95 protein-coding genes, 2 tRNA genes and 4 rRNA genes (2 of these 101 only partly in view) are annotated in these 115,343 nt (G+C 59.4%); 52 read left to right on the forward strand and 49 right to left on the reverse strand.

The features are described from left to right. The 5 genes from ACA075_RS00275 to ACA075_RS00295 form a co-directional block, all read right to left on the reverse strand. Window positions 1-1,632 carry the 5' portion of a GGDEF domain-containing protein gene (locus ACA075_RS00275; RefSeq protein ID WP_497296819.1) on the reverse strand. It extends 387 nt beyond the left edge of the window, so the window shows 1,632 of its 2,019 coding nt (coding positions 1-1,632); it begins with the start codon at window positions 1,630-1,632; its stop codon lies off the left edge, out of view. Next, window positions 1,633-2,508, reverse strand: a complete 876-nt coding sequence (locus tag ACA075_RS00280; protein WP_219094749.1) for an endonuclease/exonuclease/phosphatase family protein — start codon at window positions 2,506-2,508, stop codon at window positions 1,633-1,635. It lies immediately after the preceding gene. A gap of 14 nt (window positions 2,509-2,522) precedes the next feature. After that, the gene (locus ACA075_RS00285) at window positions 2,523-3,164 is read right to left on the reverse strand and encodes a thiol:disulfide interchange protein DsbA/DsbL (protein ID WP_219094750.1); all 642 of its coding nucleotides are present in this window, start codon (window positions 3,162-3,164) and stop codon (window positions 2,523-2,525) included. Between the two features lie 200 nt (window positions 3,165-3,364). Beyond that, window positions 3,365-3,976: a c-type cytochrome gene (locus ACA075_RS00290; protein ID WP_497296820.1), complete on the reverse strand. Its 612-nt coding sequence runs from the start codon at window positions 3,974-3,976 to the stop codon at window positions 3,365-3,367. Window positions 3,977-4,022: 46 nt separating this feature from the next. Then, entirely contained in the window at window positions 4,023-4,313 is a 291-nt protein-coding gene (locus tag ACA075_RS00295; protein WP_008156007.1) for a c-type cytochrome, read from the reverse strand. A gap of 191 nt (window positions 4,314-4,504) precedes the next feature. Between ACA075_RS00295 and yihA the strand changes: the two genes are divergently transcribed. Further along, window positions 4,505-5,149, forward strand: a complete 645-nt coding sequence (gene yihA / locus ACA075_RS00300; protein ID WP_010465622.1) for a ribosome biogenesis GTP-binding protein YihA/YsxC — start codon at window positions 4,505-4,507, stop codon at window positions 5,147-5,149. 284 nt (window positions 5,150-5,433) lie between these two features. On the opposite strand, the gene polA is transcribed toward yihA, so the two are convergent. After that, a complete protein-coding gene (gene polA, locus ACA075_RS00305; RefSeq protein WP_497296821.1) occupies window positions 5,434-8,205 on the reverse strand; it encodes a DNA polymerase I in 2,772 nt (923 codons plus the stop codon). 74 nt (window positions 8,206-8,279) lie between these two features. Between polA and ACA075_RS00310 the strand changes: the two genes are divergently transcribed. Together ACA075_RS00310 and ACA075_RS00315 are read left to right on the forward strand one after the other, a co-directional pair. Next, window positions 8,280-8,570, forward strand: coding sequence for a DUF2782 domain-containing protein (locus ACA075_RS00310; protein WP_076029142.1), 291 nt, complete (start codon window positions 8,280-8,282; stop codon window positions 8,568-8,570). 58 nt (window positions 8,571-8,628) lie between these two features. Continuing rightward, on the forward strand, window positions 8,629-9,579 hold the full coding sequence (locus tag ACA075_RS00315) for a homoserine kinase (RefSeq protein WP_497296822.1): 951 nt from the start codon (window positions 8,629-8,631) through the stop codon (window positions 9,577-9,579). A 129-nt stretch (window positions 9,580-9,708) separates the two neighbouring features. Here the strand turns inward: ACA075_RS00315 and znuA are convergent, their stop codons facing one another. Beyond that, window positions 9,709-10,629, reverse strand: coding sequence for a zinc ABC transporter substrate-binding protein ZnuA (gene znuA / locus ACA075_RS00320; protein ID WP_497296823.1), 921 nt, complete (start codon window positions 10,627-10,629; stop codon window positions 9,709-9,711). 66 nt (window positions 10,630-10,695) lie between these two features. On the opposite strand from znuA, the gene zur reads away from it, so the two are divergent. From zur to ACA075_RS00340, 4 genes are read left to right on the forward strand one after another with little or no spacing between them, the layout of a single operon-like run. Then, window positions 10,696-11,178 carry a zinc uptake transcriptional repressor Zur gene (zur, locus tag ACA075_RS00325; protein ID WP_010465632.1) on the forward strand — a complete coding sequence of 161 codons (483 nt, stop codon included), beginning with the start codon at window positions 10,696-10,698 and terminating at the stop codon, window positions 11,176-11,178. Beyond that, the gene (gene znuC, locus ACA075_RS00330; protein WP_497296824.1) at window positions 11,178-11,963 is read left to right on the forward strand and encodes a zinc ABC transporter ATP-binding protein ZnuC; all 786 of its coding nucleotides are present in this window, start codon (window positions 11,178-11,180) and stop codon (window positions 11,961-11,963) included. The genes zur and znuC overlap by 1 nt, the downstream gene beginning before the upstream one ends. Next, on the forward strand, window positions 11,956-12,744 hold the full coding sequence (gene znuB, locus ACA075_RS00335; protein WP_497296825.1) for a zinc ABC transporter permease subunit ZnuB: 789 nt from the start codon (window positions 11,956-11,958) through the stop codon (window positions 12,742-12,744). The genes znuC and znuB overlap by 8 nt, the downstream gene beginning before the upstream one ends. A gap of 37 nt (window positions 12,745-12,781) precedes the next feature. Beyond that, the gene (locus ACA075_RS00340; RefSeq protein ID WP_497296826.1) at window positions 12,782-13,498 is read left to right on the forward strand and encodes a PA5502 family lipoprotein; all 717 of its coding nucleotides are present in this window, start codon (window positions 12,782-12,784) and stop codon (window positions 13,496-13,498) included. A gap of 122 nt (window positions 13,499-13,620) precedes the next feature. On the opposite strand, the gene katE is transcribed toward ACA075_RS00340, so the two are convergent. Beyond that, the gene (katE, locus tag ACA075_RS00345; RefSeq protein ID WP_497296827.1) at window positions 13,621-15,759 is read right to left on the reverse strand and encodes a catalase HPII; all 2,139 of its coding nucleotides are present in this window, start codon (window positions 15,757-15,759) and stop codon (window positions 13,621-13,623) included. Window positions 15,760-16,019: 260 nt separating this feature from the next. On the opposite strand from katE, the gene ACA075_RS00350 reads away from it, so the two are divergent. The 3 genes from ACA075_RS00350 (at window position 16,020) to ACA075_RS00360 (ending at window position 18,544) form a co-directional block, all read left to right on the forward strand. After that, window positions 16,020-17,027: a methionine ABC transporter ATP-binding protein gene (locus ACA075_RS00350; protein WP_497296828.1), complete on the forward strand. Its 1,008-nt coding sequence runs from the start codon at window positions 16,020-16,022 to the stop codon at window positions 17,025-17,027. Continuing rightward, window positions 17,027-17,701: a methionine ABC transporter permease gene (locus tag ACA075_RS00355; protein WP_497296830.1), complete on the forward strand. Its 675-nt coding sequence runs from the start codon at window positions 17,027-17,029 to the stop codon at window positions 17,699-17,701. Before ACA075_RS00350 ends, ACA075_RS00355 begins: the two co-directional genes overlap by 1 nt. Before the next feature lie 72 nt (window positions 17,702-17,773). Further along, a complete protein-coding gene (locus tag ACA075_RS00360) occupies window positions 17,774-18,544 on the forward strand; it encodes a MetQ/NlpA family ABC transporter substrate-binding protein (protein ID WP_497296831.1) in 771 nt (256 codons plus the stop codon). 144 nt (window positions 18,545-18,688) lie between these two features. Here the strand turns inward: ACA075_RS00360 and ACA075_RS00365 are convergent, their stop codons facing one another. Genes ACA075_RS00365 through ACA075_RS00385 form a run of 5 tightly spaced genes read right to left on the reverse strand, consistent with a single transcriptional unit; the run spans window position 18,689 to window position 22,597 of the window. After that, window positions 18,689-19,324, reverse strand: coding sequence for an SCO family protein (locus ACA075_RS00365; RefSeq protein ID WP_497296832.1), 636 nt, complete (start codon window positions 19,322-19,324; stop codon window positions 18,689-18,691). Further along, entirely contained in the window at window positions 19,321-20,220 is a 900-nt protein-coding gene (gene cyoE, locus ACA075_RS00370; RefSeq protein ID WP_461956479.1) for a heme o synthase, read from the reverse strand. The genes ACA075_RS00365 and cyoE overlap by 4 nt, the downstream gene beginning before the upstream one ends. Further along, window positions 20,208-21,287, reverse strand: coding sequence for a COX15/CtaA family protein (locus ACA075_RS00375; protein WP_219094763.1), 1,080 nt, complete (start codon window positions 21,285-21,287; stop codon window positions 20,208-20,210). The genes cyoE and ACA075_RS00375 overlap by 13 nt, the downstream gene beginning before the upstream one ends. 10 nt (window positions 21,288-21,297) lie before the next feature. Then, a complete protein-coding gene (locus ACA075_RS00380; RefSeq protein WP_497296833.1) occupies window positions 21,298-21,891 on the reverse strand; it encodes a PA_0111/PP_0108 family redox-active disulfide protein in 594 nt (197 codons plus the stop codon). Continuing rightward, window positions 21,857-22,597: an SURF1 family protein gene (locus ACA075_RS00385; protein WP_497296834.1), complete on the reverse strand. Its 741-nt coding sequence runs from the start codon at window positions 22,595-22,597 to the stop codon at window positions 21,857-21,859. Before ACA075_RS00385 ends, ACA075_RS00380 begins: the two co-directional genes overlap by 35 nt. A gap of 70 nt (window positions 22,598-22,667) precedes the next feature. Between ACA075_RS00385 and ACA075_RS00390 the strand changes: the two genes are divergently transcribed. Continuing rightward, window positions 22,668-22,871, forward strand: coding sequence for a twin transmembrane helix small protein (locus ACA075_RS00390; RefSeq protein ID WP_094469789.1), 204 nt, complete (start codon window positions 22,668-22,670; stop codon window positions 22,869-22,871). Window positions 22,872-22,875: 4 nt separating this feature from the next. On the opposite strand, the gene ACA075_RS00395 is transcribed toward ACA075_RS00390, so the two are convergent. The 4 genes from ACA075_RS00395 to coxB form a co-directional block, all read right to left on the reverse strand. Further along, window positions 22,876-23,763, reverse strand: coding sequence for a cytochrome c oxidase subunit 3 (locus ACA075_RS00395; RefSeq protein ID WP_497296836.1), 888 nt, complete (start codon window positions 23,761-23,763; stop codon window positions 22,876-22,878). A gap of 25 nt (window positions 23,764-23,788) precedes the next feature. Beyond that, entirely contained in the window at window positions 23,789-24,340 is a 552-nt protein-coding gene (locus tag ACA075_RS00400) for a cytochrome c oxidase assembly protein (RefSeq protein WP_497296837.1), read from the reverse strand. A 165-nt stretch (window positions 24,341-24,505) separates the two neighbouring features. Then, window positions 24,506-26,092: a cytochrome c oxidase subunit I gene (gene ctaD / locus ACA075_RS00405; protein ID WP_123433299.1), complete on the reverse strand. Its 1,587-nt coding sequence runs from the start codon at window positions 26,090-26,092 to the stop codon at window positions 24,506-24,508. An 82-nt stretch (window positions 26,093-26,174) separates the two neighbouring features. Continuing rightward, window positions 26,175-27,302: a cytochrome c oxidase subunit II gene (coxB, locus tag ACA075_RS00410; RefSeq protein WP_219094767.1), complete on the reverse strand. Its 1,128-nt coding sequence runs from the start codon at window positions 27,300-27,302 to the stop codon at window positions 26,175-26,177. A gap of 372 nt (window positions 27,303-27,674) precedes the next feature. On the opposite strand from coxB, the gene ACA075_RS00415 reads away from it, so the two are divergent. Continuing rightward, complete coding sequence (locus tag ACA075_RS00415; protein ID WP_497296838.1) at window positions 27,675-28,325, forward strand: hypothetical protein; 651 nt, start codon at window positions 27,675-27,677, stop codon at window positions 28,323-28,325. Between the two features lie 121 nt (window positions 28,326-28,446). Here ACA075_RS00415 and ACA075_RS00420 read toward each other — a convergent pair whose 3' ends face one another. The 3 genes from ACA075_RS00420 to ACA075_RS00430 all read right to left on the reverse strand — a co-directional run bounded on the left by ACA075_RS00420 (window position 28,447) and on the right by ACA075_RS00430 (window position 32,091). Further along, a complete protein-coding gene (locus ACA075_RS00420; RefSeq protein WP_497296839.1) occupies window positions 28,447-29,973 on the reverse strand; it encodes a SulP family inorganic anion transporter in 1,527 nt (508 codons plus the stop codon). Window positions 29,974-30,057: 84 nt separating this feature from the next. After that, window positions 30,058-30,789, reverse strand: a complete 732-nt coding sequence (locus ACA075_RS00425; RefSeq protein WP_109627117.1) for a carbonic anhydrase — start codon at window positions 30,787-30,789, stop codon at window positions 30,058-30,060. Window positions 30,790-31,032: 243 nt separating this feature from the next. Continuing rightward, window positions 31,033-32,091 (reverse strand): PA0069 family radical SAM protein, encoded by a 1,059-nt coding sequence (locus ACA075_RS00430; protein WP_497296840.1) that lies wholly within the window; start codon window positions 32,089-32,091, stop codon window positions 31,033-31,035. Window positions 32,092-32,314: 223 nt separating this feature from the next. Here ACA075_RS00430 and ACA075_RS00435 point away from each other — a divergent pair, with 223 nt between their 5' ends. Continuing rightward, window positions 32,315-32,620 carry a hypothetical protein gene (locus ACA075_RS00435; protein WP_497296841.1) on the forward strand — a complete coding sequence of 102 codons (306 nt, stop codon included), beginning with the start codon at window positions 32,315-32,317 and terminating at the stop codon, window positions 32,618-32,620. 230 nt (window positions 32,621-32,850) lie between these two features. Next, window positions 32,851-33,498: a phosphatase domain-containing protein gene (locus tag ACA075_RS00440; RefSeq protein WP_497296842.1), complete on the forward strand. Its 648-nt coding sequence runs from the start codon at window positions 32,851-32,853 to the stop codon at window positions 33,496-33,498. 3 nt (window positions 33,499-33,501) lie between these two features. Here ACA075_RS00440 and ACA075_RS00445 read toward each other — a convergent pair whose 3' ends face one another. The 3 genes from ACA075_RS00445 to prlC all read right to left on the reverse strand — a co-directional run bounded on the left by ACA075_RS00445 (window position 33,502) and on the right by prlC (window position 38,025). After that, window positions 33,502-35,550, reverse strand: a complete 2,049-nt coding sequence (locus ACA075_RS00445; RefSeq protein WP_497296843.1) for a M3 family metallopeptidase — start codon at window positions 35,548-35,550, stop codon at window positions 33,502-33,504. Window positions 35,551-35,662: 112 nt separating this feature from the next. Then, entirely contained in the window at window positions 35,663-35,950 is a 288-nt protein-coding gene (locus tag ACA075_RS00450; RefSeq protein WP_008152496.1) for a YheV family putative zinc ribbon protein, read from the reverse strand. Next, window positions 35,947-38,025, reverse strand: a complete 2,079-nt coding sequence (gene prlC / locus ACA075_RS00455; RefSeq protein WP_497296844.1) for an oligopeptidase A — start codon at window positions 38,023-38,025, stop codon at window positions 35,947-35,949. Before prlC ends, ACA075_RS00450 begins: the two co-directional genes overlap by 4 nt. Window positions 38,026-38,087: 62 nt before the next feature. Between prlC and ACA075_RS00460 the strand changes: the two genes are divergently transcribed. Next, entirely contained in the window at window positions 38,088-38,633 is a 546-nt protein-coding gene (locus ACA075_RS00460) for a gamma carbonic anhydrase family protein (protein WP_497296845.1), read from the forward strand. Between the two features lie 26 nt (window positions 38,634-38,659). Then, window positions 38,660-39,310 (forward strand): HAD family hydrolase, encoded by a 651-nt coding sequence (locus ACA075_RS00465; RefSeq protein WP_497296846.1) that lies wholly within the window; start codon window positions 38,660-38,662, stop codon window positions 39,308-39,310. Window positions 39,311-39,416: 106 nt separating this feature from the next. Here the strand turns inward: ACA075_RS00465 and ACA075_RS00470 are convergent, their stop codons facing one another. Further along, window positions 39,417-40,493, reverse strand: coding sequence for an aminopeptidase (locus ACA075_RS00470; RefSeq protein ID WP_497296847.1), 1,077 nt, complete (start codon window positions 40,491-40,493; stop codon window positions 39,417-39,419). 60 nt (window positions 40,494-40,553) lie between these two features. On the opposite strand from ACA075_RS00470, the gene ACA075_RS00475 reads away from it, so the two are divergent. Together ACA075_RS00475 and ACA075_RS00480 are read left to right on the forward strand one after the other, a co-directional pair. Continuing rightward, complete coding sequence (locus tag ACA075_RS00475; RefSeq protein WP_497296848.1) at window positions 40,554-40,976, forward strand: PA0061/PA0062 family lipoprotein; 423 nt, start codon at window positions 40,554-40,556, stop codon at window positions 40,974-40,976. A 40-nt stretch (window positions 40,977-41,016) separates the two neighbouring features. Continuing rightward, window positions 41,017-41,439 carry a PA0061/PA0062 family lipoprotein gene (locus ACA075_RS00480; RefSeq protein WP_497296849.1) on the forward strand — a complete coding sequence of 141 codons (423 nt, stop codon included), beginning with the start codon at window positions 41,017-41,019 and terminating at the stop codon, window positions 41,437-41,439. Window positions 41,440-41,445: 6 nt separating this feature from the next. Here the strand turns inward: ACA075_RS00480 and ACA075_RS00485 are convergent, their stop codons facing one another. Beyond that, window positions 41,446-41,679 carry a DUF1161 domain-containing protein gene (locus ACA075_RS00485; protein ID WP_497296850.1) on the reverse strand — a complete coding sequence of 78 codons (234 nt, stop codon included), beginning with the start codon at window positions 41,677-41,679 and terminating at the stop codon, window positions 41,446-41,448. A gap of 238 nt (window positions 41,680-41,917) precedes the next feature. Then, a complete protein-coding gene (locus tag ACA075_RS00490; RefSeq protein ID WP_008152515.1) occupies window positions 41,918-42,349 on the reverse strand; it encodes an OsmC family protein in 432 nt (143 codons plus the stop codon). 243 nt (window positions 42,350-42,592) lie between these two features. On the opposite strand from ACA075_RS00490, the gene ACA075_RS00495 reads away from it, so the two are divergent. After that, window positions 42,593-43,594, forward strand: coding sequence for an LLM class flavin-dependent oxidoreductase (locus ACA075_RS00495; protein WP_497296851.1), 1,002 nt, complete (start codon window positions 42,593-42,595; stop codon window positions 43,592-43,594). A gap of 68 nt (window positions 43,595-43,662) precedes the next feature. Here ACA075_RS00495 and ACA075_RS00500 read toward each other — a convergent pair whose 3' ends face one another. Then, window positions 43,663-43,884, reverse strand: a complete 222-nt coding sequence (locus tag ACA075_RS00500) for a DUF1161 domain-containing protein (RefSeq protein WP_094469769.1) — start codon at window positions 43,882-43,884, stop codon at window positions 43,663-43,665. Window positions 43,885-44,007: 123 nt separating this feature from the next. Next, a complete protein-coding gene (locus ACA075_RS00505) occupies window positions 44,008-44,223 on the reverse strand; it encodes a dodecin (RefSeq protein WP_057011580.1) in 216 nt (71 codons plus the stop codon). Between the two features lie 157 nt (window positions 44,224-44,380). On the opposite strand from ACA075_RS00505, the gene ACA075_RS00510 reads away from it, so the two are divergent. Continuing rightward, window positions 44,381-44,707: an ElaB/YgaM/YqjD family protein gene (locus ACA075_RS00510; protein WP_008152522.1), complete on the forward strand. Its 327-nt coding sequence runs from the start codon at window positions 44,381-44,383 to the stop codon at window positions 44,705-44,707. Here ACA075_RS00510 and ACA075_RS00515 read toward each other — a convergent pair. After that, the gene (locus ACA075_RS00515) at window positions 44,704-45,597 is read right to left on the reverse strand and encodes a LysR family transcriptional regulator (protein ID WP_497296852.1); all 894 of its coding nucleotides are present in this window, start codon (window positions 45,595-45,597) and stop codon (window positions 44,704-44,706) included. The two genes, ACA075_RS00510 and ACA075_RS00515, sit on opposite strands and share 4 nt — an antisense overlap. A 112-nt stretch (window positions 45,598-45,709) precedes the next feature. Between ACA075_RS00515 and trpB the strand changes: the two genes are divergently transcribed. From trpB to ACA075_RS00530, 3 genes are all read left to right on the forward strand, one after another. Beyond that, window positions 45,710-46,930, forward strand: coding sequence for a tryptophan synthase subunit beta (trpB, locus tag ACA075_RS00520; protein WP_497296853.1), 1,221 nt, complete (start codon window positions 45,710-45,712; stop codon window positions 46,928-46,930). Further along, a complete protein-coding gene (trpA, locus tag ACA075_RS00525) occupies window positions 46,930-47,742 on the forward strand; it encodes a tryptophan synthase subunit alpha (RefSeq protein WP_497296854.1) in 813 nt (270 codons plus the stop codon). The genes trpB and trpA overlap by 1 nt, the downstream gene beginning before the upstream one ends. 121 nt (window positions 47,743-47,863) lie before the next feature. Next, window positions 47,864-48,319, forward strand: coding sequence for an anti-virulence regulator CigR family protein (locus tag ACA075_RS00530; RefSeq protein ID WP_497296856.1), 456 nt, complete (start codon window positions 47,864-47,866; stop codon window positions 48,317-48,319). 54 nt (window positions 48,320-48,373) lie between these two features. Here ACA075_RS00530 and ACA075_RS00535 read toward each other — a convergent pair whose 3' ends face one another. The 11 genes from ACA075_RS00535 to ACA075_RS00585 form a co-directional block, all read right to left on the reverse strand. Beyond that, entirely contained in the window at window positions 48,374-50,335 is a 1,962-nt protein-coding gene (locus ACA075_RS00535) for a DUF7844 domain-containing protein (RefSeq protein WP_497296857.1), read from the reverse strand. Then, window positions 50,332-50,652 carry a DUF2388 domain-containing protein gene (locus tag ACA075_RS00540; RefSeq protein WP_094469762.1) on the reverse strand — a complete coding sequence of 107 codons (321 nt, stop codon included), beginning with the start codon at window positions 50,650-50,652 and terminating at the stop codon, window positions 50,332-50,334. Before ACA075_RS00540 ends, ACA075_RS00535 begins: the two co-directional genes overlap by 4 nt. Window positions 50,653-50,680: 28 nt before the next feature. Beyond that, on the reverse strand, window positions 50,681-50,998 hold the full coding sequence (locus ACA075_RS00545; RefSeq protein ID WP_497296858.1) for a DUF2388 domain-containing protein: 318 nt from the start codon (window positions 50,996-50,998) through the stop codon (window positions 50,681-50,683). Window positions 50,999-51,104: 106 nt separating this feature from the next. Continuing rightward, window positions 51,105-51,422 carry a DUF2388 domain-containing protein gene (locus ACA075_RS00550; RefSeq protein WP_010465729.1) on the reverse strand — a complete coding sequence of 106 codons (318 nt, stop codon included), beginning with the start codon at window positions 51,420-51,422 and terminating at the stop codon, window positions 51,105-51,107. Between the two features lie 143 nt (window positions 51,423-51,565). Continuing rightward, window positions 51,566-51,775, reverse strand: a complete 210-nt coding sequence (locus ACA075_RS00555; RefSeq protein WP_497299356.1) for a DUF1127 domain-containing protein — start codon at window positions 51,773-51,775, stop codon at window positions 51,566-51,568. Window positions 51,776-52,034: 259 nt separating this feature from the next. Continuing rightward, complete coding sequence (locus tag ACA075_RS00560) at window positions 52,035-52,250, reverse strand: DUF1127 domain-containing protein (protein WP_007902752.1); 216 nt, start codon at window positions 52,248-52,250, stop codon at window positions 52,035-52,037. Window positions 52,251-52,569: 319 nt separating this feature from the next. Continuing rightward, the gene (scpC, locus tag ACA075_RS00565) at window positions 52,570-54,063 is read right to left on the reverse strand and encodes a succinyl-CoA:acetate CoA-transferase ScpC (RefSeq protein WP_497296859.1); all 1,494 of its coding nucleotides are present in this window, start codon (window positions 54,061-54,063) and stop codon (window positions 52,570-52,572) included. A gap of 180 nt (window positions 54,064-54,243) precedes the next feature. Next, a complete protein-coding gene (locus ACA075_RS00570; RefSeq protein ID WP_290027199.1) occupies window positions 54,244-55,680 on the reverse strand; it encodes an NAD(P)(+) transhydrogenase (Re/Si-specific) subunit beta in 1,437 nt (478 codons plus the stop codon). Then, window positions 55,680-56,003: an NAD(P) transhydrogenase subunit alpha part 2 gene (locus tag ACA075_RS00575; RefSeq protein WP_003187010.1), complete on the reverse strand. Its 324-nt coding sequence runs from the start codon at window positions 56,001-56,003 to the stop codon at window positions 55,680-55,682. The genes ACA075_RS00570 and ACA075_RS00575 overlap by 1 nt, the downstream gene beginning before the upstream one ends. Before the next feature lie 15 nt (window positions 56,004-56,018). Beyond that, window positions 56,019-57,140 (reverse strand): Re/Si-specific NAD(P)(+) transhydrogenase subunit alpha, encoded by a 1,122-nt coding sequence (locus ACA075_RS00580; protein ID WP_461983374.1) that lies wholly within the window; start codon window positions 57,138-57,140, stop codon window positions 56,019-56,021. Between the two features lie 435 nt (window positions 57,141-57,575). Beyond that, on the reverse strand, window positions 57,576-58,475 hold the full coding sequence (locus ACA075_RS00585) for a LysR family transcriptional regulator (RefSeq protein ID WP_497296860.1): 900 nt from the start codon (window positions 58,473-58,475) through the stop codon (window positions 57,576-57,578). 157 nt (window positions 58,476-58,632) lie between these two features. Here ACA075_RS00585 and ACA075_RS00590 point away from each other — a divergent pair, with 157 nt between their 5' ends. From ACA075_RS00590 to ACA075_RS00635, 10 genes are all read left to right on the forward strand, one after another. Then, window positions 58,633-59,814 carry an acyl-CoA dehydrogenase gene (locus ACA075_RS00590; RefSeq protein ID WP_497296861.1) on the forward strand — a complete coding sequence of 394 codons (1,182 nt, stop codon included), beginning with the start codon at window positions 58,633-58,635 and terminating at the stop codon, window positions 59,812-59,814. Between the two features lie 13 nt (window positions 59,815-59,827). After that, window positions 59,828-61,048 (forward strand): CaiB/BaiF CoA transferase family protein, encoded by a 1,221-nt coding sequence (locus ACA075_RS00595; RefSeq protein ID WP_497296862.1) that lies wholly within the window; start codon window positions 59,828-59,830, stop codon window positions 61,046-61,048. Between the two features lie 56 nt (window positions 61,049-61,104). Next, complete coding sequence (locus ACA075_RS00600) at window positions 61,105-61,398, forward strand: hypothetical protein (RefSeq protein ID WP_497296863.1); 294 nt, start codon at window positions 61,105-61,107, stop codon at window positions 61,396-61,398. 292 nt (window positions 61,399-61,690) lie between these two features. Continuing rightward, window positions 61,691-63,229: ribosomal RNA gene (locus ACA075_RS00605) — 16S ribosomal RNA — on the forward strand. Window positions 63,230-63,311: 82 nt separating this feature from the next. Beyond that, a tRNA-Ile gene (locus ACA075_RS00610) sits at window positions 63,312-63,388 on the forward strand. Window positions 63,389-63,415: 27 nt separating this feature from the next. After that, window positions 63,416-63,491: transfer RNA gene (locus tag ACA075_RS00615), tRNA-Ala, on the forward strand. Between the two features lie 249 nt (window positions 63,492-63,740). Further along, window positions 63,741-66,632, forward strand: a 23S ribosomal RNA gene (locus ACA075_RS00620). A gap of 172 nt (window positions 66,633-66,804) precedes the next feature. Beyond that, a 5S ribosomal RNA gene (rrf, locus tag ACA075_RS00625) occupies window positions 66,805-66,920 on the forward strand. A gap of 107 nt (window positions 66,921-67,027) precedes the next feature. Beyond that, a 5S ribosomal RNA gene (gene rrf, locus ACA075_RS00630) occupies window positions 67,028-67,143 on the forward strand. Together the 16S, 23S and 5S rRNA genes with 2 tRNA genes alongside form the textbook arrangement of a ribosomal RNA operon. 348 nt (window positions 67,144-67,491) lie before the next feature. Beyond that, window positions 67,492-69,372 (forward strand): methyl-accepting chemotaxis protein, encoded by a 1,881-nt coding sequence (locus ACA075_RS00635; RefSeq protein ID WP_497296864.1) that lies wholly within the window; start codon window positions 67,492-67,494, stop codon window positions 69,370-69,372. A gap of 126 nt (window positions 69,373-69,498) precedes the next feature. Here ACA075_RS00635 and ACA075_RS00640 read toward each other — a convergent pair whose 3' ends face one another. From ACA075_RS00640 to ACA075_RS00660, 5 genes are all read right to left on the reverse strand, one after another. Then, window positions 69,499-69,966 (reverse strand): SRPBCC family protein, encoded by a 468-nt coding sequence (locus ACA075_RS00640; protein WP_497296865.1) that lies wholly within the window; start codon window positions 69,964-69,966, stop codon window positions 69,499-69,501. A gap of 22 nt (window positions 69,967-69,988) precedes the next feature. Further along, entirely contained in the window at window positions 69,989-73,399 is a 3,411-nt protein-coding gene (locus tag ACA075_RS00645) for an amino acid adenylation domain-containing protein (protein ID WP_497296866.1), read from the reverse strand. 13 nt (window positions 73,400-73,412) lie between these two features. Further along, window positions 73,413-74,342 (reverse strand): diiron oxygenase, encoded by a 930-nt coding sequence (locus ACA075_RS00650; RefSeq protein ID WP_497296868.1) that lies wholly within the window; start codon window positions 74,340-74,342, stop codon window positions 73,413-73,415. After that, window positions 74,339-75,115: a DUF3050 domain-containing protein gene (locus ACA075_RS00655; protein WP_497296869.1), complete on the reverse strand. Its 777-nt coding sequence runs from the start codon at window positions 75,113-75,115 to the stop codon at window positions 74,339-74,341. Before ACA075_RS00655 ends, ACA075_RS00650 begins: the two co-directional genes overlap by 4 nt. Window positions 75,116-75,812: 697 nt before the next feature. Beyond that, entirely contained in the window at window positions 75,813-76,523 is a 711-nt protein-coding gene (locus ACA075_RS00660) for a GntR family transcriptional regulator (RefSeq protein ID WP_497296870.1), read from the reverse strand. Window positions 76,524-76,743: 220 nt separating this feature from the next. Between ACA075_RS00660 and lapG the strand changes: the two genes are divergently transcribed. Together lapG and lapD are read left to right on the forward strand one after the other, a co-directional pair. Further along, window positions 76,744-77,436, forward strand: a complete 693-nt coding sequence (gene lapG / locus ACA075_RS00665; protein WP_497296871.1) for a cysteine protease LapG — start codon at window positions 76,744-76,746, stop codon at window positions 77,434-77,436. A gap of 14 nt (window positions 77,437-77,450) precedes the next feature. Next, complete coding sequence (lapD, locus tag ACA075_RS00670; RefSeq protein WP_497296872.1) at window positions 77,451-79,397, forward strand: cyclic di-GMP receptor LapD; 1,947 nt, start codon at window positions 77,451-77,453, stop codon at window positions 79,395-79,397. Window positions 79,398-79,534: 137 nt separating this feature from the next. Here lapD and ACA075_RS00675 read toward each other — a convergent pair whose 3' ends face one another. Together ACA075_RS00675 and ACA075_RS00680 are read right to left on the reverse strand one after the other, a co-directional pair. Beyond that, on the reverse strand, window positions 79,535-79,873 hold the full coding sequence (locus ACA075_RS00675; protein ID WP_497296873.1) for a tryptophan synthase subunit beta: 339 nt from the start codon (window positions 79,871-79,873) through the stop codon (window positions 79,535-79,537). Window positions 79,874-80,021: 148 nt separating this feature from the next. Further along, window positions 80,022-94,763 (reverse strand): retention module-containing protein, encoded by a 14,742-nt coding sequence (locus tag ACA075_RS00680; protein ID WP_497296874.1) that lies wholly within the window; start codon window positions 94,761-94,763, stop codon window positions 80,022-80,024. A 359-nt stretch (window positions 94,764-95,122) separates the two neighbouring features. On the opposite strand from ACA075_RS00680, the gene ACA075_RS00685 reads away from it, so the two are divergent. The 12 genes from ACA075_RS00685 (at window position 95,123) to ACA075_RS00740 (ending at window position 111,221) form a co-directional block, all read left to right on the forward strand. Beyond that, window positions 95,123-96,475 carry a TolC family outer membrane protein gene (locus ACA075_RS00685; RefSeq protein WP_497296875.1) on the forward strand — a complete coding sequence of 451 codons (1,353 nt, stop codon included), beginning with the start codon at window positions 95,123-95,125 and terminating at the stop codon, window positions 96,473-96,475. A 36-nt stretch (window positions 96,476-96,511) separates the two neighbouring features. Further along, window positions 96,512-98,668 (forward strand): type I secretion system permease/ATPase, encoded by a 2,157-nt coding sequence (locus ACA075_RS00690; RefSeq protein WP_219097779.1) that lies wholly within the window; start codon window positions 96,512-96,514, stop codon window positions 98,666-98,668. Beyond that, the gene (locus ACA075_RS00695) at window positions 98,658-100,025 is read left to right on the forward strand and encodes an HlyD family type I secretion periplasmic adaptor subunit (protein ID WP_497296876.1); all 1,368 of its coding nucleotides are present in this window, start codon (window positions 98,658-98,660) and stop codon (window positions 100,023-100,025) included. Before ACA075_RS00690 ends, ACA075_RS00695 begins: the two co-directional genes overlap by 11 nt. Before the next feature lie 315 nt (window positions 100,026-100,340). Continuing rightward, window positions 100,341-101,228, forward strand: coding sequence for a TauD/TfdA dioxygenase family protein (locus ACA075_RS00700; protein ID WP_497296877.1), 888 nt, complete (start codon window positions 100,341-100,343; stop codon window positions 101,226-101,228). A 17-nt stretch (window positions 101,229-101,245) separates the two neighbouring features. Further along, window positions 101,246-102,271 (forward strand): ABC transporter substrate-binding protein, encoded by a 1,026-nt coding sequence (locus tag ACA075_RS00705; RefSeq protein WP_497296878.1) that lies wholly within the window; start codon window positions 101,246-101,248, stop codon window positions 102,269-102,271. A 5-nt stretch (window positions 102,272-102,276) separates the two neighbouring features. Further along, window positions 102,277-103,137: an ABC transporter ATP-binding protein gene (locus tag ACA075_RS00710; RefSeq protein ID WP_497296879.1), complete on the forward strand. Its 861-nt coding sequence runs from the start codon at window positions 102,277-102,279 to the stop codon at window positions 103,135-103,137. 20 nt (window positions 103,138-103,157) lie between these two features. Further along, on the forward strand, window positions 103,158-104,024 hold the full coding sequence (locus ACA075_RS00715; RefSeq protein WP_497296880.1) for an ABC transporter permease: 867 nt from the start codon (window positions 103,158-103,160) through the stop codon (window positions 104,022-104,024). Window positions 104,025-104,099: 75 nt separating this feature from the next. Beyond that, window positions 104,100-105,020 carry a LysR family transcriptional regulator gene (locus ACA075_RS00720; RefSeq protein ID WP_219097785.1) on the forward strand — a complete coding sequence of 307 codons (921 nt, stop codon included), beginning with the start codon at window positions 104,100-104,102 and terminating at the stop codon, window positions 105,018-105,020. 219 nt (window positions 105,021-105,239) lie between these two features. After that, window positions 105,240-106,775, forward strand: coding sequence for an MFS transporter (locus ACA075_RS00725; protein ID WP_497296881.1), 1,536 nt, complete (start codon window positions 105,240-105,242; stop codon window positions 106,773-106,775). 26 nt (window positions 106,776-106,801) lie between these two features. Then, a complete protein-coding gene (locus ACA075_RS00730; protein WP_497296882.1) occupies window positions 106,802-107,869 on the forward strand; it encodes an HlyD family secretion protein in 1,068 nt (355 codons plus the stop codon). After that, window positions 107,866-109,452 carry an efflux transporter outer membrane subunit gene (locus ACA075_RS00735; RefSeq protein ID WP_497296883.1) on the forward strand — a complete coding sequence of 529 codons (1,587 nt, stop codon included), beginning with the start codon at window positions 107,866-107,868 and terminating at the stop codon, window positions 109,450-109,452. Before ACA075_RS00730 ends, ACA075_RS00735 begins: the two co-directional genes overlap by 4 nt. Window positions 109,453-109,649: 197 nt before the next feature. Beyond that, window positions 109,650-111,221 carry a glycosyltransferase family 39 protein gene (locus ACA075_RS00740; protein WP_497296885.1) on the forward strand — a complete coding sequence of 524 codons (1,572 nt, stop codon included), beginning with the start codon at window positions 109,650-109,652 and terminating at the stop codon, window positions 111,219-111,221. A 223-nt stretch (window positions 111,222-111,444) separates the two neighbouring features. Here ACA075_RS00740 and ACA075_RS00745 read toward each other — a convergent pair whose 3' ends face one another. Together ACA075_RS00745 and ACA075_RS00750 are read right to left on the reverse strand one after the other, a co-directional pair. Then, window positions 111,445-112,203, reverse strand: coding sequence for a slipin family protein (locus ACA075_RS00745; protein WP_131060480.1), 759 nt, complete (start codon window positions 112,201-112,203; stop codon window positions 111,445-111,447). Between the two features lie 2 nt (window positions 112,204-112,205). Next, window positions 112,206-112,739: an NfeD family protein gene (locus ACA075_RS00750; RefSeq protein WP_094469727.1), complete on the reverse strand. Its 534-nt coding sequence runs from the start codon at window positions 112,737-112,739 to the stop codon at window positions 112,206-112,208. A 198-nt stretch (window positions 112,740-112,937) separates the two neighbouring features. Here ACA075_RS00750 and ACA075_RS00755 point away from each other — a divergent pair, with 198 nt between their 5' ends. The 5 genes from ACA075_RS00755 to ACA075_RS00775 all read left to right on the forward strand — a co-directional run. Then, entirely contained in the window at window positions 112,938-113,399 is a 462-nt protein-coding gene (locus ACA075_RS00755) for an aminoacyl-tRNA deacylase (protein WP_497296886.1), read from the forward strand. Window positions 113,400-113,536: 137 nt separating this feature from the next. Next, the gene (locus tag ACA075_RS00760) at window positions 113,537-113,782 is read left to right on the forward strand and encodes a DUF2789 domain-containing protein (protein WP_094469720.1); all 246 of its coding nucleotides are present in this window, start codon (window positions 113,537-113,539) and stop codon (window positions 113,780-113,782) included. 96 nt (window positions 113,783-113,878) lie between these two features. Continuing rightward, entirely contained in the window at window positions 113,879-114,073 is a 195-nt protein-coding gene (locus ACA075_RS00765; RefSeq protein WP_497296887.1) for a type II toxin-antitoxin system Phd/YefM family antitoxin, read from the forward strand. A gap of 135 nt (window positions 114,074-114,208) precedes the next feature. Then, window positions 114,209-114,637, forward strand: a complete 429-nt coding sequence (locus ACA075_RS00770) for a MarR family winged helix-turn-helix transcriptional regulator (protein ID WP_497296888.1) — start codon at window positions 114,209-114,211, stop codon at window positions 114,635-114,637. Next, a protein-coding gene (locus ACA075_RS00775; protein ID WP_497296889.1) for an FUSC family protein crosses the window boundary here: on the forward strand, window positions 114,634-115,343 show its beginning. It continues 1,363 nt past the right edge of the window; the window shows 710 of its 2,073 coding nt (coding positions 1-710); the start codon lies at window positions 114,634-114,636; the stop codon falls past the right edge of the window. The genes ACA075_RS00770 and ACA075_RS00775 overlap by 4 nt, the downstream gene beginning before the upstream one ends.

Here is a 115,343-nt window from a genome sequence, read left to right on the forward strand (position 1 = left end):
CAGGGTGTTGCCGTGTTGCTGCCATTGGCGGACTTCGTGCTCCAGCCGCTCACTCCAGGCCGCTCGATTGGGCAGGCTGGTGAGGGGGTCGATCAGGGCTTTCTGCCGTTGTTCTTCAAGGTGCTCGCGGTAGCCCAGCGCTTCCTGTTCCATGTGCGCCACGCGTTCGGCCAGGCTTTGCAACCGAGCCGCGACTTCTTGCTCACGTTCGTCGCGCTGCTTCTGGTGTTGATCCATGGTGCCGAGCAGGCCTTCGAGATGGTTCTCCAGGACGTGCTTGAGGTCGTCCAGATCCGCCGCTTCCTGCATGCTGCTCTGCAGGCCATCGACTTGCTCGCGAATCTGCGTATCCATCTTGCGCGCAGCCGAGCGGTTGTCGGCATGGCCGTCGCTGGCTGCTTGCAAGTTGCTTTGAAACGACTCGAGACGTTCGTTGAGTTGCTGCAGGTACGCTTCGAATTCGTGTTGACCGCTGTCGGTGATCGCCAGCATCAAGGTTGCCAGATCATCGAGGATCGGGATCAGTTCGTACCAGTTCAAACCGTTTTGCAGGCGATCACGCATTGCTTCGGCTTGCGGTCGATGGCGTTCGGGCAGCGTCAGGTCGTCGAGCAGGCCGAGGAGCGTGTCTTCGATATGCTTGGCGACAGAGCTGTAGGACGGCTCGGGTGAGTCGGGCAGGGCGTAGAGAATATCCTGTGGCACAAGGTGCTCCGCCTCAATGGTCACCGGGGTCAGTTCATCCGGGTTGACTGCCTGTGGCACTTGCTCGGCTGGCGTAATGTCCGGAAGAGCTGGTTCTGCCAGTTGTTCGATATTCGGCTGAGTCGGTGGCTCTACAAGTTGCGCAGATGCAGTCTCTGGCTGAAGCACAGGCGGGACAAACGCCACCACTTCCGGAGCAGGGTCCGTTGCGTGTACTTCCAGTGATTCAGGGGTTGCAGCGTCAGGTTGGACGTCGATGACCGTCGGCTGTACGACTGGTGGCTGCTCCACCGTGGATGCGAGATCAGCCGTTACCGGCGGGGCCTCGGCAATCGGTTCGACAGTTTGCAGGGGCGCCGTTTGTACCGCAGGAGCGGCTACCTGCGGGGTGGCCTCATCCGGTTCGCGGTTACCAAACAGGCGCTGCAGAAAACCGGGGCGATCAGGTTCTGCGGGGGTATCCAGTTGACGCAAGGCTTTGCCTTGCAGGCCACTCAGTTCGCTGAGCAACAACGGAATCTCACGGGCCTGGCTGACTCGACCATCCAGTTGTTTGGCAAAGTTCTTCAGCGGCCGGCTGACTTCGCGAGGCAGCGGCAGTGTTTGCAGCTGAGTCACCAGCGCAGTCAGTGCGGCGCTGGTCTGATTGACCCGGGTTTCCCGGCGCTGCTCGGAATCAAGTACGGCTTTTTCCAGGCGCGGAAGCAGGGCGGCCAGGCCGGCGTCCATGTCATCGGTACGCACGACTTCACGCATTTCCTTCATGCATTGATCAACGGCCCGATCAGTGCCTTCTGCGGCCAGGGTGCTGCGCACCAGCCCACGGCGCAGCAAGTCGAGCCGGGCATCCCAACGGCGTTCGAGCTTTTCCTGTTGTTCGATGCTTTTGAGGTATTTCTCTTTCCAGCGCTGTGTTTCGTCGCTCATTCATGGGATCCGCGAAGGGGCAGGACTCAACGCGGGGAATGCATCGGCCGTGAGCGAACCCGGCAGACGAATCTCTACCGCGACGGGCAGGTGATCTGAAATCGGTTGTGCCAGCACCTCGACCTTTTCAAGGGTCAGTGTGGGGCTGAGCAGAATATGGTCCAGGCAGCGCTGCGGGCGCCAGCTGGGGAAGGTCGCTTCCAGTTGCGGCGCGAGCAGGCCGAGGTCGCGCAGTGGGGAGTTCTGCAGCAAATCACTGGCGTGGGTATTCATGTCGCCCATCAGCACCTGGTGTTTGTAACCACCGATCAACTCGCGTATGTAAGCCAGTTGCAGGCTGCGGGCCCGAGCGCCCAGCGCCAAGTGCATCATCACCACCACCAGCGCCTCCGGACCTTCGCCGAAACGCACCAGAATCGCCCCGCGGCCCTTTGGCCCCGGCAGCGGATGATCTTCAATCGCCCATGGGCGCAGGCGGCTGAGCACGCCATTGCTGTGTTGGCCGAGGCGACCGAGATTGCGATTGAGTTGTTGATACCAATAGGGGAAGGCGCCGAGCTGCGCCAGGTGTTCAACCTGATTGACATAGCCTGATCGCAGGCTGCCGCCATCGGCTTCCTGCAAGGCGACCAGATCGAAGTCGCCCAACAGATTGCCAATCTTTTGCAGGTTGTCGGCACGCCCGGTGTGCGGCAGCAGATGCTGCCAGCCTCGGGTCAGGTAATGCCGATAACGCTCTGTACTGATACCGACCTGGATATTGAAGCTGAGCAAGCGCAGACGGCTGTCTGCGGGCAGGCCCGTCGATTCCAGGTGATGCTCGTTGACCCGCGGGTCATGCAGGCCAACGACACGTTCAGTACCCCAGCGGCGCATGGCGGGCCCCGCGCTTAGTTGGCAGCAGCCTTGTTAGCCGCTCGCTCTTTGTCGACCAGTTTGTCGGCCAGTTGCAGTGCTTGTTCGGCGCCGCCGGCAGAGCCCACGTCAAAGCGGTACTTGCCGTTGACGATCATGGTCGGAACGCCAGAGATTTCATATTTCTTCGCCAGTTCTTTGGCTTTGTTGATCTGGCCCTTGATGGCGAAGGAGTCGAAGGTGGCCAGGAACTTGTCCTTGTCTACGCCTTGAGTGGCCAGGAATTCGGCCATTTCATTCTTATCGACCAGCTTCTTGTGTTCTTTCTGAATCGCGTTGAACACCGCAGCGTGAACCTTGTTCTCGACGCCCATCGCTTCAAGGGTCAGGAACATTTGGCCATGTGCATCCCATGGGCCGCCGAACATGGCAGGAATACGGACGAAGTTCACGTCGGAAGGCAGTTTCTCAACCCAAGGATTGATCACCGGTTCAAAAGCGTAGCAATGCGGGCAGCCATACCAGAACAGCTCAACGACTTCGATCTTGCCAGGCACGGCGACCGGAACCGGATTGGTCAGTTCGACATAAGGGGCGGCGGGTGCTTCGGCGGCTTGGGCAGTCATGCCGAACAGGCTGGCAGCGACGAGTGCGGCGCTGATGATCAGATTACGCATGCTTTACTCCTGGACAATTTTGGTCGCCTCGCGCGACCTGTTTTCAGACAGGTCCTGGCGGGCTTGAGTTCTGTAGTGTAACGGCAGCGGCCACAAAAAAGGGCGGCCTGAGCCACCCTTTTTATACTTGCTGCGACGGATTAATAGAGCGTTAACGTTGCAGGAGATGTACTTCCCGCGCCACGCCCGATTCGCCGGTCTTAGTGCAGGCCTTGAATGTAGCTGGACACTGCAGCGATATCTTCGTCGCTGAGCTTTTTGGCAATGCTCTGCATCGGTTTGGTATCACCATCGTTTGCACGACCGCCTTCTTCCTTGCGGAAGTCGGTCAATTGCTTGGCAACGTATTGCGCGTGCTGACCACCCAGATGCGGGAAGCCGGCAGCTGCGTTGCCTGTGCCATTCGGCGAGTGGCAGCCGGTGCAGGCTGGCAGGCCCTTGGCCAGGTCACCGCCGCGGAACAAGGCTTCACCGCGAGCCACGACTTTCGGGTCGGCGGCGCCAACGCTGCCTTTCTGGCTGGCGAAGTAGGCGGAGATATCAGCCAGGTCCTGATCGCTCAGGTTCGTCAGCAGGCCGGTCATTTCCAGAACGGTGCGTTTGCCGGACTTGATGTCGTGCAGCTGCTTGTTCAGATAACGCTCGCCCTGGCCTGCCAGTTTCGGAAAGTTAGGCGCCATGCTGTTGCCATCCGGGCCATGACAGGCGCCACATACTGCGGCTTTCGCCTGACCAGCAGTTGCATCACCTGCAGCATGGGCTACGCCGGAGATCCCCACGGTCAACAGCAGACTCACGATCAATTTGTTCATCAGCTAATCCAACTACGGCTAAGGGTTAAAGAGTTATGGACCGGGATCACTCGCTCATCCACTGGATGATGGCCTGGTAATCCTCGGCACTGCAGTCCATGCACAAACCACGCGGCGGCATCGCCTTGAAACCCTGGGTCACGTGTTGCACCAGCGTCTCCATACCTTTCGCCAACCTCGGCGTCCAAGCTTCCTGATCGCCCTTTTTGGGCGCCATGGGGAGTTGGCCGGAATGACAGGCACCACAAACACGGTTGTACACAGCTTCCGGATCCTGTGTAGCCTGAGCGCTGTAAAGCGGCATCAAGACACCGGCAGCTAGCAGCCATTTCGTCATAAAACGACCTTTTCAGGGTTGAGAGCGTTCTGCGTTCTAATGCGCAATCAAGGTCATTCGCTCTCGTGAACTTCATCCTACGCTGGGACAAAGCGCACACAAAATCTGCGGCATTATATACTGGCGTCACTGAAACGGAAACGACACCGCTTGCCGCGTCCATTCCCGGCGCCGCCCACATCGGAAATCCCATGCAACTCAAGAACCCCATCCTCGGCCTGTGCCAACAGTCCACCTTCATGCTCAGCGCTGCCAAAGTCGACCAATGTCCCGACGACGAAGGCTTTGAAGTGGCCTTCGCCGGGCGTTCCAACGCCGGCAAGTCCAGTGCGCTGAACACCCTGACGCACGCCAGCCTGGCGCGGACCTCGAAAACTCCGGGTCGCACGCAGCTCTTGAACTTCTTCAAGCTAGACGATGATCGTCGTCTGGTCGACCTCCCGGGTTACGGTTACGCGAAAGTGCCTATCCCGTTGAAGCTGCACTGGCAGCGTCACCTGGAAGCTTATCTGGGTGGTCGCGAGAGTTTGAAAGGCCTGATTCTGATGATGGACATCCGTCATCCAATGACCGATTTCGACCTTTTGATGCTCGACTGGGCCGTCGCCAGCGGCATGCCGATGCATATTTTGCTGACCAAAGCCGACAAGCTGACCTATGGCGCGGCGAAAAACGTCCTGCTCAAGGTTCAGGCAGATATCCGCAAAGGATGGGGCGATGCGATCAGCATCCAGCTGTTCTCGGCGCCAAAGCGCATGGGCCTGGAAGACGCCTACACTGTATTGGCAGGCTGGATGGAGCTGGCGGACAAAGGCTCCGAGGTTGCGGAGCAATAAATCGCAGGCAAAAAAAACCCCGGACTTCTTATGGGGAGGGGGAAGTTCCGGGGTTCAAGTTCCGGACCGCTAGGGCGGGGTCCAGATATCTGCCAACACTTAACACAACATAGGAGCATCGAAGGGCTTCACCAGCCATTCAGTAACTCTGAGTGGCAGTTCACAGGTTTAGTTCCGGAGCTTCAGAAACCATTTGTAATAAGTGTGATTTCTTTCCGAAATAAGGGCCCTTCACCTTTCTGCCGCGGCACTATGCCGCAGCAGAAAACGCCTTTTCAGACGGCTCAGTGAGCCTCATCCCAGTTATTGCCTACGCCAACCTCGACCAGAAGCGGCACATCCAGCTTCACGGCGTCGCTCATGTGCACGCGAATTTCATCGCGGACCTGGTCAACCAGATCTTCACGCACCTCAAGCACCAATTCATCGTGTACCTGCAGGATGACTTTGGCGTCGAGGCCCGAGGAGGTCAGCCAGTTATCCACAGCCACCATGGCTTTCTTGATGATGTCCGCCGCCGTGCCCTGCATCGGGGCGTTGATCGCCGTGCGTTCGGCCCCTTTGCGCAGGGCCGGGTTTTTCGCGTTGATTTCCGGCAGGTACAGGCGGCGGCCGAAGATGGTCTCGACAAAACCCTGCTCGGCCGCCTGGGTGCGGGTGCGTTCCATGTACGCCAGAACACCGGGGTAGCGGGCGAAGTAACGGTCGATGTACGCCTGGGATTGCTTGCGATCAACGCCGATCTGCTTGGCCAGGCCAAACGCGCTCATGCCGTAGATCAAACCGAAGTTGATCGCCTTGGCGCTGCGACGCTGATCGGTGGTGACCTCGGCCAGTTCCACGCCGAACACTTCGGCGGCGGTGGCCTTGTGCACGTCCAGGTCATTGCGGAACGCGTGCAGTAAGCCTTCGTCCTTGGCCAGGTGCGCCATGATCCGCAGTTCGATTTGCGAATAGTCCGCCGCCAGCAACTTGTAGCCTTTTGGCGCGACGAACGCCTGACGAATCCGCCGCCCTTCGGCCGTGCGGATTGGAATGTTCTGCAAGTTCGGATCGCTGGACGACAAGCGCCCGGTCGCCGCGACAGCCTGATGATAGGACGTGTGAATCCGCCCGGTGCGCGGGTTGATCTGTTCCGGCAGGCGATCGGTGTAGGTGCTTTTCAGTTTGCTCATCGAGCGGTACTGCATCAGCACTTTGGGCAACGGGTAATCCTGCTCGGCCAGTTCCGCCAGGACGGCTTCGGCGGTGGACGCCTGGCCCTTGGCGGTTTTGCTGAGGATCGGCAACCCGAGTTTTTCGTACAGGATCACGCCCAATTGCTTCGGCGAGCCGAGGTTGAATTCTTCACCGGCGATGGCGAATGCCTCACGCTCCAGCGCGACCATTTTGTCGCCCAGTTCAACGCTTTGGATGCCCAGCAGATTGGCGTCGACCAGCGCGCCCTGGCGTTCGATTCGTGCGAGTACCGGCACCAACGGCATTTCGATTTCGCTCAGGACTTTGCTCAGGCTTGGAATGGCATTGAGCTTTTCCTGCAAGGTTTGGTGCAGGCGCAGCGTCACGTCGGCGTCTTCGGCGGCGTAAGGCCCGGCCAGTTCCAGCGAGATCTGGTCAAACGTCAGCTGCTTGGCGCCCTTTCCGGCGATGTCCTGAAAACTGGTAGTGGTGTGATTCAGGTACTTGAGCGCCAGGCTGTCCATGTCGTGGCGGGTCGCGGTGGAATCCAGCACGTAGGATTCGAGCATGGTGTCGAACGCGATGCCTTGCACGGTGATGCCGCAACGTTGATCGCCACCAATGGCGCAGTTGGCCAGGATGTTCATGTCGAACTTGGCGTGCTGGCCGACCTTGAGTTTGTTCGGGTCTTCCAGAATCGGTTTCAGCGCGCGCAACACGGTGTCGCGATCGAGCTGTTCCGGCACACCCATGTAGGAATGGGTCAGGGGGATGTAGGCCGCTTCGTTGGCCTGTACCGCAAACGACAGGCCGACCAGTTGCGCCTGCTGCGCATCGATGCCGGTGGTTTCGGTATCAAAGGCGATCAGCTTGGCGTCGTTGAGTTTCTTCAGCCACAGGTCGAAATCGGCCTGGGTGAGGATCGTTGTGTACTTGAGCTCGGTCTCGACAGCGGCTTCTTCAACCACCGGGGCGCTGACTTCCTGGCCGGAACGCTTGGCATCACGCTGGTTATCTTCAAACCAGCTCTTGAATTCGAGCAGGGTGTAGAGCTCAGCGAGTTTGTCGTGATCCGGCCGGCCCATTTGCAGGTCGTCGAGCCCGATGTCCAGCGGCACGTCGATCTTGATGGTTGCCAGTTGATAGGAGAGGAATGCCATCTCCTTGTGCTCTTCGAGCTTGGCCGGCAGGGTCTTGGCGCCGCGAATCGGCAGGGTCGGGACGATGTCGAGCTGTGCGTACAACTCGGTCAGGCCGCCGTTCACGCCCACCAACAGGCCGGAAGCGGTCTTCGGACCAATGCCCGGAACGCCCGGAATGTTGTCGGAAGAATCGCCCATCAGTGCCAGGTAATCGATGATCTGCTCGGGAGCGACGCCGAATTTCTCCTTCACGCCCTCCACGTCCAGCGCGCTACCGGTCATGGTGTTGACCAAGGTAATGTGGCCGTCGACCAGTTGCGCCATGTCCTTGTCGCCGGTGGAGATCACCACCGGTCGGTCAGCCGCGGCGCTACTTCGGGCCAGGGTGCCGATCACGTCGTCAGCCTCGACGCCTTCAACGCACAGCAGCGGGAAGCCCAGCGCGATCACGCTCTGGTGCAGTGGCTCGATCTGCACGCGCATGTCATCCGGCATGCTCGGACGGTTGGCCTTGTATTCGGCGTACATGTCATCGCGAAATGTCCCACCCTTGGCGTCGAACACCACGGCGAACGGACTGTCCGGGTACTGCTTGCGCAGACTCTTGAGCATGTTCAACACGCCTTTGACCGCACCTGTCGGCAGACCCTTGGAAGTGGTCAGCGGCGGCAGGGCGTGAAAGGCGCGGTACAGGTAAGAAGAACCGTCCACCAGGACGAGGGGGGCTTGGCTCATGAGCAGGATCAACCTTTTCGGCGGGTCCGGCGCTAGAATAGCGGGACCGTTGACGACAAAGGGACAAGGTTATCATGCGCACACTAAATCGCCTGTTGCTGGCTGGCTTGTTTGCAACCGTTCCCCTGGCCGTCATGGCGGCGGATGATGCGCCGACACCGGAGCCGGAAGTCACGATCCGCACGGAAGGGGATAAAACCATCCAGGAGTACCGACAAAACGGTTTCCTGTACGCGATCAAGGTCACTCCGAAGGGCGCACCGCCGTATTTCCTGGTGCGTGCGGATGGGACAGATGCAAACTTCATCCGCTCGGATCAGCCGGATATGCTGATTCCGTCGTGGAAAATTTTTGAGTGGAAGTAGTTTCTTAATTTCAATCGGCGCTGGCTCAATCAGCGGCGCCCGTACTGGCAGTTTAAACATGTCTGTGTTCACCCCGCTGGCTCGGCCCGAGCTGGAAACCTTTCTCGCCCCATACGGGCTCGGCCGCCTGCTTGATTTCCAGGGAATTGCCGCCGGTAGTGAAAACACCAATTTCTTCATCAGCCTGGAGCAGGGCGAATTTGTCCTGACCCTGGTCGAGCGCGGTCCGGTCCAGGAGATGCCGTTCTTCATCGAACTGCTCGATGTGCTGCACGAGGCTGATCTGCCGGTGCCTTACGCGCTGCGCACCACCGACGGCGTGGCCTTGCGCGAACTGGCCGGCAAGCCTGCGCTGTTGCAACCACGCCTGGCCGGCAAGCACATCAAGGAAGCCAACGCGCAGCATTGTGCTCAAGTCGGCGAGTTGCTGGGCCATCTGCACCTGGCGACCCAGGCCCACATGATCAAGCGCAAAACCGATCGTGGCCTGGACTGGATGCTGGAGGAGGGCACGCAGTTGCTGTCCCACCTGAATCCCGAGCAGAGTGATTTGCTGCAACGGGCGCTGGACGAAATCACTCAGCAGAAGACGAAAATTCTGGCGTTGCCACGGGCCAACATCCACGCGGATCTGTTCCGTGATAACGCGATGTTCGAAGGCACGCACCTGACCGGGTTGATTGATTTCTACAACGCCTGCTCGGGGCCGATGCTCTACGACGTGGCCATTGCCTTGAATGACTGGTGCTCGGATGACAACGGGCTGATCGACGGGCCGCGAGCACGGGCGTTGTTGGGTGCTTATGCGGCGTTGCGGCCATTCACGGCAGCCGAAGCCGAGTTGTGGCCAACCATGCTGCGCGTGGCGTGTGTGCGGTTCTGGTTGTCACGGTTGATTGCCGCGGAGTCGTTTGCCGGGCAGGACGTGTTGATTCACGATCCGATGGAGTTTCAGCAGCGGTTGGCGCAGCGGCAGAAGGTCAGTACGCCGCTACCGTTCGCCCTCTAAATTGTGGCGAGGGGGCTTGCCCCCGTTGGAGTGCGAAGCGCTCCTATGCGATCTATCTGACCTATCAATTTGGGGGCTGATTCGCAGCCCAACGGGGGCAAGCCCCCTCGCCACAGGGTTCTGTGTCGGTTACAACGACTCCAGACACCCCGCCAAATCATTTCCCAACTTCTCCAGCACCTGCTCATACCCCTGCGCAGTCGCCGGCGTGTACCCACCCAACGCATCCAGCTCCGCCAATTTCACCGGCAGGCCAGCCACCAGGGTTTCCGCCAGACGCGGACGCAGGGGCGGCTCACTGAACACACAGGTCTTGCCGACTTCCTGCAACCGCGTGCGCATCGCCGCGACGTGTTGGGCGCCCGGCTGGACTTCGGCGGCGACGCTGAATACGCCGGTGTGCTTGAGGCCGTAGGCGTCTTCAAAGTAGTCGAAGGCCTCGTGGAATACGAAGTACGGTTTGCCTGCGACGCCGGCCAGACGTGCTTTCAAGCGAAGATCCATTGCATCCAGGCGCTCATCGAACGCCTTGAGGTTGCTCTGATAACGCGTGGCGTTGGCCGGATCGGCTGCGCTCAAGTCAGCAGCCATTTTTGTGGCAATCACGCGAGCGTTTACCGGAGACAACCACAAATGCGCGTCCAGGCTACCTGGGCGATGATCGTGGTCATGCTCGTCGGCTTCTTCCGCGTGGGAGTGGTTGTCTTCGCCAAAGTGGCGCAGTTTCAGCCCCGGCAAATCCTGCACGGCGACGCTCGGCAGCGTTCGACCGTTCAGCACGCGAGGCAGGAAACCTTCCATGTCCGGACCGATCCAGTAAACCAGGTCCACCGATTGCACCTTCCGTACGTCGGAAGGGCGCAAGGCATAGTTATGCGGTGAAGCGCCCGGTGGCAGCAGCACTTCCGGGATCGCCACGCCGTCCTGCACCGCAGCGGCAATCAGCTGTAGCGGCTTGATGCTGGTGAGGACTTTGACGTCGGCTTGAGCTGAGCCAATGATGAGAAAACTTGCAGCAAATGTGACAAAGATAGAAAAAAGTCGGGACACGATGACCACTCGAAGAGGCGAGAACGGGTAACATAATAACGTCTCTCACAAAACTCGTCGCCGCTCATGCCTAAAACACCGATTGCCAGCCGTCCCCACGACCACTCTCATTGCGTGCATAGCGCACTGACTGAGGCCGATGCCTTGTGCGCACGTCAAGGCTTGCGCCTGACCGCCCTGCGTCGGCGGGTGCTGGAGCTGGTGTGGCAAAGCCACAAGCCGTTGGGTGCCTACGACATTCTCGCGGTACTCAGCGAGCAGGACGGCCGTCGCGCCGCGCCGCCAACCGTATACCGTGCGCTGGATTTCCTGCTGGAAAACGGTCTCGTCCACCGCATCTCCTCGCTGAACGCCTTCGTCGGCTGCAATCACCCGGAGCATGCCCACCAGGGTCAATTCCTGATCTGCCGCGAATGCCACGCCGCCATTGAGCTCGAACAGAAATCCATCAGCGACGCGATCATCAGCAGCGCCAAGGATGTCGGTTTCGTCGTCGAAGGCCAGACTGTTGAAGTGGTCGGTCTCTGCTCGGGTTGCCAGGGGGCTTGATGAGCAATGCGCTGATCCGCCTCGAGCAGGTTGCTGTCACCTTTGCCGGGCAAATCGTGCTGGATAACATCGAGCTGAGCGTTGAGCCGGGGCAGATCGTCACCCTGATCGGCCCGAACGGCGCGGGCAAAACCACGCTGGTGCGCGCCGTGCTCGGTCTGTTGAAGCCGGACAGCGGCAGCGTCTGGCGCAAGCCGAAACTGCGGGTCGGTTACATGCCGCAAAAACTTCACGTCGATCCGACGCTGCCGTTGTCGGTACTGCGCTTTTTGCGTCTGGTGCCGGGCGTAGACCGCGCCAGGGCCTTGGCGGCACTCAAGGAAGTCGGCGCCGAGCAGGTGATCGACAGCCCGGTGCAAAGTGTTTCTGGTGGTGAAATGCAGCGCGTGCTGCTGGCTCGAGCCCTGCTGCGCGAGCCGGAACTGCTGGTGCTCGACGAACCGGTGCAGGGCGTCGATGTGGCCGGTCAGGCCGAGCTATACAGCCTGATCACTCGGCTGCGCGACCGTCACGGCTGCGGCGTGTTGATGGTCTCCCACGATTTGCACTTGGTCATGAGCACCACCGACCAGGTGGTCTGCCTGAATCGTCATGTCTGCTGCTCCGGGCACCCGGAACAGGTCAGCGGTGATCCGGCTTTCGTCGAGCTGTTCGGCAAGAACGCACAAAGCCTGGCGATTTATCACCACCACCACGACCACGCCCATGACCTGCATGGTTCGGTGGTCAGCGCGGCCCCGACGGCCCAACCCCATGTCCATGGAGATAGCTGCAAGCATGGCTGATTTTCTGCTTTACGCCCTGCTTGCAGGTCTGGCTTTGGCGCTGGTCGCAGGACCGCTGGGTTCGTTTGTGGTCTGGCGGCGCATGGCCTATTTCGGCGACACCCTGTCCCACGCGGCCTTGCTCGGCGTAGCGTTGGGCTTTCTGCTGGATGTCAGCCCTACCGTTGCCGTCACCGTCGGCTGCTTGCTGTTGGCGGTGCTGCTGGTGACGTTGCAACAGCGTCAGCCGCTGGCGTCTGACACGCTTTTGGGAATTCTCGCACCGAGCACGCTCTCTCTGGGCCTGGTCGTACTAAGCTTCATGCACGAAGTGCGGATCGATCTGATGGCGTATCTGTTCGGCGACTTGCTGGCGATCAGCCCGACCGACCTGGCCTGGATACTCGGTGGCAGCGCCGTCGTCCTGGCTTTGCTGGTGACGTTGTGGCGGCCATTGCTGGCGATCACGGTGCACGAAGAACTGGCCCGGGTGGAAGGTTTGCCCGTGCCGGCGCTGCGCCTGACCCTGATGTTGCTTATCGCGGTGGTGATCGCGGTGGCGATGAAAATCGTCGGTGTGTTGCTGATTACTTCGCTGTTGATCATCCCGGCGGCTGCGGCACAACGTCACGCCCGCTCGCCGGAGCAGATGGCACTGGGCGCGAGCCTGTTGGGCATGCTCGCGGTCTGTGGCGGGCTGGCGCTGTCGTGGTTCAAGGACACCCCGGCGGGCCCGTCGATTGTTGTGACGGCCGCCGCACTGTTTCTGCTGAGTTTTGTCCTGCCCCGTCGAGGGGTGTAGACTTGCTCGTTTTTTGCGCAAATAGAGAGTCGCAGGAATGAAGCTGTCAGCCTCCCGTTATCTGCTCCTTGTCGCATTTTCGCTGCTACTGGGCGCCTGCCAAAGCACGCCATCGGCCACCACTGTGGCGACCGATGCACGGGCCACGGCCATCGCGCAGCTGGAACAAAACCTGGCCAGCAGCGAGCTGGCCACCGCCGAAGATCAACTGGCGACCTTGCAGGCCCAGTCGCCCGACGATCCATCCCTTGTGCAATATCAGCGGCAATTGGCCGAAGCCTATTTGCGCCGCAGCCAGATCGTGCTGCAAAAGGGCGATGTGAATGCGGCCGCTACGGCGCTGGCTCGGGCTCGTGCGTTGATGCCAAAGGCTCCGGCGCTGACGGGTGGGGTCAACAACGCCATCGTCAATGCCCGTAAAGCTGAGCTGGACAGGGCCGAAGCGGCGCTGCTGGCTGCTGAGGCCAAGCCGCAGGCGAAAGTGATTGATCCGACCGCCGAAAGCACCACGGTTGCGTTGAACCTCACCGATATGACCAAACTTCGCCGCCAACTGGATGCGATCGCCGCTGATGTGGTGAATTATCAATGTGACGTGAGCATTCAGGCGCCGCGCACCCAGGATTATCCTTGGCTGGCCACCTTGCTGACCAAACGAGTGAAGAAGCTGGATTCGAATTTTGATATGAATCTGCAGAAGCAGATCTTGCGCAACGTTCCGGCACAGATCGTCTTGAGTCCGCGTAAACCTTAAAAAGCTTCGCGGGCAAGCCTCGCTCCTACAAGAATCGTGTCGTTCGCTTGTGTTACGAACGACGAAATTCTTGTAGGAGTGAGGCTTGCCCGCGAAGGCGTCCTCTCTACCTACACCAATCCTTAAGCCGGAATCGCCTTGGCCTTAGGCTCCCGATCCCAAACCCGATGCTGCCCGATCGCCGCAAAGAACGGTTTGATCAACTGGGCATCCGCCCCCACGACCAGCCCCGCATCCACCTCAAGCTTCAACACATCCAGCAATTGCTTCGCCTCGCCATGCAGCGCAATCGCCTTCAAGTGCTTGTACGCTTCCAACAGGTAATGCAGCGCCACGCCATCGCCGCTCAACGCCTTGATCGACGCCGCGCCACCGGGCACGAACACCGCATCGAACGCCACTGACGGCAAGCCTTCCATCGAAGCATCCACCGGCAGTGTCTTGCCATCGGCGGTGGTCACAGGCGCAGAGGTCGGGCCGAGCAATTTGGCGTGCGCACCTTCGGCCTTCAGCGCCTTCTTCATTGCATCAATCGCAGCACCATCGACACCGTTGGCCGCCAGAATCGCCACTTTCCGGGTTTTGATATCCGCTGGCAGCAGGTTGGCCTGGCTCAAGGCCGGTGAGCGATCCAGCGAAGTTTTACGCACGTCGACGGTGCCAGCCTTCGGCGCCGGCAGGCCGAGGTTCTGTGCCACGCGCTTGGCCAGTTCCAGGTCGATATTGGCCAGGATCTCATTCACCTGACGCGCACGGATGAACTCACGCTCAACCTTGCCCAGCTCAAAGCTGTACGCCGAGATGATGTGTTCCTGCTCGTGCTTGCTCATGCTGTGGAAAAATAGCCGCGCCTGGGAGAAATGGTCGCTGAACGACTCGCTGCGCTGGCGAATCTTGTTGGCGTCGATGCGCTCAGGATAGGTCTCGAATCCACCGTCCTGCGCGGCAGGCGGCGTTTCTTTCGGCCAACCGCCATCGATGGAATTCGGCTCGTAGGACGCGCGCCCCTTGTCGATGGTGGTGCGATGCAGCGCATCCCGTTGGCCGTTATGGAACGGTGCCACCGGGCGGTTAATCGGTATCTCGTGAAAGTTCGGTCCACCGAGTCGGCTGATCTGCGTATCGGTGTACGAAAACAGCCGCCCCTGCAGCAGAGGATCGTTGGAGAAGTCGATGCCCGGCACGATATGGCCGGGGCAGAACGCAACCTGCTCGGTTTCGGCGAAGAAGTTGTCCGGGTTGCGGTTGAGCACCATTTTGCCCAATGGGGTAATGGGCACCAGTTCTTCCGGGATCAGTTTGGTCGGGTCGAGGATATCGAAGTCGAATTTATGTTCGTTTTCTTCCTCGATGATCTGCACGCCCAATTCCCATTCCGGGTAGTCGCCCATCTCGATCGACTCCCACAGATCGCGACGGTGATAGTCGGTGTCTTTACCGGCCAGCTTCTGCGCTTCATCCCACACCAGTGAGCAAGTACCAGCGGTAGGGCGCCAATGGAATTTGACGAAGCGTGATTTTCCTTCGGCGTTGATCAAGCGAAACGTGTGCACGCCAAAACCTTGCATGCTGCGCAGGCTTTTCGGGATCGCCCGGTCGGACATGGCCCAGATCACCATATGCGCTGATTCCGGTACCAGAGAAACGAAGTCCCAGAACGTGTCGTGAGCCGAGCCGCCGGTAGGGATTTCGTTGTGTGGCTCCGGTTTCACCGCGTGCACGAAGTCAGGAAACTTGATGGCATCCTGAATGAAAAACACCGGCATGTTATTGCCCACCAAGTCGAAGTTGCCTTCGTCGGTGAAGAACTTCACGGCGAAACCTCGCACGTCCCGCACGGTATCGCCAGACCCGCGAGGCCCCTGCACTGTGGAAAAGCGCACGAAGACCGGGGTTTTCTTGCCGGGATCCTGTAGGAAACCGGCCTTGGTCAGTACGGAATGGTTTTCATAGGTCTGGAAAAAACCATGAGCGCCAGTGCCCCGTGCATGGACGATGCGCTCCGGGATCCGCTCATGGTCAAAATGCGTGATTTTTTCACGCATGATGAAGTCTTCCAGCAACGATGGTCCGCGGGCGCCGACCTTCAAGGTGTTCTGATTGTCCGAAACCTTCACGCCCTGATTGGTGCGCAGGGCTTGTTCGGTGGCGTCGGAGCGGAATTTTTCCAGGCTCTCGAGCTTGGCATTGGTGTTGCCGCGGTCCAGGGTGTTGGTCCCGGCCAGGGCGCTTTTAGGTGCGGCAGGCTTCTTGGTACTCATCAGTCTTAAACTCCTCGTTGCGATCTCGTCCTAGCCGGACTTGTGAGCAATGTTCCAGGCACGGCACCTGGCGGTTCGAGTTGCCTAATTAATGACTGACGAGGTTTTCAGCCGTTCCTTTTTTCTAACCTTTGATCGCGTTATTGCCAAATGGAAGGTTGTATGCGGAATAAATGCTAATAACCTCTATACGGACAGGCTAAAATGCGCGCCCGGCTAACCGCTGACCCTTTTCCAACGCGCCCCACAAGGTTCGCTACGTGATCGAGTTTCAAAACGTCCACAAAACCTACCGCGTCGCCGGTAAGGATATCCCCGCCCTGCACTCGACCAGTCTGACGATTGAGAACGGTCAGGTCTTCGGCCTGATCGGTCACTCCGGCGCGGGAAAAAGTACCCTGCTGCGTCTGATCAATCGCCTGGAAGAATCCAGCGGCGGCAAGATCTTCGTCGACGGCGAAGAAGTCACCGCGCTCGACGCCAACAGCCTGCGCCGCTTCCGCCAGCAGGTCGGGATGATTTTCCAGCACTTCAACCTGCTGGCGTCCAAGACCGTGGCCGACAACGTCGCGCTGCCGCTGACCCTGGCCGGTGAACTGTCGCGCAGCGAGATTGACCAGCGTGTCGCCGAGTTGCTGGCGCGGGTTGGCTTGTCCGACCACGCCAAAAAGTATCCGGCGCAGCTGTCCGGCGGCCAGAAGCAGCGCGTTGGCATCGCCCGCGCCCTGGCGACCAAGCCGAAAATCCTGCTGTGCGACGAAGCCACCAGCGCTCTGGACCCGCAGACCACTGCGTCGGTCCTGCAATTGCTGGCCGAGATCAATCGCGAGTTGAAACTGACCATCGTCCTGATTACCCACGAGATGGACGTTATCCGCCGGGTCTGCGACCAGGTCGCAGTCATGGACGCAGGTGTGATCGTCGAGCAAGGTTCGGTCGCCCAGGTGTTCCTGCATCCGAAGCACCCGACCACCAAGCGTTTCGTGCAAGAAGACGATCAGATCGATGAAAGCGAACAGCGTGACGACTTCGCTCACGTGCCTGGCCGCATCGTGCGTCTGACCTTCCAGGGCGAAGCGACCTACGCGCCATTGCTGGGGACCGTCGCTCGGGAAACCGGTGTGGACTACAGCATCCTGGCCGGTCGTATCGACCGCATCAAAGACGTCCCTTACGGGCAATTGACCCTGGCTGTTACCGGTGGCGACATGGAGGCGGCGTTCGCCCACTTCACCGCCGCTGACGTCCACATGGAGGTCCTGCGCTGATGGAAGTCCTGACAAGTTTCTTCGTCAATATCGACTGGTTCGAAATCTGGCTGGCCACCGGCGATACCCTGCTGATGCTCTTCGGTTCGTTATTGTTCACCGTGTTGCTCGGCCTGCCGCTGGGCGTGCTGTTGTTCCTGTGCAGCCCGCGTCAGTTACTGGAATCCAGAGCGCTCTACGCCGTGCTGTCACTGGTGGTGAACATCCTGCGTTCGCTGCCGTTCATCATTTTGCTGATCGTGATGATCCCGTTCACCGTGCTGATCACCGGCACCTCGCTCGGCGTCGCCGGTGCGATCCCGCCGCTGGTGGTGGGCGCCACGCCGTTCTTCGGGCGACTGGTGGAAACCGCTCTGCGTGAGGTGGATCGCGGCATCATCGAAGCCACCCAGGCCATGGGGGCGACTACCCGGCAGATCATCATCAACGCCTTACTGCCAGAAGCCCGCCCGGGCATTTACGCGGCGATTACGGTGACGGCTATTACACTGGTGTCCTACACGGCGATGGCCGGGGTGGTCGGCGCCGGTGGGTTGGGCGACCTGGCGATCCGTTTCGGCTATCAGCGTTTCCAGACTGATGTGATGATCGTCACCGTGGTGCTGTTGCTGGTGCTGGTGCAGGTTCTGCAAATGGTTGGTGACAAGCTGGTCGTCCATTTCTCACGTAAATAAGATTGAGCCGGCCATTCGCTGGCAGGTGTCAAACGGGCGCCGCAAGCGGGTGCCCCACAAGGAGTTAGCTGAATGAAAAAACTATTCGTCGCGTTCGCTGCCGTTGCAGCGTTTTCCGCTCACGCGGACACCCTGACCGTCGCAGCCACGCCGGTTCCGCATGCGGAAATCCTCGAATTCGTCAAACCGGCCCTGGCCAAAGAAGGCGTGGACCTGAAGGTCAAAGTGTTCACCGACTACATTCAGCCGAACGTGCAGGTTGCCGAAAAACGCCTGGACGCCAACTTCTTCCAGCACCAGCCGTACCTCGATGAGTTCAACAAGGCCAAGGGCACTGACCTGGTCGCCGTTGCTGGCGTACACCTGGAACCGCTGGGCGCTTACTCCAGCAAGTACAAGGCACTGACCGAACTGCCAGGCGGCGCCAATGTGGTGATCCCGAACGACGCCACCAACGGCGGTCGTGCACTGTTGCTGCTGGCCAAGGCCGGCCTGATCAAGTTGAAGGATTCGAACAATATCCTGTCGACGGTCAAGGACATCACCGAGAACACCAAGGACCTGAAATTTCGTGAGCTGGAAGCCGCGACCATCCCGCGCGTGCTGACCCAGGTCGATCTGGCGCTGATCAACACCAACTACGCGCTGGAAGCCAAGCTCGATCCGTCCAAGGATGCGCTGGTCATCGAAGGCAACGACTCGCCTTACGTGAACATCCTCGTAGCCCGCCCGGACGACAAGGACAGCGAAGACATGAAGAAACTGGTTGCGGCGCTGCACAGCCCGGAAGTGAAAGCCTTCATCCTCGAGAAGTACAAAGGCGCGGTATTGCCGGCGTTCTGATTTAACGCTTTAACAAAAATGGGGCGCATTGAATGCGCCCCATTTTTTATGCCTGAAATACTGTTTCTGTAGGAGCCGGCTTGCTGGCGATGGCGATCTCACGGACGCCATCGCCAGCAAGCCGGCTCCTACAAGGTTCGAGTGTTATTTGCGGTTCAGCATCACCGGCAACTGTGCCACCAACTTGGCGTTATTCAGCGGTGCGCGAATGAACCCACGCTGTGTCCCGTCCGGCCCGATCACCGCGAGGTTGCCGCTGTGATCAACCGTGTAGTTCGGCTTGCTGGTGTCTGCCGGAATAAACGGAATGCTCACCGCATTGGCCAGTTTCTGAATGTCTTCCACCGACGAAGCCGTCAGGCCTGTGAACTGCGGATCGAAGTAGCCCAGGTATTGCTTGAGCTGCTTGGGTGTGTCGCGGTTCGGGTCGACGCTGACCAGGATGATCTGCAACTTCGCCACAGCCTCGGGCGGCAGTTCGCTTTTGATCTGGCGCAGCTGGGCGAGGGTGGTGGGGCAGATGTCCGGGCAGAAGGTGTAGCCGAAGAACAGCAGTGACCATTTGTCTTTCAGCTCGTTGACCATCACCGGCTTGCCGTCCTGATCGGTCATCGTCACGTTTGGCAGGTTGCGGCTTTGCGGCAGCAAAATGATCCCGGCGTCGATCAACGCCGTCGGATCGCCCTGGCCTTTGCCGGACAGCACTTTGTTGATGGTCAGGCCCAGAACCAGCGCGATCAGGGCGACGAGGATAAAGACGGTTTTCTGAGTTCGAGTCATAGGTTCAACAGTAAGTAGTGGTCTACGAGCAGCGCGATAAACAGCAGGAACAAGTAGTAGATAGAGTACTTGAACGTGTTGATCGCCGCGTGCGGCCGAGTGCCACGGTACAGCACCACGGCCCATTGCAGAAACCTTGCGCCCAGTCCCAGGGCGCAAATCAGGTAGAGCATGCCGCTCATGTGGATCACGTAGGGCATCAGGCTGACGGCCAGCAGCGCGAAGGTATAAAGCAGGATGTGGACCTTGGTGTAATGCTCGCCATGGGTCACCGGCAACATCGGGATGTCGGCCTTGGCGTATTCCTCTTTGCGGTGAATGGCCAGGGCCCAGAAGTGCGGTGGGGTCCAGGCGAAGATGATCAGCACCAGCAGCAAGGGTTCGGCGCTGATATGACCGGTGGCAGCGGTCCAGCCGAGCAACGGCGGGGCGGCACCGGCCAGGCCACCGATGACGATGTTCTGCGGCGTCGCGCGCTTCAGGAAACCGGTGTAGACCACCGCATAACCGAGCAAGGACGCGAGGGTCAGCCAAGCGGTCAGCGCATTGGTGAAGGCCAGCAGCACGGCTTGCCCAAGCACCGCCAACACCAATGCAAACGTCAGCGCCGCCGCCGGTGACACCCGACCTTCAGCCAAGGGACGTTTGTGGGTGCGCGCCATCACCGCATCGATACGCCGGTCCACCACATGATTCACCGCCGCCGCACCCCCGGCACACAACGCGATCCCCAGATTGCCGAACACCAGCACCGTCCACGGCACCCCGGCGCGGGTCGCGAGGAACATGCCGACCAGCGAGGTGATGAGCATCAGCACCACCACTTTTGGCTTGGTCAGCTCCAGGTAGTCACGCCAGATCGCCTGACTGTGACGTTCGCCGATCAGAGTCGCCATGGCATCTCTCCTTTTATTGTTATGGGCCCGGCTGAGTGTTTGCGCGGGCTGAACCGCCAGCGCGCAGGGGATTGCTGTTTGACCCGAACCAGGCTGGTTCGCGCGTGATAATTGACCAGCACCATCGTCAGTAGGAGCGCTGCGCCCCCGGCGTTGTGCGCGACGGCGACGGGCAGCGGCAAGTGGAACAAGACGTTGCTGATGCCGAGGGTGATCTGGGCTGCAAGGGCGATCAGCACCAGTCCGGCCAAGCGCGTCATGCCAACCACTTTCAGTTGCCAGGCCAGCCCCAGCAGCACGAGCGTCACCAGCAACGCGCCGATGCGGTGAGTCAGATGAATCGCTGTGCGGGCATCACTGTCCAGTTGCCCGCCCAGGTAATTGGGGCCGATGTGTTGGGTCAGGTGAAAACCGTTGGCGAAATCAGCCGGTGGCAGCCATTGCCCATGACAGGTCGGGAAGTCGATGCAAGCCACGGCCGCATAGTTGGAACTGACCCAGCCCCCAAGGGCGATTTGCAGGATCACCAGCAGCAACCCTGCCGTCGCCCAGTGCTGCAAACGCCGTGGCACGGTCAGCGCCGGCAGTACGCCGGACAGGCGCAAGGTCAGCAAAAACAGCAGGCTCAAGGTCGCAAAACCGCCAAGCAAATGCCCGGTCACCACTTGCGGCCAGAGTTTGAGCGTCACCGTCCACATGCCGAACGCCGCTTGGGCGATGACAACCGCCAGCAGAAACAGCGGCAACTTCACCGGTTGCCCCGGATGACGACGATGCACCCAGGCGCGACCGGCCAGCACTGAAATCAACAACCCGAGGGTGCCGGCGAAATAGCGGTGGACCATCTCGTTCCAGCCTTTGTGGGCTTCGACGGGCGCATCGGGAAAATGCAATTCGGCATGGGCCAGTTGGGCTTCGCTTTTCGGCACGCTGATAAAGCCGTAGCAACCCGGCCAGTCCGGGCAGCCGAGGCCGGCGTGGGTCAGGCGGGTGTAGGCGCCGAGCAACACCACAATCAGTGCCAGCAAGGTGGCAAACAGCGCGAGGCGAAATCCAGGTTTGGCCATGACGATGCCCTTATCCGATGTTCGACAGTTTCAGCAAATGACGCAGGTCATTGAGCAGGTCCTTACCCTTCACCGTCGGGTCGTAACGCAGCACCAGATTGCCGTGCGGGTCGATGATCCACAGTTGTGGTGCGGTTTTGTCTCCCGCTGTTTTGGTGAAAGTGGTCAGGTCCATTGGGTAACGTTGCAGTTGCGGGTATTCGCGGGTCAGCTTGGCGTCGTAATCGGCCGTCAGCGGTTGCGCGGCGGCCAAGGCGTGGCTGGCGCGTGACGCATCGCGGCCAAGGCCGATCTGAATCTGCCGCGCCAGGTACACCAGCTGCTGGCAGTCCACCGAGCACTCCTTGGGCGCGGTGACCAGTATTTGCCAACGCTCCTCCTGCGCTTGCACGCCAAGGTCGGTGCGGGTCTGGCCGTTGCCGATCAGCTCGCCGTGATAACTGCGGCCCTCCGGCACCCAGAACTGCAACTTGTACATGCCGGTGGCGAGGATCATCGGACCGATCACCCCCAGCAGGATCAGCAATAACTGCAACCTGCCCTTGCGCCGACTCGCCGGCGTTTTCGCCTCAGACATGCTGGGTGGATTCATGGCCGCTCCCATGGTGTTTCTCCTTTGCGTTGTGCCAGCCGAGATAGAGATAAAGGCCGAACAGGGCGATCGACATGGCGAACCACTGCACGGCATAAGCGATATGTTTTTCCGGCCCCATGGCCACCACCGGCCAATCGGCCTGGTAGGACGCGGGGCCGGCTTCTGCGCGTAATTCGTAGGCAAAACCTTCACGGTCGAGCGCCGTCCACAGCTTGGCCGGTTCGACGGCCGTGATCAGTTGTGGCCAGGTGGTGGTGCTTGGGTCGGCGTGCAATTGGAAAGTGGCGCCGGGGGAGACGTAGACCCAGGCATCCAGGCTCAGGGTCTGAGTCGGAGTAGTGAACTGCGGCGGGGTGCGCCGGTCCGGCCACGGCAGCCAGCCGCGATTGACCAGCAACCAGAGCCCGGTCGCCTGGTCCTGAAACGGTTGCAGCAGTTCGACGCCGACCTTGCCGTCGCGCTGGCGGTTATCCAGCAGCAGGCTGTGTGCGGCATCGAACTGGCCATGAATTCGAACTTGGCGAAAGGCTGGATCCGCGGTGTGTTGCAGCTCGGTGCTGGCCATCGGATCGGCTGCACGACGCTCGGTGTAACTGTGCAGCAGCGCGCTTTTCTCCGCGCCCCGGCTTAATTGCCAGAACCCAAGTGACACCAGCATGGGCAGCAAAAGCGCGACCACCAGGGTCGGCACGATGCCCGGCCGGAAGCGCTTCATGGCGTCGCCAGAAAGTCGCTGGTTGCGATAGCTATACTCAAGTGCATCGCCTTTCCCCCGGAGTCCCGCCATGCTCAAAGCAGCCATCGTCCTGATGCTGATTGCCACGGTTGTCAGCCTGTTCAGCGGCCTGTTTTTTCTGGTCAAGGACGACAGCAGCTCGAACCGCCTCGTCATTGCCTTGAGTGTTCGTGTTGCCCTGGCCGCCATCACCGTCGGCTTGATTGCCTGGGGTTTTTTCAGTGGCCAGTTGGTTTCTACTGCGCCTTGGTAAAGCCTCAGAGCACGTAGACGAAAACGAAGAGACCTATCCACACCACGTCCACGAAGTGCCAATACCAACTCGCCGCTTCAAACCCGAACTGGTGCTCGTTATCGAAGTGCCCGCGCATGATCCGCATCAGCATCACAAACAGAATGATGGTGCCGATGGTCACGTGGGCGCCGTGGAAGCCGGTGAGCATGAAGAACGTCGCGCCGTAGATGCCCGAGCCGAGTGTCAGGCCCAGTTCGTGATAGGCGTGCATGTACTCTTCGGCCTGAAAACCGAGGAACGCGCAGCCCAGCAGTACGGTGATCGCCAGCCAGATTTTCAGCGCACCGCGATGGCCCTTTTTCAAGGCGTGGTGGGCGATGGTCACGGTGACGCTGGAACTCACCAGCAGCACGGTATTGAGCAGTGGGAGGCCCCAGGGACTGATGACTTCCTTGGGCGGCGGAAACAGTTTTGAGTCCGGGTTATTCAACAATGGCCAAGTGAACTGGAAGTTCGGCCACAACATGTGGGCGATACCTTTGGCCCCTTCACCGCCGAGCGCCGGACCGGAGACGTGACGCACATAAAACAGTGCGCCGAAGAAGGCGATGAAGAACATCACCTCCGAAAAGATGAACCAGCTCATGCCCCAGCGGAACGAGCGATCCATCTGTGCGCTGTACAACCCTTGGCGACTTTCCTTGATCACGGTTCCGAACCAGCCGAAGAGCATGTAGGCCAGCAGGAGGCCGCCAACGAAAAAGATCAATGGGCCGTGGGATTCCGGCCGTGCGGCTTTCAGATCGTTGAACCAAGTGGCCAGGCCGAACACGGTGATGAGCATGCCGAACGTGGCGATGATCGGCCATTTGCTCTGGGCTGGTACGTAATAGTGTTCATGAGTTGCCATTTATTGTTCTCCTTATCGGGCACGCTCAGCCGCCAGTGTTTACAGCGACCGGTGGATGTCGGGCGGTGATATCGAACAGCGTGTAGGACAGCGTCAGGTGCTTCACTTCCTTGGGCATGTCGCGGTCAACGATGAAACGTACCGGCATCTCGATCCGCTCACCGGGCTGCAGCACTTGCTGGGTAAAGCAGAAACATTCGGTCTTGTGGAAGTACGCCGCTGCATTGCTCGGCGCGATGCTCGGCACTGCCTGGGCGCTCATCGGTTTGTCGGTCGGGTTGTGCGCGATAAAAATCATCTCGTTCACGGCCCCCGGGTTGGCCGTCAGTTCGTCACTTTTGGGATAGAAATCCCAGGACATGTCTGCGGAATTGGTCGACAGGAACTGCACGCGCACCTGGCGCGAAGTGTCGACCGTCTGCTCGCCTTCGTACTGGCCGGCGGTCTTGCCATTGATGCCGAACGCCTTGCACATCACGTCGTAGATCGGCACCAGGGCAAACCCGAAGACAAACATCGCCACCACCACCATCAGCAGGCGGGTGACCAGCTTCTTCATCGAAATCGAATCAGCCATGGTTTCCAGCCTCTACGCATAACCCGATAGGAGTGGGCCTTTGTGGCGAGGGAGCTTGCTCCCGCTGGGTCGCGAAGCGGCCCCAAAAATTTTGCGTCTGCTTCGCAGCCGAACGGGAGCAAGCTCCCTCGCCACACAAGCCCGCTCCCACAGGAGTTCGTGTGTTCATTTCACTTCCGGCGGTGTGGTGAAGGTGTGATACGGCGCCGGTGACGGAATGCTCCACTCCAGGCCCTCCGCGCCATCCCACGGTTTGGCTGGTGCTGGCGGGCCGCCGCGGATGGTCTTGATCACGATGAACAGGAAGAAGATCTGCGTGGCGCCGAACATGAACGCGCCGATCGACGAGACCATGTTGAAGTCGGCGAATTGCAGGTTGTAGTCTGGAATCCGCCGCGGCATGCCCGCCAACCCTACGAAGTGCATCGGGAAGAACGCCATGTTCATGCCGATGAACGAGAGCCAGAAATGCAGCTTGCCGAGGGTTTCGTCGTACATGTGGCCGGTCCATTTCGGCATCCAGTAATAGGCCGAGGCGAAGATCCCGAAGATCGCCCCCGGCACCAGCACGTAGTGGAAGTGCGCGACTACGAAGTAGGTGTCCTGGTATTGGAAGTCGGCCGGAGCGATGGCCAGCATCAGCCCAGAGAACCCGCCGATGGAGAACAGGATCACGAACGCCACCGCAAACAGCATCGGCGTCTCGAAGGTCAGCGAGCCTTGCCACATAGTGCTGGCCCAGTTGAACACTTTCACCCCGGTCGGCACCGCGATCAGCAGTGTGGCGTACATGAAGAACAACTCGCCCACCAGCGGAATGCCGACCACGAACATGTGGTGCGCCCAGACGATGAACGACAGGAACGCGATGCTCGCCGTGGCGTAGACCATCGAGGTGTAGCCGAACAATGGCTTGCGCGAGAAGGTCGGGATGATCGAGCTGACGGCACCGAAGGCCGGCAGGATCATGATGTACACCTCGGGGTGACCGAAGAACCAGAACACGTGCTGGAACAGTACCGGGTCACCGCCACCGGCGGCACTGAAGAAGCTGGTGCCGAAGTGGATGTCCATCAGCATCATCGTCACGCACCCGGCCAGCACCGGCATCACCGCGATCAGCAGGAACGCGGTGATCAGCCAGGTCCAGACGAACAGCGGCATTTTCATCAACGTCATGCCGGGGGCGCGCAGGTTGAGGATGGTCGCGATCACGTTGATCGCACCCATGATCGAGCTGATCCCCATCAAGTGGATGGCGAAGATGAAGAAGGTCACGCTTTCCGGTGCATAGGTCGTCGACAGCGGGGCGTAGAAGGTCCAGCCGAAGTTCGGTCCGCCACCGGGGGTGAACAGGGTCGACACCAGCAGGATGAACGCCGCCGGCAACAGCCAGAAGCTGAAGTTGTTCATCCGTGGCAGGGCCATGTCGGGCGCGCCGATCATCAACGGGATCATCCAGTTGGCGAGGCCGACGAACGCTGGCATTACCGCACCGAACACCATCACCAGACCGTGCATAGTGGTCATCTGGTTGAAGAACGCCGGTTCGACGATTTGCAGCCCCGGCTGGAACAGCTCGGCGCGAATCACCATCGCGAACGAGCCGCCCAACAGGAACATGGAAAACGCAAACCACAGGTACAGCGTGCCGATGTCCTTGTGGTTCGTGGTCAGCACCCAACGCATCAGGCCTTTGGCGGGACCGTGGGCGTGATCGGCATGACCATGGTCATCGATGACGGCGCTCATGGCGTGTCTCCTGCAAACAGATGGGCTGGGCAGGCCGGGGCGCGCTGCCCCGACCGGTTCCTTGGTTGCGCAATAGACTGGGTCATTTGCTTTCCGCCTGTTTCAGCTCCAGCACTTCTTTAGGAGTGACCATGTCGCCTTTGTTGTTGCCCCAGGCGTTACGTTCGTAGGTCACAACCGCCGCGATATCGACTTCCGAGAGCTGCTTGCCGAACGCCGCCATGGCGGTGCCGGGCTTGCCGTGGAAGACAATGCTCAGGTGACCTTCTTTCGGTCCGGTGGCGATTTTCGAGCCTTTGAGCGCCGGGAACATCGGCGGCAAGCCCTGGCCTTCGGCCTGGTGACAGGCGACGCAGGTGGTGTGATAAACCTTGTCGCCGCGCTCCTTGAGCTCGTCGAGGGTCCATTCCTTGCTGGTCAGTTCTTTAAGCTGCAGGGCTTCGGCCTTGCGCTCGGCCAGCCATTTTTCGTAATCGGCCTTTTCCTTGACCTCGACCACGATCGGCATGAAGCCATGGTCCTTGCCGCACAATTCGGCGCACTGGCCACGGTAGATGCCGGGTTTGTCGACGCGAGTCCAGGCTTCGTTGACGAACCCCGGAATCGCATCGCGCTTAACCGCAAAGGCTGGCACCCACCAGGAGTGGATAACGTCTGCCGACGTCACGAGGAAGCGCACCTTGGCGCCAATCGGCAGCACTAAAGGCTTGTCGACCTCGAGCAGGTAATGCTCGCCCTTGGTTTCCTTGTTGTGGATCTGCTCGGCGGGGGTCGTCAGGTTGCTGAAGAACTCGACGTCCTGGCCCAGGTATTTGTAATGCCACTTCCACTGATAGCCGGTGACCTGGATATCGATATCCGGCTCACTGGCGTCGTACATCTTGATCAGGGTTGCCGTCGCAGGAACCGCCATGGCCACCAGGATCAGGAAGGGCACGATGGTCCAGAGGATTTCGACGGTGGTGCTTTCATGAAATTTTGCGGCCACCTGCCCGGTGGAGCGGCGGTGGACCATCATCGACCAGAACATGGCGCCGAAGACGATGATGCCGATCACTACACAGATCCAGAAAATGGTCATGTGCAGGTCAAATACTGCGTGACTGATTTCAGTCGCTCCCGGCGCCATATTCACAGTCCAGGCGGCTTGCGCCTGGCTGAAAATCGACCACAACAGGAGGCCCATCCAGACGTGTGGATGTCGCATCATTGCGGGTTCCCCTTATCGTTCTTGTTATCCCGCCGGCTTTCACCTGCGGCAAGGGAGCGGCTTTTTCAGACTACGAAACTTGAATCGCCGAGCCTTGCTGCGTGTGCAGTCGGGCGTCATCAGCTAACTCCATTCCCACCCGAGTATAGACAGCGACTGCTACCTCGCAACGTGATGGCGTAAATGATCTGAAACAGGTGGGACTTGCGTTCAAGGGCACGAATGGAGAAGGATGCAGACGAGTGGTGGCAAATCGATATAACGGAGGCGTCTCAAGGATGAAACAATTATGACAAATGCGTCTTAGCATTTTTCATAAGCCAGCTAAGTTATGTCTTCCCTATTTCATTGCCTTTGTTTCCTGGAGTTTTCATGAACACCGCCGCATTGCGCGAGCAGATCCAAAAAGCCCAACAACACGAGGCCGAAACCGGCCTGCTGACTCGTCAGCTTGAAACTCAATTGCCACACCTTCACTCCGCCATCCAATTGCCGGATGTCGACGCCAACGGCGTGATGACGCGTTTTGTGGCCGCGTATATAGAGCAAGTGCCGGACCTGCTGGACGCAGCCAATGAAGTCGCCAGGGAAGCGGGTATCGAATCACAGATCACGCCGGTGCTGAACATCGCCGAGCAGTTCTTCCTCCAGCCACCGGCAATCATGGCCGGTCATGTCGGCCTGGACAGCCTGCTGGACGAAGCTTATCTGGCGCATCGGTTGGTAGAAGAGGTCAATGACCTGTACATCAAGCATTTTGGCCAGCCACTGATCCCTTTGGACATGACGGTCGCCAACCTGATTGCCCACCAACTGATCGGCGAGGACTTCGCCAATCAACTGGATGAGGCGGTGCATCACGCCGTGGACGAGATGCTTGATGAAGACAGTTTCGCGCTGGAGTCCGTGGAGGCCTACCGCGAAAAACTCAACAGCCCGGACACCGGCGCTGCATGGAAGCGCTGGCCATGCCTGTCGCGCCAGTTGGGCGTAGGGCTGGAGCTGGATCAGCCAGCTGCCTGATTCTTTAGAATCAACACCATCCCCTGTGGGAGCGAGCCTGCTCGCGAAAGCGGTGCATCAGTCGACATTATTGCTGAATGACACACCGCAATCGCGAGCAGGCTCGCTCCCACACTGTTTTCTACGCGGCTGAACCAACTCCGGTAGTGGTCCGCAACCGCCCTTCAAGCCTGCGCTTCAACCCCCGCGCTTCAATAATCAGCTTCGACCCCTTGGCCGCATTGGCCCGGCCCCATTCCTCAAGCAATTCCAGACACGAATGATCGATGTAGCTCAAGTTGTTGAGCGGCACATGCACCGTCGCACCTGGGGGAATCGTTCCCAGCACCTGAGTCAACGCTGGCACCTTGAGAAAGGTTGCGGCCCCTGTCAGTCGTAACTCCATCTCACCGTCGGCCGGCAGGTCGATCAGGCTGATTTTCAACCGCGAGGCTTTCCAGGCCAGTTTGGCCAAGGTCAACCCGAAGCCGATCAGCACGCCGGTCAGCAGGTCCGTGAAGATGATTGCCAGCGCCGTCGCCGCGTAAGTGAACATCGGCATCCGGCCATATCGGCCCAGGCCGCGAAACGCCTTGAGGTCGACCAGTTTGAAACCGGTATACACCAGCACGCCCGCCAGGCTCGCCACCGGAATGCTTTGCAGCACGCTGGACAGCAGCAAGACGAAAGCCAGCAACCACAGACCGTGGAAGATCGCCGACATTCGCGTAGTGGCGCCGGCCTGGACATTGGCCGAACTGCGCACGATCACACCGGTCATGGGCAGCGCGCCAAGCAGACCGCAGAGCATGTTGCCGACGCCCTGTGCCGACAATTCCCGATCGAAATCGGAGCGCTGGCCGCTGTGCATGCGGTCCACTGCCGCTGCGGAGAGCAGGGTCTCGGCGCTGGCGATAAACGCCACGGCAAATGCCGCGATCAGTAAGGTCGGGTCAGCCAGATTGAGCAAGTCGGCAGGCTTCAGCCAGTCGATGGCTTCTGCCAGGTTGGCCGGGACTTCCACGCGTTTGACCTGCAAGGCGAGCATGAGGCTGGCGACCGTCGCCAGACCTACGCCAAGCAGCGCGCCGGGAATGAAACGCAGGGAGTGGGGACGGAACTTCTCCCACAGCCACATCACCGCAATCGTCGACAGCCCAAGCAAACCGGCTTGCCAGCCAAGGGAGGGCAAGGCCTGGAGGACGGCCGCCGGGAAGGCTGCAAGGTTATCCAGCCCCGAAGGCTTGGGCACGGCGTCGAGCATCACATGCACTTGCGACAACACGATCAGCACGCCAATCCCGGCAAGCATGCCGTACACCACCGCAGGCGCCGTGACCCGAAACCAGCAACCCAGCTTGAAGCGTCCGGCCATCAGTTGCAGAAAACCCGCCAACAGCAGGATGGGGCCGAGCATGGCAATGCCATGCTGGCGCACCAGTTCGAACACCAGAACCGCCAGACCCGCCGCCGGGCCACTGACTTGCAGCGGTGAGCCGGCAAGCCAACCGACGACCAGTCCGCCGATGATCCCGGTGATCAAACCTTTAGCGGGCGGCAAACCCGAAGCGATCGCGATGCCCATGCACAAGGGCAGGGCGACGAGAAACACAACCACGGATGCCAGCAGCTCCCGCGGCAGAACAGCTTTCAATTGCGCAGCACGCATGATGATTCTCCCGAAGTTTTCTTCAGGCATGGCAAAGCCAGGCTGCTCGATCAGCAGCCTCGGCTAAACCACACCTGGGAGGATTTAGAAGCGCGCTTTGGGCGTCGCCACGGGAATCGGATGGCTGCCATCAAGCGGCAGGAAACACCCTTTGTCCGCGTCGTAAGCTCGGATTTCGCTGGTTTCGATGTTGTAGATCCAGCCATGGATAAACAGCTGACCATTGGCCATACGCGAGGCGACCGAAGGGTGCGTGCGCAAATGCTGAAGCTGGGCGATCACGTTCTCTTCGGTGAGGACGTGCATGCTTTCGCTTTCGTCAGCGCAGTGGCAGTTTTCCTGGACCATGGTTTTCGCCACTTCCGCATGACGCAGCCAGGCTTTGACCGTGGGCATTTTTTCCAGGCTTTGCGGGTTGAGCACAGCGCGCATCGCGCCACAGTCGGAGTGCCCGCAAATGATGATGTGCTGTACGCCGAGGGCCAGGACCGCGTATTCGATGGCCGTGGAAACACCGCCGTTCATCTGCCCATAAGGCGGCACAACGTTGCCGACGTTACGGGTCACGAACAGGTCGCCGGGGGCGCTTTGGGTGATCAGTTCAGGAACGATGCGCGAATCGGCGCAGGCGATGAACATCGCTCGGGGGCTCTGGGCCGTGGCGAGTTTTTTGAAGAGTTCTTCCTGCTGGGGAAAAACCTCGTGATGAAAATGCAAAAAGCCGTCAACGATATGCTTCAGCGCTGCATCGGCGGTTTCCGCCTCGGGTTGGGCTGAAGCCGACGCAGCCAACGGCTGTTTATCCTTGTCACTCATGATTCATCCTCTTTGGCGGAGTCAGGGGATTTTCCCGTTTTGTCCGGTGTGAAGCCAGTGGCTGTTTAAAAAACATCCAGGCCGAAGATCTCGACCTGTCAGTCACTCGATGAACAAGGTATCTGCCGAAACTTAACTCAAACTGAATCAAGCGCTCTAGAACGTGTGTTCCAGGTCACTAAAAACGTGACCAGCGTAATGGCCAAGTGATTTTCCTACTACTCAACCATAGGCCAATTGTCCTCAAATCAACGACATCTGGCGACCCGGCGGACAGAAGGCGTCGCAGTCCAGGTCGAATCCTTCCCGACGATCGAGCCCCAGGCGCTTGATGGTTTTGGCAAAGCGTTGCGCCAACAGATCGGCAAACGGCCCTTCACCGCGCATCCGGGCGCCAAACCGACTGTCGTAAAGCTCCCCGCCGCGGCTTTGACGAATCAGGCTCAACACATGCGCGGCACGCTGCGGATAGTGGGCGGCCAGCCATTCTTCGAACAGCGGCGCTACTTCCAGCGGCAGGCGCAACATCATGTAAGCGGCGCTCTGGGCGCCGGCAGCATGGGCCTCGGTGAGCAGTCTTTCGAGTTCGCTGTCGTTGATCATCGGAATCATCGGCGAACACAGCACGCCCACCGGAATTCCCGCTTCACGCATCACGCGGATCGCCCGCAACCGGGCCTTGGGTGCAGCGGCGCGCGGTTCGAGGATGCGTTTGAGTTCATCATCGAGGGTGGTGAGGCTGATCATTACCGCCACCAGCCGTTGCTCGGCGAGTTCGGCCAGCAGGTCCAGATCCCGAAGAATCAGCGAGCCCTTGGTAATGATGGTCACCGGATGCCGGTAACACAGCAGCACTTCAAGCGTCTTGCGGGTGATTTTGTGTTCGCGTTCGATCGGCTGGTAAGGATCGGTGTTGGAGCCCAGATTGATCGGCGCGCATTGATAGCCGCGTTTGGACAGCTGTTCTTCCAGCACATCGGCGGCGTTGGTCTTGGCGATCAGTTTGGTTTCGAAATCCAGCCCCGGTGACATGTCCCAGTAGGCGTGGCTGGGACGCGCGTAGCAGTAGATGCAACCGTGCTCGCAGCCACGATAGGGATTGATCGAGCGATCAAAAGGCAAATCCGGGGAATTGTTGCGGGTGATGATGGTTTTCGCCGTTTCGATGCGCACTTCCGTGCCCTGCGTGATGGGCACTTCCTGATACCAGCCGTCATCCTCGGCCACCGAGCGATTCGGCGCGAAGCGGTTGTGCGGGTTGGTTGCGGTGCCGCGGCCGCGAGGTGGCAGAGGGGTCGCCATCGACATCATCCTTAAGCTGTATGTTCATACAGTATATGGCCGCGGCCGAATAGGCCAGTGCCGTTCAGCGCCTGAAAAGGTGTTAAGTCGCGACGGGTTGTTTATTACTAATGAGCTTCTTGTAATGATGAGAAACAGATAGAAAGTAGCTTGGTTATAATCAATCGGTATTATGCGCATCACACGAAGTTAACGTGTTATCACTATTAAAAGGATTTAATTAATGTCGAATTACAATCAGCGCGGTGTCTTTCTACAACGGTTGGCCCCGTCTGTCGTTAGTCCGAAAGAAGTTCGGGTTTCCATGCAGTTTGCTTTGAAAGAAGAAGGTTACGACCCGGAACATCGTGCGCCTACGTACTCCCTGCTGGACTCCAGCACCCACGAAGCCGTTTCGAATGACGGTGGTTTAACTTTCTCCATGCGTCAAAACCCGGCGGACGTGAACGGTGACAGGACTGTCGATGCCCAGGACAAGGCCGTTCTGATTACTCTGGCGACAGCGTATTCAAAAATCGTTAATCCTTGATTGTTATTGAGCGCATGAAACTTTTAAGTATTCATGCGCATGCATCTTGAGTAAGTAATTAAAGCGGTATGGAAATTTAGTACCGCTTTTTTTGTTAAGCGCCAGCCATACGAAAGCAGGTTTAAATCCTTCAATTCACGGTTCTTTGACAGAAGTCTCACGGGCCTTTGACTGCTCAGGGCTGAAGCTATGTGGCACCTAACCACTTTTCCCCACACGGTCGTCCGAGCATGCCCCGATTGCGCTTCTTAACTGCAACATGCCTGTTGTCGCTGGCCGCACTTTTCAACCTGACGATGGCCTTCGCTGACGACAGCGCATCGCCCCGCCCGGCGGAATGGGCTCAGCCGGTCGAGGTGCAATACAACCTCTATCAAATGTCCCCGACGCTTTACCGTAGCGCCTTGCCCGACAGTGGAGCCGTACCGTTGTTGAAGAAACTCAACGTCGCGACCGTGATTACTTTTCTGCCCGAGTCGGATTCAAGCTGGTTGACCGCGCCGGACATTACTCAGGTGCAACTGCCCTATCGCACCAATCACGTGGATGACGCCCAGGTGCTCAAAGCCCTGCGTGCCATCCAGACCGCCGAATCCCATGGCCCGGTGCTCATGCATTGCAAACACGGTTCGGACCGCACCGGCCTGATGGCGGCGATGTATCGGGTGGTGGTGCAAGGCTGGAGCAAGGAAGACGCCCTGAACGAAATGACCCAGGGCGGCTTTGGTGACAGCACCCATTTCAAGGACGGTGTGCGTTACATGATGCAGGCCGATGCCGACAAGCTTCGGACCGCGCTCGCCAACGGCGATTGCAGCACCAGCCCGTTTGCGGCCTGCTCGATGAAGAATTGGTTCAAATCCGCCCACGTCGAATAAGCATCAGTTCATCGGGCAATCGCTACTGGCCGGCATCGCGAAAAAGCTGTCGGCGATCGAGCGTCCTTGGAATTCTTCCAGGGCGACCAGCAGCGAGCGCGAATCCCCCGGTGAAAAAAAGGCTTCGCGAAAGGCCTTGCCTGTTTGCGGGTTGAACACCCACTCGCGCTGAAACCGTTTGAACGCCTCGGTCGCCAGTACGCCCGACCATTTGTAGGCGTAAACCGACGCCGCGTACCCGGTCACCATGTAATCGAAGCTGTTGGCAAACCGACAATAGGGCGGCAGTTGCAGGTGAGGGATCTCTCGCAGCACGTCGTCGAAAATTTGTTCAACGTTTCGGCCATCCCCTTGGCTGCGGTGCAATTCGAAGTCGAACAACGCGGAAAGTAACAGCTCTGCGGTTTGCCGGCTGGTCTGGGTCTGGATCGCTGCCAAAGCTGCGTCGACTCGCGCTTCGGCCAGACGCTCGCCGGTCTGGTGGTGAGCGGCCAGCCACAGCAGAAACTCCCCTGACTGGCACCAAAGCTCGAACAATTGCCCGGTGAACTCTGCCGTATCGCGTCCCAGCTGGGTGATACCGGACAGGCGATGGTGAGGCGAGCGGGTCAGAACGTGCTGCAAGCAATGGCCGAACTCATGGAACAGAACGCGCAGGTCCTTATGAGCGAGAAGGCAAGGACGCTCGGCGTTCCCGGGCGTGAAGTTGCCATGAAGCACGGCGATCGGCAGCGTCAATCGACCTTCGGCGTCCAGTCGCCGATTACGTAGCGTAGCGGTCCAGGCAAAGTCCGGCGCTTCATCCCGATGGAAAGGGTCGAGGTAAATGTGCCCGACGACCTGGCCATGCTCGCTGATTTCAAACAGACGCACGCTGTCATGCCAGCGGCTGAATACCCGCTGTTCGACGATCTGGATGCCAAACATGCGCTCGCTGAACAGGCAAAGTCGATGCAGCGTCCCGTCCAGCGGAAAGTACGATCTCAGGTCTTTCAACGCCCCGCCGAGACGTTGCTGGCGTAGTTGTTCGGCGAGAAACTCGTGGTCCCAAGGGTGGATCTCAGTCATGCCGCGCTCAAGCGCAAACGCCTTGAGTTCTTGTGCGTCCTTCTCGAGTTCCGGTGTTGCCTGCACGATTTGCCGCCGCAGGAAACCGGTGACTTGCGCGGTGGATTCGGCCATTTCCGTTACAAGGCTGAGTTGCGCGAAGTTCTCATACCCCAGCAACCTGGCTTTCTGGTGACGCATGGATAACAGCAGCTCCAGCACTGGACCATTATCGAATTGCCCGTCGTGGGGGCCTTGATCGGAAGCTCGGGTGGAGTAGGCGACAAAGTATTCTTCACGCAGGGATCGGTCTTCGGCATAGGCCATGACGCGAGTGAAGCTGTCCTGGTCCAGACGCATCAGCCAGCCTTCGTGCCCTGCCTGCTGCGCGTTGACTGCCAGACGCTCCAGTGTCGCCGCAGACAAACCGCGCAATTGCGAGACGTCGTCGATGCGCTTGGTCCAGGCTGCGCTTGCGCCTTCCAGGTGGGTCATGAACAGGCTTTGCAGCACCCCGATGTCGCGATTCAGCCGGGCCAGCGTCTGCTGTTGGTCGATGGGCAGTTCGATGCCGGACAAGCGAAACCGGCGCAGAATCTTGTTCAAAACCGCTTTGCGCGGCTCATCGTAATTCGCCGCAGCCGGACTCTGCGCCAGCCGCTGATAAGCCCGGAACAGTGCGTGATTACCCATCTTTTCAGATGTGTACTGCGCAGCGACATCGCTGCAAGTCGCGCTGGCTGCGTCCCAGGCCTTGCCCTCATGTTTCACCATAGAAAGGGTTTCGATGACGCCCATGGCCTCATCCAGACGCGCATCGGTTTCATCAACGGCCAATACCAGATCATCCCAGTTCGGGATCGTGGATTGGCTCGCGATAATCCCGGCAATGGCCTGGCGGTTGTCGGCAACAAGGGAGTCGATGGCAGGCACCAGGTGCTCGGCGCGGATGTCCGGCCAGGGCGGCAGATCCCAGTGCTGTAGCAGAGGATTGATATCAGGCATGGCGTCTTCCTTGAATAGGACTGAAGGATTCAGCCTAAGGAGGACGCGCGGGGGAAGGGTGGTAAATAGATACCACCTTCCACCCCGTCAAAGGGGGGAAGGTGGAGTTGACTCAATGTTGCTCGTCGGGCTTTTTCTTCAGCTTCGGGTTCGGGAAGAACTGCACCGCCTGAACCTTGGCGTCCGGCACCTTGAGCGCCGAAGTGTTGACCCGCGTGCCCAATTCCTTGGGCACCGACAGACCTTGTTCATTGAGCGTGTCCGAATAACCGCAGGCCACGCATTCGCGATGCGGGACCTCGTCTTCGTTCCACATCATCAATTTGTCCGGCTCGCTGCATGCCGGGCAGACCGCCCCGGCGATAAAGCGTTTTTTCGTGATCACAGGCCCCTCGCTCATGCTGCCGCGTCCTCACTCAGGCCGCTATGGCGCAAGAGTGCGTCAATCGACGGCGCACGGCCACGGAAGTCGACGAACAGCACCATGGGTTCCTGAGAACCGCCGCGTGCCAGGATCGCTTCGCGGAACGCACGACCTGTTTCGGCATTGAGCACGCCGTCTTCCTCGAACTTCGAGAAGGCGTCGGCCGACAGCACTTCAGCCCATTTGTAGCTGTAGTAACCCGCCGCGTAACCGCCGGCGAAGATGTGCGCGAAGCTGTTCGGGAAGCGGTTGTAGGCCGGTGGACGCATGACCGAGACTTCGTCACGCACACCTTCGAGCACTTGCAGCACGCTGCGGCCATCGCCGTGGGTGGCGTGCAGTTCGAAGTCGAACAGCGAGAACTCCAGCTGACGAACCATCATCAGGCCGGACTGGAAGTTCTTCGCCGCAAGCATCTTGCCCAACAGGTCCTGAGGCAGTGGCTCACCGGTTTCGTAGTGACCGGAGATCAGCGCGAGGCCTTCCGGCTCCCAGCACCAGTTTTCCATGAACTGGCTTGGCAACTCGACCGCATCCCAGGCCACGCCGTTGATACCGGACACGCCGGCATGCTCGACGCGAGTCAGCAGGTGATGCAGGCCGTGACCGAATTCGTGGAACAGGGTGGTGACTTCATCGTGGGTCAGCAGGGCAGGTTTGCCGCTGTCGGCCGGGGTGAAGTTGCACACCAGATTGGCCACCGGGCTTTGCAGCACGCCGCTGATCGTGCGGCGACGGTCGCGGGCGCCGTCCATCCAGGCTCCGCCACGCTTGTTGGCGCGTGCATAGAGGTCGAAGAAGAAACGGCCGACGTGCTGGCCGTTTTCCTTGATTTCGAACAGGCGAACATCCGGGTGCCAGGCGTCGAAGCCTTTCAGTTCGGCGATCTCGATGCCGTACAGGCGCTGGACGATGGCGAACAGGCCGCCCAGCACTTTGTCGATCGGGAAGTAGGCGCGCAGTGCTTCCTGGGCCACGCTGTAACGCTGCTCGCGAAGTTTTTCGCCGTAGAAGCCGCTGTCCCAGCTTTGCAGGTCCGGGCAGCCTTGTTCGGCGGCGTAGGCCTTGAGCTGTTCCAGGTCCTGAGCGGCGAACGGTTTGCTGCGTTTGGCCAGGTCGCGCAGGAAACCCAGCACCTGATCGCTGGATTCAGCCATTTTGGTGGCCAGGCTCAGTTCCGAGAAACTGGCGAAGCCAAGCAACTTGGCCAGCTCCTGACGCAGGTCGAGGATTTCCTCCATGACCGGGCCGTTATCGTTCTGACCGGCGTTCGGGCCTTGGTCCGACGCGCGGGTGCAATAGGCAGCGTAGACTTCTTCGCGCAGGGCACGGTCCTGGGCGTAGGTCATCACCGCGTAATAGCTCGGGAATTCCAACGTGATGAGGAAGCCTTCCAGACCTTTGGCCTGAGCAGCTGCGGCCATTTGCGCCTTGGCCGAATCGGTGAGGCCGGCAAGGGCGGCTTCATCGGTCACGTGCTTGGTCCAGGCTTGAGTCGCGTCGAGCAGCTGGTTGGAGAAGCGGCTGCCCAGCTCCGACAATTTGCTTTGCACTTCGGCGTAGCGCTTCTGTTCGGCTTCCGGCAGGTCGATGCCCGACAGACGGAAGTCTCGCAGGGCGTGTTCGAGGATGGTTTTCTGCGCCACGTCGAAACCGGCGGCTTCCGGGCTGTTCGCCAAGGCTTCGAAGGCCTCGAACAGCTCACGGTTCTGGCCCAGTTCGGTGGAGTAGGCGCTCAAGGCCGGCAGGCACGACTCGTAGGCTTCGCGCAATTCGGCGCTGTTGCACACGGCATTCAAGTGGCTGACCGGGCTCCAGGCGGCGCCCAGACGATCATTGAGCTCGTCCATCGCCAACACAAGGCCGGCCCAGGTCGGTTGTTTGCCCTGGGTCTTGAGGATCTCGATAATGGCGGCGCGGTTGTCAGCCAGGATCTGTTCAATGGCCGGTTGCACGTGTTCGGCACGGATCGCCGAGAACGGCGGCAGGTCGTAGGACTGCAAAAGAGGGTTGTTCACGCTCACGGTTGGCACCTTGGCTGGAAGAAACATGCGGCCATCTTAATTACAATCGACGCTCACCGCAGCTATCAGCAACAGAGAGAAATCCTATCGTGACCCTTCGCAAGTATCAGAACCACACGCCGCTGTTGGGCAAAGGCGCTTTTGTCGACGGCTCGGCGGTGGTGATCGGCGACGTTGAAATCGGCGAAGACAGCTCCGTCTGGCCGCTGACGGTGATTCGTGGCGACATGCACCGCATCCGTATCGGTGCGCGCACCAGTGTCCAGGATGGCTGCGTGCTGCACATCACTCACGCCGGGCCGTTCAATCCCGATGGCTTTCCCTGCTTGATCGGAGACGACGTGACCATTGCCCATAAGGTCATGCTGCATGGCTGCAGGGTCGGCAACCGGATTCTGATTGGCATGGGCAGCATCGTCATGGATGGCGCGGTGATCGAGGACGATGTGATTGTCGGCGCCGGCAGCCTGGTGCCGCCGGGCAAGCGTCTGGAAAGCGGCTTCCTTTATGTCGGTAGCCCGGTGAAACAAATTCGCCCGCTGACAGACAAAGAAAACGCCTTTTTCACCTACAGCGCGGCGAACTACGTGAAGCTCAAGAATTTGCATCTGGCTGAAGGCTACGACCAGCTCTGAGCCTTCGCCCTAATTCAGGATTCAACATGCATTACCAAACTGTACTGTTCGACCTCGATGGCACCCTGACCGACCCGCGCGAGGGCATCACCCGTTCGATCCAGTTCGCCCTGAGCAAACTGGGCATCGATGAACCGGACCTGACCAAGCTCGAGCACTTCATCGGCCCGCCGTTGTTGCAGGCGTTCATGCAGTTCTACGACTTCGACGAGCCCAAGGCCTGGGAAGCGGTGAACTTCTACCGCGAACGCTTCAAGGTCACCGGCCTGTACGAGAACCGTGTGTTCGACGGCGTCACACCGTTGCTGGAAACCCTCAGCGGGCAAGGGCGACAGTTGTACATCGCAACCTCCAAGCCATGGGTGTTCGCCCGGGAAATCGCCCGGCATTTCGACTTCGCCAAACACTTCAAGGTGATCTACGGCAGTGAGCTGGACGGGACGCGCACCAACAAAGTCGAGTTGATTGCCCACTTGATCGCAGAAGAAGGTCTGGACCCGGCCAACACCCTGATGATCGGCGACCGCAAGCACGACCTGATCGGCGCGCGCAGCAACGGGCTGGATGCGGCGGCGGTGGGTTATGGTTTTGGCAGCCGGGAAGAATTGAGCGCAGAAGCACCGGCCTATCACTTTGAAACGCTGGATGAGATGCATCAGGCGTTTTTGCAGCGTTAGTTGAATTGCTATCGCGAGCCTGCTCGCTCCCACATTGGATCTGCGGCGTACAGATACCCTGTGGGAGCGAGCCTGCTCGCGATGAGGCCCGCTCTGCCGCCGAAGTTTATGAACCCACCAAAGCCTTCAATGCCACCTTGCGCTCAACCACCGGCAACGCACCAAGCTGCTCGGCGGCGGCGTAAAACTTCAGCCAATCCCCACCCTCCCGCCTGAACAGCTCCGCAAACGCCGGCACCCATTGGTCATACAACCCAAACGGCAACAACCGGGCATTGTTCATCGGCGCATTGATCCACGCGTCGTAGCGTTTGTCCCCAGCCCACCGGCTATCTCGCAGTTGTCGATATTCACTTCGAAGACGTTCGAACTCCGCCGCTTTGCGTTGGCGCATCCGGTCGGCGGCCAGCGGCAGGGCGTAGAGCTTTTCAAGCCGCGTGCGCGTTTCCAGAACCAATTGAATGAACAGGTCCCGCTGCTGCGCCTGCGCGCCGTTGTCCGGTGCCAGACCGCGCGATGCTCGCCATTGCCGGGTACCTTCCTGCTCGACGAAGGTGGCGAAAGACTCGTTGAACTCGGTGTCGTCCTTCACATAAAAGCGCTGGTGCGCGAGCTCGTGGAAGATCAACGTCGCCAGCCGCTCGTCGCCCCAACCCATCATTGAGCTGAGAATCGGATCGTTGAACCAGCCGAGCGTCGAATAGGCCTCGACGCCGCCAATCGACACGTCCATACCTTTCAGGCGTTGCAAGGCTGCTTCTCCGCGGGCGGCGCTCTGGCTGTAATAACCGCGGTAGGCGACGCAACCTGCGATGGGGAAACAATGGTTTTGCGCTGTCAGGGAAAACTCTGGCGTGGCAAAGACGTTCCAGACCACGAACGGCCGGCCAATGTCGGCGTACAGACGGTAGCTCTGGTTATCCGGCAGATGCAGCTGTTGGCTGGCGAATGTCCGGGCCTTTTGTGACTGGGTCAGGTGCGCACGCAGCATCGGATCGCGAGACGGATTGGCAACCACGTCGGCCACCGGCTCCCTGGCCCGCAGCAATTGCAGCTGACCGCTGGCCAATTGGCTGTAATAGCTGACGCCGGTGCAACCACTGAGTAATAAAAGCAACACACCCGGAAACAAAATCCGCAAAACGCGATCAAGTAACCCAAGGCTTGGAAGCGGCCTGATCAAAATAAAATCATCCCTGGAGAGTCTGCCCGCAAGACTATCCCGCCTGACTGGAGCTCCGCTATGCGCAAATTGATGCTGACGGGAGGCTTGTTGATGCTGACCGGCTGTGCCGGATTTGGATTACCTCACCATGATCCATCGCAAGCGTGGATCGACCTGGACTCACAGCAAGAAGACACCGCGCTGCAAGCGCTGGAAGTCGATGACAAGGCCTCTACCGACAAGCGCTATTTCGAGGTGCATCCGGGCAGTCATGAGCTGACGGTGCGTTACCAGTTTCCGGTCCAGCCCACCAACATCGGCCCCGACGCCGAGCCGCTGTGGCGTGACTGCCAGTTGAACGTGAAATTCAACGACTTCAATGCCGGTGAGCGGTATCAGCTGCAAGCGGGGAATATCGGCTTCCGGCCGTGGGCAAAGCTCTATGACCAGCAACGAAAGGTGATTGGCCAAGGCACACCGGCGGGCTGCCAACGCAGCTAATCGGCGTTATGCTGAATGACCATCCTTTGGGATATTCATCATGCGCAGGTTGATGCTGTTACTCGCTGCAAGTGTTGTTGCCGGCTGCCAGAGCCCGTTACCGGCGGTAAATCCGCAGATGGCCTGGATCGAATTCTCGACGCCATTCCCCAACGATAAGTTGCTGATGGCGGAGCGGCTGGACAAACAGCGATTGCGAGACGGGCGTTATTTCCAGGTCACGCCCGGCAGCCATGAACTGGTCGTCAGGTTCGACTTTGAGGTGCCCGGTGGCGGGGGCATGGGCATGATGAACTCCCCTGCGGAACGGTTGTGCTACCTGACCCTCAACTACGATCATTTTGAAGCCGGACAGCGTTATGTGCTGGAAGGCCGCTCGATCGCGTTCACCCCTGGCGCCCGGTTGTACAACTCCAAGCGGGAGATCGTCGCTGAAGATCGCGAGGCCTACTGCCTGATGTGAGGCAAATCAGCGGTCGTTTTTCTGATAAATGATTTTTTTGGTGCCGCCTTCGCAGGTGCCGACGACCATGTTCTGATCGTGTACTTCGTCATTGGTGACGATTTCCAGGGTGTAGGACGTGACGTTATTGGCCTGGATCTTGGCCTCGATCTCGGCCTTGAGCTCTTCACAGGATTTCGGCGCCGCCAGGGCCGAAGTGGCCAGCGCGCAACAGATAATCGCCAAGGCAAAACGTTTCATGGTTGAAGCTCCATTGAGGCAGCGCGCAGGGGGCTGCGTTTCAGCTGCTGTCATTTATTCGACCACAGTTTGGCAAAGCGAGTTCTGACTTCGCTCACAAAGCGCAGGTTTAGCCGTTGGGATGGTGTCGCTTAGAAGATCGCTTTCGCGAGCAAGCCCGCTCCCACTTTTTGAAATGCATTCCAAATGTGGGAGCAAGTCTGCTGGCGAAGGCTTCAGTACATTCAGCGCATGATCATCAGCTAACCAACGTCGCATCCAGACTGATCTTCGCATTCAACACTTTGGACACCGGGCAACCTTCTTTGGCCTTGTTGCTCAGCTCCTCGAACTGCGCCTGAGTGGCCCCGGGAATTTTCGCCTTGAGGATCAATTTCACCGCCGTGATCGCAAAACCACCGTCGACCTGATCCAGGGTGACTTCAGCATTGGTATCGATGCTGTCAGCCTTGAGCCCCGCATCACCCAAGATCATCGAAAACGCCATCGAGAAACATCCCGCATGCGCCGCGCCAATCAGTTCTTCCGGATTGGTGCCTTTGCCGCCTTCGAAACGAGCCTTGAAGCCGTAGGGCGCTTCTCTGAGTACACCGGTTTCAGTGGAGATCGAGCCGATACCCGTTTTCAGATCACCTTCCCAATGAGCCGATGCTTTCTTTGTAATAGCCATGTCTGCCTCCTCAAGATCCGGCGCGAAACGTCGCACCTTCGTGGTTTTCGGTTGCTAGGGTTCTGAGGATAGACGGTGGTGCAAAGTTCACCTCATCTCATAAGTCCTACTATTTTCGTAGGAATTTATGTCTTGGCTATTGAATCTCGGGTATATGCCCTCATTGCATGAAGCACGCTTATAGATTCGGCAGGTTTTCGTTCGCAAGAAAAAACCTGCGCCCTCAATTGGAGAAGCAGGCTTATGAAACGACTGTCCGATATCAAGTTCTCGACCCTTGATCTGGTGCCCGTGCGAGAGAACGGCAGCGCGGCCCAGTCGCTGCGTAATTCCCTGGACCTGGCACAGCATGTCGAAAAATTCGGCTATAACCGCTTCTGGGTTGCCGAACACCACAACATGGACGGCATCGCCAGTTCCGCCACCTCGGTACTGCTCGGCTACCTGGCCGGTGGCACGTCGACCATTCGTGTCGGCTCCGGCGGCGTGATGCTGCCCAACCACGCGCCGCTGGTGATCGCGGAGCAATTCGGCACCCTCGAAAGTCTGTATCCAGGCCGGATCGATCTGGGGCTGGGGCGCGCCCCCGGTTCAGATCAAATGACCGCACGCGCCTTGCGCCGCGAACGTTCCGGCAGCGCCGACGAGTTTCCGGAAGATGTCACCGAGCTGATGCGTTACCTCGGCCCACGCACGCCAGACCAGCGCATCATCGCCATGCCGGGCACCGGCACCAATGTCCCTGTCTGGTTGCTGGGCTCTAGTCTGTTCAGCGCACAGCTGGCCGGTGAGCGAGGTTTGCCCTACGCTTTCGCCTCTCATTTCGCACCGCGCTTCATGCACGAGGCGATTCGCGTCTACCGCAATCACTTCAAACCTTCTGCGGTGCTGGATAAACCGTATGTGATGCTCGGTGTGCCGCTGGTCGCCGCTGACACTGACGAACAAGCGGATTACCTGGCGACTTCGGTTTATCAGCGCATCCTGGCGTTGATGCGTGGCCAAAGCCTGGTGCAGCGTCCGCCGGTGAAAACCATGGATGGCCTGTGGCTGCCCCATGAGAAGGAAGCCGTGGGTGATTTCCTCGGTCTTGCGATGGTGGGCAGCCCGAAGAAAATCCGCGCCAAGCTGGAAGTGCTGATCGAGCAAACTCAGGCAGACGAGCTGATTTTCACCTGCGACCTATACGAACATGCGGATCGGGTTCATTCCTATGAACTGCTGGCGCAGGTCATGAAGGGCTGAGGCTCGGACGTCGCCGCACAAAAAAGCCGACGCATTGCGTCGGCTTTTTGATGTGCGCAGGATTCGGACTACTTCGAGTAGACGATGACCTTCGTGCCCTTTTCACAGGTGCCGACGACTTTCCCGCCAGCAGCAGCGCCTTTATCGACTATTTCCAATGAATAATTAGAAATGCCCTTGGCATCAAGTTTCGCTGCGATTTCGGCTTTCAGCTCTTCGCACGACTTGCCCTCAGCAAACGCTGTACCCGCAAGGCTCAACAAACCTACCGCTAAAATAAAATGTTTCATCGGTCGCATTCCCTGGTCGGATCAAAGGGAGCATCCAGCCATCAGCCGGAGGCACTCATGTAGCGCTTTGCCATTTCCCTATGGCACTCGGCCAGCGCGCAAGTTCAGAAGACTAGCTCAAACTCAGCTGCTGGCAATCCGGAACCCGACCTTGAGCGTCACCTGGAAGTGGGCGGCCTTGCCGTCCTTGATGTGCCCGCGGGTTTCGGTCACTTCAAACCATTCCAGGTGCTTGATGCTTTTATTGGCTTCGGCCAGCGCGTTGTTGATGGCGTCTTCAATGCTGGTGGTGGACGAGCCGACAAGCTCGACTTTCTTGTAGGTGTGATGGTCAGTCATGGCGTTCTCCTTGGGGTATGAAATACAGCCTAGCAGTGATTTTTCGTATTACTTCTGTCGGCTGTTGCAACGCAGAAGTTCAGATTTACTGCACTTTCTCGAACCCTTGAAGTCCCAACCAACACACGCTACTCATCATCAATGAAGGAGAGCCAACATGGCCAACACCTCTTTACGTAAAGCCTCATTGCAAAGCATGGAAGCCGAGATCGAGAGTCTGCTGAAATCTTTGGAAAATCTGAAAGACGACGCCTCGGACGAGTCGCGTAAAACCCTCAAAGCGCTGAAAAGCAACGCCGAAAACGCGCTCAAACATTCGCGCCATCTGCTCAGCGATGCGTATGAGGAAGTCAAAGTCAAAACCCGCGAAACCGGGATTGCCACTCGGGACTACGCCCAGGAACACCCTTGGACTACCGCGGGCGTTGCTGTGGGCGCACTGGGTCTGCTTGCGGCTTATCTGCTGTTCAAGCGCGGCGACTAATCTGTCTGGCGCAGTTCAGCTTTGAGCCACTGCGCCAACTGCCGAGCGCGCCCGTCCGCGGCGCGCTTGGGTAGCCACAAAGCCAGTTGCGCCGGGGTTTCACTGAATCCCCAGGGCGCAACCAGGCGACCGGCCTTCAAGTCCTCTGCCACCAGCGGCTCCGGTGCAATCGCCACCCCCAGCCCCGCCACTGCGGCTTCCAGCAGATAATACAAATGCTCGAAACCTTGACCGTACTTCAACGCCTTGGCGTCGAGGCCACTTTGTTGTGCCCAGCTCGGCCAGGCCTGTGGGCGCGAGGTGGTGTGCAACAAGGGTTCGTTCAATAACGCTTTGGCGGGCGCGCCTTGAAGCCGTTCGTAACCTGCAAAACGTGGGCTCATCACCGGGCCGATTCGCTCGCTGGCCAACTCATAGACTTGCATGTCCGCCGGCCATGGCGGCTCGGCAAACACCAGCAGGGCATCGAGCCCCGGCCGTCGCGGATCGAGATCGCCTTCGCCCGCCGACAGGTGCAGACGCAGGTCCGGCAGGTCCGCATTCAATCGTCCCAAGCGTGGAATAAACCAGCGCGCCAACAAACTGCCCGAGCAGCCGAGAACAAATGGAGCGTCAGCGGTGCTTTGGGTCAGCTCTGCGCACACAGTCCGCAGACGTTCAAAGGCTTCACCGCTGGCATCGCGCAAACGCACACCGGCATCTGTGAGTTTCAGGCCGCGTCCATCCTTGATGAACAGGCTCACGCCTAGGTGTTCTTCGAGCACCTTGAGTTGCCGGCTGACCGCGCCATGAGTGACGTGCAGCTGTTCGGCCGCCTGACTGACGCTGTTCAGTCGGGCCGTCGCTTCAAAGGCGCGAAGGGCGTTCAGCGGGGGAAGGTCGTGGCTCATGAGATCTGTGAGTTTTCCTGACAGGTTGTGGCGATCTTATCGGTTTTCAGGCTGGGGCGTCAGGGGTAGAGTGACCGTCATTGTCATCTCACGAATCCCACTGGAGCGACCCATGACCCAGACTAATCTGCGCAACGGCCCCGACGCCAACGGCCTGTTTGGCTTGTTCGGCGGCCGTTACGTCGCCGAAACCTTGATGCCGTTGGTTCTCGAGCTGGCCCGTGAATACGAATTGGCCAAGGAAGATCCGGCGTTCAAAGAAGAATTGGCCTACTTCCAACGGGACTACGTCGGACGTCCAAGCCCGCTGTATTACGCCGAGCGCCTGACCGAATTCTGCGGCGGCGCAAAGATTTATCTGAAACGCGAAGAGCTGAACCACACCGGCGCGCACAAGATCAACAACTGCATTGGCCAGATTCTGCTGGCGCGGCGCATGGGCAAGAAACGCATCATCGCCGAGACCGGCGCCGGCATGCACGGGGTGGCGACGGCGACCGTGGCAGCACGTTTCGGCCTCGACTGCGTGATCTACATGGGCACTACCGACATCGAACGTCAGCAGGCCAACGTGTTCCGCATGAAGCTGCTGGGCGCCGAAGTGATACCGGTGGTCGCCGGGACTGGCACCCTGAAAGACGCGATGAACGAAGCGTTGCGTGACTGGGTGACCAACGTCGACAGCACCTTCTACCTGATCGGCACTGTGGCCGGTCCGCATCCATATCCAGCCATGGTTCGCGACTTTCAGTCCGTTATCGGCAAGGAAACCCGCGATCAACTGCAAGCTCAGGAAGGTCGCCTGCCGGACAGCCTGGTGGCGTGCATCGGCGGCGGCTCCAACGCCATGGGCCTGTTCCACCCGTTCCTCGATGACAAAAGTGTCGAAATCATTGGTGTGGAAGCCGCCGGTTATGGCATCGAAACCGGTAAGCATGCTGCCAGCCTGAACGGCGGTGTTCCGGGCGTGCTGCACGGCAACCGAACCTTCCTGTTGCAGGACGACGATGGCCAGATCATCGACGCCCACTCGATCTCTGCCGGCCTCGACTATCCAGGCATCGGCCCTGAACATGCCTGGTTGCATGACATCGGCCGCGTTCAGTACACCTCGGTGACCGACGACGAAGCCCTCGATGCGTTCCACAAATGCTGCCGCCTGGAAGGGATTATTCCGGCACTGGAAAGCGCCCACGCCTTGGCCGAAGTGTTCAAGCGCGCACCGACCCTGCCGAACGATCACCTGATGGTGGTCAACCTGTCCGGTCGTGGCGACAAAGACATGCAGACCGTGATGCACCACATGGAACAATCGAAGCAGGAGAAACACTGATGAGCCGCCTGCAAACGCGCTTTGCCGAACTCAAGGAACAGAATCGCGCCGCCCTGGTGACCTTCGTCACCGCTGGCGACCCGAGCTATGACACTTCCCTGGCGATCCTCAAAGGCTTGCCCGGTGCGGGTGCCGACGTGATCGAGTTGGGCATGCCCTTCACCGATCCAATGGCCGACGGCCCGGCCATCCAGTTAGCCAACATCCGCGCACTCGGCGCCAAGCAGAACCTGGCGAAAACCCTGCAAATGGTTCGCGAGTTCCGTGAAGGCAATACCGACACGCCGCTGGTGCTGATGGGGTATTTCAACCCGATCCACATGTTCGGCGTGCCGCGTTTCATTGCCGACGCGAAAGAGGCCGGGGTTGACGGGTTGATCGTGGTCGACCTGCCGCCGGAGCATAACGGTGAGCTGTGCGACCCGGCCCAGGCCGCGGGCCTGGACTTCATCCGTCTGACCACACCGACAACCGATGATGTGCGTCTGCCGACTGTTCTGAACGGAAGCTCTGGCTTCGTCTACTACGTCTCTGTTGCCGGTGTGACCGGGGCGGGCGCGGCGACGCTGGAGCATGTTGAAGAAGCCGTTGCCCGTCTGCGTCGCCATACCGATCTGCCGATCAGTATCGGCTTCGGCATTCGTACACCGGAGCAAGCGGCGTCCATCGCGCGTCTGGCAGATGGTGTGGTGGTGGGTTCGGCATTGATCGATCACATCGCCAATGCCACCACGCCGGAACAGGCGGTTGATGGCGTGCTGAGCCTGTGCTCGGCGCTGGCTGAAGGCGTGCGTAAGGCCCGCGTCAGCTGAAGGTAAAGTTCCTGATACAGAGGAATTAGAGCCTCGCGGCACAGACTAAACAGCAAGACCGAGGGCTTCAGGACTACGTTCTGAAGCCCTTTTTGCTGTTTGTGCAGTGAGGAAAGACCCGATGAAAATGCCGAAACGTCTGATTGCCAGCCTGGGCGTGCTGATGTTCAGTGCCGCCCCGCTGCTGCAGGCGAGCGCCGATCAGCGCGACGATCACGACCGCGGCGGCCCGCAGCAGGGTCATTACGATAACCGTGGTGACAATCATGGCGATGACCACCGTGGCCCTCAGGACAATCATCGCGGCGGACCTCCGCCACGGGACTTCGGCCCGGTGCGCCAGACTATTCACGATAACCACGGCTATTTTGTACGCGGGGCACCACCTCCTTCAGGTGTTCATCTGGTGCGTGGTCGACCGTTACCTCACGGCTATTACGGTGAGCGTCTGGATAACCGTGCCTTGGGGCGGCTGCCGTATTACCCGGGGTACGAATGGCGCCGTGCGGGGGGCGATATTGTGCTGATCGCCGTGGGCACCGGAATCGTCTATGAAATTCTGGAAGGGGTGCTTTGATTTAACGTGCAGGCAAAAAGAAGGCGTCATGGATTATCCACGACGCCTTCTTGCTTATGGCAACTCCAGCCCGCCCGCTGCTTTATGCAATTTGCGCAAATGTTCGCCAACCAGTTTCAGGTTAGCTTCATTGGCAGCCATCTCAGCTGCCCGGCCTGGTTCGAGCAGCGCCCTGACTTCCTTGTCCAGATCGCCGGTCAGCAGCTGAAGCTGCTTCTGCCGCAGGTTGCTTTCCGACTCCAGGCGCTGCCATTCATTCGGTTGAGGCAATCCATAACCGCCGGTGCCGAGCAGCTCCGCCGGACGACTGAGGAAGCCGCTATTGGCGAGAATCTGCTGCAAGGTCGCGTTCGCCTTGTCCATGCCGCCGTTCTTCAATTCCCGAGCGCCCAAATAACGTTGTTTCACTTCATCCTGGGCCAGCACCAACTGCTGACGAAAGCTGGCCTGCTCCAGCAACAGCAACGCGGCGCTGGTGCGTAGGTCAGCCTGTTCAAACCATTGCCGGCGCTCTTCAGCTTTCAGTGCCAGCCAGTCTTCGACTTTTTCCTGCTTGATCGGCAAGTGCTTCTTCAGCACTTCGAACATCGCTTGATAACGATCACGGAAGGAGTCGAAGCGATAACCCAGGCGCAGCGCTTCGCGTGGGTCATCCAGCACGCTGGTATCCGCCAGTCCGCGGCCCTTCATCACTTCCAGCAAACCGTTGGGCATGATGCTGTCGAGCCCGACCAGTTTCGCGTTGTTGCTGCCGCTGCGCAGCAATTTGAGGCCTTCCACCGCGCAGTTGTTGGACAGGAAAAAATAGTTGCCGTCGTAACTCCAGTGCATCTCGGCAGCGTGTTCCACCACGTCTTCAATTTCGTTGCGCGACAGGTTCAGCGGCACCGAGGCCAGGCTGCGCAGTTCAGTCTTGGTGTATTCGTCGATCACTTGGGCCAACGGCAGTACAAACAGGCGCGAGGGGTACTTGCCCACCAGTCCATCCCAGCTCGAGAGCTGTACGTCGCCGACGAAGGCGCGGTAGGACAACACCAGATGCTGGTCGAGATCCAGCCGACAATCTGGCCCACGGGGACGCCCCGGTGCGCAGATCACCAGGCGCAACATGCTGTGCCCCCAGCGGCTGACCCAGTTCTGGTTGGCTTCGGCCAGCAGATAGTCGACGGCGTACACCCGTTCCGGATCGACCTGCCCCAGCGGTTGTTTGGCAAAGTCGTTGCCGGCATTGAGGAAGGCAAAAGATTTGCTGCAAGTGTCCTTGGCGGCGGGAGCCCAGCCGAAATGTTCTTTGTAGTAGCGATACAGCGCGGGGCGACGGCAGGCATAGCTCGGGTCGAGGAGGAAATACTCCATGTTGACCGCGACAAACTCTTTGGGACTGCTTGTTTCGTAGATGTCCGGGCTGCGGGCGATTTGCCGGTTGTGCTGTTCGCGCTCGCCACGGCGACCGACGTATTGCGGCCAGCCGGCCAGGTCGAGCAAGCGCGGGTCATCGCTCAGTGTAAAGCGGCGGTCGGACTGGCCACGGCATTCATCCGGGATGCCGATCAGGCCGGAACTGTTGTTGCGCCGGGTGCAGCGCTGTATCAGCGTGCGTTCCGCGTCCGGCCACAGGCGTGAACGGTCGTAAATGTGGGTGAGTTCATGCAACACCGTTGCGAGCATCTCGCGGCGGACGGTGCCATGGGGGCGATAGGTTTTCTTGGTGGCGGCGCTGCCATCCGTGAGGCTTGCGAGCAGGTTGCGGTTCAGGTCGAGTTCGGACACCAGCGAGGCTTGGCCATAGGCATTACTCGGCATGTCGTCGGTCCAGCCGACATCAATGCGCCGGTCCAGTTTTTCGATAAAGCGTGGCGGCAAGGCCTGCATGGCTTCATCGAGCAACGCCTGACTGGCTTGCTGTTGTTTGGGGCTCAGACCCTCAGACTTGAGCCGTAATTGCAGGCCAGCCTGGGCCGTGTTGCACAGCAGCAACATCAGCCCGGCCAGCAGCCAGGCGCTTGGCGACCTCACAGTGCGAGGATGGCTTCGGCGAGCACCTGATCACTGGCGTCCCGGGCTTCCGGCACACGAGTGCGCAACGTGTTGATGGCCGCTTCAAGGTGCGCGCCGCGTATGTCGCCATCGCTGGCAACGAAACTGGCGGCATCGTCGTGGGCTTCACGGATGATCTTCGAATCGCGGATCGACGTGGTGGTATCAGACGTGAAATCAAGGGTGCGCTGGGTGGCATTTATGATGATGTTACTGGTGGCGACCAGGGTATGCGCCTGGGTCACATCGGCCAATAAAAGCAGGCCAAGGGCAACAGCAATCAGAGGGCTACGCATGGAACGACTCCGCAAGGACAAAGGATAACTATTGGACGAGAATTGCCTGCGCCAGTTCAAGGTCGCTTGCATGAAGTTTTGGCTGGCTGCGGCGCAGGTAAATCAGCGCGGACTCCAGTTGCGCTCCACGTAACTGGCCGTCGCTGGCAATGAACGCCGCAGCGTCATCGTGTGCCTCGATCAGCAGCTTACGGTCGAAGGGAGCGGCGGTCACCATGCTGGTGGCGTAACCCGTGACGACGATACCTTGAGTCGACAGGTTGAACGCGTCGAAGGCATAGGTCGGGCCCGACCAGCAGGCTGCGAGAAATACTGAAATGAAAAGCTGCTTTGAAAGAAGACGCATGAGACTCGATTGTCGAAAGCGAGTCCAAAGGCTAGCGCAATGCCCGGGCTAGAGCCAGCGCCGAAACATTGGGACACGACAAGCGTGTCCCGTGTGACAGCGTCGCTTAGATCGTCAGGATGGCCTGTGCCAGCTGTGCATCAGTGGCGTTCAGCTGAGGCGCCTGGTGGCGAATGTGGTCAAGTGCGCTTTCCAGTTTCACGCCACGAATGGCGCCTTCGCTGGCGACGAAGCTGGCGGCGTCGTCACGGGCAGCGCGCACGATCTTGTCATCGCGAAAGGAGGAAGTGACATCGGAGGTTGCATCGGAACTGGACTTCAGCGCGCCAACAACGGCATCCGTGGTCACGATAAAGCTGGTCGCGTGGGAATTGGCAGCCACGGCAAGCAGGGCTGCAGCGCTGAGCAGACGAAGACGGGACATGGTGTAACTCCTCTGGATAACCGATTGAGAGTGTTGAAGTAGCTGTTGAGTCAGACGCCTGTCGTAAAGCGCTCGCCACGTTCTGGTTCGATATTAGGCCTGCTTTTATCGGTTCGAACAGTCCCTTCTGTTAAAGCAGAGCCCTAGCGCCAGAACGGTTTATCCAATTCATTGAGCCGATCCGCGTGGCTGATGCCCAGGTCCGAGAGTTGCTGATCATTGAGTTGGCCCAGCAAACGTCGGGTTCTAGCTCTCTCAAGGTTGTCAGCGAGCCCCCTCAGTAAACGTCGAAGCCTGAGGAATCGCAGCTTCGGTTGAAGGGCAGAAGCGGAAACATTCAGTAGATTATTCAAGGCGCAGTCCTTTTGCCGGTGAGTGAGGACTTCCATGTTGAGTCCTTCACCTCTGGATCTACAGATACACCGCAGAGAAATTGTACTGATGCAATTAGGTAATTGTTTTAACTGTACTGGTCGCCAGGTATTCCATTTGTACCGGCACCAACAAAGGACGAAAACGACAAAGCCCGTCGTGGTTTCCAACGACGGGCTTTGTTTTTTCAATTTGGAGTGCTGGCGGTGGACCCGGTGGGTCAGAGCCAGCGACGCTAATTTAGCGCCAGAACGGCTTGCTCAGCTCTTCGTAGCGTTGTGCTTCGCTAATCCCGGCATCAGCCAGCAGACGCGAATCCAGACGAGCCAGTTGATGGCGGCTGGAGATGCGGCGCTGCCACAGCATCAGATTAGCAATAACGCGAAGAGGCATGGAAGCCTGGGTTTTTGCAGCGGTATCTTCGAAGAACAGTTCGGAACTGAGTGTACGTTCCATGGTTGACATCCTTCCGCTTGTGGCGGGATTAGGTAGTGGTTTAACTGATGCCAATGATCCTCTCGTTTGGCCAGTCACTGTAGATACAGTTCACCTGTATTGTGAGGGACCAGTTAACTGTTAATAGGGGGTGTACTGGTCTAAATTGAGGCAACTGTACCTATCAGCACTACATTGGTGCGTTTTTGACGTTTTTGCTGGGATTTGTAGGCAGATACGGTAGGAAATGACCAGTACAGAAGTACAGTTTTAGACAGAAATGAATGTGGCCAATGCCAGCTGACGCAACTGTGTTTGCGTCAGCTGTTTTTTTGCTGAATCAGACCGTCAGCATTCGCCCGGTTTCTTCCAGGCTGATGTGCCAGCTCAGGGCATCGCGCAGGATATGCGGGGTGTGCCCGCCCAATGCACAAGCCGCCGTGAAGTAGTCATCCAGCGCTTGGCGGTAATCCGGGTGCACACAGTTGTCGATGATCACCCGAGCCCGCTCCCGCGGTGCCAGGCCTCGCAGGTCGGCCAGACCGATCTCCGTCACCAGGATGTCGACGTCATGCTCAGTATGGTCGACGTGGCTGACCATCGGCACCACGCTGGAGATTGCACCACCCTTGGCGATCGATTTGGTCACGAAGATTGCCAGGTGCGCGTTGCGCGCAAAGTCCCCGGAACCGCCGATGCCATTCATCATGCGTGTGCCGCAGACATGGGTGGAGTTGACGTTGCCGTACAGGTCGAACTCCAGAGCGGTGTTGATGCCAATAATGCCCAGGCGCCGCACAACCTCGGGGTGATTGGAAATTTCCTGAGGGCGGAGTACCAGTTTGTCTTTATAGCGCTCGAGGTTGCCGAAGACGTCGGCATTGCGCCGGCTCGACAGGGTGATCGAACTGCCTGACGCAAAGCTCAGCTTGCCGGCGTCGATCAGGTCGAAGGTCGAGTCCTGCAGCACCTCGGAGTACATGGTCAGGTCTTCGAATGGCGAGTCGATCAGGCCGCACATCACCGAGTTTGCGATGGTGCCGATACCGGCCTGCAATGGGCCGAGCTTGTTGGTCATGCGCCCTGCAGCGACTTCTTGCTTGAAGAAGTCGATCAGGTGATCGGCAATGGCTTGGGTGTCGACGTCCGGCGGCAGGACAGTGGAGGGCGAGTCGGACTGATTGGTGATCACGATCGCGACAATTTTTTCCGGCGGGATCGGGATGGCGGTGCTGCCAATGCGATCGTCGACTTTGACCAGTGGAATCGGCGTACGGGTCGGGCGGTAAGTCGGGATATAGATGTCGTGCAAACCCTCGAGGTTCGGGTTGTGCGCCAGGTTGATCTCGACAATCACCTGTTTGGCGAAAATCGCGAAGCTGGCCGAGTTGCCCACCGAAGTGGTTGGCACGATATGGCCCTGCTCAGTGATCGCCACGGCTTCAATCACGGCGATGTCCGGCAGCTTGAGTTGCTGGTTGCGCAATTGCTCCACGGTTTCTGAGAGATGCTGGTCAATGAACATCACTTCGCCGGCGTTAATCGCCTTGCGCAAAGTGCTATCGACCTGAAATGGCATGCGTCGCGACAGTACACCGGCTTCGGTGAGCTGTTTATCGAGGTCGTTGCCCAGGCTGGCGCCGGTCATCAACGTGATTTTCAGCGGAGTGATTTTGGCGCGCTCGGCCAATGCGTGGGGAACGGCTTTGGCTTCGCCAGCGCGAGTGAAACCACTCATGCCGACGGTCATGCCGTCCTGAATCAGAGCGGCAGCGTCAGCGGCGCTCATCACCTTATCCAACAACGAAGGCAAGCGAATACGATCACGGTACATGGATGGTTATCTCGGGCAACGGAAGCAAGGTGTGCAGTCTAGTGATTTGAAAAAAATCCGTCCCGCTACCATGGTCGAATGCAGAGGCCTGATTTAGAGCCTTTGGTCGGGTTTCACGGGGAATAAAAAAACCCCAGCCTACTAAAGGCTGAGGTTTTGGGTATTGCGTTGGAGCAGGTTTTACTCGACAGCTTTGACCATGTCTTCGATGACTTTCTTGGCGTCACCGAAGACCATCATGGTTTTGTCGAGGTAGAACAGTTCGTTGTCCAGACCGGCATAACCGCTGGCCATCGAGCGCTTGTTGACGATGATGGTCTTGGCCTTGAACGCCTCGAGAATCGGCATACCGGCAATCGGCGATTTCGGGTCGTTCTTCGCGGCCGGGTTGACCACGTCGTTAGCGCCGAGTACCAGCACCACGTCGGCCTGACCGAACTCGGAGTTGATGTCTTCCATCTCGAACACTTGGTCGTAAGGCACTTCGGCCTCGGCCAGCAGCACGTTCATGTGGCCAGGCATGCGACCGGCAACCGGGTGGATCGCGTACTTCACGGTCACGCCGCGATGGGTCAGCTTCTCGGTCAACTCTTTAAGCGCATGTTGCGCCCGAGCGACTGCCAGGCCGTAACCCGGAACGATGATCACGGTGTCGGCGTTGGTCAGCAGGAAGGTCGCGTCGTCAGCCGAACCGGATTTCACCGGGCGGGCTTCTTTCGAACCGGCCGGGCCTGCCGCGTCCGCCGTGTTGCCAAAACCGCCGAGCAGCACATTAAAGAACGATCGGTTCATCGCCTTGCACATGATGTACGAGAGGATCGCACCGGACGAACCCACCAGCGAACCGGCGATGATCAGCATCGAGTTGTTCAGCGAGAAGCCGATACCTGCCGCTGCCCAGCCGGAGTAGCTGTTGAGCATCGATACCACCACCGGCATGTCTGCACCGCCGATCGGGATGATGATCAACACACCCAGCACGAAAGCCAGGGCCAGCATCAGTGCGAAGGCACTGAGGTTGCCGGTCAGCATGAAGGTGATGCCCAGCGCCAGTGTGGCCAGACCCAGCAACAGGTTCAGCTTGTGCTGGCCACCGAACTGTACCGGTGCGCCCTGGAACAGGCGGAACTTGTACTTGCCCGACAGCTTGCCGAACGCGATCACCGAACCGGAGAAGGTGATTGCGCCGATCGCGGCGCCGAGGAACAGCTCCAGGCGGTTGCCAGCAGGAATCGCATCACCCAGTTGCTTGACGATGCCCAGGGATTGCGGCTCAACAACGGCAGCAATGGCGATGAACACCGCAGCCATACCGATCATGCTGTGCATGAAAGCGACCAGTTCCGGCATCTTGGTCATTTCAACGCGCTTGGCCATGATCGAGCCGGCAGTGCCGCCGACCAGCAGGCCGACGATGACGTAACCGATACCGGCGGTGGCCAGCTCCGCGCCCAGCTTATAGATGAGGCCGACAGTGGTGAGGATCGCCAACGCCATGCCGAGCATGCCGTACACGTTGCCGCGTCGCGATGTGGTCGGGTGCGACAGGCCTTTAAGGGCCTGGATGAAGCAGATCGACGCGATCAAGTAGAGCGTCGTTACAAGATTCATGCTCATTACTTGGGCGCCTCTTCTTTTACGGCTTTCGGGGCTTTTTTCTTGAACATCTCAAGCATCCGGCGGGTCACCAGGAAGCCACCAAACACGTTCACTGCAGCCAGAGCCACCGCGAGGGTGCCCATGGTCTTGCCCAGTGGCGTCACGGTCAAAGCCGCGGCTAGCATTGCGCCGACGATGACAATCGCCGAGATCGCGTTGGTCACCGCCATCAATGGCGTGTGCAGTGCAGGCGTAACGTTCCAGACCACGTGATAACCGACATAAATCGCCAGCACGAAGATGATCAGGTTGTAGATACCGGGGGAGATAAGCTCTTCCATCGTCTGAATCCCTGCTTAGGCGTTTTTGCGGATGACTTGGCCGTCGCGGCACATCAGGCACGCGGCGACGATGTCGTCTTCGAGGTTGATCTCGAACTGGCCTTCTTTGTTGAAGACCAGCTTCAGGAAGTCCAGCAGGTTGCGTGCGTACAGAGCCGAAGCGTCTGCCGCGACCGCGCCGGCCAGATTGGTCGGGCCGCAAATGGTCACGCCATTCTCGACCACGACCTGGTCGGCCACGGTAAGTGGGCAGTTGCCGCCCTGAGCTGCGGCGAGGTCGATGACCACCGAGCCTGGCTTCATCTGCGCCACGGTTTCCGCGCTCAAGAGCGTCGGTGCCTTGCGGCCCGGGATCAGTGCGGTGGTGATGACGATGTCAGCCTGCTTGGCGCGTTCGTGCACGGCCAAGGCCTGGCGTTGCATCCAGCTGGCGGGCATTGGCCGGGCGTAACCGCCGACACCGACAGCGCATTCGCGCTCTTCGTCGGTTTCATACGGCACGTCGACGAACTTGGCGCCGAGGGATTCAATCTGCTCCTTTACCGCAGGACGAACGTCAGACGCTTCGATCACCGCCCCCAAACGTTTCGCCGTGGCGATCGCCTGCAAACCCGCGACGCCGGCGCCGAGAATCAGCACGCGCGCCGCTTTCACGGTGCCCGCAGCCGTCATCAGCATCGGCATAAAGCGTGGGTAGTGGTGAGCGGCCAGCAACACCGCTTTATAGCCGGCGATGTTCGCTTGGGAGGACAGCACATCCAGGCTTTGAGCGCGGGAGGTGCGCGGAGCCGCTTCCAGCGCGAACGCGGTAATGCCGCACTCAGCCAGCTTGGCAATGGTTTCATTGCTGAACGGGTTGAGCATGCCCACCACAACGGTGCCGCTTTTAATCAGCGTCAGCTCGCTGTCGCTGGGGGCTACCACCTTGAGAATCAGCTCGGCACCAAACGCATCGTTGGCGCTGCCAATCATTGCGCCTGCCGCTTCATAGGCACTGTCGACAACGCTGGCGTTAATGCCGGCGCCGCTTTGCACAGTGACCTTATGACCCTGGCCGATCAGCTTCTTGATGGTTTCCGGGGTTGCAGCAACCCGCGTTTCACCCGTCTGGGTTTCGAGAGGAACACCAATGTGCACGTCAAATCTCCTGCGTGATCTTATTGAGTAAACCCAGGCACTTCGGATGGTGCGGCTGGGGCGGCCGATCAGCACGATCCCGCCAAATCTGGGCGGGGCGCGGCATTTTGCAGGCGAACTTTGTGCCCTTCAAGGGATTATGACGGGTGACGGAAAATTAACTACAAGTCACCCCGTGACCGAATGTCGCAACCAACAGCTTCAATCCCTTGCAGGCCCTGCCTTGTAAGGATTCTGGCCGAATTTCAAGAATTTACACATCGGCACGGTGAATGAGGCGTCATTGCTGGTGAATAGAGGCTCAAAGCCACGTCGGCAGGCACTTGTGGGACGTTTGTACTGCTTGTCGGTACAGTCTGCAAATATGCGACAAAAACGTATATCTGTAGGGCTTTGATTTTGCTGACTACGGGGTCAGCTAACAGCGGTAAGCCTTTAACCTTCTAGGCTGTAGCTTTGGGCCTGGGTGACCAGCCAATCGCGAAATGCCCGTAGAGACGCCGATTCGACCTTTCGCTCCGGAATCATCAGGTAATAAGCCTTGATGCTCGACAGCGCCTGGGTGTTGGCTATCACGAGGCGCTTCTCCGCCAGTTCGCGCTGAATCAGGAATGGCGGAATCAGCGCGATCCCCATGTCGTGCATCGCCGCTTGGGCAAGCATGGAGAATAGCTCGTAGCGCGGTCCTGTCATGTCGCGTGGCACATTAAGGTGCTGAGAGTTGAACCACTGGCGCCAGGCGTAAGGGCGCGTGGTTTGTTGCAGCAGGGGCATTTCGGCGATTTCATCGGCTGTCAGATTGGCTTTTTTGCCCAGTAACGCAGGGCTGCACACTGGCATCGGATTTTCGCCCATCAACCTGTGGGATTCGGTACCCGACCAATCTGCATCACCAAAGTAAATCGCGGCATCGAAATCGGTATCGGCAAACAGGAAGGGGCGTGTGCGGTTGGTGAGGTTGACCGTCACTTCCGGGTGTTTGTGCTGGAAGTCCTTGAGCCGTGGCAGCAGCCATTGGGTACCAAAGGTCGGTACGACGGCCAGTTCGATCACATTGGCGCCTTGTTGCCCCATCACGGACAAGGTGTCCCGCTCAACCGCGTCGAGCTGGGTGGCTACGCGGCGGCTGTAGGAAAGTCCGGCTTCCGTCAGCTTCACTCCGCGCCGCGAGCGTCGGAAAAGTTCTACGCTGAGGAACTCCTCAAGGCTGGCGATCTGTCGGCAAATAGCGCCTTGAGTGAGCGAAAGCTCCTGCGCCGCTTTGGTAAAGCTCTCGTGGCGCGCTGCTGCTTCAAAGCTGATCAGGGCGGTGGTGCTAGGGATTTTCCGGCGCATGTACTCCAACCTCACTAATACATCGCATAAAGGCTATTTCGCGACGTTACGGAGTGAGAAATTAGCACAACAGTATGCAAAATCCTCGTTTGCCGTAATGCCGGGCCAGGCCTAGGATCAGTCCACGTTATTTGACCCGATTCGAGAGGACACACTCATGGGCGGTAAAGCTAGCTTCAACTGGATCGATCCTCTGCTGCTGGATCAACAGCTCACCGAAGAAGAACGCATGATTCGCGACACTGCCGAGCAATTCGCTCAGCAGAAACTCGCGCCGCGCGTTCTCGAAGCTTTCCGGCATGAGAAGACTGATCCAGCGATCTTCCGTGAAATGGGCGAAGTCGGCCTGTTGGGTGCGACCATTCCCGAGCAGTACGGTGGCAGCGGCCTGAACTACGTCAGCTACGGGCTGATTGCTCGTGAAGTCGAGCGTGTCGACTCCGGCTACCGCTCGATGATGAGTGTGCAGTCCTCGCTGGTCATGGTGCCGATCAATGAATTCGGCACTGAAGCCCAGAAGCAGAAGTACCTGCCGAAACTGGCTACCGGCGAGTGGATCGGTTGCTTCGGTCTGACAGAGCCTAACCACGGTTCTGACCCGGGTGCGATGATCACTCGCGCACGTAAAGTGGAAGGCGGCTACAGCCTGACCGGTAACAAAATGTGGATCACCAACAGTCCGATCGCTGATGTGTTTGTGGTCTGGGCTAAGGACGACGCCGGCGACATCCGTGGTTTCGTTCTGGAGAAGGGCTGGAAAGGCCTGAGCACTCCGGCGATTCACGGCAAGGTTGGCTTGCGTGCATCCATCACCGGCGAAATCGTCATGGACAATGTGTTTGTCCCTGAAGAGAACATCTTCCCGGACGTCCGTGGTTTGAAAGGTCCGTTTACCTGCCTCAACTCCGCGCGTTATGGCATTTCCTGGGGAGCGCTGGGTGCTGCCGAGTTCTGCTGGCACACCGCTCGCCAGTACACCCTGGATCGTCAGCAGTTCGGCCGTCCGTTGGCGGCCACTCAACTGATCCAGAAGAAGCTCGCAGACATGCAGACCGAAATCACCATGGCGCTGCAAGGCTGCCTGCGTCTGGGTCGTATGAAGGATGAAGGCACTGCGGCAGTCGAGATCACCTCGATGATGAAGCGCAACTCCTGCGGCAAGTCCCTGGACATCGCTCGCATGGCGCGCGACATGCTGGGCGGCAACGGCATCTCTGATGAGTTCGGTGTCGCTCGCCATCTGGTCAACCTGGAAGTGGTGAATACCTATGAAGGTACGCATGACGTCCATGCACTGATCCTCGGTCGCGCACAGACCGGCATCCAGGCGTTCTATTAATAGGAGAACGTCCATGGGCGCGCTTTCGCATCTACGGGTACTGGATTTATCGCGGGTGCTGGCCGGGCCTTGGGCCGGGCAGATCCTGGCGGACCTTGGCGCCGAAGTGATCAAGGTCGAGCGCCCGGGCAATGGCGACGATACGCGCGCCTGGGGGCCGCCCTTCCTGAAAGACGCCTATGGCGAGAACACCAGCGAGGCCGCCTATTACTTGTCGGCCAATCGCAACAAGCAATCGGTGACCATCGACTTCACGCGTCCAGAGGGGCAAAAGCTGGTGCGTGAGCTGGCAGCCAAGTCGGACATCCTGATCGAAAACTTCAAGGTCGGTGGCCTGGCGGCTTATGGGTTGGACTATGAGTCGCTCAAAGCCATCAATCCGAATCTGATTTATTGCTCGATTACCGGGTTTGGCCAAACCGGGCCTTACGCCAAGCGTGCGGGTTATGACTTCATGATCCAGGGCCTGGGTGGGCTGATGAGTCTGACCGGTCGACCTGAGGGGGATGAGGGCGCAGGGCCAGTGAAAGTCGGTGTGGCGCTGACAGACATCCTGACCGGGCTCTATTCGACGGTGGCGATCCTTGCCGCGTTGGCCCATAGGGATCATGACGGAGGTGGTCAGCATATCGATATGGCGTTGCTGGATGTTCAGGTTGCGTGCCTGGCCAACCAGGCGATGAACTATCTGACTACGGGTAATGCGCCCAAGCGCCTGGGTAATGCTCATCCGAACATCGTGCCTTATCAGGATTTTCCTACGGCAGATGGCGACTTCATCCTCACCGTGGGTAATGACGGGCAGTTCCGCAAGTTTGCGGAGGTGGCTGGGCAGCCTCAGTGGGCGGATGACCCGCGCTTCGCGACCAACAAGCTGCGGGTGGCGAATCGTGCGGTGTTGATCCCGCTGATCCGTCAGGCGACCGTCTTCAAGACCACGGCTGAGTGGGTACTGCAGCTGGAGCAGGCGGGTGTGCCATGTGGACCTATTAATGACTTGGCCCAGATGTTTGCTGATCCTCAGGTCAAGGCGCGTGGTTTGGCGATCGAGCTACCCCATGTACTGGCAGGGATGGTGCCGCAGGTAGCGAGCCCTATTCGTCTGTCGGAAACGCCGGTGGAGTATCGTAATGCGCCTCCGTTATTGGGCGAGCACACGCTGGAGGTTCTGCAGCGGGTGCTGGGTCTGGATGCAGATACGGTCGCCGCTTTCAAAGAGGCGGGTGTGCTCTGAAGATTCCTTCTATATAGAGGGTGGGGTTTGCTCTCCTATATATAGAGGGAATCGGCTTGTTTTTCGGCTTTCTGCAACTTATTGATAGAAAAGCCGAATCAGGGGTTGACGGCAGATTCTGGAAGTCTATAATTCGCCCCACTTCCGGCGCAGTCGAAACGGAAAACTCCTTGGTAAACAAAGAGTTACGCAGTTTTCGACAGCGAGTTGCTTCAGGTCATCGAAGCCCAGAAGGAGTTGATCGGGCAGGTTTGTTTGGCTTGATTGACGATTCGATCTTCTCGGTCGAAAGCGGAGAAAAAGAGGTGTTGACAGCAGCGAGTAACGCTGTAGAATTCGCCTCCCGCTAACGAGAGATCGGAAGCGCAAGTGGTTGAAGTTGCAAAGGAAACTTTGAAAACTTCTGAAAATAACCGCTTGACAGCAACAGAGGCTGCTGTAGAATGCGCGCCTCGGTTGAGACGAAAGATCTTAACCAACCGCTCTTTAACAACTGAATCAAGCAATTCGTGTGGGTGCTTGTGGAGTCAGACTGATAGTCAACAAGATTATCAGCATCACAAGTTACTCCGCGAGAAATCAAAGATGTAACCAACGATTGCTGAGCCAAGTTTAGGGTTTCTTAAAAACCCAAAGATGTTTGAACTGAAGAGTTTGATCATGGCTCAGATTGAACGCTGGCGGCAGGCCTAACACATGCAAGTCGAGCGGCAGCACGGGTACTTGTACCTGGTGGCGAGCGGCGGACGGGTGAGTAATGCCTAGGAATCTGCCTGGTAGTGGGGGATAACGCTCGGAAACGGACGCTAATACCGCATACGTCCTACGGGAGAAAGCAGGGGACCTTCGGGCCTTGCGCTATCAGATGAGCCTAGGTCGGATTAGCTAGTTGGTGAGGTAATGGCTCACCAAGGCGACGATCCGTAACTGGTCTGAGAGGATGATCAGTCACACTGGAACTGAGACACGGTCCAGACTCCTACGGGAGGCAGCAGTGGGGAATATTGGACAATGGGCGAAAGCCTGATCCAGCCATGCCGCGTGTGTGAAGAAGGTCTTCGGATTGTAAAGCACTTTAAGTTGGGAGGAAGGGCATTTACCTAATACGTAAGTGTTTTGACGTTACCGACAGAATAAGCACCGGCTAACTCTGTGCCAGCAGCCGCGGTAATACAGAGGGTGCAAGCGTTAATCGGAATTACTGGGCGTAAAGCGCGCGTAGGTGGTTTGTTAAGTTGGATGTGAAATCCCCGGGCTCAACCTGGGAACTGCATTCAAAACTGACAAGCTAGAGTATGGTAGAGGGTGGTGGAATTTCCTGTGTAGCGGTGAAATGCGTAGATATAGGAAGGAACACCAGTGGCGAAGGCGACCACCTGGACTGATACTGACACTGAGGTGCGAAAGCGTGGGGAGCAAACAGGATTAGATACCCTGGTAGTCCACGCCGTAAACGATGTCAACTAGCCGTTGGGAGCCTTGAGCTCTTAGTGGCGCAGCTAACGCATTAAGTTGACCGCCTGGGGAGTACGGCCGCAAGGTTAAAACTCAAATGAATTGACGGGGGCCCGCACAAGCGGTGGAGCATGTGGTTTAATTCGAAGCAACGCGAAGAACCTTACCAGGCCTTGACATCCAATGAACTTTCCAGAGATGGATTGGTGCCTTCGGGAACATTGAGACAGGTGCTGCATGGCTGTCGTCAGCTCGTGTCGTGAGATGTTGGGTTAAGTCCCGTAACGAGCGCAACCCTTGTCCTTAGTTACCAGCACGTAATGGTGGGCACTCTAAGGAGACTGCCGGTGACAAACCGGAGGAAGGTGGGGATGACGTCAAGTCATCATGGCCCTTACGGCCTGGGCTACACACGTGCTACAATGGTCGGTACAGAGGGTTGCCAAGCCGCGAGGTGGAGCTAATCCCAGAAAACCGATCGTAGTCCGGATCGCAGTCTGCAACTCGACTGCGTGAAGTCGGAATCGCTAGTAATCGCGAATCAGAATGTCGCGGTGAATACGTTCCCGGGCCTTGTACACACCGCCCGTCACACCATGGGAGTGGGTTGCACCAGAAGTAGCTAGTCTAACCTTCGGGAGGACGGTTACCACGGTGTGATTCATGACTGGGGTGAAGTCGTAACAAGGTAGCCGTAGGGGAACCTGCGGCTGGATCACCTCCTTAATCGACGACATCAGCTGCTCCATAAGTTCCCACACGAATTGCTTGATTCATTGAAGAAGACGATAAGAAGCAGCCCGAAATTGGGTCTGTAGCTCAGTTGGTTAGAGCGCACCCCTGATAAGGGTGAGGTCGGCAGTTCGAATCTGCCCAGACCCACCAATTTTGTGTGGGAACCTGTAGAAATACGGGGCCATAGCTCAGCTGGGAGAGCGCCTGCCTTGCACGCAGGAGGTCAACGGTTCGATCCCGTTTGGCTCCACCACTACTGCTTCTGTTTGTTGAAAGCTTAGAAATGAGCATTCCATTGTGATGATGGTGAATGTTGATTTCTAGTCTTTGGCTAGATCGTTCTTTAAAAATTTGGGTATGTGATAGAAAGATAGACTGAACGTTACTTTCACTGGTAACGGATCAGGCTAAGGTAAAATTTGTGAGTTGCTCTTAATTGAGTATTATCGAATTTTCGGCGAATGTCGTCTTCACAGTATAACCAGATTGCTTGGGGTTATATGGTCAAGTGAAGAAGCGCATACGGTGGATGCCTTGGCAGTCAGAGGCGATGAAAGACGTGGTAGCCTGCGAAAAGCTTCGGGGAGTCGGCAAACAGACTTTGATCCGGAGATGTCTGAATGGGGGAACCCAGCCATCATAAGATGGTTATCTTAAGCTGAATACATAGGCTTAAGAGGCGAACCAGGGGAACTGAAACATCTAAGTACCCTGAGGAAAAGAAATCAACCGAGATTCCCTTAGTAGTGGCGAGCGAACGGGGACTAGCCCTTAAGTGGCTTTGAGATTAGCGGAACGTTCTGGAAAGTACGGCCATAGTGGGTGATAGCCCTGTACGCGAAAATCTCTTAGTCATGAAATCGAGTAGGACGGAGCACGAGAAACTTTGTCTGAATATGGGGGGACCATCCTCCAAGGCTAAATACTACTGACTGACCGATAGTGAACTAGTACCGTGAGGGAAAGGCGAAAAGAACCCCGGAGAGGGGAGTGAAATAGATCCTGAAACCGTATGCGTACAAGCAGTGGGAGCCCACTTTGTTGGGTGACTGCGTACCTTTTGTATAATGGGTCAGCGACTTATTTTCAGTGGCGAGCTTAACCGAATAGGGGAGGCGTAGCGAAAGCGAGTCTTAATAGGGCGTCTAGTCGCTGGGAATAGACCCGAAACCGGGCGATCTATCCATGGGCAGGTTGAAGGTTGGGTAACACTAACTGGAGGACCGAACCGACTACCGTTGAAAAGTTAGCGGATGACCTGTGGATCGGAGTGAAAGGCTAATCAAGCTCGGAGATAGCTGGTTCTCCTCGAAAGCTATTTAGGTAGCGCCTCATGTATCACTGTAGGGGGTAGAGCACTGTTTCGGCTAGGGGGTCATCCCGACTTACCAAACCGATGCAAACTCCGAATACCTACAAGTGCCGAGCATGGGAGACACACGGCGGGTGCTAACGTCCGTCGTGAAAAGGGAAACAACCCAGACCGTCAGCTAAGGTCCCAAAGTTATGGTTAAGTGGGAAACGATGTGGGAAGGCTTAGACAGCTAGGAGGTTGGCTTAGAAGCAGCCACCCTTTAAAGAAAGCGTAATAGCTCACTAGTCGAGTCGGCCTGCGCGGAAGATGTAACGGGGCTCAAACCATACACCGAAGCTACGGGTATCACTTAGGTGATGCGGTAGAGGAGCGTTCTGTAAGCCTGTGAAGGTGAGTTGAGAAGCTTGCTGGAGGTATCAGAAGTGCGAATGCTGACATGAGTAACGACAATGGGTGTGAAAAACACCCACGCCGAAAGACCAAGGTTTCCTGCGCAACGTTAATCGACGCAGGGTTAGTCGGTCCCTAAGGCGAGGCTGAAAAGCGTAGTCGATGGAAAACAGGTTAATATTCCTGTACTTCTGGTTATTGCGATGGAGGGACGGAGAAGGCTAGGCCAGCTTGGCGTTGGTTGTCCAAGTTTAAGGTGGTAGGCTGGAATCTTAGGTAAATCCGGGATTCTAAGGCCGAGAGCTGATGACGAGTGTTCTTTTAGAACACGAAGTGGTTGATGCCATGCTTCCAAGAAAAGCTTCTAAGCTTCAGGTAACCAGGAACCGTACCCCAAACCGACACAGGTGGTTGGGTAGAGAATACCAAGGCGCTTGAGAGAACTCGGGTGAAGGAACTAGGCAAAATGGCACCGTAACTTCGGGAGAAGGTGCGCCGGTGAGGGTGAAGCATTTACTGCGTAAGCCCATGCCGGTCGAAGATACCAGGCCGCTGCGACTGTTTATTAAAAACACAGCACTCTGCAAACACGAAAGTGGACGTATAGGGTGTGACGCCTGCCCGGTGCCGGAAGGTTAATTGATGGGGTTAGCTAACGCGAAGCTCTTGATCGAAGCCCCGGTAAACGGCGGCCGTAACTATAACGGTCCTAAGGTAGCGAAATTCCTTGTCGGGTAAGTTCCGACCTGCACGAATGGCGTAACGATGGCGGCGCTGTCTCCACCCGAGACTCAGTGAAATTGAAATCGCTGTGAAGATGCAGTGTATCCGCGGCTAGACGGAAAGACCCCGTGAACCTTTACTATAGCTTTGCACTGGACTTTGAATTTGCTTGTGTAGGATAGGTGGGAGGCTTTGAAGCGTGGACGCCAGTTCGCGTGGAGCCAACCTTGAAATACCACCCTGGCAACTTTGAGGTTCTAACTCAGGTCCGTTATCCGGATCGAGGACAGTGTATGGTGGGTAGTTTGACTGGGGCGGTCTCCTCCTAAAGAGTAACGGAGGAGTACGAAGGTGCGCTCAGACCGGTCGGAAATCGGTCGTAGAGTATAAAGGCAAAAGCGCGCTTGACTGCGAGACAGACACGTCGAGCAGGTACGAAAGTAGGTCTTAGTGATCCGGTGGTTCTGTATGGAAGGGCCATCGCTCAACGGATAAAAGGTACTCCGGGGATAACAGGCTGATACCGCCCAAGAGTTCATATCGACGGCGGTGTTTGGCACCTCGATGTCGGCTCATCACATCCTGGGGCTGAAGCCGGTCCCAAGGGTATGGCTGTTCGCCATTTAAAGTGGTACGCGAGCTGGGTTTAGAACGTCGTGAGACAGTTCGGTCCCTATCTGCCGTGGACGTTTGAGATTTGAGAGGGGCTGCTCCTAGTACGAGAGGACCGGAGTGGACGAACCTCTGGTGTTCCGGTTGTCACGCCAGTGGCATTGCCGGGTAGCTATGTTCGGAATAGATAACCGCTGAAAGCATCTAAGCGGGAAACTAGCCTCAAGATGAGATCTCACTGGGACCTTGAGTCCCCTGAAGGGCCGTCGAAGACTACGACGTTGATAGGTTGGGTGTGTAAGCGCTGTGAGGCGTTGAGCTAACCAATACTAATTGCCCGTGAGGCTTGACCATATAACACCCAAGCAATTTGCTTGCTTCGAGCCCAAAAGCGAAAGAGCACCAGATTGCGGTGTGTGAAGACGAAATGAACCGAAAGTTCGAATTGTTCACAAACACCGAGATCTATCACATACCCATTCGCTGGAGCGTGCGCCGTAAGGCAAACGACCTGGCTACCGAATTTCTTGACGACCATAGAGCATTGGAACCACCTGATCCCATCCCGAACTCAGCAGTGAAACGATGCATCGCCGATGGTAGTGTGGGGTTTCCCCATGTGAGAGTAGGTCATCGTCAAGATTAAATTCCGAAACCCCTATCTGCGTATGCAGGTAGGGGTTTTGTTTTAGTAGAAGTCACCAATTTTGCTGGCACGTTACGACTGTAACGGGCTGGACACAGAGTTTCTTGACGACCATAGAGCATTGGAACCACCTGATCCCATCCCGAACTCAGCAGTGAAACGATGCATCGCCGATGGTAGTGTGGGGTTTCCCCATGTGAGAGTAGGTCATCGTCAAGATTGAATTCCAAAACCCCTGTCTGCTAACGCAGACAGGGGTTTTGTCGTTTTAGCTCCATAAAACTTCGGGCCATTGTCCCCGGCGTGACATGCCACATCCGCGTTACGTCCTTCCCCAGCATTCCAAAGTATTCAAGAGGTACATTGACCGTCAACCGCTCTAGCACGCCGTTCGGCGGGAATATCGACCATTTCATATAAACCCCTAAGATTTCTCCGACTGGTGCCGACAGACTGGGGAGACATGCGTGCACCAAAGTAGCGCGGCCGAAGAATGCCGCCTGCACTGTTACATGGAATGTTGCACCTGGAACGCATCCCCACTTTTTGCATAAGAAGTCCCATGAAATGAATCTCAAATTCAGCCATAAAATCCTTCTGGCCGCCTCTGGCGTCGTGGTGCTGGCATTTGCGTTGTTCACTTTGTACAACGACTATCTGCAGCGAAACACCATCCGGCAAAACCTCGAGTCCTCCGTCCAGCAGGCCGGCGATCTGACCGCCAGCAGCGTGCAGAACTGGATGAGCGGCCGTGTGCTGGTGCTGGAGAACCTCGCCCAGAACGTCGCTCATCAAGGCGCCAATGGGGACCTTCCCGGCCTGGTTGATCAACCGGCCTTCACCTCGAACTTCCAGTTCACCTACGTTGGCCAGGCCAATGGCGTGTTCACCCAACGCCCTGACGCGAAGATGCCGGACGGTTACGATCCGCGTCAGCGCCCTTGGTACAAGCAAGCCGTGGCTGCCGACAAGACCATGCTGACGCCGCCGTACATGGCCGCCGTCGGTGGGTTGGTGGTGACGATCGCCATGCCGGTGAAAAAGAACGGCGAATTGCTCGGCGTGGTCGGCGGTGACCTGAGCCTTGAGACCCTGGTGAAGATCATCAACTCGGTGGACTTCGGTGGCATCGGCCACGCGTTCCTGGTCAGTGCCGACGGTCAAGTGATCGTCAGCCCGGACAAAGAACAGGTGATGAAAAACCTGAAAGACATCTACCCCAACTCTGGCGTGCGCATCGAGAAGGGCAATCAGGACGTCACCCTGAACAAGCAGGATCGCATCCTCTCGTTCACCCCGGTGAGCGGTTTGCCGAATGCCGAGTGGTACATCGGTCTGTCGATCGACAAGGACAAGGCCTACGCACCACTGAGCCAATTCCGTACCTCGGCGCTGATCGCAATGTTCATCGCCGTGAGCGTTATTGCCGTGCTGTTGAGCCTGCTGATCAACGTGCTGATGCGTCCGCTGACCACCATGGGCCGCGCGATGCAGGACATCGCCCAGGGCGAAGGCGACCTGACCCGTCGTTTGGCCGTGGAAAGCAAAGACGAGTTTGGCGAGTTGGGTGGTTCGTTCAACCAGTTCGTGGAGCGGATTCACGCATCGATTTCCGAAGTGTCCTCGGCGACCCGCCAGGTCCACGATTTGTCGCAACGCGTAATGGCATCGTCCAACGCCTCGATCATCGGCTCCGACGAGCAAAGCGCACGCACCAACAGCGTGGCCGCCGCCATCAACCAATTGGGTGCCGCTACCCAGGAAATCGCCCGCAATGCTGCCGATGCTTCGCAGCATGCCAGTGGTGCGAGCGAACAGGCGGATGATGGTCGTCAGGTGGTGGAGAAAACCATCCTGGCCATGACCGAGCTGTCGCAGAAAATCAGCCTGTCCTGCACCCAGATCGAAACCCTGAACGCCAGCACTGATAACATCGGGCACATTCTGGATGTGATCAAAGGTATCTCCCAGCAGACCAACCTGCTCGCGCTCAACGCCGCCATCGAAGCGGCGCGTGCCGGTGAAGCCGGTCGTGGTTTTGCGGTCGTGGCGGACGAAGTGCGCAACCTGGCGCATCGCACGCAGGAGTCGGCGGAAGAGATCCACAAGATGATCACTTCGCTGCAGATCGGTTCTCGCGAAGCGGTGACCACCATGAATGCCAGTCAGGTTTCCAGCGAACAGAGCGTCGAAGTGGCGAACCAGGCGGGCCTGCGACTGGTCAGCGTGACCCAGCGCATCGGCGAAATCGACGGCATGAACCAGTCGGTGGCTGCGGCGACCGAAGAGCAGACGGCGGTGGTGGAAACCCTCAATGTCGACGTCAACCAGATCAACTTGCTGAACCAGCAGAGCGTGGCAAACCTCAATGAAACGTTGAAGGATTGCGATGCGTTGTCGTTGCAGGCGAACCGGTTGAAGCAGTTGGTTGACAGCTTCAAGATCTGATTCAGGTCAGGTCTACCGCGTTATCGTTCAATCGCGAGCAGGCTCGCTCCCACAGGTTCACGCTAAACCCTGTGGGAGCGAGCCTGCTCGCGAAAGCGGTGGATAAGTCACCGCTGAACCAAGGCCCTACACAAACAGCTTCAACACGTTATTCATCGCATCATCCGCAAACCCCTGCACAAACTCCTTGAACCCCGGCAACGCCTCAACCCCTCCCTGCGCCGGTTCGGCAATGATGGTCCAGGTCGCCCGCGACTTTCCCGCGCCTTGTGGTTCAACACTCATCGCCGCCCACAAGTTGGCCACGCCCAACGTGTTGTAAATCGTGGTCCACGTCATGTTTAGCGCCTGGTCATCCCGCGAGTTGAGTTGCTCGACCACCAGGTTGCCGTCCTTGAAGAATTTCTTGCGCAGCGACGACACGCCTTCGCCTGTCATCTCGATGTGCGACAGCGCCGGAATGAATTGATCGAAGCCGGCAAAGTTACCGACCACCGCCCAGACCTTCGCTGAGTCAGCCGGCACTTCCACCGAAGACACGACGTGGCAGCCTTGCGGGTTTTTGATCAGGGTATCGGGTTGCAGGTTTTTCATGGTTTTGCTCCGGTTGAGTGAATCAGATGAAATTGATTTCTTTGAGGTAGTCGCAGCCGCGACGCAGCAGCGCGGGTGATTTTTCCGGGTAGTGCGCGCCCATCTGCCGCACGCCGGCCTGGGCGTTGGCGTGGCCGATCATCGAGATGTCGCCGATGTCTTCCTCAAAGCCGTTGAGGTAGAAACCGAGTACGCCGAACAACGCGTTTTCGCTGTCGACCCGGCCCAATTGCTGCTGCCAGTCGGCGACGCTGACCATGGAGAATTCCCGGCCGGCCTCGCGGAATGACGCGACGTAATCGTCCCAACTCAGGGGCTCGGGGTTGTGCAGGTTGAACACTGCTTTTTCAGGCGAATAGCGGCTGGCATGGAAGCCGATGAAGCGAGCGAGAAAGTCCACCGGCATCAGATCAAAGTTCAGCGCGAACTCCGGCACCTGGCCGAGCTGGATCGAGCCTTTGAGCATCAGCATCAAGCGATTTTTATGCGGCTGACAGACGCCGGTCAGGCTGTTGAAGCTGATATTGCCGGGGCGATAAAGATTGACCCTCACCCCACGTTCACGCGCTCGTTCGAGGATCCGTTCACCGACCCACTTGGACAGGTTGTAGCCGTTCTTGATGTAGATCGGCGGCGTCTGCGCGGCGGGTAATTCCAGCACCCGGCCATCGTCGGCAATCGTGCTGGACGCAGAGAGCGTGGAGACGAAGTTGAAGATCTTCTTGCTGCGCCCCTCGCACAGCCGAAGGCATTCGAAAATCGGCTCGACGTTGTCCCGCGCCAGTGAGTCGTAATCGAGCACGTGATTGACGTTGGCGGCGTTGTGCACCAGCGCGCCGAACTCTCGATCGAGGCGCTCGTAAACGTGCGCATCTAGCCCCAATGACGGGCGAGTGATGTCTGCCGCGTAAACCTGCACCCGACTCAGGTCCAGGTGCTCCAGACGGTTTTCCCGCAACGCGTGAGCGAAGCGTTCAGCCGCCGATTGCCCGCCGCCATCGCGCACCAGGCAGGCGACTTCACTGACGCCCCACGCCAGCAACGCCTCGACGATGTGCACACCGACAAAACTGTTGGCGCCAGTGACGATCACCTTGTGCACATCGCCCATGCGGCTGATGGGCAGCGGCTGAATATCCAGCTCGCGGAAGGCATCCGCCAGCGCCTGCGCGCTCAGGACTTCCTCGGTGCCGGAGCCGCGCACCAACGTCGCCAGCTTCGCAATGGTCGGCAATTCAATGAAGCGGTTGATCGAGATGCTGCGGCCGAACTCTTCACGCAATCGCAGCAGCATCCGCGACAACAGAATCGAATGGCCGCCCAGATTGAAGAAACTTTCGTCGGTCGAAATATCGCTGGCCGGCAGCTCCAGCAGCTCAGCCCAGATCTCCAGCAACTGCGCTTCATCGGCGCTGGCGGGCAAGCGCCGAGTCTTGTTTTCGGCAACATTCACCGGCATCGCCAGCAGCGCTTTGCGGTCGACTTTGCCGTTACTGGCGAAAGGCATGCTCGGCAGTTCGGTCCAGGCGATGGGTTGCATGTAGTCCGGCAAAAACTGCATCGCATGAGCCTTCAAGGCTTCGCGCGCGACGCCGGGCTGGTTCTCCTGAGGTTGCGCGAGGAAAGCCAGAATCCGCCGTTGGCTGTCGATGACCACCGCGACCTGACGGTACAACTGACTGTCGCGCAGGCAGCGTTCGATCTCTTCCGGCTCGACGCGAAAGCCGCGGATTTTCACCTGATTGTCCCGCCGTCCGCACAGCTCGATACCGTCGCGGGTCCATTTCGCCATGTCGCCGGTACGGTAGGCGCGCAGGCGTTGGCCGTCTGGCAAGTTCAAGTCCAGGTAACGCTCGGCAGTCTGCTGCGGGTTGTTCAGATAACCCAGGCACACCCCCGGCCCGACAATGTACAACTCACCGACGGTCTGCTCGGCCACCGGCTGAAAAGCCTCGTCGAGAATCAGCACCTGGCTGTTGGCAATCGGCGCCCCGAGGGTGCGGTTACTGTCGCCCGCGCGCAGTTGGCGCGCGGTGATCAGCACCGTGGCTTCGGTCGGGCCATAGAGGTTGTAGAGATTGCCCTGACGGGTGAGCTGTTCGATGACGTAGGGCTCGCAGACATCGCCGCCGGTCATCACATGATCCAGGACCTGTAGCTGATCCACCGGCAGAATGCTCAACAGCGCCGGCGGTAAAAACGCATGGCTGAGGCGTTGATGGCGAATCAGCTCGACCAGCTGCAACGGATCGCGGCGCTGGTCGTCGTTCGGCACGATCAGCTCGGCGCCCTCAAGCAGGGTCGGGAAAATATCGATCAGTGACGAGTCGAAACTCAACGACGAAAACTGCAAGGCCCGACTGTGTTCGGTCAGCTGTACATAGTCGGCATACCACGCGGTGAAGTGCGCGAGGTTGGCCTGGCTGAGCAGCACGCCTTTGGGATGCCCGGTGGTGCCCGAGGTATAGAGCGCCATGCAGGGCGCGTCGAGAGCGGGTCGCTGGCGCATCAAGGGTTGACCGAGGTCGACGTCAGCGAAGTCGATGCGACTGATGTCCAGCCCCGGCATTTCGTCGGCGAGGGGATGCTGGCCGTCATGCAGCAACAACACCGCTCCGGCATTCGAAAGGATGTACTGCTGACGTTGCAGCGGATGGCTCGGCTCCAGCGGCAAGTACACCGCGCCGCTGCCCAGAATCGCCACGATCCCTGCATACAACGCATTGCATTTCGGCAGGCAAATCCCGACCACCAACGGCCCTTGATGCTGAGCGAGCAACGGCAGCAAGCGTTGCTGGATCGCACGGCTCTGGGCGTGTAATTGCCGATAGCTCAGCGATGTGCCGTCGATGTTCAGTGCCGGGCGTTCGGCGGACTCGATGAAGCGCTGTTGCAGACGCTCGATCATCGGGATCCGGGCGAGTTCTTGCAGCCACGGTTGAGCCGTGTTGTTGAGTTGATGAACGAACGCCAGGCGTTCTAAAAACAGCAGATTTTCCACCTGATCGAAATGGGCTGCCGCCGCCGGTTCAGCGCAGAGAAAATACTCGGCGTCCCGTGAGAATCGGTTGACCAGCAGCGCGACATGGTCCACCAGCTCCGCCACCGCTCGCAGGCGCAACGCCTGGCCGTTTCCACTAGGTTCATCGGCAATCGGCACGCGCGTGAACAGCGTCGATCCCTGCATGCACAGCAGGTCCATCGGCGGTAGCCCGGTGACGCTTGGCACGCCAATTCCCAGTTGCAGTGTCAGATGCGGCGCATCACCCGGGACTGAAAACGCCTGGCTGGCGTCGTCAATCAGCAGATCAAACGACGGCACCTCCTCGAACGCCTCGAGCCGCACCAGCGAATGACCCTGTTGTTCAAGTTCCAGCGCCAGGTCGGTCAAGGCCTGGCTTTGCCCAATGAGCAGAATGTCGAGACGTCTCATGATGTTCTCCTCGTTAAACCAGGTAGTCGCTGAGGGCGTCTTGCACGCACGGCGAATCCAGCAGCGAACTGCTGCGGAAAAACCGCACGATGTTGGCCACCAGCGGGTGATGACGATTGATCGGGAAGGCCATCCCCGATATTTCGTTCTTGAGTGCCTGGCGTGCCGCGACGCTGATCGGCAAGGATTCGATCAGGCGGAAGTCGAAGGACTTCTGGATATCGTTGGTCAGGTAATGGCCGATGAACACCGGCAGGATTTGCGCAATAAGTCGGCGGTCCTCTTCGCTCGCGGTGTGCCAATAGATGCGCACCATCCGCGACCAGAACCCGGAGTGGCGGCCCTCGTCGAGTAAGTGATCGGCCATCAGGCCCTTGATCGACTGCTTGACCGTGTCGTCCTTGGCGAACGCCGCGACATCGCCGGTCACGGTGTTCTCGGCGATGGCCACGCAGATCAGTTCGACGGCGCTGCGCAAATGCTCCGGTGCGAGGGCCACGGCCGCCGGAATCGCCCGGCTCAGCTCGATTTCATCCGGCAGCCGGATCGGCGTGATGCCGGTCATGGCGACGGTCTGCTGCATGAAGTCCATGGCCACCAGCGCGTGGTAATCCTCGTCCACCACCACGGTCATGGCGTCATAGCGACAGGCAAACGGGAACGCCACGGCGAAGCGATTTTTGGCGATGCTGCGGGCGGTCTTGTCGACGATCTCGGTTTCGAAAATCACCACGTCGTTGATGAATTTGTAGAGCGTCTGCACCAGCGCGAAGTCCCGTTGTTCCGGGCATTCGCGCAGGAAGGTTTCACTCAGCACCAACGGTTGGCGGCTCAACGGGTAGATCAGCTTGTCGTCGTTCTCCAGCACACGCCGGGGGCGGGTGCGGATGGTCGCGCGACTTTCCCAGGCGTCGGCGAAGGATTGGTAGTCGGCGGCGTTCATGCGTTCACCTCGGCAACCGGTTCGCTCATGCTCAGGCGCAGGCCGTCCCACAAAGCAATGCGGCTTTCCACGGCGGCAATGGCGCTGGCGTAGACGTCTGCTTCGCGTTGCGGATCGCCGTCGACCAGCCGTGCGAGGAGTTTTTCAGCGGCGGGGCCGTGGTCCTCGGAGTCGACTTCGATGTGCCGCTCCAGGTAGTAACGGAAGGTCGGCGCTTGCTCGATGCCGATGCCCCAGTCGTCGAGAATCCGCTGGAACATCTGCGGAATAACGCTCTCACGACCATGCAAAAACGCTGCGGCAACGCTGTGTCCCGGTGCATGCAGCGCGGTGTGCAAGGTGTGCCGCACGAACTGCGCAGCCGCCGGATCGATATCAACGCTTTGCAGCGCCACGTCGTAACTCACGCCTTCTTGCTGCAATGCCACGAAGCGTTCCACGGCGACCGTGCTGGCCCCGACTTCGCGCATCGCATCCAGGTACAACTCGAAATGACTGTAATGACCTTGGGCCGGACGGTCATCGGACTCTTCACCCAGCACAATCTCATTGATAAGACGCGCGGCCTGCGGATCTCGCGGCGGCAACCAGGGCAGTTGAACGCAGGTCAGTTCCTGTTGCAGGCGTTTGGTCAGCGACATGAAATCCCACACCGCAAAGACATGGGTTTCCATGAACCGTTGAAGTACCGCGAGTGAATGTATTTCAGAGAAGATCGGGTGCGCACTAAGTTCTGCTTTCTTCTGGATGAGGCGGTCTTTATTCGTTTTCATGAGCGAGCCTATAAGTGATCTGAATTGCCGTTAAGGGTGTTGTGATCAATAAGTGACGGTCGTTTAACGTTTTTTATTGGCGAGCGGATGCCTCAATTAAATTGATGTCATCAAGTGCGATAAGGTTGCTTCGGTGCCGTGTTTGTTGGTGGCGGAGAAAAACTAATACACGAATAAAGTGTCGAGCAAGTTATTTTTATATTATTTGCAAGTTCAACTTTATCGCGCGCGACAAGTTCCAATAAAACTACATGCGTCAGTTTTATTTGGGCGTAGTTGCTCCTTTCGGCGAAGTATCGTCAAAATTCAAATAAAGAGTGAATGCCTCACTCAAAGCAACTTTCAAAGTTGTTCCGTTGAATGCTTCAAGGGGTGGAAGTTGGCTGGGATTGACGCCGCTGCTTCCTTTCCCGTGACAAGACTCCTTCCGTAGGTTCTTGGTGCGAGGACTGCGCCGCCATGGCGGCGCGTCGCCCGTTCATTATTCGTTGGCAGCCCAAGAGTGAGCGTAAATCACGGCCGCCGCTATCGCCCGGCCGTCATCTTTGCTGGCGTATTGATGGAACTTGAGGGAGGTGAATCGAAGGCAAGCTTGGGGAGGGGACGTGCGGTCGCTGAAGCGGGGATGTGTAAGTAGATTATTCACAGCAAGCGCGGCGCGCAGTTCGAACTGCGCGCTCAGGCTTGGCGCCGGGGTTTACCTGGAAGTTTTCTTGCTCTGCGCCTCAGGGCTGTTGAGGTAGCGCGTGATGACCTCGACACCGCGGTTGAGGTGGTGTTCGAGCAGCTTCACCGAACGCTCGGTGTCGCGATCTTCGACGGCCAATAACAACGCCCGGTGATCATCCTGGGACAGTTTGCCCAACCCCATGGCTTCCAGATTGAAACGCAGGAAGCGCTCTTCTTCGTTCAAGCCATCTTCAATCAGTCTCAAGAGCCGGCGGTTAGGCGCCTTGCTGTAGAGCGACATGTGGAAAAGGCGATTGAGCCGCCCGATCTCGGCGTAGTCGTGTTCTGTTTCCAGGTTATCGATATAGCGGGCAGCGTCTTCGAAATCCTGTTTATCAAGCAAGGGAATCGACAGTCGCAGGGCTTCGGACTCCAACAGAATCCGTAACGCATAAGTCTCGACGGCATCGCCCTGAACCAGCGGTGCAACCACCGCACCTTTATGGGCGATGACGTTGAGCAGCGACTGGGCTTCAAGCTGGCGCAACGCTTCGCGTACCGGCATGCGGCTGACACCGAACAGGTCGGCCAGATCTTGCTGGCGCAACGCGGTGCCGCAGGGAATGCGTCCGTCGAGTATGGCCGAACGCAGGGTTTCTTCGATCACCGAACGTGCGAGGTGAGCGGGAATCGGCCCGTTGACCTTGATACTGCTGAGGAAGTTGGGCTTCTGTGTCACGACTACGCACCCTGTTTGGCTGAAATATTTGGATCCAAATGGACACTAGTGACTGCCATGCAGCTTGTCAAACGGACAAAAGATCGCAGCCCGAGACTTTTCATGTCACCCACCATTCAAAGTCTAGCGCGTCGCCAGTGATTGCACCGTGCCATTGTCTTTTAACGGGCTAACCTGCACCATCAAGCGAATTCCACCTGCCTGACCTGGATGCCTCGCATTGGCGGTACGTTTCGCGATCCCTCGGACTTTGCGCTGGCTGTGCTGCGCGTTGCTGCTGGCCGGCGTCATGCTGGGCGGGCTGCATGCCGATTGGGATTTTTCGCTGATCAGCCGCAAGGCGCAGGTCTTGTACGGGCCGTTGGGCGACGGGAAGCCGCGCATCGATGCCTGGCAGCAGTTGCTGGCCACGCAAAAACAGGCCAGCGAACTGGAACAGCTCAATGTGGTTAATCAGTTTTTCAACAAGCAAGTGCGTTACGTTGAGGACATCGACCTTTGGCACGAGGTCGATTATTGGGAAACACCCATCGAAGCCCTGTGGAAGGGCGCCGGCGACTGCGAAGACTATGCGATCGCCAAGTACTTCAGCCTGCGCCATCTCGGCGTTTCCAGTGACAAGCTGCGCATTACCTACGTCAAGGCGTTGCGCCTGAACCGCGCGCACATGGTGCTGACTTACTACTCGAGCCCCGAGGCCATGCCGCTGGTACTCGACAGCCTGATCGATGTAATAAAACCGGCCAGCCAACGAACCGATCTGCTGCCGGTCTACTCTTTCAATGCCGAAGGGTTGTGGTTGCCGGGCGCCAAGGGCAACAAGAAGGTCGGAGATACCAAACGCCTGTCTCGCTGGCAGGACGTGTTGAAGAAAATGCAGGCCGAAGGTTTCCCGGTCGAGACGACTAACTAGGAGCACGCGCTCAGATGTCTTTGTTCAAACAGCTGTTGATCGCTATCTGTCTGTTCCTGGTGGTCGCCTTCACCGGCAGCTTCATGGTCAGCCTGGAAAGCTCGCGCACCCAGTATGTCAACCAGTTGCGCTCCCACGCCCAGGACGCCGCGACGGCATTGGCGCTGTCCCTGACGCCGAACATCGACGACCCGGCGATGGTCGAGTTGCTGGTCAGTTCGATCTTCGACAGCGGTTATTACGCGAGCATCCGCGTGGTCGACCTCAAGACCGACCAGACCATCGTCGAGCGCAGCGGCATTCCAGCGGTGAACAACGTGCCGGACTGGTTCGTCAAAATGATCGGCCTGGAACCGGCCGGCGGCGATGCGCTGGTCAGCCGTGGCTGGGAACAGGCGGCGCGGGTCGAGGTGGTCAGCCACCCGATGTTCGCCTTGGCCAAACTGTGGCAGAGCGCGTTGGGCAGCCTCGGCTGGTTGCTAATCTGCGGTGCGGTGAGCGCGGTATTGGGCGCGTTGTTGCTGCGTCGACAACTGAAGCCGCTGGACTACATGGTCAAGCAATCCCACGCCATCGCTCGCCGCGAATTCCTCAGCCTGCCGGAGCTGCCGCGCACACCGGAACTGCGCCGAGTGGTGCAGGCCATGAATCAGATGGTCGAGAAGCTCAAGGCGCTGTTTCAGGAACAGGCCGAGCGCAGTGAAAAACTGCGGGTCGAGTCCTACCAGGACAACCTGACGGGGCTGGCCAACCGTCGCTATTTCGAGATGCAGTTGAACGCCCGGGTGAGCAACCCGGAGCAGGCGAGTTCGGGTTATCTGCTGCTGTTGCGGGTCAAGGATCTGGCCGGTTTGAACCAGCGTCTGGGTGGTCAGCGCACCGACCAATTGTTGCAAGCCGTGGGCGAGCAACTGTCCCGCGAGTGCGCCAAGTACCCGGAAACCCAGAACCTCGTCACGCGGATCCGTGGCGGTGAGTTTGCCGTGCTGGCGCCGGGATTGGTGCGCGAAGAAGCGCTGCAACTGGCGCAGAACCTCGACAGTGCCTTGGCGAGCCTGCATGCGACCGGCGCCACTGACGTGGCCTCGGTCGCATCGATCGGGCTGGCACCGTTTGTTCATGGCGATTCACCGCAAGCCGTACTCGGGCTGGGCGACCAGGCACTCGCCCAGGCTGAAGGGCAGGGAGAACAGAGCTGGGCGTGCCTCGATCACAGCGCCTCGGCCAGCGTCGGGGATGACCATCACGCCTGGAACAACTTGCTGGATCAGGCGCTGAATCAGCGGCGATTCCAGTTGTATTTCCAACCGGTGGTGGCCACTCAGGACACGCAACTGGTACTGCATTACAAGGTACTGTCGCGGTTGATCGACGACCAAGGCCAGACCATTCCCGCCGGACGCTTCCTGCCGTGGCTCGAGCGCTTTGGCTGGACCGCGCGCCTGGATCGGCTGATGTTGGAGCTGGTGCTTGAGCAGATGGCCGAGCATGAGGAATCGCTGGCGCTGAACCTGTCTTCGGCGACGTTGGCCGATCCGCAGGCGCTGAACAAAGTCTTCGAGATTTTGCGTGCTCACTCCGATCTCGGACCGCGGCTGACCCTGGAAATCGGCGAGGAGCAACTGCCCGAGCAAGCGATGCTGGAAGAACTGACGCGGCGCCTGCGTGAGCTTGGGTTCTCGTTGAGCCTGCAACGGTTTGGCGGGCGCTTCAGCATGATCGGCAACCTTGCGCGCCTGGGCTTGGCGTATTTGAAGATCGACGGCAGTTACATCCGCGCGATTGATCAGGAAAGCGACAAGCGCCTGTTCATTGAGGCGATCCAGCGGGCGGCACATAGCATTGATCTGCCGTTGATTGCCGAGCGCGTCGAGACCGAAGGGGAGTTGCTGGTGATTCGGGAGATGGGGTTGTATGGGGTTCAGGGGCAGTTGTTTGGTGAGCCGAAGCCTTGGCGGTGAGGCTGATGCCCTCATCGCGAGCAGGCTCGCTCCCACAATGGATCTGCGTTGACCGCTAAATCCTGGCCAACCCAAAACCCTGTGGGAGCGAGCCTGCTCGCGATGGCGCCAGTGCAGACACCGATGAACTGGTGACCTTAGATCAACCCCGTCTCATCATCATCAATCAATTGACTCAACCCCCCCAGCGCCTCTCGAGCCTGGGTCCGGTCCATCAGCTTGGCCTGGGCCGCGGCCGGCAGGTCGGTGACGCGGATCACGCCTTTGCTGGTCAGCACCTGGATCAAGTCGTCGAGTACCCGGATCATTTCCAGGTCGCTCTGCTTGAGCTGCTTGAGGCTGTTTTCCACGGCTTCGTTAGCGTACCAGGCCTGGATTTCATGGTTGTCGGCCGGCAGCGTTTCCGTGGCCTCGGCGTAGGCCGCGGCTTCCACGCGCACTAACTGACCTTGCGCATCGCGTTGCACGTAGAACATTGAGCATCCCTCAGAAATGAACCAGCGTCATGCTGTCAGCAGCATAGGCCAACTGGACGCGAGTATGCGGTGCGGCGACGAAATCGTCACCGGGGGGATGGGCACAAACGTGACGGCCGCCCCATAAGGGCGGCCGTTTTTCGTGGGATCAGCTGTTGTTGTGATCGACTTTGATGGTCGGGTCACTGCCGGCAATCAACGAGTGCAGGTTGGCGCTGGACCAGTTGTTGCCTTCCAGTTTGATCGTCACATCCGGCGTTGCAGCGGCCGCATCGCCTGAGTTGAACTTGCCGCCGGAGCTGACTTGCAGCGACGACACGCCATCCACTGTGCTGATCTTCAGGAAGTTGTCGATGGTGCTGCCGGTTTCGCCCTGCAGTAGATCGCGCAGGTCGATGCGGTCACCTTCGCTGGCCTTGAAGTCCTTGATCACGTCGCTGCCGGTGTCGCCAGCCTTCCAGACGAAGGTGTCTGCACCCGAGCCGCCAATCAGGATGTCGTTGCCCTGACCGCCCATCAGCGAGTCGTTACCTGAGCCGCCGAGCAGGATGTCATTGCCCTTGCCGCCGTCGAGCAGGTCATTGCCGCCCTGGCCGAAGAGAATGTCATTGCCCGCACCGCCCAACAGCGAGTCGTTGCCGTCATGGGCACCGGACACGTCGAACGCGTTGTAGTGCTCGGTGATGAACTGGTGCACGTTGCTGGTGGTGACTTTGCTGACGTCCACGCCGGTTTCTTTGGCGACGAACGCCTGCATCGCCTGATAACCCTCGCCGGCGATGCCGTTGAAGCTCACCAGGTCGCCGAACAGGATGTCGTTGCCGTTGCCGCCATTGACCGTGTCGGCACCCGGCAGGGTCGCTTCGGTGTGACCGATGATCGAGTTGGCCAGGTCTTTCGGATCGATGTTGGTTTGCGGCGTCTTGTCCGAATCGTACGGTTTGAGGTCGCTGAGGGTGACGTCTTTGTTCAGGCCGATGGCTTCGACTGTCGACACCTTGTCCAGCAGTGCGAAACCGCTGGTGGAGTTGTCGATGGCGCTGGAGCCGGTGCTGCTGCCGTTGCCGTCGCGATAGGACAGCTCGTACGTGCCGTTGCCCTCGGCGTGAATAGTGCCCAGTTCGGAACTGCTCCAGTAACCGCCCCACGAGCTCTTGTACGTCTGCAGCGTGACGGTGCCGGAGTTATCAATGGTCAGGTAGTGAGTGCTGTCCAGGTAGCCGGAGTAGGTCTGCCCCAACTTGTAATTGGTGGTGGTGATGACGTCATCGAGCTTCACGTTGCCGAACAGGGTCGGGTTGGTCTGCTCACCGCTCTGGTAGTAGGTCGGTTTGCCGTCGGTGATGAAGTACGTGAGGTTCTTCGCCCCGGTGTTGGTCATTGCGTCGGCGCTCTGGAACCAGTTCGCCGTGGTTTTGAACACGTCCTCGTAGTTGGTGCCGCCGCCGGACGCCATGGAATCCAGCACCGCTTTGAGCAGGATCAGCGCATTCGGATCGTTCAGGTTCACTGAAACAGACTTGTTGACCTGGTTATCGAAGTCCGCGAGGAAAATGTTCACGGTACCCGAGTTGCCACCCATGCTCTGCTTGAGCGTGTTGAACACCGCGGTCAGCGAGTCTTTGGCGGCGCTGATCGACGAGGCGCTCATGCTGCCCGAGCTGTCGACCATGAAGGCGATGTTGTAGTTGGTGCCCGGCACCACGGTCAGCCCGCCGATGTCGGCGACCATGATGTCGTTGCCGTCGGTGCCGGTGATGGTGTCATCGGCCGCCGTGGCAGTAACGGCGTTGTAGACCGCCGGGTAAACCGTGACCGGGATCGTCGCGATGCTGGCCGCCGAGCCGCCGAGAACCTCGGTGGAGGTCGAGGTCACGGTCAGGTTGAACTGGCCGTTGTAGTACGGCGGCGGGGTCACGGTCAGGGAGCCGAGGTTCCAGCCGGTGACGTTGGCTTCACCCGACGTGGTACTGGCGGTGAAGGTGTGGCCGGCGCCATCGGTGAGCACTGAGCCCGCCGGGATACCGCTGATCTTCACGATCAGGCTTTCGGAGCCGTCGGTATCCGTCAGCGCAGTCTTGATCGCAGACAAGTGAACGCTGGTGCCTTCGGCCGCTTCGTTGAGCTTGTAGCCGTCGTAGTAACCTTCGCCGTTGGTGCCGTGCAGGTCGGAAACCGTCACGCCGGAAGCGGCCAGGTCTGCAACGCCGGTGTACAACGGCACGCCCGCGCTGCTCAGGTCGACCGCCGCCCCGCCGTTGACCGACAGGTTGACGTCATAGCTGCCCGGGCCGCTCTGGTTGTGGTGGTAGATATCCAGGGTGTAGTAGCCGCTGGCGGTCGGGGTGAACGAACCGCTCAGATTGCCGCCCGCGCCCCAGAGCGCGCTGGCCACGGTCTTACCGCCGATGGTCACGAGCAGGCTGTCATCACCGGTGCCGCTGAAGCTGTAAGTCTTGCCGGCTTCGAGGTAGATCAGGCCGGACGTTTTCGACGCGGTGCCAGCGGTCACGCTGCCGTCGGACTGCACGTTGGTCACGGTGGTGCTGCTGTTCGGTTTGCCGGCTGCGTCGATCACCGACTTCAGCGTGTTCGTCGCCGCGCCGCTGCCGTCGGTGCCGAGGCCCGACAGGCCGGTCCAGACTTCCTTGATCAGCCCGGTGGATTTGACACTGTTGTCCGCAACGCTCAAGGCCGGCGCGTCAGCAACCGGCGTGATGTCGATTTTGATCGTACCGGTGTTGCCCAGCAGCGAACCGTCGGTTGGCTGGAACTTGATCTGTGCGTAGTCCGCCAGATTGTTGCCCACGCCGGTGCCGCCGTAGCCATTGGCGCCGGATTCGTTGGCATCCGGCAGGAAGCGCACTTTACCCGCGTCGATGTCAGTCTTGGAGAGGGTCTGGTTGGTCGTCACGTCGGTCCAGGTCGACCCGTTCAGGTACTGCAATTTGCCTTCGCCCGGCAGGCCGGTGATTTTCACGCCGAGGCTGGCGGCCGGACTGTCGACATCGCTGACGCCGAAGGTCGACCAGCCGAGGATCAGCGGGGTGTCCTCGGTTCCGGTGAGGTTAACCGGCGCGGCGGTCGGCGCATCGTTAACTGCCACGACGTTGACGGTGGTGGTCGCAGTGTTGGAGTAGTTGCTGCCATCGGTCACCGTCACGGTGATGATCCGCGGCACGGTGCTCGGGTCTTCACTGCTGTTGGTGAAACTGATGTTCTTGATCTGCTGCATGTAGTCGGCCAGCGTTGCGTTGCCGGACAACGTCAGCGTGACGGTGCCGTCCTTGCTGTTGGCATTGATGGAGATGCCGTTGACGCTGTTGCCCAGGTTCAGCGCGTCGCCCGGCTGACGGTTGGTCAGCACGATAGTCGCGCCAGTCAGCATGGTGCTGTCCGAGTCGGTGATTTTCAGGTCGGTGTCGCCGATCGATACGCCTTGGCCCGTTGTGCCTTCGGTGAACGTCACGTTGTAGTTGGCACCGGTGGCGCCGCTGGAGTTGTTGGTATCCAGGTCGAGCACGGGCGGCGCGTCGTTGTCGACGATCGCGGTGCTGATGCTGCCGTTGGTCGCGCTGATCGCCAGGTTCTCGAAGTTGCCGCCGGTGGCCGAGTCGATCTTGACCACGAAGTTTTCAGTGCCTTCGGTGATCCGGTCGTCCAGGGTCGCGACGTTGAAATTCGCCGTGCTGGCGCCCGCCGGAATTTTCACGGTGTACACACCGGTGAAGTCCGAACCGTCGGCGGCGGTGCCGCTATAGGTGATCTTCAGGGTGACTTCGGTCTGCGCCGGGCTCGTCAGGCTGACGGTGTAACTGGCGGTCTGGCCTTCGGTCACCGAGGTGCTGCCGGTGATGCTGACTTCGGTTCTATCGAGGGTGTCGGTGACGTTGGTGACGGCTGCGGCCGGGCTTTTGACCAGGCTCTCGAAATTGCCACCGGTGGCGTTGCTGATGGTCGCCTGGACTGTGCCCGCGTCTTTGTAAACGTCGTCTTTCGGCGCATCAAAGCTCACGGTGCCGGTGGTTTTGCCGGCGTCGATGGTGATCACCGCGCCGTTGCTCAACGTCACGGTCACCGGTGTGCCGGCGGCGTTAGTCAGGGTGGCGGTGTAGATGATCTGGCCACCTTCGGCCACCGAGTTGCTCGCACTCAGCGACAGAGTGGTCGTGTCAGTGGTGTCGGTCACGGTGGTGCTGACCGGAGTTTTGTCGGCCACCAGGTTTTCGTAGTTGCCGCCGCTGACGTTGGTGATCGAGTTGGTCAGTGGTGTATGACCGGTCACTGCATCGTTTGGCGCGAGAGTGGTCACGAAGCCGGTGGTTTTACCGATGTCGATGGTGATCGTCTGGCCGTTGGCCAACGACACGGTCACGGGCGAACCGGTGACTGGCGCACCGACGGTGGCGGTGTAAGTGACGATGCCGCCTTCAGCCGCCGTGCCGGTAGCGGTGAGTTTGACCGTCGAGGTGTCGAGGGTGTCGGTGACGTTGGTCACTGCCGGAGCCGTGCTCGGCACCAGGTTTTCGAAGTTGCCGCCGGTCGCGGTGGTAATTGTGGTGCTGACCTTGCCGGCGTCGATGTAGACATCGTCTTTCGGCGCATCAACGGTCACGGTACCGGTGGTTTTACCGGCGTCGATGGTGATGGTCGCGCCGTTGCTCAGGGTCACGGTCACCGGAGTGCCGGCTGCATGGGTCAGGTTCGCGGTGTAGACAATCGAGCCGCCTTCGGCGACCGAGTTGGTAGCGCTCAGGCTGACGGTGGTGGTGTCTGCGGTATCGGTAACCGAGGTGTTTGCCGACTTGCCGTCGACGTCCAGCTTCTCGTAATTGCCGCCCTTGGCGTCGTCGATTTTGACGCTCAGGGAACCGCCGCCGGCCAATGCATCGTTCGGCGCAACGAAGTTGACGCTGGCGCTGCTCGAACCGACCGGAATGGTGATGGTCTGGTTGTTGGAAAGGGTCACAACCACCGGCGAACCGGTCACTGGTGCAGAGACGGACGCGGTGTACACCACGGTGCCGCCTTCGGCCACGGACGAAGTCGCGGTCAGGCTGACGGTCGAGGTATTGATGGTGTCGGTGACATCGGTCACCGCTGCGGCCGGGTCTTTCACCAGGTTTTCGAAGTTGCCGCCAGTCGCGTCCTTGATGGTCGCTTCAACTTTTCCGGCGTCTTTGTAGACGTCGTCGGCAGGTGCCTTGACGGTCACGGAACCGGTGGTCGCGCCGGCGGCGATGGTGATTACGGCGCCATTGCTCAGGTTCACGGTGACCGGGGTGCCGGCCGCGTGTGTCAGGTTCGCCGTGTAAACAATCGAACCGCCTTCAGCGACCGAATCGGTTGCTGTGAGGCTCAGAGTGGTGGTGTCGGCCGAGTCAGTCACCGAGGTGTTTGCCGACTTGCCGTCGACGTCCAGCTTCTCGTAATTGCCGCCCTTGGCGTCGTCGATTTTGACGCTCAGGGAACCGCCGCCGGCCAATGCATCGTTCGGCGCAACGAAGTTGACGCTGGCGCTGCTCGAGCCGACCGGAATGGTGATGCTCTGGCCGTTGGACAAGCTCACGACGACCGGCGAGCCGGTCACTGGTGCAGAGACGGACGCGGTGTACACCACGGTGCCGCCTTCAGCCACGGACGAAGTCGCGGTCAGGCTGACGGTCGAGGTATTGATGGTGTCGGTGACATCGGTCACCGCTGCGGCCGGGTCTTTCACCAGGTTTTCGAAGTTGCCGCCAGTCGCGTCCTTGATGGTCGCTTCAACTTTTCCGGCGTCTTTGTAGACGTCGTCGGCAGGTGCCTTGACGGTCACGGAACCGGTGGTCGCGCCGGCGGCGATGGTGATTACGGCGCCATTGCTCAGGTTCACGGTGACCGGCGTGCCGGCGGCGTTGGTCAGGTTCGCCGTGTAAACAATCGAGCCACCTTCGGCGACCGAATCGGTAGCGCTCAGGCTAAGCGTCGTGGTGTCAGCCGAGTCGGTAACCGAGGTGTTTGCCGACTTGCCGTCGACGTCCAGCTTCTCGTAATTGCCGCCCTTGGCGTCGTCGATTTTGACGCTCAGGGAACCGCCGCCGGCCAATGCATCGTTCGGCGCAACGAAGTTCACGCTGGCGCTGCTCGAGCCGACCGGAATGGTGATGCTCTGGCCGTTGGACAAGCTCACGACGACCGGCGAGCCGGTCACTGGTGCAGAGACGGACGCGGTGTACACCACGGTGCCGCCTTCAGCCACGGACGAAGTCGCGGTCAGGCTGACGGTCGAGGTATTGATGGTGTCGGTGACATCGGTCACCGCTGCGGCCGGGTCTTTCACCAGGTTTTCGAAGTTGCCGCCAGTCGCGTCCTTGATGGTTGCTTCGACTTTGCCGGCGTCTTTGTAAACGTCATCGGCCGGTGCCTTGACGGTCACGGAACCGGTAGTCGCACCCGCGGCGATGGTGATTACGGCGCCATTGCTCAGGTTCACGGTGACTGGTGTGCCAGCCGCGTGGGTCAGGTTCGCCGTGTAAACAATCGAGCCGCCTTCAGCGACCGAATCGGTTGCTGTGAGGCTCAGAGTGGTGGTGTCGGCCGAGTCAGTCACCGAGGTGTTTGCCGACTTGCCGTCGACGTCCAGCTTCTCGTAATTGCCGCCCTTGGCGTCGTCGATTTTGACGCTCAGGGAACCGCCGCCGGCCAATGCATCGTTCGGCGCAACGAAGTTGACGCTGGCGCTGCTCGAGCCGACCGGAATGGTGATGCTCTGGCCGTTGGACAAGCTCACGACGACCGGCGAGCCGGTCACTGGCGCAGAGACGGACGCGGTGTACACCACGGTGCCGCCTTCGGCCACGGACGAAGTCGCGGTCAAGCTGACGGTCGACGTGTTGATGGTGTCGGTGACATCGGTCACCGCTGCGGCCGGGTCTTTCACCAGGTTTTCGAAGTTGCCGCCAGTCGCGACCTTGATGGTCGCTTCAACTTTTCCGGCGTCTTTGTAGACGTCGTCGGCAGGTGCCTTGACGGTCACGGAACCGGTGGTCGCGCCGGCGGCGATGGTGATTACGGCGCCATTGCTCAGGTTCACGGTGACCGGCGTGCCGGCGGCGTTGGTCAGGTTCGCCGTGTAAACAATCGAGCCACCTTCAGCGACCGAATCAGTAGCGCTCAAGCTCAACGTTGTGGCGTCCGCGCTGTCGGTCACTTTGGTGACGACGGCCGAGCGGTCGGTGTCGAGTTTTTCGAAGTTGCCGCCCGTGCTGTCTGCAATCGCCGCCCGAACCGGCGAGGCGCCGTTGTAGACGTCATTCGGCACGGTGTACGGCGCTGAACCGCTGGACTCGCCGGCCTTGATGTTGATCACCAGGCCGTTATTCAGGGTCACGGTCATGGCCGTGTCGGCAGGATGACTCAGTGTGGCGGTGTAGGTGATCTGGCCACCTTCGCCGACGGTGCTTACATCGGCACTGAGCTTGAGCGTGGTGGTATCCACGGTGTCGTTGACGGTAGTGGTGTGCGTGGTCTTGCTGATGTCGAGTTTTTCGAAGTTACCGCCGTCGGTGCTGGCGATGCCCACGGTGATTTTGCTGCCGTCCTTGTAGACGTCATCGCTCGGCGCCGGGACGGTGATGAAGCCCGACTTGTCGCCGGCCTTGATCACGACGCTCTCGCCGTTGCTCAGTTTGACCGTCATGTCAGTGCCGGCGGCATTGCTGAGGTTGACGGTGTAAGTGATGGTGCCGCCCTCGACCACGTAGTCGCTGGCGGTCATGGTCACTTTGGTGGTGTCCAGAGTGTCGCTGATGGCGGTGGAGGTCGGGGTTTTGTCGGCGATCAGGTTCTCGTAGTTGCCGCCCGTGACTTCCTTGATGGCATTGGTCAGCGGCTCGTGGCCGACCAAGGCATCGTTCGGCGCTTTGACGGTGATCGAGGCGTTGCTTTCGCCGACGGCAATGGTGATTTTTTCGCCATTGGACAAGGTTACGACGACGGGCGAACCGGTGACTGGCGCGGTGACGGAAGCGGTGTAGACCACGTTGCCGCCTTCGGCGACAGAGGAAGTTGCCGTCAGACTGACTGTCGACGTATTGATCGTGTCAGTCACTTCAGTAACTGCTGCTGCCGGGCTAGTGACCAGGTTTTCAAAGTTGCCGCCGCTGGCATCCTTGATGGTCGCTTCGACTTTACCAGCGTCTTTGTAGACGTCATCGGCAGGCGCCTTGACCGTCACGGAGCCGATAGTCGCGCCGGCCGCGATGGTAATCACGGCACCGTTCGACAGGTTCACAGTGACCGGGGTGCCGGCAGCATTGGTCAACGTCGCGGTGTAGACAATCGAACCACCTTCCGCAACCGAGTCGGTAGCGCTCAGGCTGACGGTGGTGGTGTCTGCGGAATCAGTAATCGAGGTGTCAGCCGACTTGCCATCGACGTCGAGTTTCTCGTAGTTGCCGCCCTTCGCGTCATCGATTTTCACGCTCAGCGAGCCACCGCCGGCCAAGGCGTCGTTCGGCGCAATGAAGTTCACGCTGGCGCTGCTGGCGCCAACCGGAATGGTGATGGTTTGGCCGTTGGACAAGGTCACAACCACCGGCGAGCCGGTCACCGGAGCGGTAACAGACGCGGTGTAAACCACGGTACCGCCTTCCGCCACGCTGCTGTTGGCCGTCAAGCTGACGGTCGATGTATCGACGGTGTCAGTCACATTGGTGACCGCAGCCGCCGGGCTGGAAACCAGGTTTTCGAAATTTCCGCCGGAAGCGTCCTTGATGGTCGCTTCGACTTTACCGGCGTCTTTATAGACATCATCGGCTGGCGCCTTGACGGTCACGGAGCCGACCTTTGCGCCGGCCGCGATGGTGATCACGGCGCCGTTCGACAGGTTCACGGTGACCGGGGTGCCGGCAGCGTTGGTCAGCGTTGCGGTGTAGACGATCGAGCCGCCTTCAGCCACCGAATCCGAAGCGCTCAGGCTCAGGGTGGTGGTGTCTTTGACATCGGTTACCGAAGTGACCGCCGGGGTTTGATTCGCCACCAGGTTTTCGTAGTTGCCGCCGGTGGTGCCGTCGATTTTCACGCTCAGCGAACCGCCGCCCGCCAAGGCGTCGTTCGGTGCAACATAATTCACGCTACCCGAACTCGCGCCGACCGGGATGGTGATGAACTGGCCGTTGGACAACGCCACCACCACCGGAGAACCGGTCACCGGTGCATTGACCGACGCGGTGTAAACCACGGTGCCGCCTTCGACCGTGCTGGCCGTTGCGGTCAGGGAGACGGTGCTGTTGTTGATGGTGTCGGTCACGTCGGTGACTGCTGGCGTCTTGTCGGCCACCAGGTTTTCGAAGTTGCCGCCGGTGGTCTTGGTGATGCTGGCGTCGACTTTGCCGGCGTCTTTGTAGACGTCATCCTTGGGGGCGGCGAAGTTCACCGAACCGGTGGTGGCGCCCTTGGCGATGTTGATGACCGCGCCGTTGCTCAACGTCACGGTCATTGCAGTGCCAGCGGCATTGGTCAGGGTCGCGGTGTAGACGATCGAACCACCCTCGGCGACCGAACCGGTGGCGCTCAGGCTCAGGCCAGTGGTGTCGGTCGAATCGGTAACGGTGGTGACTGCCGGCGAAGAGTTTGTGACGACTTTTTCGAAGTTGCCGCCGTTGTGGCTGGCAATCGTTGTCTGGATTTTGCCGCCGTCGATGTACGGCGTGTTGGCCGGTGCAGCGAAGTTCACCGAACCGGTGGTGGCGCCGGCGGCGATGTTGATGACTGCGCCGTTGCTCAACTTCACGGTCATCGCCGTGTCCGTCGGGTTGCTCAGGGTGGCGGTGTAGGTGATCTGGCCACCTTCGCTCACGGTGTGGCTGGCCGACAGGGACAGGGACGTCGTGTCCACCGTGTCTTTGACGGTGGTGCTCACAGCGGTCTTGCTGATGTCGAGTTTTTCGAAGTTGCCACCGCTGGCGTCCGTCATCTTGACGGTGAGCTTGCCGGCATCCTTGTAGACGTCGTCGCTTGGCGCCGCGATGGTGACCGAACCGCTGGTCTTGCCGGCTGCGATGGTGATGGTCTCGCCGTTGCTCAGCTTGACGGTCACCGGGGTTTGCGCGGCGTTGGTCAGGGTCGCGGTGTAGGTGATGTGCGAACCTTCAAGTACAGACTTGTCAGCGCTGAGGGTCAGCTGCGTGGTGTTTGTGGTGTCGGCAACGTTGGTCACGGCCGGATTCGGGCTGGTGACCAGTTGTTCAAAGTTGCCGCCAGCGGCGTCCTTGATGGTGACTTCCACTTTGCCGGCGTCTTTGTAAACGTCGTCTTTCGGTGCGTCGACGGTCACGGTGCCGGTGGTTTTACCGGCCGCAATGGTGATCACGGCACCGTTGCTCAGGGTCACGGTGACCGGAGTGCCGGCCGGGTTGGTCAGGGTCGCGGTGTAAACGATCGAACCACCCTCGTTGACGTTGCCGGTGGCAGTCAGCGACAGGGTGGTGGTGTCGACGGTGTCGGTCACGCTGGTGCTGACCGGGGTTTTATCGGCGACGAGATTTTCGTAGTTGCCACCGCTGACGTTGGTGATCGAATTGGTCACCGGCGCGTGGCCGCTCAGTACATCGTTCGAGACCACAGCGTTGACGGTGCCGCTGCTGGCGCCGACCGCAATGGTGATGGTCTGACCGTTGGCCAGCGTCACGACCACAGGCGAGCCGGTGACAGGTGCGCCGACCGAGGCGGTATAAACCACGGTGCCGCCTTCAGCCACGGTGCTTGTGGCGGTCAGCGTGACGGTCGAGGTGTCGAGGGTGTCGGTGACGCTGGTCACCGCTGCGGCCGGGTCCTTGACCAGGTTCTCAAAGTTGCCGCCAGTGGCGTCCTTGATAGTTGCTTCGACTTTGCCAGCGTCTTTGTAGACGTCATCGGCGGGTGCCTTGACGGTCACGGAGCCGCTGGTCGCGCCGGCGGCGATGGTGATCACCGCGCCATTGCTCAGGGTGACGGTGACCGGAGTGCCGGCGGCGTTGGTCAGGTTGGCGGTGTAGACGATCGAACCGCCTTCAGCGACCGAATCGGTTGCTGTCAGGCTAAGCGTGGTGGTGTCAGCCGAGTCGGTGACCGAGGTGTCCGCCGACTTGCCGTCGACGTCCAGCTTCTCGTAGTTACCGCCCTTGGCGTCGTCGATCTTGACGCTCAGCGAACTGCCGCCGGCCTGGGCATCGTTCGGTGCAACAAAATTCACGCTACCCGAACTGGCGCCGACCGGAATGGTGATGGTCTGGCCATTCGAGAGGGTCACCACGACCGGCGAACCGGTCACTGGCGCGGTGACGGAGGCGGTGTACACCACGGTTCCGCCTTCGGCGACAGAGGAAGTCGCAGTGAGGCTGACCGTCGACGTGTCGACGGTGTCGGTCACATCAGTCACGGCGGCTGCCGGGTCTTTGACCAGGTTCTCAAAGTTGCCGCCCGTCGCGTCCTTGATAGTTGCTTCGACTTTGCCAGCGTCTTTGTAGACGTCATCGGCGGGTGCCTTGACGGTCACGGAGCCGCTGGTGGCGCCGGCGGCGATGGTGATTACGGCGCCGTTGCTCAGGGTGACGGTGACCGGCGTGCCGGCCGTATTAGTCAGGTTGGCGGTGTAGACGATCGAACCGCCTTCAGCGACCGAATCGGTTGCTGTCAGGCTAAACGTGGTGGTGTCAGCCGAGTCGGTGACCGAGGTGTCCGCCGACTTGCCGTCGACGTCCAGCTTCTCGTAGTTACCGCCCTTGGCGTCGTCGATCTTGACGCTCAGCGAACCGCCGCCGGCCTGGGCATCGTTCGGTGCAACAAAATTCACGCTACCCGAACTGGCGCCGACCGGAATGGTGATGGTCTGGCCGTTCGAAAGGGTTACGACGACTGGCGAGCCGGTCACTGGCGCAGTGACGGACGCGGTGTAAACCACGGTGCCGCCTTCTGCCACGGACGAAGTCGCGGTCAGGCTGACCGTCGACGTGTCGACGGTGTCGGTCACATCGGTAATCGCAGCCGCCGGGTCTTTGACCAGGTTTTCGAAGGTGCCGCCAGTCGCGTCCTTAATGGTCGCTTCAACTTTACCGGCGTCTTTGTAGACGTCATCGGCCGGTGCCTTGACGGTCACGGAACCACTGGTGGCACCGGCCGCGATGGTGATCACCGCGCCATTGCTCAGGGTGACGGTCACTGGCGTGCCGGCGGCGTTGGTCAGGTTGGCGGTGTAGACGATCGAACCGCCTTCAGCGACCGAGTCGGTTGCTGTGAGGCTAAGCGTGGTGGTGTCAGCCGAATCGGTGACCGAGGTGTCCGCCGACTTACCGTCAACGTCCAGCTTTTCGTAGTTGCCGCCCTTGGCATCATCAATCTTCACGCTCAGCGAACTGCCGCCCGCGAGGGCGTCGTTCGGTGCAACGAAGTTCACACTACCGGAGCTCGAACCGACCGGAATGGTGATGGTCTGGCCGTTGGACAAAGTCACAACCACGGGCGAGCCGGTCACTGGCGCAGTGACGGACGCGGTGTAAACCACAGTGCCGCCTTCAGCCACAGTGGACGTCGCGGTCAAGCTGACGGTCGACGTATCGAGGGTGTCGGTCACGTCAGTCACTGCCGCAACAGTACTCGGCACCAGGTTTTCGAAGTTGCCGCCAGTGACGTCCTTGATGGTCGCTTCGACTTTACCGGCGTCTTTGTAGACGTCATCGGCCGGGGCCTTGACGGAGACGGAGCCGCTGGTCGCGCCGGCGGCGATGGTGATCACCGCGCCGTTCGAAAGGGTGACGGTGACTGGCGTGCCAGCTGCATTGGTCAGGGTCGCGGTGTACAGAATCTGACCGCCTTCGGCCACTTCGGTGGACGCCGACAGGCTCAGGCCGGTGTCGTCCGTCGAGTCGGTAATGGTGGTCAGCGCCGGCTCGGTGCTCGGAGTCAGTTGCTCAAAATTGCCGCCGGTGGTCCCGGTGATGGTGGTGCTGACGGTGCTGCCGTTGTTGTAAACGTCATTGTCCGCCGTATCGACGGTCACGCTGCCGGTGGTTTTGCCCGCTTCGATGGTAATGACCGAGCCATTGCTCAAGGTCACGGTCATCGGCGTGCCGGCCGGGTTGGTCAGGGTAGCGGTGTAAGTGATCTGGCCGCCTTCGACCACGGTGCCGGTGGCGGTGAGGCTCAGGTCGGTGTTGTCGACTGAGTCGGTAACGGTGGTGACCGCTGGCGTGGTGCTCGGAGTCAGTTGCTCAAAATTGCCGCCGGTGGTCCCGGTGATGGTGGTGCTGACGGTGCTGCCGTTGTTGTAAACGTCATTGTCCGCCGTATCGACGGTCACGCTGCCGGTGGTCTTGCCCGCTTCGATGGTGATGACCGAGCCATTGCTCAAAGTCACGGTCATCGGGGTGCCGGCCGGGTTGGTCAGGGTAGCGGTGTAAGTGATCTGGCCGCCTTCGACCACGGTGCCGGTGGCGCTGAGGCTCAGGTCGGTGTTGTCGACCGAGTCGGTAATCGTGGTGACCGCTGGCGTAGTGCTCGGTACCAGGTTCTCGAAGTTGCCGCCGGTGGCGCCAGTGATCGTGGCGCTGACGGTGCTGCCGTTCTGATAAACGTCGTTGGCCGCAGTGTCGACGTTCACGGAACCGGTGGTTTGGCCGGCTTCGATGGTGATGGTCGAGCCGTTGGACAGGGTGACAGTGACCGGCGTTTGAGCCGGGTTGTTCAGTGTGGCGGTGTAGGTGATCGGGCCGCCTTCGGTGACCGTCGAACCCGCCGTCAGTGTGAGGGTGGTGGTGTCCGGCGAGTCGGTAATGGTGGTCACGGCCGGGGCCGGGTCTGGCACCAGGTTCTCGAAATTGCCGCCGGTGGCACCGGTGATGATGGTGGTGACCGTGCTGCCGTTGTTATAGACGTCGTTGGCCGGCGTCGACACGTCAACGCTGCCCGTGGTTTTGCCAGCCTCGATGGTGATGGTCGAGCCGTTGGACAGGGTGATGGTGACCGGTGTCTGCGCCGGGTTGGTCAGGGTGGCGGTGTAGGTGATCTGGCCACCTTCGGTGACGCTGGCGCCGGCGGTCAGGGTGACCGTGGTGGTGTCGACGGTGTCGGTGATCTGGGTCACGGCCGGGGTCGTTGGCGGAGTGACGGTGATGCCGTTGCCACCCGTGGTGCCGGTGACGGTCACGTTGATCTGGGTCGAGTCGTTATAAACCGTGTCGTTCGGCGCGAGCGGGACGTTGACGGTGCCGGTCAACTGGCCGGCCTGGATCACGATCACCGAGCCATTGGACAGGGTGATGGTCAGGTCGGTCAGCGGTGCCTGGGTCAGGGTCGCGGTGTAAACCAGTACGCCGCCTGCTTCGGTGATGGTCGGCGTGGCACTCAGGCTCAAGGTCGACTCGCGCTGCACGTTGGCGCTGGTGTCAGCCGTCTGGCCACCGGTGGTGAGTTGTGCAGCCTGTGCCGCAGTGCTGAGCCCCGCAGTCGGGAAACCAATGGTCGGGTCGACCCGGCCAGCGGTTGCATCCAGCATCACGAAGCTGTGACCGCCACCGGCTGCACCGCCCGTGCCCGCAGCAGTAGGGCCGGCGGCGGTGGCTTCGAGTTCAGTGGTCGGGTCGGCACCGGCAACGATGGCTTGTTGCAGTTCTTCAACCGATGGCGCGGCTTGTGCAGTGGCTTCTGACAGGTCCGTGCTGGAATCCGGGTCGCTGGCGCTCCACTGAGTGTCGCGGCCCAGGTCCAGGGTCCGGCCGTCAGCCAGTTCAAGCGTAACGGCGCCCGCCGCGCCAGTGTCTACCTGATCGCCGACAAACAACCGGTCGCCTTCAACGAGTACGCGGCGAATGCCCTCTGGGGACACCGCGAAAACCTGACCGACAATGCTTTTGACGATGGCAACAACACTGCTCATTGAAGACTCTCCGGGTGTCACGTTCAGTTGACTTCCATGAACCTGATGGCGTGTTCGCCAAATCAGTCTGGACGTACTTTCAAGATATTCGAGGCACAACTTTGACGCGTTTAATCGTCAACAAATTGGCTATATTATTTCGCTATAAACTATATGCCAAACTATTGACCTTAGTGTTGTCATCCTAAACACTCGCCCCCGTAATGTCACATTGATATTTAGGTAACTACCTGCCCCACAGACTGTGACTCAGTTCCAAATTCAAACTTTCCGACACACGGTCATTCCGATGGTCATCATCCGATGCAGCGGCACGTTCTGCAGTGATTCAAGACAAGTAATTCCGGGAAATTCCAACCATGCGTTTGCACCTGTTCAAGGCTTTACCCTTCGCCCTTGCCGCCAGTTTTGTTCAGGCGCAGTCACTTCCGGAGGCCATGCAACAGGCGTTGGATGTCCATCCGGAAATCCAGGCAGGCGTTAATAGTCGTTTGGCCGCGGATTATCAGTTAAAGGCAGCAAAAGGTGGATACCTTCCAAGGGTCGATCTGCTGGGCGGTTATGGTCGCGAAGGCACTGACAGTGTCACCACGCGTGCTGCCGGTAACGACAATCACTGGGAAACCCTGAACCGCAGCGAGTCAAGTTTGCGTCTGTCGCAAATGGTCTTTGACGGTTTTGCGACGTCCAGTGAAGTGGGGCGTCAACAAGCCACCGTTAATTCCCGCGCTTATTCCTTGTTGGGCACGTCCGAACGTACCGCACTGACCGTGGCTCAGGTTTATCTGGATGTACTGACCCGCCGCGAGTTCGTTCGCCTGGCCACAGATAACCTGAAAAGCCATGAACGCATTTTTGACCAGATCAAGTTGCGCACCCAGCGCGGCGTCGGCAGCGGTGCCGACCTCGATCAGGCCGAGGCGCGTATGGCGCAGGCCCGTAACAACCTGATCACCGAACAGACCAACCTGGCGGACGCCGAGACCAACTTCCTCAGTGCCGTGGGCCAGATGCCCGATCAATTGGAGCGTCCTGCCGATTTCCTCGCGCTGTTGCCGGCCAACTTGAATGAAGCCCGGGCGCAGATGCTGGAAAACAGCCCGATCCTGCGTTCGGCCGAATCCGACATCGCTGCGGCGGAGAAGCAGTACGACGCTGCCAAATCGTCCTTCTACCCGCGCTTCGATGCCGAACTGGGTCGCTCCGCCGACAACGATCTCGACGGTCAGAACGGCCACAGCAATGAATGGCAGGCCATGTTGCGCATGCGCTTCAATCTGTATGCCGGCGGCAGCAACAAGGCTGATCTGGAATCCAAGTCCTACCTGTCCAACCAGGCCCTGGATATCCGCAACAACGCCCTGCGCGTATTGAATGAAGAGTTGGGCCTGGCCTGGAATGCGTTGAACAACGCCAACGCCCAAGTGCCGATCGCCCAGCAATATGTCGATCACAGCACCAGCGTGCGCACCGCGTACCAGAAGCAGTTCAGCCTTGGCGAGCGCACCTTGCTCGACCTGCTCGACAGTGAAAACGAGCTGTTCACCGCTTCCCGTCGCCTGGCGGAGATCAAAAACATTCAGTTATTTACTCAGTACCGAATCAAGGCGACCATGGGCGAGTTGCTCAAGAGCCAGGGAGTGGTCGCACCGTTGGCATCCGTTGTGCAGAACGACGTGAAGCCCAGGGTCCAGCTACCCGGGATGAATTGAGTCTTCCCTTTTTACTGTTAGCCAAGAGTGCCGAGCGTGGAATCAGAAGTCAGTCGAGTTCAACTCATTCATGATCCACGCGCGCTGCACGACGATCCGTTACTGGATGGTCTGCTGGCCCTGTGTACCCTGCATCAGAAGCCGGCCAGCGCCGCGATGCTGACAACCGGCCTGCCGTTGCCCAAGCAGCGTCTGAGCGTTGAGTTGTTGCCTCGCGCCGCCGCTCGCGCCGGTCTGCAAGGTCGAGTGCTGGTGCGCAAGCTGGAACAGATTCCGGCGATTGCGATGCCGGCGCTGTTGCTGCTCAAGGACGGCCGCAGCGCCGTCCTGCTCGGCTGGCACGGTGAAGACCAGGCCCGCCTGCTGATCAGCGAAAGCGATGGCGGCGAAAGCCTCGTCAGCCGCGAACTGCTGGCCGACGACTACATCGGCAAAGTGTTCTTCGCTCAACCCCAACACAAATTCGACGTCAATCACGGCACGCTGATCCCGCGTGCGCGCTCGTGGTTCCGCGACACCCTCAAGCGTTCGCGCTGGCTGTACGCCGACGCCATCGCCGCCAGTTTCCTGATCAACATCATCGCCATGGCCGCGCCACTGTTCGTGATGAACGTCTACGACCGCGTGGTGCCGAACCAGGCGGAATCGACGTTGTGGGTGCTGGCCATCGGCATCACCGGTGCGTATCTGTTCGACCTGATCCTCAAGAGCCTGCGCAGCTTGTGTCTGGACCTGGCCGGGAAGAAAACCGACCTGATCATCTCGGCGACGTTGTTCGAGCGCATCGTCGGCATGGCCATGAAGTACCGCCCGGCCCGGGTCGGCAGCTTCGCCCAGAACATCCATGAGTTTCAGAGCCTGCGCGACTTCCTCGCCTCGCTGACCCTGACCAGCCTGATCGACCTGCCGTTTACGCTGCTGATCTTCATGGTCATCGCGATTCTCGGCGGACACCTGGTGTGGATTCCGGTGCTGGCGTTCCCGATTGCCCTGCTGATCGGCTATGCGTTGCAGAAGCCGCTGGTGGCGACCATGGAACGAACCATGGCCCTGGGCGCCGAGCGCCAGTCGAGCCTGATCGAAACCCTCGCCGGCCTCGATGCGGTGAAGGTCAACAACGCCGAAAGCGAACGCCAGTATCAGTGGGAACAGACCATCGGCACGCTCAGCCGCCTCGAACTGCGGGTGAAAATGCTCTCGGGTCTGGCGATGAACATTACATTGCTGATCCAGCAATTGGCCGGCGTGATCATGATCGTCTTCGGCGTGTACCAGATCATCGCCGGCAACTTGAGCATGGGCGGTCTGATTGCCTGCTACATGCTCAGTGGCCGCGCGCTCAGCCCGCTGGCTTCGTTGTCCGGCTTGCTGACCCGTTACCAGCAAGCGCGGGTGACCATGGTCTCGGTGGACCAGATGATGGAGCTGCCGCAAGAACGCAACTTCGAAGAGCGCCCGCTGAGCCGCAAGGTGTTGCAAGGCGCCATCGAATGCCGGCAGATGAACTTCACTTACCCGAACCAACAGAACGCCGCGCTGAACAACATCAACCTGATCATCAAGCCGGGCGAGAAAATCGGCATCATCGGTCGCAGCGGCTCGGGCAAAAGCTCCTTGGCCAAACTGCTGGTAGGGCTCTATCAACCGGACGACGGCGCGCTGTTGGTGGACGGCGTCGACATCCGTCAGATCGACGTCAGCGAATTGCGCCACAACATCGGCTACGTCGCGCAGGACATCCAGCTGCTGGCCGGCACCCTGCGCGACAACCTGGTCTCGGGCGCGCGCTATGTAGAAGACGAAATGGTCCTGCAAGCCGCCGAGCTGGCCGGTGTGCATGAGTTCGCCCGCCTGCATCCGCAAGGCTATGAGCTGCAAGTCGGCGAGCGCGGGCAGAACCTGTCCGGCGGTCAGCGCCAGAATGTCGCCCTGGCTCGTGCGTTGCTGCTCAACCCGCCGATCCTGCTGCTTGACGAGCCGACCAGTGCCATGGACAACACCGGCGAGGAACGCCTCAAACAACGACTCGCCGCGGTGATCGAAAACAAGACCGTGGTGCTGGTCACGCACAGGGCATCGCTGTTGTCGCTGGTGGATCGCCTGATCGTCATCGACCGTGGACAAATACTCGCCGATGGCCCGAAAGCCGCCGTGATGGAAGCGTTGAAGAAGGGGCAGATCAGTGTTGCTTAAGTCGGGTTTCAAGGATTCGATCCGCCGTTACTTCAAAGGCTCCGAGTCGCTGCACGGCCAGCCACTTCCCGAGGTCAATAAAGCCCTTATCGAAGACGCCCCGCGCGTGGTGCGGCTGACGATCTGGGCGATCATCGGCTTCTTCGTGTTCCTGATGCTCTGGGCCAATTACGCGGTGATCGACGAAGTCACCAAGGGCGACGGCAAAGCGATTCCGTCGTCGAAGATCCAGAAAATCCAGAACCTTGAGGGCGGTATCGTCTCCGAGCTGTTCGTCACCGAAGGGCAGATTGTCGATGCCGGCGCGCCGCTGATTCGCCTGGACGACACGCGGTTTGCCTCCAACGTGGGTGAGACCGAAGCCGATCGACTGTCGATGCTGCTGCGCGTGGAGCGTTTGAGCGCCGAAGTCGATGACCGTCCGCTGAACTTCCCCACCGATGTGCTCAAGGCTGTTCCCGGTCAGGCCGCCAGTGAAGAGTCGCTGTACATCAGCCGTCGTCAGCAACTGCACGATGAGATCGGTGGTTTGCAGGAGCAGTTGATCCAGCGTCAGCAAGAGCTGCGCGAATTCACCTCCAAACAGTCGCAGTACCGCAATGGACTGGCGTTGCAGCGTCAGGAAATCAACATGTCCGAGCCGCTGGTGGCTCAGGGCGCGGTGTCGCCGGTCGAGGTTTTACGGCTCAAGCGGGCCGAGGTCGAAACCCGTGGGCAGCTCGACGCCACGACGCTGGCAATCCCGCGCGCCGAATCGGCAATCAAGGAAGTGCAGCGCAAGATCGACGAGACGCGCGGCAAGTTCCGCAGCGAAGCCCTGACCCAACTCAATGAAGCCCGCACCGACCTGAACAAGGCTCAGGCCACTGGCAAGGCGCTGGAAGACCGGGTCAGCCGGACGCTGGTGACCTCGCCGGTGCGCGGCATCGTTAACAAGTTGCTGGTGAACACCATTGGCGGCGTGATCCAGCCGGGCAGCGACCTGGTGGAAATCGTGCCGCTGGACGATACCTTGCTGGTGGAAGCGAAGATCCGCCCGCAAGACATCGCGTTCCTGCACCCAGGCCAGGAAGCGACGGTGAAGTTCACGGCGTATGACTACACCATCTACGGTGGGCTGAAGGCCAGGCTTGAGCAGATCGGTGCCGACACCATCACCGATGAAGACAAGAAGACCACGTACTACATCATCAAACTGCGCACGGATCGCAGTCACCTGGGGACGGATGAAAAGCCATTGCTGATCATCCCGGGGATGGTGGCTTCGGTGGATATCATTACCGGCAAGAAGACCGTGCTGAGCTATTTGCTCAAGCCGATTATCCGGGCCCGCGCCGAAGCGCTGCACGAGCGGTAGGAAGCTAGACCTGTGGCGAGGGAGCTTGCTCCCGCTGGGGCGCGAAGCGGCCCCCGTCTTTATCCCAAAAAAAGGGGGACTGCTACGCAGTCCAGCGGGAGCAAGCTCCCTCGCCACAGGTGACTCATCGTCTGTTCTGCCATATCGTTATTCATTAACGGTATTTAAATTTCAATTCTTATACCTATAAAGTCATCCACCTGCGTACCTGCCGACCAATCGGCGCGCCGCACGACACGAACCAACACGGGACCTCCGTGAGTTTCTTGATCGACGCGCGCGCCCTTGAGCGTGCCGTGCGTGGGAGTGATTTTTATGTCAGCCGTCTCTGCGTCACCCGCAATCGCGCCACAAACCTTCGACATTCGCCCGTTCAGCGGCGCTGTCGGTGCCGAAATCATCGGCCTGGACCTGTCCCGCCCGATCAATGATCAGGATTTCGCCCGCATCCACCGCGCGCATCTGGATCATCACGTCGTGGTGTTCCGCGACCAGCGCATTACCCCCGAGCAGCACATCGCTTTCAGCCGCCGCTTCGGCGTGTTGCAGATCCATGTGCTCAAGCAGTTCCTGCTGGCCGGTCACCCGGAAATCCTCATCGTTTCCAACATCATCGAAAACGGCCAATCCATCGGCCTCGGTGATGCCGGAAAATTCTGGCATTCCGATCTTTCCTATAAGGAACTGCCCAGCCTGGGTTCGATGCTGCACGCTCAGGAACTGCCCTCCGAAGGTGGCGACACGTTGTTCGCCGACATGCACAAAGCCTGGGACAACCTGCCCGAAGCACTGCGCAAAGCCGTCGATGGCCGCTCGGCGGCACACTCCTACACCGCGCGCTACAGCGAGACCAAATTCGAAGGCAACTGGCGCCCGACCCTGACGCCGGAGCAACTCGCCCAAGTCGCCGAAGTGGTCCACCCGATCGTCCGCACCCACCCGGAAAACGGTCGCAAGGCGTTGTTCGTCAGCGAAGGCTTCACCACCCGCATCGTCGGTTTGCCAGAAGACGAGAGCAAGCAACTGCTTGACGAGCTCTATGCCCACAGCGTCTTGCCGCAAAACACCTACCGCCATCAATGGCAGGCCCACGACCTGGTGTTCTGGGACAACCGCTCGCTGATTCACCTCGCCGCCGGATGCCCAAGCCATCTGCGCCGCAAGCTGTATCGCACCACCATCCAGGGCGACGCGCCTTTCTGATTTGTCGGAGAACTTCCATGTCCAAACGTCTTCCATTCGCGCCGCTGGCCGCTGCCATCGGTTTGGGTTTGAGCCTGATCGCCGGCAGCCTGGTGGCGCCGACCGCGGCCCACGCCGAAGGTGAAATCCGCATCGCCGAGCAGTTCGGCATCGTCTACCTGTTGCTCAACGTGGTGCGCGATCAGAACTTGATCGAGAAGTACGGCAAGCAGGAAGGCATCGACATCAAAGTCGACTGGACCCAGTTGTCCGGTGGCGCGGCGGTCAACGATGCGTTGCTCTCAGGCTCGATTGATATTGCCGGTGCGGGCGTCGGTCCGCTGCTGACCATCTGGGATCGCACCCATGGCAAACAGAACGTCAAGGCCGTCGCCTCCCTCGGCAACTTCCCGTACTACCTGGTGAGCAACAATCCCAAGGTCAAAACCATTGCGGACTTCACCGAAAAAGACCGTATTGCGGTGCCGGCGGTCGGTGTTTCGGTGCAGTCGCGCTTCCTGCAATACGCGGCCGCCAAGCAATGGGGTGACAAGGAATTCAATCGTCTCGACAAGTACACCATCGCCCTTCCGCACCCGGACGCCACGGCTGCGCTGATCGCTGGCGGCACTGAACTGACCGGTCATTTCTCCAACCCGCCGTTCCAGGATCAAGCGTTGGAAAACCCCAATGTGCATGTGGTGCTGAACACCTATGATCTGCTCGGCCCGAACTCGCCGACCGTGCTGTTTGCCACCGAGAAATTCCGCGATGAGAACCCGAAAACCTACAAGGCATTCGTCGAGGCACTGACCGAAGCGGCGCAATTCGCCCAGAAAGATAAAGGCGCCGCAGCCGACACTTACATCCGCGTCACCAAAGCCAAAATCGACCGCGCCGCACTGCTGAAAATCATCGACAACCCGCAGTTCGAATTCAGCGTCACGCCGAAAAACACTTACCCGTTGGCCGAATTCCTGTACCGCGTCGGCGCGATCAAAAACAAACCGGATTCGTGGAAGGATTACTTCTTCCAGGACGCCAAACCGCTGCAAGGGAGCTGATCGACATGAACGCCCCTTTGCAAGGCCACACGGTCAGCAAACCGAACGCGACAGCCCAGGCGCTGTTGTCGGTCGACAACGTCAGCCTCGAATACCGCACGCCTCAGCGGGTGGTTCGGGCGACACACCGCGTCAGTTTTGAAATCGATCCGGCGGACCGCTTCGTGCTGCTCGGCCCGTCGGGTTGCGGTAAATCGACGCTGCTCAAAGCGGTCGCCGGGTTCATTCAACCGTGCGAGGGCGAGATCCGGCTGCAAGGCCAGACCGTCCATGCGCCGGGACCGGACCGGATTGTGGTGTTCCAGGAATTCGATCAACTGCCACCGTGGAAAACCGTCAAACAGAACGTGATGTTTCCGCTGCTGGCCTCAAAAAACCTCAAGCGCAAAGAGGCCGAAGAGCGGGCGCTGCATTATCTGGACAAGGTCGGTCTGGCGGCGTTTGCCGATGCCTATCCGCACACCTTGTCCGGCGGCATGAAGGCGCGGGTGGCGATTGCCCGGGCGTTGGCGATGCAGCCGAAAATCCTGCTGATGGATGAACCCTTCGCCGCCCTCGATGCGCTCACCCGACGCAAGATGCAGGAGGAATTGCTGCTGCTCTGGGAAGAGGTGCGCTTCACGCTGCTGTTCGTCACGCACTCCATCGAAGAAGCGCTGGTGGTGGGCAATCGCATCCTGTTGCTGTCGCCGCATCCGGGGCGGGTGCGGGCCGAAGTCCACAGCCATCAATACGATTTGCACAGCCTCGGCGGCGTGGCGTTTCAAGAGTCGGCGCGACGGATTCATCGGCTGTTGTTCGATGAAGGTCAGTCGCCGGAAACCGAGCGTGAGCTGGATTTTTCCGACATTCGCATCGCTTATTGAGCCATTGAGAGGAGTGCCCGATGAGCCATTTATCATCTGCGCGTGAAGAATTCGAAACCGTTTTGCAGCCATTGACCAGCGTGCCGGTGGAGCGCGAATTACCGCTGGGCCAGCGCCTGTGGCAACAGGCCTGGCTGCGTAAAAGCCTGATCCTGATATTGCTCGCGGTGCTGTGGGAAGTGGTTGCGCGCATTCAGAACAACGACCTGCTGCTACCGAGTTTTCTGCAAACCGCCAGTGCGCTGTATGACGGATTGCTCAGCGGCGAGTTGCTGGCCAAAGTCTGGATTTCGCTGGTGGTGTTGCTCAAGGGCTACTTGATTGGCATTGTCCTGGCATTTGCCCTGACCACGTTGGCGGTGTCGACGCAGTTCGGGCGCGATCTGCTGAGCACCTTGACCTCGATGTTCAACCCGCTGCCGGCCATTGCGCTGTTGCCGCTGGCGCTGCTGTGGTTTGGCCTGGGGCAGAACAGCCTGATTTTTGTGCTGGTGCATTCGGTGCTCTGGGCCTTGGCGCTGAATACCTATGCCGGGTTTCTCGGCGTCTCGGAAACCCTGCGCATGGCCGGGCGCAATTACGGCCTCAAGGGGATGCGTTTTGTGCTGTTCATCCTGATCCCGGCGGCGCTACCGTCGATCCTTGCCGGGTTGAAAATCGGCTGGGCCTTCGCCTGGCGCACGCTGATCGCTGCTGAGCTGGTGTTTGGCGCGACCAGCGGCAAGGGTGGCTTGGGCTGGTACATCTTTCAGAATCGTAATGAGCTGTACACCGACAAGGTGTTTGCCGGGTTGGCGGTGGTGATCTTGATTGGGTTGCTGGTGGAGAACCTGGTGTTTGACACGCTGGAGCGGGTGACCGTCAAGCGCTGGGGGATGCAGCGGTAAGTGTTGCAGTGTCTTTGAAGGATGTTTGCTAGCATTGCGTCTGAGTCAACCAACCCCAAGACACGAGTGCTCAGCATGCAACTCCCGGACATGAACCTCTTGGTCGCCCTAGACGCCTTGCTCGATGAAGGCAGTGTGGTGGGCGCCGCGCGGCGGATGAACCTCAGCCCGGCGGCCATGAGCCGAACGCTCACGCGAATCCGCGAGGCCATCGGCGATCCGATTCTGGTGCGCGCCGGTCGTGGCCTGGTGCCGACGCCCAAGGCATTGGAGCTCCGCGAGCAAGTGCGCGACGTCGTGGAGCAGGCCGCGTTGCTGTTTCGCTCGGCCGATGCGGTGGAGTTGGGTTCGTTGCGTCGTCGGTTCAGCATCCGCGCCAATGACTTTTTCGTCGGCGTCTACGGCGGCAAGCTGTTTGACACCCTCGACCGCCAGGCGCCCCATTGCGAGCTGCGCTTCGTCCCTGAAGGCGATGGCGATGATGAAGCCCTGCGCGAAGGACGCATCGACCTGAGCATCAGCAACACCCGGCCGTTGACCCCGGAAGTAAAGGTGCAGAATCTGTTTTCCACTCATTTCGTCGGCCTGGTTCGCGAGGACCATCCGCTGTTCGACGAAGAGATCACGGCCGAGCGCTTCGCCGGTTTCTCCCACATCAGCATGTCCCGTCGCGGCATTGCTCGCGGGCCGATCGATACCGCACTCAATGCCCTTGGGCTGGAGCGACGGGTGGCGGTGATTGCACCGAGTTTCCACGCGGCGATGTTTGCGCTGCCGGATTCCGACCTGATTTTGCCGGTACCCAAGGAAGCGCTGTTGAGTGTGCGACGCCTGGGCTTGAAGCTGCGCTCGTTTACCCTGCCGGTTCCCTTGCCCACCCTGATGCTGACCCAGGCCTGGCACCCGCGTTTCGACAAGGACCCGGCCCATCGCTGGCTGCGTGAAACGCTCAAGGCGTGCTGTGACGAGACCTGGCTGGCCGCTCAACCATCTTGAAGTTCACTGGCAATCCCTGTGGGAGCGAGCCTGCTCGCGATAGCGGTATGACAGAAACATTGATGTTGGATGTGCTGCCGTCTTCGCGGGCAAGCCCGCTCCCACAGGGGTTTTGTATTGCTGCATCGGGCGCACTTATAACCTGCCAATAAGTCAATTTTCGTAAGGTCTCGCGCTTCTTAAAATGCTTCGGTATTCAAACCCCGGAGCTTGCATTCAATGACTTCCCTCACGGTCACGGCACCTCTCGCCGCGGCCAGTCCGGCCGCCGTTATGCCGCCCGCCTTCGGCCCGCGAATCATCATCGGTCTGGTGGGCGTGTTGCTGGCGGTGTTGGTGTCAGGCCTGAACGAGATGGTGACCAAGGTCGCGCTAGCCGATATTCGCGGCGCCTTGGCGATCGGCTATGACGAAGGTACCTGGCTGGTCGCCTGTTACACGGCAACCTCGGTCGCCGCCATGGCCTTCGCGCCGTGGTGTGCGGTGACGTTCTCGTTGCGGCGCTTCACCCTCTGCGCCATTAGCGCCTTCACCCTGCTGGGCGTGTTGTGCCCGTTCGCCCCGAATTACGAAAGCCTGCTGCTGATGCGTACCTTGCAAGGCCTGGCCGGGGGCGCGCTTCCGCCGATGCTGATGACCGTCGCGCTGCGCTTTTTACCGGCCAACGTGAAGCTTTACGGTCTGGCGGGGTATGCGTTGACAGCCACCTTCGGCCCAGGGCTCGGCACTCCTCTGGCCGGTTTGTGGACGGAGTACGTCGGTTGGCAATGGACCTTCTGGCAAATCATCGCGCCGTGCCTGATTGCCATGGCGGCCGTGGCTTACGGTCTGCCGCAGGATCCGCTGCGTCTGGAGCGCTTCAAGCAATTCAACTGGCGCGGCTTGCTGCTGGGGTTTCCGGCGATCTGCATGCTGGTGATCGGCATCCTGCAGGGCAATCGTCTGGACTGGTTCGAGTCGAGCCTGATCTTCGGATTGCTTGGTGGTGGGTTGTTGATGCTGGTGCTGTTTTTGATCAACGAATGGTCGCAGCCGATCCCGTTTTTCAAGATGCAGATGCTCGGCATCCGCAACCTGTCGTTCGCCTTGTTGACCCTGGCCGGGGTGCTGGTGGTCTTGCTGGCGGTGATCATCATTCCGTCCAGCTACCTGGCACAGGTCCAGGGTTATCGCCCGGTTCAGACCGCGCCGATCATGCTGCTGGCGGCCCTGCCACAGTTGATCGCGCTGCCGTTGGTGGCGGCGCTGTGCAACCTGCGCTGGGTCGATTGCCGCTGGGTGTTGGGGCTCGGCTTGAGCATGTTGGCGCTGTCGTGCATCGGTGGTTCGCAGCTGACGTCGGTGTGGATTCGCGACGATTTCTACGCACTGCAATGGCTGCAAATCTTCGGTCAACCCATGGCGGTGCTGCCGTTGCTGATGCTCTCGACCGGCAGCATCACGCCCATTGAAGGACCCTACGCCTCGGCCTGGTTCAACACCGTGAAAGGCCTGTCAGCGGTGGTCGCCACCGGAGTGATCGAGGCGTTGACCACGTCGAGGCTGCATTTCCATTCGACCATGCTGGTGGACAACCTCGGCAACTCCCCTCTGACCAACAGCGACAGTGCTGGCCTTGCCCATCGGCTGCATGAGCAGGCCGTGGTGCTGACGGCATCGGATCTTTATCTGTGCATGGCCGGCGTTGCGCTGGCGCTGATCCTGCTGATTTTCTGGCTGCCGACGCGGATTTATCCACCGCGCGCACCGACATGAACGCTTCACTGAAACAGAAGGTTTTTATGACGACTCAAACAAAGCAAAAAGTGGCTGTCGGCGTCGCCGCAGTGGTGGCGGTCGGCGTGCTGATTTATCTGCTGGCGCCAGGCGTTTTCGGCAAACGCACGCAGCAGAACACCAACGATGCCTTTGTCTCGGCGGACTTCACCTTGGTGGTGCCTCGCGTGGCGGGGTTCATCAAGGAAGTGCTGGTGGAAGACAACCAGCAGGTCAAGGCCGGCCAGTTGCTGGCGTTGATCGATGACCGCGATCTGCGTGCCGCCGCTCAAGCGGCCGACGCCGAAACGCTGGTGGCCAGGGCGCAACTGCAAAACGCTCGGGCAACCCTCGAACGCCAGGCGTCGGTGATCGCTCAGGCCCAGGCCACGGTGGTGTCGGCCAAGGCTGAAATGGCCTTCGCCGAGCATGAACTGAACCGCTATAACCACCTCGCCGGTGTAGGTGCCGGCACGGTGCAGAATGCTCAGCAAGCGCGCACACGCATCGATCAGGCCTCGGCGCGATTGGCCAACGTCACGGCGGTGCTGGCAGCGGAGCGTAAACAGGTGGAGATCCTCACCGCTCAGCGCGACGCGGCTGAAGGCGGATTGAAGCGGGCGCAAGCGGCACTGGAAATGGCCAGCTACGAGTTGTCTTACACGCGCATCGTTGCCCCTCAGGACGGCATGGTGGGCGAGCGGGCGGTACGGGTCGGCGCTTACGTGACGCCGGGCAGCAAAATTCTGGCAGTGGTGCCGCTGGCACAGGCTTACGTGGTCGCCAATTTTCAGGAAACCCAACTGACCGACGTGAAGCCTGGGCAGGATGTGCAAGTGCGTGTCGACAGCCTCGGTGGCGAAGTGTTGACGGGTCGCGTCGAGAGCATTGCGCCGGCCACAGGTGTGACGTTTGCGTCGATCAAACCGGACAACGCCACCGGCAACTTCACCAAGGTGGTGCAGCGAATTCCGGTGAAGATCGTTCTGGAACCGGGGCAGGCATTGGCCGAGCGGTTGCGGGTGGGGATGTCGGTGGAGGCGAGGATTGATACGGCTGGTGGGGCGACTGCGTCTGAGGTGGTTCAGCGATGAAGAGCTTTATTGACCGCACTGGCCTCTTCGCGGGCAAGCCCGCTCCCACAGGGGATTTCCTTTTGGACAGGGATTGTGTGCAGTGCACCGATTCAATGTGGGAGCGGGCTTGCCCGCGAAGAGGCCGGTGGTCGCAAATAATCCTCTGTGTCTTGTTGCTCGGAAGTCTTTCAGCCTGCACCGTCGGCCCGGACTTCCAGAAACCTCAACCACAACAAATCACCGAATGGTCAAAACCATCAAAAGCCGCCGCCAGCGAAGCGGTCCCCACCGACATGAACGAACGCTGGTGGGACGTCTTCAACGACCCGAAACTCTCGGCCCTGACCCAGCGCGCCCTGACCGATAACCTCGACCTGAAACTCGCCAGCAGCCGCTTGCAGCAAAGCCGAGCGGCGCGTCAGGTCATCACGGCCGACCGTTACCCGAATACCGCCGCCACCGGCAGCTACGGGCGCAAACGCAACAGCGGCGAAGGCCTGAACGACCCATCGGGCCACAACGGCGACTCTGCCTTCAACCTCTGGGACGCCGGTTTCTCCGCCTCCTGGGAACTGGATTTCTGGGGCCGTGTGCGCCGCGAAACCGAAGCCGCCGACGCGACCCTGGAAGTCGCGGAAAACGATCGCCGTGGTGTGCTGTTGTCGGTGCTCGCCGAAACGGCTCAGGACTACATTCAACTGCGCGGTGTGCAAAGCACCCGGGCCGTCACCCAGGAAAACCTCGATGTCGCACGACACAGCCTGAAACTGTCGCAGCTGCGTCTCGCTGATGGTGTCGCTACCGACCTGGATGTCGCCGAAGCAGCGGCCCAGGTCGCGGCCATCGAATCGCGACTTCCTGCACTTGAGCAGCGCCAATCACAATTGATCAACGCGCTGAGCCTGTTGATGGGCGAACCACCCCAAGCACTGTCCGCCGAGTTATCCACAGACGCCCCCGTGCCGCAAACCCCGCGTCAGGTCGCCATCGGTTTGCCGTCGCAACTGGCTGAACGCCGCCCGGACATCCGCCAGGCCGAAGCCCGCCTGCATGCCGCTACCGCGAGCATCGGCGTGGCCAAGGGTGACTTCTATCCGCGGATCACCCTGTCGGGCAACCTGGGCTCCCAAGCCATGCAACTGAGCGACTTCGGCCCCTGGGGCTCGCGCTCATTCGGCATCGGCCCGCAGTTCAGCCTGCCGCTATTCGACGGTGGCCGCCTGCGCGGCGTCCTCAATTTGCGCGAGGCACAGCAACAGGAAGCCGCCATCGCCTACCAGCAAACCGTCCTGCGCGCGTGGCATGAAATCGACGATCAACTGCGCGCCTACTACGCCAGCCAACTGCGCCGCGATAGCCTCGCCGAAGCCGTGCGCCAAAACCAGATCGCCCTGCGCACCGCGCAGCAGCAATATGTGGAAGGGGTGGTGGACTTCGTCACCGTCCTCACGGTGCAAGGCGCGCTGCTGGCGACTCAGGAGCAGTTTGTGGAGAGCTCGACCGGGGTGTCGCTGGCGATGGTGGGTTTGTATAAGGCGTTGGGTGGGGGATGGGAGTCGGTGTATCCGTTGGCTAGTGTCGTTACCAATAATCCCGTTTGATGGCAGGGGGCTTTCATGTGTTCTGTTGAAGGCGATGTAGAAATATCCCACGCCGGCGCGTAGTTGACCCGCCTGATTGCCGAATGTCGTTGGTCGTTGGTCGTTGGTCGTAAAGCCAGCATCGACGACGGCGCTGCCGCTGTCCTACAGTGATTGCAGGCTTCAAGGATTTTTACCGGCAGTCTCGAGGGGAGGCAATGCAGGCGCGCAGAGAAATGCCAATTGACGGCACCCAAGGCCCGCACGAGGCTCCCGGCACCTGGGCGATTGTTCAGCGAATGCTGCGATGGGCACGGGAGCACTGGCTGTTGCCGATCCTGGCTTTGGCCGCGCTGGTGCGTTTCTACGACCTGACGGCGGCGGCTATCTGGGGTGATGAAGGTTCCAGCCTGCTGCTGAGCCAGTATTCTCTGGGCGGGATCTGGCTGCACGCGGCCCACGACGTACACCCGCCGCTGTATTTCATGCTGCTGCACGGCTGGGTCGAATTGTTCGGCGACGGTATCTTCTCGATCCGCTGTCTCAGCGCATTGCCGGGGATCGCCACGGTGTGGCTCGGCGTATGGCTGATGGACTTGCTCGCCACTCGACGCGCCGCGCTGCTCACCGGGTTCCTGCTGGCGCTGCTGCCCACGGCAGTGCGTTACAGCCAAGAAGTGCGGATGTATTCGCTGCTGGGCCTATGGCTGCTCGGCGCGACGATTGCGTTGGTCTACTGGATCCGCCACCCCCGGCGCACACGCTATCTGGTGGTGTACGTGCTACTGATGAGTGCCGCGTTCTACACCCATTACTTCACCGCCCTGTGCGTGCTGTGCCACTGGTTGTATCTGGGGTTGATTCGCCTGCAGCCAGGTTATCGCTTGCGGCATATCCAACGTCCCGGCTGGTGGCTGGCGAACGCGGCCATCGTCCTGTTGTACCTGCCGTGGGTGCCGAGCCTGATCGATCTGATCCAGCACATGGATCAGCTCAAGGCCAATGGCGATGTCGGGTGGGAAACCCCTGTCACGTTCGGCTCGCTGCCTTCGATGATCTGGTCGTTCGTGATCCAGGATGACGGCGAGAATCTGCCGATGCCGATTTTCATCACGATGCCCTTGGCGTTGCTGGCCTTGATTTGGGTGGCGCTGGCGCGGGATCGCAGTGTGATTCGTGGCAGTGCGCTGGTGGTGATCTACACCGTTTTGCCGTTGCTGCTGGTATTTGCGGTGTCGTTTATCTCGCCGGTGTTCATCGAGCGTTACCTCACCGCGTACGCCCTTGGTCTGCCGATGATTGTCGCGCTGGCCATTGATCGCCTGTACGGCGTTTTTCGGGTGCTGGCCGTGTTTGTGCTGGTGCTGTTTGTCGGCGTCGAGCTGGTGGGCCTGAACAACAACGCCACGGTGGATACCAACGATCAGATCAATGTCATGGTCAACTACGTGAATCAACACTTTGTTGCGGGGGACCGGATCGTCACCAGCGACATGCTGTGGTACCTCAGTTACGTGTATTACAACCGCACCGACGCCAAGCCGCTGCTGTACACGCCGCCGTTGGCCAGTGGCGCTTCTAGCCGGCCGAATGCGTATGGATTCGGCACGCTGGTGACCCCGGACATTTATCTCGACAGCCTCGACAACCTGCCCAAAGGCACGGGACGCGTGTGGTTGATCGGCACCGTCGGTGTGCCGGACGAGTTCGCGCCCTTACCCGCAGGCTGGCAGAGCGTTGGCGAAACGCAGGCGGGAGGTGCCAATGCGCGCTTGTTCGTGTGGCATTGAGTTAGTAAAAATCACGTTTTTCAGATGATTTAGGGTTCGGGCCGGAACAAGTTCACCAACACCACTACAACTTGAAGGAAATCTCCGACGGGATTACCGGACGATGGTGTTTGTAGGGACGGTCAAAAGATCGCAGCCTCGTTTCACTCGACAGCTCCTACATTGGAATGCGATCCCCTGAAGGAGCTGTCGAGTGAAACGAGGCTGCGATCTTTTTGGACCATCAGGATTTGGACGACAAATCCGCCATCCCCTTGAGCAACTCGATCGGCAGCGGAAAGACGATCGTCGACGTCTTGTCCCCGGCAATCGAACTCAACGTCTGCATGTAGCGCAACTGCATCGCCCCCGGTTGACGCCCCAGCATCTCGGCCGCTTGCATCAGTTTTTCCGAAGCCTGCAATTCACCCTCGGCGTGAATCACCTTGGCCCGCCGTTCCCGCTCGGCTTCGGCCTGTTTGGCGATGGCGCGGACCATCGATTCGTTAAGGTCCACATGCTTGATCTCGACATTCGCCACCTTGATGCCCCAGGCATCGGTCTGGGCGTCGAGCACTTGCTGGATATCAATGTTCAGCCGTTCCCGCTCGGCCAGCAGCTCATCGAGTTCATGTTTACCGAGCACGGCCCGCAACGTGGTCTGGGCCAATTGGCTGGTGGCCATGAGGAAATCTTCGACCTGGATGATGGCTTTCTGTGGATCAAGCACGCGGAAATACAGCACGGCGTTGACCTTGACTGAAACGTTGTCGCGGGTGATCACGTCTTGTGGCGGCACGTCGAGCACCACGGTGCGCAGATCGACGCGAACCATTTGCTGGACCACCGGAATCAGCAGGATCAGGCCAGGGCCTTTGACTTGCCAGAAGCGCCCGAGCTGGAACACCACCCCGCGCTCGTATTCGCGCAGGATGCGGAAGGTCGACCCCGCCAGCGCGATCAGCAGTAACAGCAGCGCGGCAAATCCCAGTTGCAGGCCCATGTCTATTCTCCCTTCGACGCCGCATCAGCCGCGGCCACTTTCAGCAGTAATCCCTTGCGTGCCACCACCCGGACCTTTTGCCCCGGTTGCAGCGGCGTGCTGCTGAGCACTTGCCACTGTTCGCCTTGCAGGTGCACCCAGCCGTTACAGGCATTGTCGGCTTGCAACGAAATCACCGGCGTCACGCTGCCCACAAGTCCGGCATCGCCACTGACGTTGTGGCGTGGTCGGGTTTTCAGGGCGTGGAGCAGCAGGAAGATCAACAGCAGCGCACTGATCAGTCCGAGGCCGATCATCAACGGCACAGGCACTTCAGTGTTGGTCAGGATCACCGCGCCGATGACGAACATCACAATGCCGCCCAGCCCGATCACGCCGTAATTGGGCAGCGCCGCCTCGGCGATCAGGAATGCTATGCCGAACGTGATAAGCCAGATCCCCATGGGGTTGGGGGCCAGCAAGACAACGGTGTCCGCCGCGAAGACCGATCCGCTTAAGGCCAACAGCAGCGCAACTGCACAGCAACGAATGTTCACGCGACCCTCCGGGAGAGTCATTGATGGTTCTTTATACAGTCTAGCTGAGCTGTGGGTTGTACGAATTTTGACCAGTTGTTGGCCTTGCCCCGGCGGGCGGATTTCTCTCCGGAATGCGACAGCAGGCCTAGACTTTCAGTACGAAGAAACGTGTTAACCATCGTCCGCCCAACGTTGTTGCGGACACCGAGGTGCATCATGCGTATGGCAAGAACACTGCTGAACAGCCTGGAGAAGGCGCACTGCGAATATGACATCGTTTCCCACCCGCACTCGGCCAGCAGCCTTGAAACCGCGCGGCTTGCGGGCATTCCTGCCGAACGGATGGCCAAGTCGGTGATCCTCGACGACCACCACGGGCACTACTTGATGGCCGTGCTGCCCGCCAGCCGGCACCTGGACCTGAGCAAAGTGCGCAGCAGCGGTGAATGGCAAGTCTCCCGGGAAAGCAACCTGCCGCGCCTGTTCGACGATTGTGAACGCGGCGCCGTGCCGGCCCTGGGCGAAGCTTATGGCCTGGACGTGGTCATCGATCCGCTACTGACCCGGCAGAAAGACATTTACGTGGAAGCCGGCAACCACATCAATCTGCTGCACATGAACGTGCCAGAGTTTCTGAAAATGGTGCCGCACGCCGAGGTGCGTGAGTTGAGCCAGTGAGTTTTGCGGCGTCAGTGATACCGTCATCGCGGGCAGGCTCGTTCCCACAGTTGACCGCGAGTCCCTGTGGGAGCGAGCCTGCTCGCGATTGACTGCGCAGCAGTCACCCAATCATCTGCCATCAATAGGAGCCCACCATGGAATCCCCAACCCACAGCCTCCCTTCCCTGTTCAAACAACTCGGCCTGGACAGCGACCCGGTCAGCATCGACCAATTCATCGCCACCCATTCACCGCTCAAACCGGAACTGCATCTGGCAGACGCGTTTTTCTGGACCAAGAGTCAGGCGGACTTTTTGCGGGACGAGATTCTGGATGATGCAGATTGGGCGGAGGTGGTGGATCAACTGGATGTGCTGATGAGGAAGGGGCGGGGGGTGTAACTACCTGAGCGCAAAACCTTGTCACAGCTTTTCTGAAAGGTGTTACCTGAGCTGAAGTAGCTTTCATGGCGTTGAGTCCAACCATGAGACCGAGTCATGCAATGTGTTTTGGCAGAAAGAGTCATCAGTATCTCTGAACTCGCGAAAAACCCAGGTGCTATGGTGCGTGAGGCGCAATACGGGCCTATTGCGGTGATTGAAAACAATCAGATCAAGGCCTATCTGGTTTCGGCAGAGCTTTTTGAAACGATGCTGGTGCGTCTGGGTGATTTCAACCTGGTGTCCGGTTGAATGTCGTAAAACTGTACGTCCGGTCACAGAATTGTTTCAAAACTTGACCAGCTTTCCCCTCCAATGCCATATTGATAGTTAGCAAACTAACAGTGTGCATTTCCCCTCGTGCCGAAAAACCTCGACGCTCTCCAGATGAACATCAGCAGCTCCATGGTGGTGGCCGCCAGGCATTGGCGGAAGATCTGCCAGACCACGCTGGTCAACTATGGGATTTCCGAAGCCTGCGCCGTCCCGCTGTTGATGATCGGGCGTCTGGGCGAGGGTGTGCGGCAGGTGACGGTGGCGCAGGCGGCGGGGATGGAGAGTCCGTCGCTGGTGCGTCTGCTCGATCAGCTGTGTCATGCCGGCTACGTTCGTCGCACCGAAGACGTCCATGACCGCCGCGCCAAATGCCTGAGCCTGACGGAAACCGGTCGGGAGCTGGTGCAGGCAGTCGAGATCGAGCTAGTGCGTTTGCGCAATGAAGTGCTCGAAGGGATCGACCGCAGTGATCTGGAAGCGACGCTGCGGGTGCTGAGAGCCTTTGAAGCGGCCAACCCGCCGTCGGTGGCCAACCCTTGAGCGGATTTTTCACCGGCGTTCCTCCGGCGCGGGACTGGTTTTACGGAGTGCGCACGTTCGCGGCGTCGATGATTGCGCTGTACATCGCCATGCTCATGCAAATGCCGCGTCCGTATTGGGCGATGGCCACGGTGTATATCGTTTCCAGTCCGTTTGTCGGTCCCACCAGTTCCAAGGCGTTGTACCGAGCTGTCGGCACCCTACTCGGTGCGGCGGCAGCGGTTTTTTTCGTGCCGATGTTTGTCCAGAGCCCCTATGTGCTGGTGGTGGTGATTGCGCTGTGGACCGGGACGTTGCTGTTCCTGTCTTTGCATCTGCGCACGGCCAACAGTTATGCGCTGATGCTCGCCGGTTACACCTTGCCGCTGATCGCCCTGCCGGTAGTGGATAACCCGTTGGCGGTCTGGGACGTGGCGGAAGCGCGAACCGAAGAAATCTTTCTCGGCATCGCGGTGGCGGCCGTGGTCGGTGCCATGTTCTGGCCCCGGCGGCTGGCGCCGGTGTTCAACGATTCGGTGAACAAATGGTTCGCCGATGCCTCGACTTACAGTCTGCGTTTCCTCAGCCGCAACGTGCAACCTGAGGAAGTCAGCGCCTTGCGCTCTGCGATGGTGGCGACGTTCAACAGCCTGGAATTGATGATCGGCCAGCTGCCCCACGAAGGCGCGCGGCCGCAGACGGTGCGCAATACCAAAGAGCTGCGCGG

This window comes from Pseudomonas sp. LBUM1663, from assembly GCF_059695905.1.

Bases quoted from the DNA above. Each gene is read 5' to 3' on its own strand.
- ACA075_RS00280 (WP_219094749.1), bottom strand. From the start codon at position 2,508: ATGCGCCGCTGGGGTACTGAACGTGTCGTTGGCCTGCATGACCCGCGG.
- ACA075_RS00285 (WP_219094750.1), bottom strand. From the start codon at position 3,164: ATGCGTAATCTGATCATCAGCGCCGCACTCGTCGCTGCCAGCCTGTTC.
- ACA075_RS00290 (WP_497296820.1), bottom strand. From the start codon at position 3,976: ATGAACAAATTGATCGTGAGTCTGCTGTTGACCGTGGGGATCTCCGGC.
- ACA075_RS00295 (WP_008156007.1), bottom strand. From the start codon at position 4,313: ATGACGAAATGGCTGCTAGCTGCCGGTGTCTTGATGCCGCTTTACAGC.
- yihA (WP_010465622.1), top strand. From the start codon at position 4,505: ATGCAACTCAAGAACCCCATCCTCGGCCTGTGCCAACAGTCCACCTTC.
- polA (WP_497296821.1), bottom strand. From the start codon at position 8,205: ATGAGCCAAGCCCCCCTCGTCCTGGTGGACGGTTCTTCTTACCTGTAC.
- ACA075_RS00310 (WP_076029142.1), top strand. From the start codon at position 8,280: ATGCGCACACTAAATCGCCTGTTGCTGGCTGGCTTGTTTGCAACCGTT.
- ACA075_RS00315 (WP_497296822.1), top strand. From the start codon at position 8,629: ATGTCTGTGTTCACCCCGCTGGCTCGGCCCGAGCTGGAAACCTTTCTC.
- zur (WP_010465632.1), top strand. From the start codon at position 10,696: ATGCCTAAAACACCGATTGCCAGCCGTCCCCACGACCACTCTCATTGC.
- znuC (WP_497296824.1), top strand. From the start codon at position 11,178: ATGAGCAATGCGCTGATCCGCCTCGAGCAGGTTGCTGTCACCTTTGCC.
- znuB (WP_497296825.1), top strand. From the start codon at position 11,956: ATGGCTGATTTTCTGCTTTACGCCCTGCTTGCAGGTCTGGCTTTGGCG.
- ACA075_RS00340 (WP_497296826.1), top strand. From the start codon at position 12,782: ATGAAGCTGTCAGCCTCCCGTTATCTGCTCCTTGTCGCATTTTCGCTG.
- katE (WP_497296827.1), bottom strand. From the start codon at position 15,759: ATGAGTACCAAGAAGCCTGCCGCACCTAAAAGCGCCCTGGCCGGGACC.
- ACA075_RS00355 (WP_497296830.1), top strand. From the start codon at position 17,027: ATGGAAGTCCTGACAAGTTTCTTCGTCAATATCGACTGGTTCGAAATC.
- ACA075_RS00360 (WP_497296831.1), top strand. From the start codon at position 17,774: ATGAAAAAACTATTCGTCGCGTTCGCTGCCGTTGCAGCGTTTTCCGCT.
- ACA075_RS00365 (WP_497296832.1), bottom strand. From the start codon at position 19,324: ATGACTCGAACTCAGAAAACCGTCTTTATCCTCGTCGCCCTGATCGCG.
- cyoE (WP_461956479.1), bottom strand. From the start codon at position 20,220: ATGGCGACTCTGATCGGCGAACGTCACAGTCAGGCGATCTGGCGTGAC.
- ACA075_RS00375 (WP_219094763.1), bottom strand. From the start codon at position 21,287: ATGGCCAAACCTGGATTTCGCCTCGCGCTGTTTGCCACCTTGCTGGCA.
- ACA075_RS00380 (WP_497296833.1), bottom strand. From the start codon at position 21,891: ATGGGAGCGGCCATGAATCCACCCAGCATGTCTGAGGCGAAAACGCCG.
- ACA075_RS00385 (WP_497296834.1), bottom strand. From the start codon at position 22,597: ATGAAGCGCTTCCGGCCGGGCATCGTGCCGACCCTGGTGGTCGCGCTT.
- ACA075_RS00390 (WP_094469789.1), top strand. From the start codon at position 22,668: ATGCTCAAAGCAGCCATCGTCCTGATGCTGATTGCCACGGTTGTCAGC.
- ACA075_RS00395 (WP_497296836.1), bottom strand. From the start codon at position 23,763: ATGGCAACTCATGAACACTATTACGTACCAGCCCAGAGCAAATGGCCG.
- ACA075_RS00400 (WP_497296837.1), bottom strand. From the start codon at position 24,340: ATGGCTGATTCGATTTCGATGAAGAAGCTGGTCACCCGCCTGCTGATG.
- ctaD (WP_123433299.1), bottom strand. From the start codon at position 26,092: ATGAGCGCCGTCATCGATGACCATGGTCATGCCGATCACGCCCACGGT.
- coxB (WP_219094767.1), bottom strand. From the start codon at position 27,302: ATGATGCGACATCCACACGTCTGGATGGGCCTCCTGTTGTGGTCGATT.
- ACA075_RS00415 (WP_497296838.1), top strand. From the start codon at position 27,675: ATGAACACCGCCGCATTGCGCGAGCAGATCCAAAAAGCCCAACAACAC.
- ACA075_RS00420 (WP_497296839.1), bottom strand. From the start codon at position 29,973: ATGCGTGCTGCGCAATTGAAAGCTGTTCTGCCGCGGGAGCTGCTGGCA.
- ACA075_RS00425 (WP_109627117.1), bottom strand. From the start codon at position 30,789: ATGAGTGACAAGGATAAACAGCCGTTGGCTGCGTCGGCTTCAGCCCAA.
- ACA075_RS00430 (WP_497296840.1), bottom strand. From the start codon at position 32,091: ATGGCGACCCCTCTGCCACCTCGCGGCCGCGGCACCGCAACCAACCCG.
- ACA075_RS00435 (WP_497296841.1), top strand. From the start codon at position 32,315: ATGTCGAATTACAATCAGCGCGGTGTCTTTCTACAACGGTTGGCCCCG.
- ACA075_RS00440 (WP_497296842.1), top strand. From the start codon at position 32,851: ATGCCCCGATTGCGCTTCTTAACTGCAACATGCCTGTTGTCGCTGGCC.
- ACA075_RS00445 (WP_497296843.1), bottom strand. From the start codon at position 35,550: ATGCCTGATATCAATCCTCTGCTACAGCACTGGGATCTGCCGCCCTGG.
- ACA075_RS00450 (WP_008152496.1), bottom strand. From the start codon at position 35,950: ATGAGCGAGGGGCCTGTGATCACGAAAAAACGCTTTATCGCCGGGGCG.
- prlC (WP_497296844.1), bottom strand. From the start codon at position 38,025: ATGTTTCTTCCAGCCAAGGTGCCAACCGTGAGCGTGAACAACCCTCTT.
- ACA075_RS00465 (WP_497296846.1), top strand. From the start codon at position 38,660: ATGCATTACCAAACTGTACTGTTCGACCTCGATGGCACCCTGACCGAC.
- ACA075_RS00475 (WP_497296848.1), top strand. From the start codon at position 40,554: ATGCGCAAATTGATGCTGACGGGAGGCTTGTTGATGCTGACCGGCTGT.
- ACA075_RS00480 (WP_497296849.1), top strand. From the start codon at position 41,017: ATGCGCAGGTTGATGCTGTTACTCGCTGCAAGTGTTGTTGCCGGCTGC.
- ACA075_RS00485 (WP_497296850.1), bottom strand. From the start codon at position 41,679: ATGAAACGTTTTGCCTTGGCGATTATCTGTTGCGCGCTGGCCACTTCG.
- ACA075_RS00490 (WP_008152515.1), bottom strand. From the start codon at position 42,349: ATGGCTATTACAAAGAAAGCATCGGCTCATTGGGAAGGTGATCTGAAA.
- ACA075_RS00495 (WP_497296851.1), top strand. From the start codon at position 42,593: ATGAAACGACTGTCCGATATCAAGTTCTCGACCCTTGATCTGGTGCCC.
- ACA075_RS00500 (WP_094469769.1), bottom strand. From the start codon at position 43,884: ATGAAACATTTTATTTTAGCGGTAGGTTTGTTGAGCCTTGCGGGTACA.
- ACA075_RS00505 (WP_057011580.1), bottom strand. From the start codon at position 44,223: ATGACTGACCATCACACCTACAAGAAAGTCGAGCTTGTCGGCTCGTCC.
- ACA075_RS00510 (WP_008152522.1), top strand. From the start codon at position 44,381: ATGGCCAACACCTCTTTACGTAAAGCCTCATTGCAAAGCATGGAAGCC.
- ACA075_RS00515 (WP_497296852.1), bottom strand. From the start codon at position 45,597: ATGAGCCACGACCTTCCCCCGCTGAACGCCCTTCGCGCCTTTGAAGCG.
- trpB (WP_497296853.1), top strand. From the start codon at position 45,710: ATGACCCAGACTAATCTGCGCAACGGCCCCGACGCCAACGGCCTGTTT.
- trpA (WP_497296854.1), top strand. From the start codon at position 46,930: ATGAGCCGCCTGCAAACGCGCTTTGCCGAACTCAAGGAACAGAATCGC.
- ACA075_RS00530 (WP_497296856.1), top strand. From the start codon at position 47,864: ATGAAAATGCCGAAACGTCTGATTGCCAGCCTGGGCGTGCTGATGTTC.
- ACA075_RS00540 (WP_094469762.1), bottom strand. From the start codon at position 50,652: ATGCGTAGCCCTCTGATTGCTGTTGCCCTTGGCCTGCTTTTATTGGCC.
- ACA075_RS00545 (WP_497296858.1), bottom strand. From the start codon at position 50,998: ATGCGTCTTCTTTCAAAGCAGCTTTTCATTTCAGTATTTCTCGCAGCC.
- ACA075_RS00550 (WP_010465729.1), bottom strand. From the start codon at position 51,422: ATGTCCCGTCTTCGTCTGCTCAGCGCTGCAGCCCTGCTTGCCGTGGCT.
- ACA075_RS00560 (WP_007902752.1), bottom strand. From the start codon at position 52,250: ATGGAACGTACACTCAGTTCCGAACTGTTCTTCGAAGATACCGCTGCA.
- scpC (WP_497296859.1), bottom strand. From the start codon at position 54,063: ATGTACCGTGATCGTATTCGCTTGCCTTCGTTGTTGGATAAGGTGATG.
- ACA075_RS00570 (WP_290027199.1), bottom strand. From the start codon at position 55,680: ATGAGCATGAATCTTGTAACGACGCTCTACTTGATCGCGTCGATCTGC.
- ACA075_RS00575 (WP_003187010.1), bottom strand. From the start codon at position 56,003: ATGGAAGAGCTTATCTCCCCCGGTATCTACAACCTGATCATCTTCGTG.
- ACA075_RS00585 (WP_497296860.1), bottom strand. From the start codon at position 58,475: ATGCGCCGGAAAATCCCTAGCACCACCGCCCTGATCAGCTTTGAAGCA.
- ACA075_RS00590 (WP_497296861.1), top strand. From the start codon at position 58,633: ATGGGCGGTAAAGCTAGCTTCAACTGGATCGATCCTCTGCTGCTGGAT.
- ACA075_RS00595 (WP_497296862.1), top strand. From the start codon at position 59,828: ATGGGCGCGCTTTCGCATCTACGGGTACTGGATTTATCGCGGGTGCTG.
- ACA075_RS00635 (WP_497296864.1), top strand. From the start codon at position 67,492: ATGAATCTCAAATTCAGCCATAAAATCCTTCTGGCCGCCTCTGGCGTC.
- ACA075_RS00640 (WP_497296865.1), bottom strand. From the start codon at position 69,966: ATGAAAAACCTGCAACCCGATACCCTGATCAAAAACCCGCAAGGCTGC.
- ACA075_RS00645 (WP_497296866.1), bottom strand. From the start codon at position 73,399: ATGAGACGTCTCGACATTCTGCTCATTGGGCAAAGCCAGGCCTTGACC.
- ACA075_RS00650 (WP_497296868.1), bottom strand. From the start codon at position 74,342: ATGAACGCCGCCGACTACCAATCCTTCGCCGACGCCTGGGAAAGTCGC.
- ACA075_RS00655 (WP_497296869.1), bottom strand. From the start codon at position 75,115: ATGAAAACGAATAAAGACCGCCTCATCCAGAAGAAAGCAGAACTTAGT.
- lapD (WP_497296872.1), top strand. From the start codon at position 77,451: ATGTCTTTGTTCAAACAGCTGTTGATCGCTATCTGTCTGTTCCTGGTG.
- ACA075_RS00675 (WP_497296873.1), bottom strand. From the start codon at position 79,873: ATGTTCTACGTGCAACGCGATGCGCAAGGTCAGTTAGTGCGCGTGGAA.
- ACA075_RS00680 (WP_497296874.1), bottom strand. From the start codon at position 94,763: ATGAGCAGTGTTGTTGCCATCGTCAAAAGCATTGTCGGTCAGGTTTTC.
- ACA075_RS00685 (WP_497296875.1), top strand. From the start codon at position 95,123: ATGCGTTTGCACCTGTTCAAGGCTTTACCCTTCGCCCTTGCCGCCAGT.
- ACA075_RS00700 (WP_497296877.1), top strand. From the start codon at position 100,341: ATGTCAGCCGTCTCTGCGTCACCCGCAATCGCGCCACAAACCTTCGAC.
- ACA075_RS00705 (WP_497296878.1), top strand. From the start codon at position 101,246: ATGTCCAAACGTCTTCCATTCGCGCCGCTGGCCGCTGCCATCGGTTTG.
- ACA075_RS00710 (WP_497296879.1), top strand. From the start codon at position 102,277: ATGAACGCCCCTTTGCAAGGCCACACGGTCAGCAAACCGAACGCGACA.
- ACA075_RS00715 (WP_497296880.1), top strand. From the start codon at position 103,158: ATGAGCCATTTATCATCTGCGCGTGAAGAATTCGAAACCGTTTTGCAG.
- ACA075_RS00720 (WP_219097785.1), top strand. From the start codon at position 104,100: ATGCAACTCCCGGACATGAACCTCTTGGTCGCCCTAGACGCCTTGCTC.
- ACA075_RS00725 (WP_497296881.1), top strand. From the start codon at position 105,240: ATGACTTCCCTCACGGTCACGGCACCTCTCGCCGCGGCCAGTCCGGCC.
- ACA075_RS00730 (WP_497296882.1), top strand. From the start codon at position 106,802: ATGACGACTCAAACAAAGCAAAAAGTGGCTGTCGGCGTCGCCGCAGTG.
- ACA075_RS00735 (WP_497296883.1), top strand. From the start codon at position 107,866: ATGAAGAGCTTTATTGACCGCACTGGCCTCTTCGCGGGCAAGCCCGCT.
- ACA075_RS00740 (WP_497296885.1), top strand. From the start codon at position 109,650: ATGCAGGCGCGCAGAGAAATGCCAATTGACGGCACCCAAGGCCCGCAC.
- ACA075_RS00745 (WP_131060480.1), bottom strand. From the start codon at position 112,203: ATGGGCCTGCAACTGGGATTTGCCGCGCTGCTGTTACTGCTGATCGCG.
- ACA075_RS00755 (WP_497296886.1), top strand. From the start codon at position 112,938: ATGCGTATGGCAAGAACACTGCTGAACAGCCTGGAGAAGGCGCACTGC.
- ACA075_RS00760 (WP_094469720.1), top strand. From the start codon at position 113,537: ATGGAATCCCCAACCCACAGCCTCCCTTCCCTGTTCAAACAACTCGGC.
- ACA075_RS00765 (WP_497296887.1), top strand. From the start codon at position 113,879: ATGCAATGTGTTTTGGCAGAAAGAGTCATCAGTATCTCTGAACTCGCG.
- ACA075_RS00770 (WP_497296888.1), top strand. From the start codon at position 114,209: ATGAACATCAGCAGCTCCATGGTGGTGGCCGCCAGGCATTGGCGGAAG.